The organism is Parafrankia colletiae (genome assembly GCF_001854655.1).
GTDB classification, from domain to species: domain Bacteria; phylum Actinomycetota; class Actinomycetes; order Frankiales; family Frankiaceae; genus Parafrankia; species Parafrankia colletiae.
In genome coordinates, this window is sequence record NZ_MBLM01000025.1 from 1 (window position 1) to 115,343 (window position 115,343).

General features: G+C 72.3%; 96 protein-coding genes, 2 tRNA genes and 1 pseudogene (1 of these 99 running past the window's edge). 82 read left to right on the forward strand and 17 right to left on the reverse strand.

Translation table 11 applies throughout. The annotated features are described in order from the left end of the window. The first annotated feature begins 291 nt into the window (after positions 1-291). From icmF to CC117_RS04365, 7 genes are all read left to right on the forward strand, one after another. Positions 292-3,711 carry a fused isobutyryl-CoA mutase/GTPase IcmF gene (gene icmF, locus CC117_RS04335; protein ID WP_071082468.1) on the forward strand — a complete coding sequence of 1,140 codons (3,420 nt, stop codon included), beginning with the start codon at positions 292-294 and terminating at the stop codon, positions 3,709-3,711. Positions 3,712-3,931: 220 nt separating this feature from the next. Beyond that, on the forward strand, positions 3,932-4,438 hold the full coding sequence (locus tag CC117_RS04340; RefSeq protein WP_071082469.1) for a MarR family winged helix-turn-helix transcriptional regulator: 507 nt from the start codon (positions 3,932-3,934) through the stop codon (positions 4,436-4,438). A 208-nt stretch (positions 4,439-4,646) separates the two neighbouring features. Next, on the forward strand, positions 4,647-5,837 hold the full coding sequence (locus tag CC117_RS04345; protein WP_071082470.1) for a cysteine desulfurase family protein: 1,191 nt from the start codon (positions 4,647-4,649) through the stop codon (positions 5,835-5,837). A gap of 31 nt (positions 5,838-5,868) precedes the next feature. Beyond that, entirely contained in the window at positions 5,869-6,927 is a 1,059-nt protein-coding gene (gene mnmA, locus CC117_RS04350) for a tRNA 2-thiouridine(34) synthase MnmA (protein WP_071082471.1), read from the forward strand. Between the two features lie 211 nt (positions 6,928-7,138). Then, complete coding sequence (locus CC117_RS04355; protein ID WP_071082620.1) at positions 7,139-8,248, forward strand: methionine synthase; 1,110 nt, start codon at positions 7,139-7,141, stop codon at positions 8,246-8,248. A gap of 64 nt (positions 8,249-8,312) precedes the next feature. Continuing rightward, positions 8,313-10,403, forward strand: a complete 2,091-nt coding sequence (gene ligA, locus CC117_RS04360; protein WP_071082621.1) for an NAD-dependent DNA ligase LigA — start codon at positions 8,313-8,315, stop codon at positions 10,401-10,403. A gap of 140 nt (positions 10,404-10,543) precedes the next feature. Further along, positions 10,544-12,853, forward strand: a complete 2,310-nt coding sequence (locus tag CC117_RS04365) for a putative bifunctional diguanylate cyclase/phosphodiesterase (RefSeq protein WP_241829835.1) — start codon at positions 10,544-10,546, stop codon at positions 12,851-12,853. 122 nt (positions 12,854-12,975) lie between these two features. Here the strand turns inward: CC117_RS04365 and CC117_RS04370 are convergent. After that, positions 12,976-13,671, reverse strand: a pseudogene (locus CC117_RS04370) (ACT domain-containing protein); the annotation flags it as partial. Positions 13,672-14,045: 374 nt separating this feature from the next. Here CC117_RS04370 and gatC point away from each other — a divergent pair. The 12 genes from gatC (at position 14,046) to leuA (ending at position 29,562) form a co-directional block, all read left to right on the forward strand. Then, the gene (gene gatC, locus CC117_RS04375; RefSeq protein WP_026311616.1) at positions 14,046-14,342 is read left to right on the forward strand and encodes an Asp-tRNA(Asn)/Glu-tRNA(Gln) amidotransferase subunit GatC; all 297 of its coding nucleotides are present in this window, start codon (positions 14,046-14,048) and stop codon (positions 14,340-14,342) included. Positions 14,343-14,359: 17 nt separating this feature from the next. Next, positions 14,360-15,907, forward strand: coding sequence for an Asp-tRNA(Asn)/Glu-tRNA(Gln) amidotransferase subunit GatA (gene gatA / locus CC117_RS04380; RefSeq protein WP_241829838.1), 1,548 nt, complete (start codon positions 14,360-14,362; stop codon positions 15,905-15,907). Between the two features lie 62 nt (positions 15,908-15,969). Next, positions 15,970-16,317 (forward strand): hypothetical protein, encoded by a 348-nt coding sequence (locus CC117_RS04385; RefSeq protein ID WP_071082473.1) that lies wholly within the window; start codon positions 15,970-15,972, stop codon positions 16,315-16,317. After that, positions 16,314-17,831, forward strand: a complete 1,518-nt coding sequence (gatB, locus tag CC117_RS04390) for an Asp-tRNA(Asn)/Glu-tRNA(Gln) amidotransferase subunit GatB (protein WP_071082474.1) — start codon at positions 16,314-16,316, stop codon at positions 17,829-17,831. The genes CC117_RS04385 and gatB overlap by 4 nt, the downstream gene beginning before the upstream one ends. Before the next feature lie 96 nt (positions 17,832-17,927). Further along, the gene (locus CC117_RS04395) at positions 17,928-18,926 is read left to right on the forward strand and encodes a metallophosphoesterase family protein (protein WP_071082475.1); all 999 of its coding nucleotides are present in this window, start codon (positions 17,928-17,930) and stop codon (positions 18,924-18,926) included. A 178-nt stretch (positions 18,927-19,104) separates the two neighbouring features. Next, positions 19,105-20,928 (forward strand): penicillin-binding transpeptidase domain-containing protein, encoded by a 1,824-nt coding sequence (locus CC117_RS04400; RefSeq protein ID WP_071082476.1) that lies wholly within the window; start codon positions 19,105-19,107, stop codon positions 20,926-20,928. 376 nt (positions 20,929-21,304) lie between these two features. Beyond that, on the forward strand, positions 21,305-23,101 hold the full coding sequence (locus tag CC117_RS04405) for an acetolactate synthase large subunit (RefSeq protein WP_071082477.1): 1,797 nt from the start codon (positions 21,305-21,307) through the stop codon (positions 23,099-23,101). Beyond that, on the forward strand, positions 23,098-23,622 hold the full coding sequence (ilvN, locus tag CC117_RS04410) for an acetolactate synthase small subunit (RefSeq protein ID WP_071082478.1): 525 nt from the start codon (positions 23,098-23,100) through the stop codon (positions 23,620-23,622). Before CC117_RS04405 ends, ilvN begins: the two co-directional genes overlap by 4 nt. A 48-nt stretch (positions 23,623-23,670) precedes the next feature. Beyond that, complete coding sequence (ilvC, locus tag CC117_RS04415; RefSeq protein ID WP_071082479.1) at positions 23,671-24,666, forward strand: ketol-acid reductoisomerase; 996 nt, start codon at positions 23,671-23,673, stop codon at positions 24,664-24,666. 290 nt (positions 24,667-24,956) lie between these two features. Beyond that, positions 24,957-26,546: a phosphoglycerate dehydrogenase gene (gene serA, locus CC117_RS04420; protein ID WP_071082480.1), complete on the forward strand. Its 1,590-nt coding sequence runs from the start codon at positions 24,957-24,959 to the stop codon at positions 26,544-26,546. 180 nt (positions 26,547-26,726) lie between these two features. Next, entirely contained in the window at positions 26,727-27,620 is an 894-nt protein-coding gene (locus CC117_RS04425) for a septum formation family protein (RefSeq protein ID WP_071082481.1), read from the forward strand. Positions 27,621-27,891: 271 nt separating this feature from the next. After that, positions 27,892-29,562: a 2-isopropylmalate synthase gene (gene leuA / locus CC117_RS04430; RefSeq protein ID WP_071082623.1), complete on the forward strand. Its 1,671-nt coding sequence runs from the start codon at positions 27,892-27,894 to the stop codon at positions 29,560-29,562. Positions 29,563-29,613: 51 nt separating this feature from the next. On the opposite strand, the gene CC117_RS04435 is transcribed toward leuA, so the two are convergent. Further along, entirely contained in the window at positions 29,614-29,913 is a 300-nt protein-coding gene (locus tag CC117_RS04435) for a DUF1059 domain-containing protein (RefSeq protein ID WP_071082482.1), read from the reverse strand. Beyond that, positions 29,910-31,256: an EAL domain-containing protein gene (locus CC117_RS04440; RefSeq protein ID WP_071082483.1), complete on the reverse strand. Its 1,347-nt coding sequence runs from the start codon at positions 31,254-31,256 to the stop codon at positions 29,910-29,912. Before CC117_RS04440 ends, CC117_RS04435 begins: the two co-directional genes overlap by 4 nt. 404 nt (positions 31,257-31,660) lie before the next feature. Here CC117_RS04440 and CC117_RS04445 point away from each other — a divergent pair, with 404 nt between their 5' ends. The 7 genes from CC117_RS04445 (at position 31,661) to CC117_RS04475 (ending at position 40,566) form a co-directional block, all read left to right on the forward strand. Continuing rightward, complete coding sequence (locus tag CC117_RS04445; protein ID WP_071082484.1) at positions 31,661-32,689, forward strand: 3-isopropylmalate dehydrogenase; 1,029 nt, start codon at positions 31,661-31,663, stop codon at positions 32,687-32,689. Between the two features lie 247 nt (positions 32,690-32,936). Next, complete coding sequence (gene ilvE, locus CC117_RS04450; RefSeq protein WP_071082485.1) at positions 32,937-33,860, forward strand: branched-chain-amino-acid transaminase; 924 nt, start codon at positions 32,937-32,939, stop codon at positions 33,858-33,860. 160 nt (positions 33,861-34,020) lie between these two features. Next, complete coding sequence (locus CC117_RS04455) at positions 34,021-34,407, forward strand: CBS domain-containing protein (RefSeq protein WP_071082486.1); 387 nt, start codon at positions 34,021-34,023, stop codon at positions 34,405-34,407. A 121-nt stretch (positions 34,408-34,528) separates the two neighbouring features. Next, positions 34,529-35,206, forward strand: coding sequence for a Crp/Fnr family transcriptional regulator (locus tag CC117_RS04460; protein WP_071082487.1), 678 nt, complete (start codon positions 34,529-34,531; stop codon positions 35,204-35,206). A gap of 359 nt (positions 35,207-35,565) precedes the next feature. Continuing rightward, positions 35,566-37,248 (forward strand): citramalate synthase, encoded by a 1,683-nt coding sequence (gene cimA, locus CC117_RS04465; protein ID WP_071082488.1) that lies wholly within the window; start codon positions 35,566-35,568, stop codon positions 37,246-37,248. Between the two features lie 338 nt (positions 37,249-37,586). Then, complete coding sequence (locus tag CC117_RS04470; RefSeq protein ID WP_241829839.1) at positions 37,587-39,626, forward strand: lysozyme family protein; 2,040 nt, start codon at positions 37,587-37,589, stop codon at positions 39,624-39,626. Positions 39,627-39,768: 142 nt separating this feature from the next. Further along, positions 39,769-40,566, forward strand: a complete 798-nt coding sequence (locus CC117_RS04475; protein WP_071082490.1) for a hypothetical protein — start codon at positions 39,769-39,771, stop codon at positions 40,564-40,566. Here CC117_RS04475 and CC117_RS04480 read toward each other — a convergent pair. After that, positions 40,482-40,748, reverse strand: coding sequence for a hypothetical protein (locus tag CC117_RS04480; RefSeq protein WP_018640555.1), 267 nt, complete (start codon positions 40,746-40,748; stop codon positions 40,482-40,484). The two genes, CC117_RS04475 and CC117_RS04480, sit on opposite strands and share 85 nt — an antisense overlap. Before the next feature lie 255 nt (positions 40,749-41,003). On the opposite strand from CC117_RS04480, the gene CC117_RS04485 reads away from it, so the two are divergent. From CC117_RS04485 to CC117_RS04495, 3 genes are all read left to right on the forward strand, one after another. Further along, complete coding sequence (locus tag CC117_RS04485; RefSeq protein ID WP_071082491.1) at positions 41,004-41,780, forward strand: fumarylacetoacetate hydrolase family protein; 777 nt, start codon at positions 41,004-41,006, stop codon at positions 41,778-41,780. A gap of 143 nt (positions 41,781-41,923) precedes the next feature. Continuing rightward, positions 41,924-41,995 (forward strand) — tRNA-Gln (locus CC117_RS04490). A gap of 45 nt (positions 41,996-42,040) precedes the next feature. Further along, positions 42,041-42,113 (forward strand) — tRNA-Glu (locus tag CC117_RS04495). Positions 42,114-42,511: 398 nt separating this feature from the next. Here the strand turns inward: CC117_RS04495 and CC117_RS04500 are convergent. Then, complete coding sequence (locus tag CC117_RS04500; protein WP_071082492.1) at positions 42,512-42,781, reverse strand: hypothetical protein; 270 nt, start codon at positions 42,779-42,781, stop codon at positions 42,512-42,514. Between the two features lie 221 nt (positions 42,782-43,002). Here CC117_RS04500 and CC117_RS04505 point away from each other — a divergent pair, with 221 nt between their 5' ends. After that, a complete protein-coding gene (locus CC117_RS04505; protein ID WP_407673469.1) occupies positions 43,003-44,700 on the forward strand; it encodes a sensor histidine kinase in 1,698 nt (565 codons plus the stop codon). A 379-nt stretch (positions 44,701-45,079) separates the two neighbouring features. On the opposite strand, the gene CC117_RS39905 is transcribed toward CC117_RS04505, so the two are convergent. Together CC117_RS39905 and CC117_RS04515 are read right to left on the reverse strand one after the other, a co-directional pair. Further along, positions 45,080-47,431 carry a serine/threonine protein kinase gene (locus CC117_RS39905; RefSeq protein WP_071082494.1) on the reverse strand — a complete coding sequence of 784 codons (2,352 nt, stop codon included), beginning with the start codon at positions 47,429-47,431 and terminating at the stop codon, positions 45,080-45,082. A gap of 471 nt (positions 47,432-47,902) precedes the next feature. After that, on the reverse strand, positions 47,903-48,712 hold the full coding sequence (locus CC117_RS04515) for an IclR family transcriptional regulator (RefSeq protein WP_071082495.1): 810 nt from the start codon (positions 48,710-48,712) through the stop codon (positions 47,903-47,905). Between the two features lie 227 nt (positions 48,713-48,939). Here CC117_RS04515 and leuC point away from each other — a divergent pair, with 227 nt between their 5' ends. The 3 genes from leuC (at position 48,940) to CC117_RS04530 (ending at position 51,849) form a co-directional block, all read left to right on the forward strand. Next, positions 48,940-50,337: a 3-isopropylmalate dehydratase large subunit gene (leuC, locus tag CC117_RS04520; RefSeq protein WP_071082496.1), complete on the forward strand. Its 1,398-nt coding sequence runs from the start codon at positions 48,940-48,942 to the stop codon at positions 50,335-50,337. Positions 50,338-50,443: 106 nt separating this feature from the next. Next, on the forward strand, positions 50,444-51,031 hold the full coding sequence (gene leuD / locus CC117_RS04525; RefSeq protein ID WP_071082497.1) for a 3-isopropylmalate dehydratase small subunit: 588 nt from the start codon (positions 50,444-50,446) through the stop codon (positions 51,029-51,031). A 533-nt stretch (positions 51,032-51,564) separates the two neighbouring features. Beyond that, positions 51,565-51,849 (forward strand): HU family DNA-binding protein, encoded by a 285-nt coding sequence (locus tag CC117_RS04530; protein WP_018640566.1) that lies wholly within the window; start codon positions 51,565-51,567, stop codon positions 51,847-51,849. Between the two features lie 219 nt (positions 51,850-52,068). On the opposite strand, the gene CC117_RS04535 is transcribed toward CC117_RS04530, so the two are convergent. Continuing rightward, the gene (locus tag CC117_RS04535; RefSeq protein WP_071082498.1) at positions 52,069-54,282 is read right to left on the reverse strand and encodes an RNA degradosome polyphosphate kinase; all 2,214 of its coding nucleotides are present in this window, start codon (positions 54,280-54,282) and stop codon (positions 52,069-52,071) included. Positions 54,283-54,471: 189 nt separating this feature from the next. Here CC117_RS04535 and CC117_RS04540 point away from each other — a divergent pair, with 189 nt between their 5' ends. Together CC117_RS04540 and CC117_RS39910 are read left to right on the forward strand one after the other, a co-directional pair. Then, positions 54,472-55,467, forward strand: coding sequence for a transglutaminase family protein (locus CC117_RS04540; RefSeq protein ID WP_071082624.1), 996 nt, complete (start codon positions 54,472-54,474; stop codon positions 55,465-55,467). Between the two features lie 495 nt (positions 55,468-55,962). Then, entirely contained in the window at positions 55,963-58,359 is a 2,397-nt protein-coding gene (locus CC117_RS39910) for a putative bifunctional diguanylate cyclase/phosphodiesterase (protein WP_071082499.1), read from the forward strand. On the opposite strand, the gene CC117_RS04550 is transcribed toward CC117_RS39910, so the two are convergent. Both CC117_RS04550 and cofC read right to left on the reverse strand, forming a co-directional pair. Beyond that, a complete protein-coding gene (locus CC117_RS04550; RefSeq protein WP_071082500.1) occupies positions 58,335-59,135 on the reverse strand; it encodes a cyclase family protein in 801 nt (266 codons plus the stop codon). The two genes, CC117_RS39910 and CC117_RS04550, sit on opposite strands and share 25 nt — an antisense overlap. Then, positions 59,132-59,824, reverse strand: coding sequence for a 2-phospho-L-lactate guanylyltransferase (gene cofC, locus CC117_RS04555; RefSeq protein WP_071082501.1), 693 nt, complete (start codon positions 59,822-59,824; stop codon positions 59,132-59,134). Before cofC ends, CC117_RS04550 begins: the two co-directional genes overlap by 4 nt. A gap of 196 nt (positions 59,825-60,020) precedes the next feature. Here cofC and CC117_RS04560 point away from each other — a divergent pair, with 196 nt between their 5' ends. Then, positions 60,021-60,995, forward strand: coding sequence for a lysophospholipid acyltransferase family protein (locus tag CC117_RS04560; RefSeq protein WP_241829841.1), 975 nt, complete (start codon positions 60,021-60,023; stop codon positions 60,993-60,995). After that, positions 60,992-61,999: an NAD(P)H-dependent glycerol-3-phosphate dehydrogenase gene (locus tag CC117_RS04565; RefSeq protein ID WP_198541732.1), complete on the forward strand. Its 1,008-nt coding sequence runs from the start codon at positions 60,992-60,994 to the stop codon at positions 61,997-61,999. The genes CC117_RS04560 and CC117_RS04565 overlap by 4 nt, the downstream gene beginning before the upstream one ends. 25 nt (positions 62,000-62,024) lie before the next feature. On the opposite strand, the gene murA is transcribed toward CC117_RS04565, so the two are convergent. Further along, complete coding sequence (gene murA, locus CC117_RS04570) at positions 62,025-63,371, reverse strand: UDP-N-acetylglucosamine 1-carboxyvinyltransferase (RefSeq protein ID WP_071082504.1); 1,347 nt, start codon at positions 63,369-63,371, stop codon at positions 62,025-62,027. A gap of 282 nt (positions 63,372-63,653) precedes the next feature. After that, positions 63,654-64,469 carry a bifunctional hydroxymethylpyrimidine kinase/phosphomethylpyrimidine kinase gene (gene thiD, locus CC117_RS04575; RefSeq protein WP_071082505.1) on the reverse strand — a complete coding sequence of 272 codons (816 nt, stop codon included), beginning with the start codon at positions 64,467-64,469 and terminating at the stop codon, positions 63,654-63,656. Positions 64,470-64,678: 209 nt separating this feature from the next. On the opposite strand from thiD, the gene CC117_RS04580 reads away from it, so the two are divergent. Next, positions 64,679-64,912, forward strand: coding sequence for an Lrp/AsnC family transcriptional regulator (locus CC117_RS04580; protein WP_018640576.1), 234 nt, complete (start codon positions 64,679-64,681; stop codon positions 64,910-64,912). A 73-nt stretch (positions 64,913-64,985) separates the two neighbouring features. Continuing rightward, positions 64,986-65,486, forward strand: a complete 501-nt coding sequence (locus tag CC117_RS04585; protein ID WP_084131529.1) for a DUF3515 family protein — start codon at positions 64,986-64,988, stop codon at positions 65,484-65,486. Between the two features lie 71 nt (positions 65,487-65,557). Here the strand turns inward: CC117_RS04585 and CC117_RS04590 are convergent, their stop codons facing one another. Then, positions 65,558-66,661, reverse strand: a complete 1,104-nt coding sequence (locus CC117_RS04590; RefSeq protein WP_071082506.1) for a D-alanine--D-alanine ligase family protein — start codon at positions 66,659-66,661, stop codon at positions 65,558-65,560. A gap of 140 nt (positions 66,662-66,801) precedes the next feature. Further along, the gene (rpmB, locus tag CC117_RS04595) at positions 66,802-66,990 is read right to left on the reverse strand and encodes a 50S ribosomal protein L28 (protein ID WP_026311627.1); all 189 of its coding nucleotides are present in this window, start codon (positions 66,988-66,990) and stop codon (positions 66,802-66,804) included. 218 nt (positions 66,991-67,208) lie between these two features. Here rpmB and CC117_RS04600 point away from each other — a divergent pair, with 218 nt between their 5' ends. From CC117_RS04600 to CC117_RS04645, 10 genes are all read left to right on the forward strand, one after another. After that, complete coding sequence (locus CC117_RS04600) at positions 67,209-69,506, forward strand: ATP-dependent DNA helicase RecG (RefSeq protein WP_198541733.1); 2,298 nt, start codon at positions 67,209-67,211, stop codon at positions 69,504-69,506. Positions 69,507-69,513: 7 nt separating this feature from the next. After that, entirely contained in the window at positions 69,514-70,071 is a 558-nt protein-coding gene (rsmD, locus tag CC117_RS04605; RefSeq protein ID WP_071082507.1) for a 16S rRNA (guanine(966)-N(2))-methyltransferase RsmD, read from the forward strand. After that, the gene (coaD, locus tag CC117_RS04610; RefSeq protein ID WP_071082508.1) at positions 70,068-70,556 is read left to right on the forward strand and encodes a pantetheine-phosphate adenylyltransferase; all 489 of its coding nucleotides are present in this window, start codon (positions 70,068-70,070) and stop codon (positions 70,554-70,556) included. The genes rsmD and coaD overlap by 4 nt, the downstream gene beginning before the upstream one ends. A gap of 222 nt (positions 70,557-70,778) precedes the next feature. Beyond that, positions 70,779-71,642 (forward strand): ATP synthase F0 subunit B, encoded by an 864-nt coding sequence (locus tag CC117_RS04615; RefSeq protein ID WP_071082509.1) that lies wholly within the window; start codon positions 70,779-70,781, stop codon positions 71,640-71,642. A 222-nt stretch (positions 71,643-71,864) separates the two neighbouring features. Continuing rightward, positions 71,865-72,449, forward strand: a complete 585-nt coding sequence (locus CC117_RS04620) for a YceD family protein (protein ID WP_071082510.1) — start codon at positions 71,865-71,867, stop codon at positions 72,447-72,449. After that, on the forward strand, positions 72,449-72,619 hold the full coding sequence (gene rpmF, locus CC117_RS04625) for a 50S ribosomal protein L32 (RefSeq protein WP_018640585.1): 171 nt from the start codon (positions 72,449-72,451) through the stop codon (positions 72,617-72,619). Before CC117_RS04620 ends, rpmF begins: the two co-directional genes overlap by 1 nt. A gap of 7 nt (positions 72,620-72,626) precedes the next feature. Continuing rightward, positions 72,627-73,616 (forward strand): phosphate starvation-inducible protein PhoH, encoded by a 990-nt coding sequence (locus CC117_RS04630; protein WP_071082511.1) that lies wholly within the window; start codon positions 72,627-72,629, stop codon positions 73,614-73,616. Next, positions 73,616-74,446: a ribonuclease III gene (rnc, locus tag CC117_RS04635; protein ID WP_071082512.1), complete on the forward strand. Its 831-nt coding sequence runs from the start codon at positions 73,616-73,618 to the stop codon at positions 74,444-74,446. The genes CC117_RS04630 and rnc overlap by 1 nt, the downstream gene beginning before the upstream one ends. Before the next feature lie 27 nt (positions 74,447-74,473). Then, positions 74,474-75,379, forward strand: a complete 906-nt coding sequence (gene mutM, locus CC117_RS04640) for a bifunctional DNA-formamidopyrimidine glycosylase/DNA-(apurinic or apyrimidinic site) lyase (RefSeq protein WP_071082513.1) — start codon at positions 74,474-74,476, stop codon at positions 75,377-75,379. A gap of 184 nt (positions 75,380-75,563) precedes the next feature. Next, positions 75,564-76,325 carry a DUF2786 domain-containing protein gene (locus CC117_RS04645; protein ID WP_071082514.1) on the forward strand — a complete coding sequence of 254 codons (762 nt, stop codon included), beginning with the start codon at positions 75,564-75,566 and terminating at the stop codon, positions 76,323-76,325. Positions 76,326-76,471: 146 nt separating this feature from the next. Here CC117_RS04645 and CC117_RS38675 read toward each other — a convergent pair whose 3' ends face one another. Next, a complete protein-coding gene (locus CC117_RS38675; protein WP_241829842.1) occupies positions 76,472-76,681 on the reverse strand; it encodes a hypothetical protein in 210 nt (69 codons plus the stop codon). A gap of 198 nt (positions 76,682-76,879) precedes the next feature. Between CC117_RS38675 and CC117_RS04655 the strand changes: the two genes are divergently transcribed. The 16 genes from CC117_RS04655 to dprA all read left to right on the forward strand — a co-directional run bounded on the left by CC117_RS04655 (position 76,880) and on the right by dprA (position 94,855). Next, entirely contained in the window at positions 76,880-77,191 is a 312-nt protein-coding gene (locus CC117_RS04655) for an acylphosphatase (RefSeq protein WP_071082516.1), read from the forward strand. 505 nt (positions 77,192-77,696) lie between these two features. Further along, positions 77,697-77,894, forward strand: coding sequence for a hypothetical protein (locus tag CC117_RS04660; RefSeq protein ID WP_071082517.1), 198 nt, complete (start codon positions 77,697-77,699; stop codon positions 77,892-77,894). 613 nt (positions 77,895-78,507) lie between these two features. Further along, on the forward strand, positions 78,508-82,296 hold the full coding sequence (locus tag CC117_RS04665) for a chromosome segregation SMC family protein (protein ID WP_071082518.1): 3,789 nt from the start codon (positions 78,508-78,510) through the stop codon (positions 82,294-82,296). A gap of 95 nt (positions 82,297-82,391) precedes the next feature. After that, complete coding sequence (ftsY, locus tag CC117_RS04670; RefSeq protein ID WP_071082519.1) at positions 82,392-83,666, forward strand: signal recognition particle-docking protein FtsY; 1,275 nt, start codon at positions 82,392-82,394, stop codon at positions 83,664-83,666. Positions 83,667-84,155: 489 nt separating this feature from the next. Then, a complete protein-coding gene (ffh, locus tag CC117_RS04675) occupies positions 84,156-85,754 on the forward strand; it encodes a signal recognition particle protein (RefSeq protein WP_071082520.1) in 1,599 nt (532 codons plus the stop codon). A 264-nt stretch (positions 85,755-86,018) separates the two neighbouring features. After that, the gene (gene rpsP / locus CC117_RS04680; RefSeq protein ID WP_071082521.1) at positions 86,019-86,459 is read left to right on the forward strand and encodes a 30S ribosomal protein S16; all 441 of its coding nucleotides are present in this window, start codon (positions 86,019-86,021) and stop codon (positions 86,457-86,459) included. Continuing rightward, positions 86,460-86,693, forward strand: a complete 234-nt coding sequence (locus tag CC117_RS04685; protein ID WP_006544182.1) for an RNA-binding protein — start codon at positions 86,460-86,462, stop codon at positions 86,691-86,693. Between the two features lie 39 nt (positions 86,694-86,732). Continuing rightward, a complete protein-coding gene (rimM, locus tag CC117_RS04690) occupies positions 86,733-87,365 on the forward strand; it encodes a ribosome maturation factor RimM (protein ID WP_071082627.1) in 633 nt (210 codons plus the stop codon). 152 nt (positions 87,366-87,517) lie between these two features. After that, positions 87,518-88,291, forward strand: a complete 774-nt coding sequence (trmD, locus tag CC117_RS04695; RefSeq protein WP_071082522.1) for a tRNA (guanosine(37)-N1)-methyltransferase TrmD — start codon at positions 87,518-87,520, stop codon at positions 88,289-88,291. A 371-nt stretch (positions 88,292-88,662) separates the two neighbouring features. Continuing rightward, on the forward strand, positions 88,663-89,019 hold the full coding sequence (gene rplS, locus CC117_RS04700) for a 50S ribosomal protein L19 (protein WP_018640599.1): 357 nt from the start codon (positions 88,663-88,665) through the stop codon (positions 89,017-89,019). Between the two features lie 193 nt (positions 89,020-89,212). Next, positions 89,213-90,406 carry a signal peptidase I gene (gene lepB / locus CC117_RS04705; protein ID WP_071082523.1) on the forward strand — a complete coding sequence of 398 codons (1,194 nt, stop codon included), beginning with the start codon at positions 89,213-89,215 and terminating at the stop codon, positions 90,404-90,406. Between the two features lie 11 nt (positions 90,407-90,417). Next, complete coding sequence (locus CC117_RS04710) at positions 90,418-91,134, forward strand: ribonuclease HII (protein WP_071082524.1); 717 nt, start codon at positions 90,418-90,420, stop codon at positions 91,132-91,134. Then, positions 91,131-91,427, forward strand: a complete 297-nt coding sequence (locus CC117_RS04715) for a DUF2469 domain-containing protein (RefSeq protein ID WP_018640602.1) — start codon at positions 91,131-91,133, stop codon at positions 91,425-91,427. Before CC117_RS04710 ends, CC117_RS04715 begins: the two co-directional genes overlap by 4 nt. Before the next feature lie 311 nt (positions 91,428-91,738). Next, positions 91,739-92,095: a YraN family protein gene (locus tag CC117_RS04720; protein ID WP_071082525.1), complete on the forward strand. Its 357-nt coding sequence runs from the start codon at positions 91,739-91,741 to the stop codon at positions 92,093-92,095. Further along, entirely contained in the window at positions 92,095-93,633 is a 1,539-nt protein-coding gene (locus CC117_RS04725) for a YifB family Mg chelatase-like AAA ATPase (protein WP_071082526.1), read from the forward strand. Before CC117_RS04720 ends, CC117_RS04725 begins: the two co-directional genes overlap by 1 nt. After that, complete coding sequence (gene dprA, locus CC117_RS04730; protein ID WP_407673470.1) at positions 93,626-94,855, forward strand: DNA-processing protein DprA; 1,230 nt, start codon at positions 93,626-93,628, stop codon at positions 94,853-94,855. Before CC117_RS04725 ends, dprA begins: the two co-directional genes overlap by 8 nt. 101 nt (positions 94,856-94,956) lie before the next feature. On the opposite strand, the gene CC117_RS04735 is transcribed toward dprA, so the two are convergent. Continuing rightward, on the reverse strand, positions 94,957-95,568 hold the full coding sequence (locus tag CC117_RS04735; RefSeq protein WP_071082527.1) for a M23 family metallopeptidase: 612 nt from the start codon (positions 95,566-95,568) through the stop codon (positions 94,957-94,959). Positions 95,569-96,406: 838 nt separating this feature from the next. On the opposite strand from CC117_RS04735, the gene rpsB reads away from it, so the two are divergent. The 16 genes from rpsB (at position 96,407) to CC117_RS04815 (ending at position 113,665) form a co-directional block, all read left to right on the forward strand. After that, positions 96,407-97,372, forward strand: a complete 966-nt coding sequence (gene rpsB / locus CC117_RS04740; protein WP_071082528.1) for a 30S ribosomal protein S2 — start codon at positions 96,407-96,409, stop codon at positions 97,370-97,372. A gap of 234 nt (positions 97,373-97,606) precedes the next feature. Beyond that, a complete protein-coding gene (gene tsf / locus CC117_RS04745; RefSeq protein ID WP_071082529.1) occupies positions 97,607-98,221 on the forward strand; it encodes a translation elongation factor Ts in 615 nt (204 codons plus the stop codon). A gap of 383 nt (positions 98,222-98,604) precedes the next feature. Next, entirely contained in the window at positions 98,605-99,360 is a 756-nt protein-coding gene (gene pyrH, locus CC117_RS04750; RefSeq protein ID WP_198541737.1) for a UMP kinase, read from the forward strand. After that, positions 99,357-99,914, forward strand: a complete 558-nt coding sequence (frr, locus tag CC117_RS04755) for a ribosome recycling factor (RefSeq protein WP_018640632.1) — start codon at positions 99,357-99,359, stop codon at positions 99,912-99,914. The genes pyrH and frr overlap by 4 nt, the downstream gene beginning before the upstream one ends. 98 nt (positions 99,915-100,012) lie before the next feature. Further along, positions 100,013-101,212, forward strand: coding sequence for a phosphatidate cytidylyltransferase (locus CC117_RS04760; protein WP_071082531.1), 1,200 nt, complete (start codon positions 100,013-100,015; stop codon positions 101,210-101,212). 140 nt (positions 101,213-101,352) lie between these two features. Next, a complete protein-coding gene (rlmN, locus tag CC117_RS04765) occupies positions 101,353-102,495 on the forward strand; it encodes a 23S rRNA (adenine(2503)-C(2))-methyltransferase RlmN (protein ID WP_071082532.1) in 1,143 nt (380 codons plus the stop codon). A gap of 2 nt (positions 102,496-102,497) precedes the next feature. Beyond that, entirely contained in the window at positions 102,498-103,976 is a 1,479-nt protein-coding gene (locus CC117_RS04770) for an alpha/beta hydrolase family esterase (protein ID WP_071082533.1), read from the forward strand. A 138-nt stretch (positions 103,977-104,114) separates the two neighbouring features. Beyond that, a complete protein-coding gene (gene dxr / locus CC117_RS04775; RefSeq protein WP_071082534.1) occupies positions 104,115-105,365 on the forward strand; it encodes a 1-deoxy-D-xylulose-5-phosphate reductoisomerase in 1,251 nt (416 codons plus the stop codon). Then, positions 105,365-106,546, forward strand: coding sequence for a M50 family metallopeptidase (locus tag CC117_RS04780; protein WP_071082535.1), 1,182 nt, complete (start codon positions 105,365-105,367; stop codon positions 106,544-106,546). The genes dxr and CC117_RS04780 overlap by 1 nt, the downstream gene beginning before the upstream one ends. Positions 106,547-106,768: 222 nt before the next feature. After that, the gene (gene ispG, locus CC117_RS04785; protein ID WP_071082536.1) at positions 106,769-107,926 is read left to right on the forward strand and encodes a flavodoxin-dependent (E)-4-hydroxy-3-methylbut-2-enyl-diphosphate synthase; all 1,158 of its coding nucleotides are present in this window, start codon (positions 106,769-106,771) and stop codon (positions 107,924-107,926) included. 17 nt (positions 107,927-107,943) lie between these two features. After that, complete coding sequence (locus tag CC117_RS04790; protein ID WP_071082537.1) at positions 107,944-108,795, forward strand: GNAT family N-acetyltransferase; 852 nt, start codon at positions 107,944-107,946, stop codon at positions 108,793-108,795. A gap of 299 nt (positions 108,796-109,094) precedes the next feature. Further along, positions 109,095-110,168, forward strand: a complete 1,074-nt coding sequence (locus CC117_RS04795; RefSeq protein WP_071082538.1) for an ABC transporter substrate-binding protein — start codon at positions 109,095-109,097, stop codon at positions 110,166-110,168. Positions 110,169-110,303: 135 nt separating this feature from the next. After that, positions 110,304-111,065: an ABC transporter ATP-binding protein gene (locus tag CC117_RS04800; protein ID WP_071082539.1), complete on the forward strand. Its 762-nt coding sequence runs from the start codon at positions 110,304-110,306 to the stop codon at positions 111,063-111,065. Then, positions 111,055-112,122 (forward strand): ABC transporter permease, encoded by a 1,068-nt coding sequence (locus CC117_RS04805; protein WP_071082540.1) that lies wholly within the window; start codon positions 111,055-111,057, stop codon positions 112,120-112,122. Before CC117_RS04800 ends, CC117_RS04805 begins: the two co-directional genes overlap by 11 nt. 125 nt (positions 112,123-112,247) lie before the next feature. After that, complete coding sequence (locus CC117_RS04810) at positions 112,248-112,703, forward strand: RrF2 family transcriptional regulator (RefSeq protein WP_018640643.1); 456 nt, start codon at positions 112,248-112,250, stop codon at positions 112,701-112,703. Positions 112,704-112,723: 20 nt separating this feature from the next. Continuing rightward, positions 112,724-113,665, forward strand: a complete 942-nt coding sequence (locus CC117_RS04815) for an HAD family hydrolase (protein WP_071082541.1) — start codon at positions 112,724-112,726, stop codon at positions 113,663-113,665. 38 nt (positions 113,666-113,703) lie between these two features. On the opposite strand, the gene CC117_RS38680 is transcribed toward CC117_RS04815, so the two are convergent. Next, positions 113,704-114,858 (reverse strand): DUF4439 domain-containing protein, encoded by a 1,155-nt coding sequence (locus tag CC117_RS38680; protein WP_241829843.1) that lies wholly within the window; start codon positions 114,856-114,858, stop codon positions 113,704-113,706. 277 nt (positions 114,859-115,135) lie between these two features. Between CC117_RS38680 and rimP the strand changes: the two genes are divergently transcribed. Next, positions 115,136-115,343: the start of a ribosome maturation factor RimP gene (gene rimP / locus CC117_RS04825; RefSeq protein WP_071082542.1), read on the forward strand. The gene runs 761 nt beyond the window's last position; 208 of the gene's 969 nt are visible here — the first part of the coding sequence; the start codon lies at positions 115,136-115,138; the stop codon falls past the right edge of the window.

Below are 115,343 nucleotides of genomic sequence, written 5' to 3' on the forward strand. Positions count from 1 at the left end.
CGGGAGCAGCCCCTACCTGTGTTTGGGGCACGTTTCCTGCAGCCGACGAGGCGTGTTCGCACCTGGTGCGGCTGAACGGACCCTGGTCGTGCCGCACCTGGTGCCGTACCTCACAGCATGCATCGGGCCGGGGTGGCTGTAGGCCCTCCCGCTGCTGGTCGGGCGCCTTGACGGCAAGCGGTGTGGTGAGGCAGAGGCGGGCTCCGGTGGCTCCAGTTTGATGGACGTCCTACTATCGGAGTGCCAACGAGGGGCGTTGGCACCGGAGTTCCGTCCAGGGGAGCGAGCCGCATGAGCGCAGTCACCGTGGCGGGTCACGAGACCCCCACCCTGCACGTGCCTGTCTGGCCGGTGCGCGTCGTCACCGCCGCAGCCCTGTTCGACGGGCACGACGCGGCGATCAACATCATGCGGCGGATCCTGCAGGCGCAGGGCGCCGAGGTGATCCACCTAGGGCATGACCGGGGCGTGGACGAGGTCGTCACTGCCGCCATCCAGGAGGATGCGCAGGCTATCGCGATCTCGTCCTACCAGGGTGGGCATGTCGAGTACTTCAGCTACCTGATCGAGCGACTCCGGGCCCGGGGTGCCGGGCACATCCGGGTCTACGGCGGTGGCGGTGGTGTGATCGTCCCCGAGGAGATCGAGCTACTGCATTCCCGTGGCGTCGCGCGGATCTTCTCCCCGGAGGACGGGCAGCGGCTCGGGCTCGCACTCATGGTCAACAGCATTGTTCGCGAGAGCGACGTCGACCTGGCCGACGACGCCCCTTCGGTCGCGCAGGTGCGCGGTGGCGACGAGACGGTGCTCGCCAGGGCGATCACCGTTCTGGAAGCGGGGCGCGACGAAGGCTTCGCGGCCGGGCTGCGGGACGCGGCCGACCGAGGGCCCAACGTTCCGGTGCTGGGTATCACGGGCACCGGCGGTTCCGGGAAGTCGTCCCTTACCGACGAGGTGCTGCGCCGCTTCCGGCTGGACCAGGGGGATGCGCTGCGGATCGCCGTCCTCGCCGTCGACCCGACCCGGCGCCGTGGGGGCGGTGCGTTGCTCGGTGACCGGATCAGGATGAACGCACTGGCGGCACTGCCGGACAACGGCGCTGCCGCAGCTGCGGATGCCGCGCCGGCGTCCGGCGCCGCCGCCGCAGTCGCCACCGCCGTCGACGAGTCCGCGCCTGCGGCCGGCCCACGGGCGTTCTTCCGCTCCTTGGCCACCCGTAAGGCGGGGCGGGAGCTGCCGGAGCAGCTCGCCGACATCATCGCGGCCTGCAAGGTCGCCGGGTACGACCTGGTGATCGTGGAGACGCCCGGCATCGGCCAGGGCGACGCCGCCATCGTGCCCTTCTGCGACGTCTCGATGTACGTGATGACGCCCGAGTACGGTGCGGCCTCCCAGCTCGAGAAGATCGACATGCTCGACTTTGCCGACGTCGTCGCCGTCAACAAGTTCGAGCGCCGGGGTGCGGAGGACGCGCGGCGCGACGTCGCTCGTCAGATGGTCCGCAACCGAGAGGACTTCGGTGCGGCGTGGGAGGACATGCCGGTGTTCGGCACCTCGGCCGCGCGCTTCAACGACGACGGCGTCACCGCGCTCTATCTGTTCCTGCGCGCACTGCTGCACGATCACGGCCTGAAGCTCGACGCGGGTGTGCTGGCACCGGTCGACGGGCGGGTCTCCTCGGGCCTCACGACTGTCGTGCCGCCGAGTCGGGTGCGCTACCTGGCCGAGATCGCGGATGCGGTGCGCGGTTATCACGTGCACACCGAGGAGCAGGCGTCCGCCGCGCGCCGTCGGCAGCATCTGACGACTGCGATCACCGAGCTCGATCGGTACGTCGGCTCCGCGGAGGCCGACGGATCCGAGGGGTCGACGCGTTCTGTCAGCTCGGCCGGCGCGGCGGACAGGCTGCGAGAGCTGCGGGACGCTGCCGACGTCGGGCTGGATCGCGAGACCCGCGAGCTGCTCGATTCCTGGCCGGCGCTGCTCGCCGAGCGCTCCGGGGACGAGATGGTCTACGTGGTGCGCGGCCAGGAGATCCACACGCCGCTACGGCGGGTCACACTCTCCGGGACGTCCGTGCCACGGGTCGCTGTTCCGGACATCGACGACGACGCGCGGCTGGTGCGTTTCCGCCGCCGGGAGAACCTGCCCGGGATGTTCCCGTTCACCGCGGGGGTCTTCCCCTTCAAACGGACCGGTGAGGCCCCGGCCCGGATGTTCGCCGGCGAAGGCGACCCGTTCCGGACGAACCGCCGCTTTCACCTGCTCTCCGCTGATTCTCCGGCGACCCGGCTCAGCACGGCGTTTGATTCGGTGACGCTGTACGGGCGGGATCCCGGCGCCCGGCCCGACGTCTACGGGAAGATCGGCACCTCCGGGGTGTCGGTGGCGACCCTCGACGACATGAAGGTCCTTTTCGCGGGCTTCGACCTGTGCGCGGCGACAACAAGTGTCTCGATGACGATCAACGGGCCGGCGCCGGCGATCCTCGCCATGTTCCTCAACACGGCGATCGACCAGCGGATCGAGGCCTTCCGGACGGAGCACGGCCGCGAGCCCTCGGCGGCGGAGACGGCCGAGGCGGCGGCGTGGGCGCTGGCGAACGTGCGGGGCACGGTACAGGCCGACATCCTCAAGGAGGACCAGGGCCAGAACACCTGCATCTTCTCCACCGAGTTCGCGCTGCGCTGCATGGCGGACATGCAGCAGTGGTTCATCGACAACCGGGTACGGAACTTCTATTCGGTGTCGATCTCCGGATATCACATCGCGGAAGCCGGCGCGAACCCGATCAGCCAGCTCGCGTTCACTCTCGCCAACGGATTCACCTATGTCGAGGCGTACCTGGCGCGCGGCATGGACATCGACGACTTCGCGCCGAACCTGTCGTTCTTCTTCTCCAACGGCATGGACGCCGAGTACAGCGTGATCGGCCGGGTCGCCCGGCGGATCTGGGCAGTGGCGATGCGCGAACGTTACGGCGCCTCGGAACGCTCCCAGAAGCTCAAGTACCACGTGCAGACCTCGGGCCGCTCGCTGCACGCGAGGGAAATGAACTTCAACGACATCCGAACGACCCTGCAGGCGCTGTGCGCGATCTACGACAACTGCAACAGCCTCCACACCAACGCCTACGACGAGGCGGTGACGACGCCCACCGAGCAGTCGGTCCGACGCGCGCTGGCGATCCAGATGATCATCGACCAGGAGTGGGGCCTCGCCGGGAACGAGAACCCGCTGCAGGGTTCCCATGTGATCGACGAACTCACCGACCTGGTCGAGGAGGCCGTCCTCGCCGAGTTCGAGCGGATCTCGGAACGGGGCGGTGTTCTCGGCGCGATGGAAACCGGCTACCAGCGCGGCCGGATCCAGGACGAGTCGATGCTCTACGAGCGGCGTAAGCATGACGGTTCGCTGCCGATCATCGGGGTCAACACATTCCTTGGGCCGGATGTCGACGAGAAGGATGCCGGCCCGCTGGAACTCGCCCGGGCCACGGAAGAGGAGAAGCAGTCCCAGCTGCGGCGCCTCGCGGACTTCAACGGCCGTAACGCGGACGCCGCTGCGCTGGCGCTCGACCGCCTGCGGAAGGTGGCCGCGGCCGGTGGCAACACATTCGAGGTGCTGATGGACGCGGCGCGGGTGTGCTCGCTGGGGCAGATCAGCGCGGCGTTCTTCGACGTCGGTGGTCAGTACCGGCGCAACATCTGACGCGGGCGCGCCGTCAGGCCGTCGGCGCCACTGCCGGGTGGCCGGGTCCGGGGGCCCGGTCACACCGACCGTGTTCCGCCCCCCGGGATGTCGCCGCAGCTGTTGCCCCGCTGGGCTGCCGCGGCGCAGCGGCCCTTGGCCGGGATCCGCGCGGGTCGGTCGGAATGGCATAGTGGATGGCGCCGTCTGTCCGACGACCCGCATTTGGAGAACCGCACCCGTGACGCAGCCGAAGCCTCTTCCGGCCGACCCGATCGCGGAGGCGCACCGGCAGTGGAAAGCACACGGATGGGGCGGCGTGGCGGATGGTATGGCCGCCGTCACATCGGTGATGCGTGCACAACAGATCCTGCTTGCCCGGGTTGACGAGGTGCTTCGCCCGCTCGATCTTACTTTCGCCCGGTACGAGCTCCTCATGCTGTTGTTGTTCAGCCGGAAGGGCTCGTTGCCGCTGAGTCGCATCGGAAGCCTGCTGCAGGTCCATCCGACCAGCGTCACCAGCGCGGTCGACCGTCTGGAGGCCCGTGGGCAGGTGCGCCGGCAGCCACATCCGACCGACCGGCGGGCCGTCCTCGCCGAGATCACGGACGAAGGCCGCGCGACCGCACTCGCCGCGACCACCCGCCTCAACGAGAGCGTCTTCGCCGACCCGGGCCTGCCCGAGAACGGGGTGACCGAACTGGTCGATCTGCTGACCGATCTGCGGAGCCGCGCCGGCGACTTCTGACCGTTCCCCGCGGCCCGCGCAGGACCGGCCCGGGTCTTCGCGGACGTCGTCCGGGCCGGGCCGTGGGGCCCTTCGCGCCGTCCTGCGGCGCCGGCCGCGGCCTCCCGCGACGGGCACCCCGGCCGCCGGTGAGCAGCGTTGCAGGCCTGGTCCGGGTGGGCCCGTGAGTCCCGGTGGGTGGGGCGGGCGACAGCTACCCTCTACAGACGTGACCTACCTCGACCACGCGGCGACCACGCCCATGCGCCCGGAGGCGGTCGAGGCGTTCACCGCCGCCCTGGCTGACGCGGGAAACGCCTCCTCGCTGCACGCCGGCGGCCGGCGCGCGCGCAGGACCGTCGAGGAGGCGCGGGAGTCCCTGGCCGAGGTGCTCGGCGCGCGACCATCCGATGTGATCTTCACTGGAGGTGGGACGGAGAGCGACAACCTCGCGGTGAAGGGCCTGTACTGGTCGCGCCGTGCCGCCGACCCACGGCGGCGGCGGCTGCTGGTGAGCGCCGTCGAGCATCCCGCGGTGCTGGACACGGCGTCCTGGCTGGCCAGGCACCAGGGAGCCGTCCTGGAGCTGCTGCCGGTGGACGGGACGGGCCTGGTGGCGCCGGAGGTGCTGCGCGCCGCGGTGGGCGACGATCCCTCCTCCGTCGCGATGATCTCGGTGATGTGGGCGAACAGCGAGGTGGGAACCATCCAGCCGGTCGCCGAGCTGGCCCGGGTCGCGCATGGCTGCGGCATCCCCTTCCACACCGATGCGGTGCAGGCGTTCGGGCAGGTCGAGACGTCCTTCGCCGCCAGCGGGGCAGACGCGCTGACGATCAGCGCCCACAAGATCGGCGGGCCGGTGGGGGTCGGTGCGCTGCTGGTGCGGCGCGGTCTGGAACTGGAGCCCATCGCGCACGGAGGCGGGCAGGAGCGCGACATCCGGTCCGGCACCCTCAACACCCCCGGTGTCGCCGCGTTCGCGGCGGCCGCGCGGGCCGCCCGGGCGGAACTGCCCGCGGAGCAGGCCCGGCTCGCGGCACTGCGCGACGACCTCGTACGCCGGGTTCTGACCGAGGTTCCCGGGGCGACCCTGAACGGCGCGCCGTCCGGGCCGGGCCGGTTGCCGGGCAACGCCCATCTGACCTTCCCGGGGTGCGAGGGGGACTCGCTGCTCATGCTGCTGGACGCACACGGTGTGGAATGCTCGACGGGTTCCGCCTGTTCGGCGGGAATCGCGAGGCCCTCGCATGTGCTGTTGGCTATGGGTGCCGACGAGGCGCATGCGCGCGGATCGCTGCGCTTCTCGCTCGGGCACGGCTCGGCGGCGCGGGATGTCGATGCGCTCGTCGCCGTGATCGGCCCGGTGGTGGAACGCGCCGCCCGGGCCGGTGAACTCGCCGGGCTCAGTTCCCGAGGCTGAGGTCCGCAGAGGGAGTGGGATCGTGGGCAGGATGAAGGTGCTCGCGGCCATGTCGGGCGGGGTCGACTCGGCGGTGGCCGCGGCGCGGGCTGTGGACGCCGGCCATGACGTGACGGGCGTCCACCTCGCGCTGGCCCGGACCCCGGCCTCCGACCGGGTCGGCTCCCGTGGGTGCTGCACGCTGGAGGACGCCCGCGACGCCCGCCGGGCCGCGGACGTGCTCGGCATCCCCTTCTACGTCTGGGATCTCGCCGACCGGTTCGAGTCCGAGGTCATTGATCAGTTCGTCGCCGACTACTCCGCCGGCCGCACCCCGAACCCGTGCGTGAGCTGCAACGAGCGCATCAAGTTCGCCGCTGTGCTGGACCGGGCGCTGGCGCTCGGCTTCGATGCGGTCGTCACCGGCCACCACGCCCGTCTCGACCCGGACGGGACGCTGCGCCGCTCGGTCGACCTGGCCAAGGACCAGTCGTACGTGCTCGGCACACTGCGTCCGGAGCAGCTGGCCGCGGCGCGCTTCCCGCTCGGGGACTCGACGAAGGAGCAGGTCCGCGCGGAGGCGGCGCGCCGTGGCCTGGGCGTTGCCGACAAGCCGGACAGCCATGACATCTGCTTCGTCGCCTCCGGCGACACCGGGGCGTGGCTGCGCGAGCGGCTGGGCCCGCGGCCGGGCCCGATCGTGGACGCGGGCACCGGCGAGACGCTCGGCGAGCACGACGGTGCCTACGCCTTCACGGTCGGGCAGCGCCGGGGCCTGCGGCTCGGCCGCCCCGCCCCGGACGGCCGCCCGCGGTACGTCCTCGAGCTGTCCCCGGTGACATCGACGGTGACCGTCGGGCCGGCGGAGGCGCTGGATATGCGCAGCCTCGTCGCGGAGCGGATCGTGTGGCCCCACGAGGGCTCCGTGTCATGTACCGCGCAGGTCAGGGCCCATGGCGGTGTCGTCCCGGCGATGGTGACGGCCCGTGGGGACGAGCTCGACGCGCGGCTGGCCGAACCGGTCCGCGGCACTGCCGCGGGCCAGGCCGTGGTCTTCTACGACGGGGACCGGGTCCTCGGCGGCGGGCGTATCCGCTCCCTCGCCGGCTGACTCGTCGTCGTCCGACCCGTTCCCGCCTGACCTGTTCCCGCCTGACCTGTCGCACCGATTCCCTGGCCTGGCGCGGGCCCGAGCGCTGCTGGCTCCGACCATGGGCGCGGCGGTGCCGGTGCGGGCGTGGCTGGTCAGCTGTGATCCGCTGTGGTCCGCTGCCCGCGATCCGGGGGCGGATGCGGGCGGAGACGAAGGAGTCGATGTGGCGATGAACTGGTCTGCGGTGGAGCGGGAGCCCGAGCGGGTCCCGGCGGCGGACGGTGCCGGCCAGGACCGCGGCGACGGTGTGCCGGCCGCGCCGAAGGGGCTCCCGTGGGCGGCGGGGTGCGTTTCCGGTGTCGGCTCCCTGCCGGGCGTCGACCCGGTCGAGGCCGCACGGTACGTCCTCGGGGAGGTCTCTGAGCTGCCGTTCCTGCCGGAGCTGCCGAGCCGTGGCCTGGGCGCCGACATGATCGGCCGGAGTCTGGCCGTGCTGGTGGACATGCCGGTCGACCACCAGCCCTCCGGCTGGCGGCTGGTGCCCCGCCCGGGGCTCGAGCTGCGCCGAGCCCGTGATTTCCTCGAGCACGACCTCGACGTGTTCACCGAGGCCGCGGCGGGCTACACCGGCCCGCTCAAGGTCGCCTTCGCCGGCCCCTGGACGCTGGCGAGCTCGGTGGAGCTGCCGCGTGGCCACAAGGCGCTCTCCGACCAGGGGGCCGTCCGCGACATCGCCGAGGCCCTCGCGGAGGGGCTGGCACTCCTCCTCGCCGACCTCGGCCGCCGGATCCCGGGCGCGCGCCTGCTCGTCCAGATCGACGAGCCGTCCCTGCCGGCGGTTCTCGCCGGGCGGATCCGTACCCCCAGCGGCTTCTCGGCGGTGCCCGCGGTGGAGGAGGGCCCGGCCATCGAGTGGCTCGCCGCCGTGCTCGGTGCCGCCGAGGCGGTGGGACCCGTGGCCGCCGCCGGCGTGCACTGCTGCGCGCCGCAGGTGCCGCTCGACCTGCTGCGGCGGGCCGGCGCGCGGTTCGTCGGTCTGGACGCGACCCTGCTCACCCGGGCCGAGGACGACGCCGTGGGCGAGGCGGTCGACGCCGGCCTCGGCCTCATGTTCGGTCTGGTACCGACCTCGCGCGGCGCGGATCTGTCGGACCCCCGCCGTACGGTCACGGTGGCGGTGGATCTGTGGCGCCGGCTCGGCTTCGCACCGGATCGGCTCGGAGAGGTGGTGGCGGTGACACCAACGTGTGGCCTGGCCAATGCCAGTCTGGACGACGCGCGGTCTGTTCTGCGCCACTGCCGTCAGGCGGCGCGCGTCCTGGTGGAATCTCCGGAATGAGAATGTCCGCCGCAGTGCCGCGGGAGCGAGCGCGGTGAGCGTTGAGGAGGTGGCTGCCGAGCCGATGAGTGCCAATGTGAGCGATGCGGCGGGGGCCGACGGCGGAGCTGACACGGATGACCGGGCGCGGGCTGCCGACCTGGCCCGGGAGCTGGAGGAGCACGCCCACCGCTACTACGTGCTCGATGCGCCCACCGTCTCCGATGCCGAGTACGACACCCTCATGCGCGAGCTCGAGGCGATCGAGCAGCGCCGTCCGGACCTGCGTACGCCCGACTCGCCGACGCAGAAGGTGGCGGGCTCCTACTCGACGCTGTTCACGCCGGTCGCGCATCTCGAGCGCCTGCTGTCGCTGGACAACGTGTTCACCGAGGAGGAGTTCCACGCCTGGGCGGCGCGCGCCGCGCGTGAACAGCCGGTCACGGCGTGGCTGTGCGAGCTGAAGATCGACGGGCTCGCGGTCGACCTCGTCTACGACAACGGCGTGCTGGTGAGCGCGGCGACCCGCGGTGACGGGCGCACGGGGGAGGACATCACGCCGAACGTGCGCACGCTGCGCAGCGTGCCGGCCCGGCTGCGGGGGGCGGGCGTGCCGGAGCTGCTGGAGGTGCGTGGCGAGGTCTTCTTCCCGACCGCGCGCTTCACCGAGCTGAACGCGTCGCTGGTCGAGGCGGGGAAGGCGCCGTTCGCGAACCCGCGCAACGCCGCCGCGGGGTCGCTGCGGCAGAAGGATCCCAGGGTCACCGCGGGCCGTCCGCTCGACATGATCGTCCATGGGGTGGGCGCCCACCGGGGGTTCGAGGCGACCTCCCAGTCGGCGGCCTACGCGCGGCTCGCCGAGCTGGGCCTGCCGGTCTCGGCTCGCCACCGGGTGTTCGCGGGCGTCGACGAGGTGCTGGCGTTCATCCGTGAGTGGGGTGAGCACCGGCACGACGTCGAGCACGAGATCGACGGGGTGGTCATCAAGGTCGACGAGTTCGCCCAGCAGCGGCGGCTCGGCGCGACGTCCAAGGCTCCCCGCTGGGCGGTCGCGTTCAAGTATCCGCCGGAGGAGGTCACCACCCGGCTGCGGGACATCAAGGTGAACGTCGGCCGCACCGGCCGGGTCACCCCGTTCGGGGTGCTCGAACCGGTCAAGGTGGCGGGCTCGACGGTGGCGATGGCCACTCTGCACAACATCGACGAGGTCGGGCGCAAGGGCGTGCTCATCGGCGACACCGTCGTGGTGCGCAAGGCGGGTGACGTCATTCCGGAGATCGTCAGCCCGGTCGTCGACCTGCGGGACGGCTCCGAGCGGGCGTTCGTCATGCCCACGCACTGCCCGGAATGCGGCACCGAGCTGGGCCGTCCCGAGGGCGAGGTGGACATCCGGTGCCCCAACACGGTGTCGTGCCCCGCGCAGCTACGGGAGTCCGTGTTCCATCTGGCGTCCCGCGGGGCGCTGGACATCGACGGGCTGGGATACGAGACGGCGACGGTCCTGTTGGCCGAGGGCCGCATCCGCGACATCGGTGACGTCTTCCACCTGACAGCGGAGTCGTTCGACGGGCTGCGCGGCTTCGCCGACCGGAAGATCGAGCAGATCCTGCGCGGAGTCGACGCGGCGCGGGACCGGCCGCTGTGGCGGCTGCTGGTCGGGTTGTCGATCCGGCATGTGGGGCCGACGGCCGCCCGCGCGCTGGCCCGAGAGCTGCGGTCCCTCGACGCGATCGCCGCGGCGCCGGCCGAGCGGCTCGCCGCTGTCGACGGGGTCGGGCCGAAGATCGCCGACGCCGTCGTCGACTGGTTCACCGATCCCCGTCATCGTGATCTGGTCGCCCGGCTCGCTGCCGGCGGCGCCCGGCTCGCGGACGAGGGGGCGGGCGAGGGCCCCGGACCGCTCGACGGCGTCACCCTGGTCATCACCGGCACGCTGGACGGGTGGAGCCGTGACACCGCCACCGAGGCGGTGCAGGCACGCGGCGGCAAGGTCACCGGGTCGGTCAGCAAGAAGACGACCTTCGTGGTGGCCGGTGCGGACCCCGGGACGGCGAAGTACGAGAAGGCGCGCAGCCTGAAGATCCCGCTGCTGGACGAGGCCGGATTCACCGCCCTCCTTGATGACGGAGTGGATGCGGCCGGGGTGCATGCCGTGCTCGAAGGGGATGAGGGGTAGCCTTCGGATCCTGGCAGCGAAAGGTTCATCACGGTGAGCAGTCATACGTACTGTCGCGTTTCGGTGCGCCGGCTGGGCGGCTCCGGTGTGCCCCTGCAACGCGTCGCCAGGTCGACTCAGGACAAACCAGGACGTTGTTGATGCGCGGCCGCGGGCTCCGACTGGCCGGTGCGCCCGCTGCGTCGCCGCAGCCGCCAGGACCGGTCCGGGCCCGGGTGCTCGGCACGGTCGGATGCCTCACGGCGCTGCTGATCATCGGGGTGGGCCTCTGGCGCGGCGGCCTCAGCGACCTGGGTATCGCCTTCGTGCCGCTCGCCGGCCTCGCGCTGGTCGTCCGTCCGCAGGCACAGCTGTCACTCCTGTCCGGCGTGCCGGTGGCTGGCCGGGCGCGGCTCGGCGGCACGGACCTGAGCGGGACCTTCCTGTTCGCGATCCTGCTCGGCTGGGGCGCGCCGGCGGCGCTCGCCGTCCACCTGGTCGTCGCCCTGCCGGTCCGGCGGCGGGGGGTCCCCGCCTGGCAGGTGATGGCGTGGGTGGGGCGGCGCGCCCTCGGTCTCGCGGCGGCGGGGGCGGTGGTCGCCGCCTGCGGTGTCGACCACGATCTCGGCACCGAGGAACTGCCCGCCGTGGCGCTTGCCGCGCTGGTGCTCTTCGTCATCGACGACCTGCCCTGCCCCGTGCCAGGCCCGCTGTCCAGCCTGTCGCCCAGCCCACAGCGAAGCCCGTCGGCGGGCCCACAGCGGCTGGCCGGCCGTCGCCGGGTGGCACTCGTCGAGCTGCACCGGCGGGTGGCGGCCGGGGCGGCAATGCTCTCGCTCGCGCCGCTGATCGTGATCGCCGCCGATCGTGGCCCGTGGCTCGCGCTGCTGCTGCTGCCCGCGCTGCGGGTGGTGGGCCGGGTCGGCGAGGCCGTTCGGCAGAAGGAGCACGAGGCCCGCCACGACGGGCTCACCGGGCTGCCGAACAGGGCGGCGCTCGCCGAGCGCGCCGCGCTCAGCTTCGCCGCGGCCGAGCACAGCGGGACACGCGTCGGGCTGCTGCTCCTCGACCTCGACCGGTTCAAGGAGGTCAACGACCGGCTGGGACATGAGGTCGGGGACCGGCTGCTGGTCGTCGCGGCGGCCCGTCTGACGGCCGCGCTGCGGCCCGGGGACGTCGTCGCACGGCTCGGCGGGGACGAGTTCGCCGTGCTGCTCCCCGCCCTGCCGGCGGGCCCGGCGGGCCGGGCGGTCGCCGCCGAGGTGGCCGGCCGGGTCCGTGGGGTGGTGCGTGCCGGGTACGAGATCGACGGCCAGTCCTGCGAGATCGACGTGAGCGTCGGCGTGGCGCTGTACCCGGATGACGGCAGCGACCTGCCGGCGCTGTCGCGCTGCGCCGACGTCGCGATGTACGCGGCCAAGGAGCACCGGCTGGGCATCCAGGCCTACGGGCCGCAGGACGCCCGCCGGGCACGGCTGCGCGCCCGCACGGCAGCCGAGCTCGGCTATGCCCTCGACCAGGGGCAGCTCGAGCTGCACTACCAGCCGCAGGCGGAGATCATCGACGGGCGGGTGCGGCGGGCCGAAGCGCTGCTGCGCTGGCGGCACCCCAGCCGCGGCCTGCTGTTGCCGGGGGTGTTCGTACCGCTCGCCGAGTCCACCGGCCTGATGCGGCCGCTCACCTCGTGGGCGATCGATGCGGCGCTGACGCAGACGGCCCGCTGGCGCGCGGCCGGCATCCCGGTCGCCATCGCGGTGAACGTGTCCTCGCGTGATCTGGGGGACCCCCGGTTCGTGGGCTCCGTCGCGAGTGCACTGGCCGCCAGCGACCTCCCGGCGGACGCACTCACCTTCGAGGTGACGGAGAAGGCTCTCACCGCGGCCGGGGGAGACCCGGCCGGCGCCCTTCGCGACCTCGCGGAGCTCGGCGTCTCGGTGAGCCTGGACGACTTCGGCACCGGCCTGGTCTCACTCGAGGCCCTCCGGCGTCTGCCGATCGACGAGATCAAGATCGACCGGACGGTGATCCGCCGGATGGAGATCGCCGTGCGTGATGCCGCCTTCGTCCGCGCTGTGGTCCGCCTCGCCTCCGACCTGGGGCTGCGGGTTGTCGCGGAGGGCGTCGAGACGCCCGCGGAGTGGTGTCGGCTCGCCGGGTTCGGTGCGCACGCCGCGCAGGGCTGGCATGTGGCGCCGGCACTGCCGGCGATGCTGCTCACGCCCTGGCTTGCCGAGCCCGCCGACGGACTGACCGGGCTTGGACTCGGAGCGGTCGGAGCGGGGAGCGGGAACGGAACGGCGCCCGCGACCGGCCTCGGGCCTGAGGCCGGGCCGCTCGCCGGGCGGTCGTCCGGGGAGCCCTGGAGCGAGCTCRCCTGCTGTGGGCAGCCTCGGCGTGACGACGGCCGGGCCGGCGCCGGGCGCCCGGACGGGCCCGGCGGTGACGCCGTCACTCACTCGCGACCGCGCTGACCGTTGCTGGTGGCGCCAGGCGAGCCGTCCGTGCTGGATTCGCCTGCGATGTGACCGTGGCCTGCGATGTGACCGTGGCCTGCGGTGTCACTGTGGCCGCCGGTGTGAGCGCGGCTGGCGGCGCGGGCGAGGCTGGCAGCGATGCCGGCCAGGTGGGCCAGTCGGGCGATCTCGGAGGAGCGGAACGCCGGACCGCCCGGCCGGCCGAGGAGCAGGGCGAGCCGCTCGTGGCCCACGGGCGCCGCGACGAGCTCCATGTTGACCGCCTCCCAGCGGGCGGGGAACTCGCCGTCGCCGGGCCCGATGCGCCGGGCCGCGGGCAGCGGCAGCCATGGCAGCGGAAAGCGGACCCGCTCCGGCACTCCCAGGTCGGCGCCGCCGAGGCTGGGGGCGCCGACCGAGGCCTCCCGGACCCGGGCGTCGCCGGGCGCCAGATGCTCCAGCAGCAGCGCCCAGTCAGCGTGGAAGACCCCCGCGACCAGCTCGGTCAGCACCGCCGCGGCCTGGGCGGGGCGCTCGGTCAGCGCGTCGACGAGCTCCAGGTCGTCGCCGATCCCGGCGCCGTCGGCGAGGAAGGGCCGCAGTGCCTCGACGGTGACGCCCGGAACGGACTGGGCCGCGGTGTACACGCGGTCGGCCAGCCCGCCCGGCGGCAGCAGGACGATCATGTCGTCGACCGCGCCGGCGGGGGTGTGTTCGACCACCGAGAGACTCACGATGTCGATGCCTGCCGCGCCGAGCGCCGTCGCCACCGCGCCCAGCGCACCAGGGTGATCGGGGAGGACGAGCCTGAGCAGGTACGACATGCGGCTGAGCATGCGCAAGGGGTGTGACACTGTCATGGCGATCATGTCACGGGCGGATGTCGGCCCAGGTCAAGGGGCTGCCGCGGAAAAATCGGGTCTTCTCGTGTCCCGCCGCGCCCGCTTCGGGACGCGCCGCGTCCGGTTCGCGACGCCGACCCGTACGATGAAGGACGACGCCGACGCCGCGCACGCCGGTGCGCAGCCGGCCGTACAGGTTCGGCCGCGTCCGGCATGGCAGCGGCCGGGGCGGCGGTGACGGCTCGGCGCGCACGCTGCCGGCCGGGCCGGCCGCCACGCCCGTGCCCCGCACCGCGGGCGCGCGGCGACCGTGCGATGACCTAGCCGATGTCGGGCCTGTGCCCACCGCCCACGAGGGGTCCACCGGAATGGCGATCACCCGGGACGAGGTCGCGAACCTCGCCCGCCTGTCGCGGATGTCCCTGTCCGAGGCCGAGCTCGACGCGCTCGCACCCCAGCTCGAGGCGATCCTCGGTGCCGTGGCCCGGGTCTCCGAGGTGGCGGCGGCGGATATCCCGCCGACCTCGCACGCCGTACCGCTCACCAATGTCTTCCGCGCGGACGTGACCCGCCCGTCGCTGCCGGTCGCCGACGTTCTCGCCGGCGCGCCCGCCGCCGAGGAGGGCCGGTTCCGGGTGCCGCGCATTCTCGATCCGGAAGAGTGAAGGGCACCAGGCCGCAGATGACCGACGCTTCAGGCACCCCGACGTCCGCCGCGCCCGCAGGCCCCGCGTCCGGCCGGACGAACGACGTCGTCCGGCTGACCGCCGCCGCCACGGCGGCCGCGATCGCCGCCGGTGAGCTCTCCGCGGAGGAGGCCACCCGCGCCGCTCTCGACCGGATCGCCAAGGTCGACGACGCGGTGCACGCGTTCCTGCACGTCGACGCCGACGGCGCGCTCGCCGCCGCGCGCGCGGTGGACGCCCGCCGGGCAGGCGGGGAGAAGCTGGGCCCGCTGGCCGGCGTCCCGCTCGCGCTGAAGGACGTGTTCACCGCCCGCGGCATGCCGACGACCTGCGGCAGCCGCATCCTGGAGGGCTGGCGGCCGCCGTATGACGCGACTGTCGTCTCCCGGCTGCGCGCGGCGGACGTCATCGTCCTCGGCAAGGTGAACATGGACGAGTTCGCGATGGGCTCGTCCACCGAGAACTCCGCCTACGGCCCGACCCACAACCCGTGGGATCTCACCCGCATCCCGGGCGGGAGCAGCGGTGGCAGCGCGGCGGCGGTCGYGGCCTTCGAGGCGCCGCTGTCCATCGGTACCGACACCGGTGGGTCGATCCGGCAGCCTGCGGCGGTCTGCGGCCTGGTCGGCGTGAAGCCGACCTACGGCGGCGTCAGCCGGTACGGCCTGGTCGCCTTCTCCAGCTCGCTGGATCAGGCGGGCCCGATCACCCGCACCGTGGGCGACGCCGCACTGCTGCACGCGGCCATCGCCGGGCACGACCCCAGGGACAGCACCAGCGTCGACCTGCCGGTGCCGCCGGTGGTGGAGGCGGCCGCGCGCCGCGACATCCGCGGCATGCGCATCGGCGTGGTCCGCGAGCTGTCCGGTGAGGGCTACGACGCCGGTGTGCAGGCGGCGTTCACCGCTGCCGTCGAGGAGCTGGCCGGGCTCGGTGCCGAGGTCGTGGAGGTGAGCTGCCCGCACTTCACCTACGGGCTGGCGGCGTACTACCTGATCGCGCCGAGCGAGTGCTCGTCCAACCTGGCCCGTTTCGACGCGATGCGCTTCGGCCTGCGGGCTGGCGACGACGGTCGCGCCGGCGCCGAGGAGGTCATGAGCCGCACCCGTGACCTCGGCTTCGGCGCCGAGGTGAAGCGGCGGGTCATGCTCGGCACCTACGCGCTGTCCTCGGGCTACTACGACGCCTACTACGGGCAGGCCCAGAAGGTGCGGACGCTGATCAGCCGTGACTTCGCCGCCGCCTACGAGCAGGCGGACGTGCTGGTCTCGCCGACCACGCCGACGCCGGCCTTCCCGCTCGGCGACCGGGTCGACGACCCGGTCGCGATGTACCTGTCGGACCTGTGCACGATTCCGTCGAACCTCGCCGGCGGGCCGGCGATGAGCCTGCCGGCCGGGTTGGCGGGCGGGCTGCCGGTCGGCATCCAGATCATGGCGCCCGCCTTCGCGGACGACCGCCTCTACCTGGTCGGCGGTGCGCTGGAGACGGCCCTGGACGCCCGGCGCGGGCACCCGCTGCTCGACGAGGCACCCGCGCTCTAGCACGCCACCCGCCGACGGAGCGGGCGAGATGCGGCGGGAACGACGAGGAGGACGAGGAGGACATGGTCGAGCTGCGCAGCGGTCGTCAGGACCGCGTACTTCTGCTGGTCGTGTGGGGGCTCACGCTCGTGGTGCTCGTCCTCGGCGCGCTGACGCTGAGCCCGATCCTGCTGGTCTGGGGGATCATCGGGCTGCCGGCCGCGGTCGCGCTGGGCTACGTCCACCTCCGCGACACCCGCCGGGCCGCAGCGCAGACCACTCAGGGCGCCGCTGAGCAGGGCACCACGCCGGGCATGACGGAGCCCGCAGCGGCGACGTCCGGTGACGAAACTGTGCGCGCCGCCCGGCCGGACGGCGGGGCGGAACCCGGCGCACTCGACGACGGCATCGAAGAGGAGTCATCCCGGTGAGCACAGCGGCTCCCGTCATCGCCACCCCGTCCTACGAGGACGCCCTGGCCCGCTACGAGGCGGTGATCGGGCTGGAGACACACGTCGAGCTCGGCACCGTGTCCAAGATGTTCTGCGGGTGCGCGACGGCCTTCGGGGCGGCCCCGAACACCCAGGTGTGCCCGGTCTGCCTGGGCCTGCCCGGTGCGCTGCCGGTGGTGAACGAGGCCGCGGTGCGGTTCGCGACGCTCATCGGGCTGGCGCTGAACTGCACGGTCGCGTCCTGGTGCCGGTTCGCCAGGAAGAACTACTTCTACCCGGACATGCCGAAGAACTTCCAGATCAGCCAGTACGACGAGCCGCTGTGCGAGAACGGCTGGCTGGACGTCGAGGTCGAGGGCGAGATCCACCGGGTCGGGATCACGCGGGTCCACCTGGAGGAGGACACCGGCAAGTCGCTGCACGTCGGCGGGGCGACCGGGCGCATCCACGGGGCGACCCACTCGCTGGTCGACTACAACCGGGCCGGCATCCCGCTGGTCGAGATCGTCACCGAGCCGGACGTCCGTTCCCCGGAGGTCGCCCGCGCCTACGTCGACGAGCTGCGTGAGCTGTGCCGGTCGCTGGCCGTCTCCGACGTCCGGATGGACCAGGGCTCGCTGCGCTGCGACGCGAACGTCTCGCTGCGCCTGCGGCCGGCGAAGGGGGAGCCGGACGCGCCGTTCGGCACCCGGTCGGAGACGAAGAACCTGAACTCGCTGCGTTCGGTCGAGCGGGCCGTGCGGTTCGAGGTCGTCCGGCAGGCGGCGCTGCTGGACGCGGGCGAGCGCGTCATCCAGGAGACCCGGCACTTCGACGAGGCGTCCGGGCGCACCTCCTCCGGTCGTTCGAAGGAGGAGGCGACCGACTACCGGTACTTCCCGGAGCCGGACCTGACCCCGATCGCGCTGACGTCGGAGTACGTCGAGGCGCTGCGTGCCGTCCTGCCGGAGCTGCCGGCGCAGCGGCGGGCCCGGCTCATCGCGGAGCACGGCTACTCCGTGCGGGAGCTGCAGGAGATGCGCAACGCCGGGGTCCTCGACCTGGTCGAGGCGACGGTCGCCGCCGGCGCCAGCCCGGCCGGGGCGCGCAAGTGGTGGCTCAACGAGCTGGCCCGCCGCGCCGCGGACGCCGGGGTGGAGCCGCGTGAGCTGGCGATCAGCCCGGCCCAGGTGGCCCGGATCTGCGAACTCGTGGCCGCCGGGCAGCTCACCGACGCCCTCGGGCGCAAGGTCGTCGACGGCGTGCTCGCCGGGGACGGCTCGCCTGACGAGGTGGTCGCGGCTCGTGGGCTGGCTGTGGTCTCCGACGATTCGGCTCTGCGGGACGCGGTCGACGCCGCGATCGCCGGCGCGCCGGACATCGCGGAGAAGGTCCGGGGCGGCAAGCTGAACGCGGTCGGGCCGCTGGTCGGCACGGTCATGAAGACGATGCGCGGGCAGGCCGACGCCGCGGCCGTCCGCCGGCTCCTGCTGGAACGGCTCGGCGTGTCCTGACCGCGGACGGGCGACCGCGGGCGGGATGTGCGTCACATCACCCTGGTCGCCCGGGACGGGGGCCCGGTGCGACCTGATGTGCGACGATCGTCTCTGATGTCTGGGACCACGCGGGGGCGCCTGCTCGCCACCAGCGACATTCACGTCCGCCACCCGGAGAACCGGGCGGTGGTCGAGGCGATGCGCCCGGGGCACGACGACGACTGGCTGCTCGTGGTCGGCGACGTCGGGGAACTGCTCGACGACGTCGAGTGGGCGCTACGCCTGCTCGCCGGCCGGTTCGCGAAGGTCGTGTGGGTGCCCGGCAACCACGAGCTGTGGTCCCTCAGCCGCGATGCGGTCGACCTGCGCGGCGAGGCCCGCTACCGCCACCTCGTCGACCTGTGCGCCGGCCTCGGCGTCCTCACACCGGAGGACCCGTACCCGCTCTGGACGGGTCAGGGCGGCCCGGTGCGGATCGTGCCGATGTTCCTGCTCTACGACTACACGTTCCGCCCGGCCGGAACGTCCACCAAGGAGGAGGCGCTCGCCGCCGCCTACGCCGCCGGAGTCGTCTGCTCGGACGAGTCGGTGCTCCATCCCGACCCCTACCCGTCCCGGGACGCCTGGTGCCGCGCCCGCGTCGCCATCACCCAGGCCCGGCTGGACGAGTGCCCGCGCGACGTCCCGCTCGTGCTGGTGAACCACTTCCCGCTGGTCCGTGAGCCGACCCGGATCCTGCGCTATCCGGTGTTCGCGCAGTGGTGCGGCACCGAGCTGACGGCGGACTGGCACACCCGTTACAACGTCGCCGCGGTGGTCTACGGCCACCTGCACATCCCGCGGACGACCGTCCACGACGGCGTCCGGTTCGAGGAGGTCTCGGTCGGCTACCCGCGGGAGTGGCGCTCGTGGCGGACCCGGCGGCCCGTCCTGCGCCAGATCCTGCCCGCGCCGACCGGCGAGCCCGTTCCGCCGTGGGGCGCCCCTCACGACGAGTCGGAGCACGCGGCGCTCCAGGTTCCGCCGGGCGCGCCCGGCGGCCCCGTTCCCGCTGCCCCGGCGGTCCGCTCGTCGCAGTCGCAGTCGCAGCCCTACCGGCAGGGTGCGGTTTAGCCCGAAGGTCCACACCTCATCTGTGGTCCTCCGTGTTGCCACCATTGGTGCATCCGCGTGTCGGCTTGCCGACGAGGCGCGGCGCGTCGGATGCGGACCCGGGTGGCCCTTCGTAGGGTGAGCTCGGGCCGCACGGTCCTGCAGACGATTCCGTCGAGGTGGGGGGAGGCGAAGCGTCGTGCCTCTTACACCCACAGGGTTCAGCCCGTCCCGGTCACGTCGCCGGGGGCGAGGACGGGGCCGGCAGGGCCTGCTGGCCGCTACCCTCGTCGTGGTCCTGCTGGCAGTCGGCGGTGGGGTCTTCTACTGGCTGAAGTCCCGGTCCGACGCCCGGGAGGCGGACCGGTCGGTGGTTGCGGCCGCCGCGGCCTACCTGGACGGGTGGAAGGCGGTGACGACCTCGCCGTCCGCCGAGGAGGCCGCCGACGCCTCGGCCGGGTCGGCCGGCGCTGCCGGGTCCGGCGGTACGGCGGCGGGTGCCACCTCCGGTGACGGTGCCGCCGGGGAGCAGGGCGGCCCGCGGCCGGCCGCCAGCCAGGCCCGCGACCGCGCGAGCGCGGCGGTCCGCGCGGTCAGCGTGGACGGCGACGTCCCGGTCGCGACGCTCGTCGGGCTGATGGCCGACGTCCACGACCGGCTTGACGTGACCGGAGCCGAGCTCACGGCGGGTGAGGTGGCCCGCTCAGGGGCGAGTGCGACCGTGCCCTACACCGCCAGCCTGACGCTCGCCGGCTTCTCCGAGCCGCTGACCTATTCGGGTGAGCTTGGTCTGGTCCAGACGGGCGGGGACTGGAAGGTGCAGGCCCGGCCGTCGTCCGTCCACCCGGCACTACGGCCCGGGCTGCGCCTGGACCGTGCCGAGTCCACCGGCCAGCGCGGCGCGCTGGTCGACGTGGACGGGCGCCCGATGGACACCAACCCCGAGCTCGCCGGGAACCTCATCGGCCGGGTCGATCCGGCGTCCGGCCTGCAACGGGTCTACGACGCGAGGCTGCGCCCCCAGGGCGGCGCGGTGGTGGTCCGCACCGAGGCCAACGAGACCGTCGAGACGCTCAAGTCGTATCCGAGCAGCGACGGCGAGGCGATCCGCACCACGATCGACCTGGACGTCCAGCGAGCGGGGGAGACGGCGATGGCCACCGCGTCCCGCCCGAACGGGGCGCTCGTCGCCATCGACACCCGCACCGGCGGCGTGCTCGCGGCGGTGAACCACCCGCTCAACGGCTACGGGCGCGCGGTGCGCGGCTCCTATCCGCCCGGCAGCACCTTCAAGATCGTGACGGCGACGGCCGCGCTGATGGCCGGCCGGCCGGCGGACAGCACCATCGACTGCACCCAGACCGTGGGCGTCGGCGGCCGGGAGTTCCAGAACGCCGAGGACGAACAGTTCGGACCGATCTCGTTCCGGACCGCCTTCGCGAAGAGCTGCAACACCGCCTTCATCCGGCTCGAGCAGTCGCTGCCCGACGGGGCGCTGGAGCAGGCCGCGAAGCTGTACGGCTTCGACGGCGTCGAGCCACTGCCCATCGCCAGCGTCGGCGGATCGTTCCCGGCACCGCGCGACGAGGTCGAGTCGGCCTCCGCGTCGATCGGGCAGGGCCGGGTCGCCGCGTCACCGCTGCAGATGGCCAGCGTCGTCGCCGCCGTGGCCAGCGGAACCTGGCACCAGCCGTTCGTCGTCGGCGAGTCGCCACGGAGCAACCCCCTGCCCGAGCAGGCGCTGGGTCCGCTGCGTGACTTCATGCGCGCGGTCGTCACCGAGGGCACCGCCGCGAGCGTGCCGATGCCGGGGGAGGTCCACGGCAAGACCGGTACGGCCGAGTACGCGGACGGTGACCCGCCGCCCACCCACGGCTGGTTCGTCGGCTACCGGGGGGACGTCGCGGTGGCGGTCGTCATCGAGGACGGCGGCTTCGGCGCCGAATCGGCGGCACCGGTGGTGGCATCGTTCTTCACCGCGCTCGACGGCGGCCAGGTCGCCGGCCCGCCGCCGGCCGGCTGACGTGCGCGCGGCCGCGGCCGGTTACCCCTGGCCGCGGCCGATCGCTTGACGCGATGGCCGATGTCAGGGATGGTTGAGCGCGTGCTTACCGGCATCCTCGTACGTTCGGAGCGCGTGTAGTCGGACCAGATCGGTCTCCGACCACCCGCGCCGCCCCTCAGTGCCCACGGCACGAGGGGCTTTTTCGTGTCCGGCCCCGGCCCCCGGCTGCAGTCGTGCGTCACTGCGTCACGTGTGTCGCCTGGAGCCGGGCGCATCGCCGCCCGCCACCGCCATCCGACCCAGTCCGCCCGCCACCACCGCCGTCCGCCCCGCGTACCGCCCGTGAACGACGTCCCGTCCGCACATTGCCGGCCCCGTCAAGGAAGACGACCAGATGACCAGTGAGACCAGACAGATCACCGGAGCCCAGTCGCTCGTCCACTCCCTGGAAGCGGTTGGTGCCGACGTGGTCTTCGGCATCCCGGGCGGGGCGATTCTRCCCGCCTACGACCCGCTGTTCGACTCCACCCGGGTTCGGCACGTGCTGGTCCGCCACGAGCAGGGCGCGGGGCACGCCGCCGAGGGGTACGCGCAGGCCACGGGGCGGGTCGGGGTCTGCATGGCGACGTCCGGCCCGGGTGCGACCAACCTGGTGACGCCGATCGCGGACGCCTACATGGACTCGGTGCCGATGGTGGCGATCACCGGCCAGGTGCCGAGCGCGGCGATCGGTACCGACGCCTTCCAGGAAGCCGACATCTGTGGCATCACGCTGCCGATCACCAAGCACAACTTCCTGGTCCACTCGGCGGATGACATCCCGCGCACGATCGCCGAGGCCTTCCACCTCGCCGCGACCGGGCGCCCCGGGCCGGTGCTCGTCGACCTGCCGAAGGACATCCTGCAGGGCCTCACCTCGGTGCTGCCGCACGAGGTGTGGCCGCCGACCCTCGACCTGCCCGGGTACCGCCCGGTGACACGCCCGCACGCCAAGCAGGTCCGCGAGGCGGCGAAGATGATCAGTGCCGCGCGTCGGCCGGTGCTGTACGTCGGCGGTGGGGTGCTCAAGGCGCGCGCGGCGGCCGAGCTGCGGGTGCTCGCCGAGCTGACCGGGATCCCGGTGGTCACCACGCTGATGGCCCGCGGCGCGTTCCCGGACTCGCACCGCCAGCACCTGGGCATGCCCGGCATGCACGGGTCGGTCGCCGCCGTCACCGCGATGCAGAAGGCCGACCTGCTGATCACGCTGGGGGCCCGGTTCGACGACCGGGTCACCGGGCGGCTGGCGTCCTTCGCACCGGGGGCGGCCGTCATCCACGCCGACATCGACCCGGCGGAGATCGGCAAGAACCGGGTGGCGGACGTGCCGATCGTCGGCGACTGCCGTGAGGTCATCGCCGACCTGACCGTCGCGCTGCAGGCCGAGYCCCGCCCCGACCTCGAGGCCTGGTGGCACACGCTGGACCGCTGGCGGGACACCTACCCGGTGGGTTACGACACCCCGCCGGACGGCTCGGTGGCGCCGCAGCAGGTCATCCAGCGGATCGGGCAGATCGCCGGCCCGGAGACGATCTTCGCGGCCGGAGTCGGGCAGCACCAGATGTGGGCCGCCCAGTTCATCTCCTACGAGCACCCGTACACCTGGCTCAACTCCGGCGGCGCCGGGACGATGGGGTACGCGGTGCCGGCGGCGATGGGCGCCAAGGTCGGCCGGCCGGAGGCGACCGTGTGGGCGATCGACGGCGACGGGTGCTTCCAGATGACCAACCAGGAGCTCGCGACCTGCGCGCTCGAGGGCATCCCGATCAAGGTTGCGGTCATCAACAACGGCTCGTTGGGCATGGTGCGCCAGTGGCAGACGCTGTTCTACGACAAGCGTTACTCCAACACCGACCTCGGCACCCATCCCGCCTCGGCGCGCACCGGGGTGACCCGGGTGCCCGACTTCGTGCGCCTGGCGGAGGCGCTCGGCTGCGTCGGCCTGCGCTGCGAGTCCCCCGAGGACATCGACTCCACGATCGAGAAGGCGATGAGCATCAACGACGCGCCGGTTGTGGTCGACTTTGTGGTCCACCCGGATGCCATGGTGTGGCCGATGGTCGCCGCCGGTTCCAGCAACGACGACATCCAGGTGGCCCGCGACATGGCCCCCGACTTCGACTACTCCGGCGACGCGGAGGTCAACCTGTGACCCGGCACACCCTCTCCGTCCTCGTCGAGAACAAGCCCGGTGTCCTCGCCCGGGTCTCCGGCCTGTTCTCCCGGCGCGGGTTCAACATCGAGTCGCTGGCCGTCGGCCCGACCGAGAACCCGGACGTCTCCCGGATGACGATCGTCGTCGCGGTGGAGGAGCTGCCGCTGGAGCAGGTGACCAAGCAGCTCAACAAGCTCGTCAACGTCCTCAAGATCGTCGAGATGGACCCCGGCGTCTCCGTGCAGCGCGAGCTGGTGCTCGTCAAGGTGCGGGCCGACCTCGCGGTCCGCTCGCAGGTGCTGGAGACCGTCCAGCTCTTCCGCGCCAAGGTCGTGGACGTCGCGCCGGACGCGGTGACGATCGAGGCGACCGGTACCCGTGACAAGCTGGACGCGCTCATCCGCATGCTCGAGCCCTTCGGGATCCGCGAGATGGTCCAGTCCGGCATGGTCGCGCTCGGCCGCGGTTCGCGGTCGATCACCGACCGCAGCCTGCGCGCCGTCGAGCGCTCGGCCTGACGTACACCCCTTTCCCACCAGGAATTCCCACTAGGAGATTCACCACCGATGGTCGAGATCTACTACGACGACGACGCGAACCTCGAGATCCTGGCCGGCCRCAAGGTCGCCGTGATCGGCTTCGGCAGCCAGGGGCACGCGCACGCGCTGAACCTGCGCGACAGCGGGGTCGACGTCCGGGTCGGCCTGCCCGAGACGAGCACCAGCCGGGCCAAGGCCGAGGAGCAGGGCCTGCGGGTGGTGACCCCGGCGGAGGCCTCCGCCGAGGCCGACATCATCATGATCCTCACGCCGGACACCACGCACCGCAAGATCTACGCCGAGTCGATCGCGCCGCACCTGAGCGAGGGCAAGGCGCTCGCGTTCGGGCACGGCTTCAACATCCGGTACGGGCTCATCGAGCCGCCGGCGGGTGTGGACGTCTTCATGGTCGCCCCGAAGGGCCCCGGCCACCTGGTGCGCCGGGTGTTCGAGGAGGGTAAGGGCGTGCCGGTGCTCGTCGCCGTCGAGGCGGACGCCTCCGGGAAGGCGCTCGACATCGCGCTCGCCTACGCCAAGGGCATCGGCGGCACCCGCGCCGGCGCGCTGCGCACCACCTTCACCGAGGAGACCGAGACCGACCTGTTCGGCGAGCAGGCGGTGCTGTGTGGCGGCGCCAGCGCGCTGGTGCAGGCCGGCTTCGAGACGCTGGTCGAGGCCGGGTACACCCCGGAGGTCGCCTACTTCGAGTGCCTGCACGAGCTCAAGCTCATCGTGGACCTCATGTACGAGGGTGGCATCAGCCAGATGCGCTACTCGATCTCCGACACCGCCGAGTACGGCGACGTCACCCGCGGGCCGCGAGTGATCACGCCCGCGGTCAAGGCCGAGATGCGCAGGATCCTCGGTGAGATCCAGGACGGGACCTTCGCCCGCGAGTGGGTCGCGGAGGACGACGCGGGCCGCGCCACCTTCACCAAGCTGGTCGAGGAGGGCAAGCAGCACCCGATCGAGCAGGTCGGCGGCAAGCTCCGTCCGATGATGTCCTGGATCGCCAAGGACTGAGCCGGCCGGGCCGGGGTGGGTCGGGTGGGGCAGGCCGGCGAACGGTGCGTCCCACCCGACCCCGCCCCACTCGACCCCGCCGTCCCGACCGGCTCGCCGCCCAGGTGAGAGCGGGCACACCGCGGCGGGCGCCCGATCGTGCCGAGCTGCGTCGGTAGGCTGTAGCCGCACCGTACCGCCCACCTGATTCGACACCGTCGTCGTCCGCCCGGGCTGTGGCGCAGCACGGCCCCGGCCGCTGCGTCCTTCTCATCGGTGGCCGGCGGCGAGCCTGCTACTAGGAGCAGACCGTGCCCGTCGTACTCGTCGCCGAGGAGCTCTCACCAGCCGGGCTGGAGGTCCTCTCCGGGGACTTCGAGATCCGCCACGTCGACGGGGCGGACCGATCCGCGCTGTTGCCAGCGCTGGCCGACGTCGACGCGGTCCTCATCCGCTCGGCCACGAAGATCGACGCCGAGGCCCTCGCCGCGGCTCCGAAGCTGAAGGTCGTCGCCCGGGCCGGCATCGGCCTGGACAACGTGGACGTCCCGGCCGCGACCAGCCGCGGCGTCATGGTGGTGAACGCGCCGCAGTCGAACATCGTCAGCGCCGCCGAACACGCCATCGCCCTGCTGCTCTCGGTTGCCCGCCGGGTGCCGGCGGCGCACGGCGCCCTCGTGAACGGCGAGTGGAAGCGGTCGAAGTACGTCGGCGTCGAGCTGACGGAGAAGACCGCCGGCGTCGTGGGCCTGGGCCGCATCGGCGTCCTGGTCGCGCAGCGCCTCGCCGCGTTCGGCATGACCATCCTCGCCTACGACCCCTACGTCTCGGTCGCCCGCGCGTCCCAGCTCGGCGTGCGCCTGGTCGACCTGGACGAGCTCCTCGCCAACAGCGACGTGATCACGATTCACCTCCCGAAGACGCCGGAGACGCTGGGCCTGATCGGCGCGGAGCAGCTGGCACGGGTGAAGCCGGGCACGATCATCGTCAACGCCGCCCGCGGCGGGCTGGTCGACGAGACAGCACTGGCCGACGCGGTCCGCTCCGGCCGGGTGGGCGGCGCCGGTATCGACGTCTACGCCAAGGAGCCGACCACCTCCTCGCCGCTGTTCGGTCTGGAGAACGTGGTCGTCACCCCGCACCTGGGTGCCTCGACGCAGGAGGCGCAGGACAAGGCGGGCCTGGCGGTGGCGAAGTCGGTGCGCCTCGCGCTCAGCGGCGAGTTCGTCCCCGACGCCGTCAACGTGCAGGCCGGTGGGATCGTCGCCGAGGACGTGCGGCCCGGCCTGCCGCTCGCGGAGAAGCTCGGCCAGCTCTTCTCCGGCCTGGCCGCCGGGGTCGCCGCGGCGATCACCGTCGAGGTGCGCGGCGAGATCGCCGTGCACGACGTGTCGGTGCTCCAGCTGGCGGTGCTCAAGGGTGTCTTCACCGACATCGTGGCCGAGCAGGTCACCTACGTGAACGCGCCGCTGATCGCCAAGGAGCGCGGCGTCGAGATCACGCTGGAGACCTCGGAGGACAGCCCCGACTACCGCAACCTCGTCACCGTGCGCGGGGCACTGCCCGACGGCACCGCGGTCTCGGTCAGCGGCACCCTGGTCGGTTCCCGGCAGGTCGAGAAGATCACGGCGATCGACGGCTTCGAGGTGGACATCCGCCCCGAGGACCACCTGGCGTTCTTCCGCTACGAGGACCGCCCGGGGATCGTCGGCGCGGTGGGCGCGCTGCTCGGCGAAGCGCACATCAACATCGCGAACGCGCAGGTCAGCCGGCTTAGCGCCGGCGGCGACGCACTCATGTCGCTGTCGCTGGACGACGCTGTGGCGCCCGACATCCTGACCGAGATCGCAAAGATCATCGGTGCGCCGTACGCGCGCGCGGTGAGCATCTCGGTCGGCTGACGGCCCACCTGCCCCGGGCGGGCGGCCGCCCGGGGCACCCCGAGGTGCCCCCGGCCCACGGCGAGGCTCCGGAGGTCGGAATCGGGGTCTTTGCATCGGCTGGGGGTGACTCGGGCCGATGTGGGTGATCGTTGGCCGGAAGCGCCGCTCGCGGCGCCTGCTGGCGTTACCGTGGCAGACATGGCCTCGCAGCACCCGGATCCGTTCGAGGATGTGCGGCTTGACGAGCGGTTCGTCCGGTCGGCGCGGTTCCTGGAACCGTCGGCCCGAGAGCGCACCGGCCAGATGTCGCTGGCCCGGGGGGCGCGGTGCGGGGTGGTGCCGGCGCCCCGTGGCCTGCAGGGGCTTGTCTACCGGCTCTTCGTCGCCCCGCCCCGCCCGGCGCCGAGGGCCCGCCGCCTGACCTGGGTGCTCGCGGTCCTCACGCTCGCGGTGGGCATGATCAGTCTCACCTTCGTCGCCCTGCGCCACACCGCCCGGGGCGTRCCGGTCGCGTCGACGCCGCTCCCCCCGTCCGGGATCAGCGTCGACGGCACCGGGTTGGCGTCCACGGCCGCCGCCGACGGACTCACCCGGGCTACCAGCGGGCTCGCGTCGAGTACGTCATCGCCGGTGGGGGGCCGGGGGGTCGACCCCGCGCTGGGTGCTCCCGGCGGCTTCGCCCTCGCCCCGGACGTGTTCCGCTCCCTGGCGGTCGGCGACTGCCTGACCTGGGCTGTGATGTCCGTGACGCCGCTGGCCATCCCCGGCTCCGGGGACGCGCCCGCGCCGAGGCCGGTGGCCTGCACGGAGCCGCACCTCGACGAGATCACCCGAATCGTCGATCTCTCCGGCCGGTTCGGCAGCTGGCCCGGTGCGGCCAGGCTGGGCGCGGCGGCGGCGGATGACTGCGCGGAGTCCCTGCGCGACTACTTCGGTGGGCTGGATGCGGCCCCGCATCACGTCGTCGGTTCGGTGCGCCCGGACCAGGCGAGCTGGGAGCGTGGCGTCCACAGCATCGTCTGCACGATCCGCGCGGACGACCTGCTCCCGGACAGGGGGCGGTTCGCGCCGCCCGGCATCGTCCGCAGCTGACCGCCGGTTCCGGTCCGCGGGCCGAATCGGCGGGCGGCACCGGCGGGCCGGGCCCCTCGGTCGCGGCATCGGGTAAGCTGGCCCGGCGATGCGTGCGCTACTGCTTCTTAGGTGCCGCGGCGGGGCCTGATCCGGACTTCCTGATCCGGATAGTGGCTGGCTTCCCCGTCGCGGAGTTCTCGTGCGTCAGCACCGGCTCCCGTTCGGCGGCGGGCCGGGCCGCTCTTCCGAGAAAGCAGGAGCAGTGATCACACCGCAGCAACCGTCCGGCATGCCCATCGAGAAGTACCGCCCGTTCCCGGCGGTCGCGCTGCCGGACCGGACCTGGCCGAACGCCACGATCACCCGCGCTCCGCGCTGGTGCAGCGTCGACCTGCGTGACGGCAACCAGGCCCTGATCGACCCGATGACGCCGACGCGCAAGATGCAGCTCTTCGAGCTGCTGGTCGCGATGGGCTACAAGGAGATCGAGGTCGGTTTCCCCGCGGCGAGCCAGACCGACTTCGACTTCGTCCGGCAGCTGATCGAGGGCGATCTGATCCCCGACGACGTCACCATCCAGGTCCTCACCCAGGCACGCGAGGAGCTGATCGAGCGCACCGCGAGTTCCCTGGTCGGCTCCGACCGCGCGCTGATCCACCTGTACAACTCGACGTCGACACTGCAGCGCAGGGTCGTCTTCGGGCTCGACCGGCCCGGCATCACCGAGATCGCGGTGCAGGGCGCGCGTTGGTGTGCCCAGTACGCCGAGAAGCTGCTGGACGGGACGGACGTCCGCTGGCAGTACAGCCCCGAGTCGTTCACCGGCACCGAGCTCGACTACGCCGTCGAGGTCTGTGAGGCGGTGATGGATGTCTGGGAGCCCACCGCGGACAACCCTGTCGTCCTCAACCTGCCCGCGACAGTGGAGATGTCGACGCCGAACGTCTACGCCGACCAGATCGAGTGGGTGAGCCGCAACCTGACCCGGCGCGACGCGGTGGTGCTGTCGCTGCACCCGCACAACGACCGGGGCTGCGCGGTCGCCGCGGCCGAGCTGGGTGTCATGGCCGGCGCCGACCGGGTGGAGGGCTGCCTGTTCGGCAACGGCGAACGCACCGGCAACGTCTGCCTGGTCACCCTGGGGATGAACCTGTTCTCCCAGGGTATCGACCCGATGATCGACCTCTCGGACATCGACGGCGTGCGCCGCACGGTGGAGTACTGCAACCAGCTGCCGGTGCACCCCCGCCACCCCTACGGCGGCGACCTCGTCTACACCGCCTTCTCCGGCTCCCACCAGGACGCCATCAAGAAGGGCTTCGAGGCGATGGAGCGCACCGGGCAGACGCTGTGGGAGGTGCCGTACCTGCCCATCGACCCGAAGGACGTCGGCCGCACCTACGAGGCCGTCATCCGGGTGAACAGCCAGTCGGGCAAGGGTGGTGTGGCGTACCTGATGAAGTCGGAGTTCGCGCTGGACCTGCCGCGCAAGCTGCAGATCGAGTTCTCCGGCGTGGTCCAGCGGTACACCGACGACACCGGCGGCGAGGTCACCGCCGAGCAGCTGTGGGAGATCTTCGGCCAGGAGTACCGCCCGGAGGGCGGCGACGCGGGCGCACCGCTGGAACTGCTCGGCTCGCGGACGACGGCGGCGAGCGGCGAGCGGGACGAGGTGACGGTCTCGGTCCGCCTGCACGGTGTCGAGACGGCCATCAGCGGTAGCGGCAACGGCCCGATCGACGCCTTCGTCGCGGCGCTGTCCGAGCGGGGGCTGCCGGTACGGGTGCTGGACTACAACGAGCACGCGCTGGGTTCCGGGGCTGATGCCCGGGCCGCGGCCTACCTGGAGGTCGCGGTCGGCGATGCCGTGCTCTGGGGGGTCGGGATCGACCCGAACATCGTGACCGCCTCGATGCGTGCCGTCGTGAGCGCGGTCAACCGGGCGGCCAGGAGCAGCTGACGCGCCGGCCGACCAGGCGGGTGGCAGTTCGCACGCCCGCCCGGCGGCCGGTCAGTCGTTGTACGCGGCCGGCCGGACGTTCCTGATGCCACGGCGGACCTGTTCGACCAGGTCATCGGGAACGTCGGTCATCCCGTGGTCGACCCGGGCGTGGGTGTCGACGGCGGCGAGGATCTCCTCCTCGCCGGCGGCGACCAGGCGGGTCTCGCAGCCGTGGATGATGGCGCCGCAGTAGAACTCCTTCATGGCCACGGGACGCACCACCGTGACCTCGCGGACGCGCCCCGCCGCGTCGCCGGCGGGCCGCGGGCCCATCAGGGCCTGCGCTGTCCAGAACCGGTTCCGCCTCATACCGCCGACAGTTCCGCGAGACGCAGCATCAGCCGCTCCATCCGTACCAGGCCGAGGGGTCGTCCCATCTCGGTCACGATTATCACCGGGTCGAACCGGCACCCGCGGGGTCGGGTCATGGCCCGGCGCGCCACCTCGGTGACTGGTTCGTCCGGCAGGGCGAACAGCGAGGTGGGGATCCACCGGCCGTCCGGGCCGCCGCCGCTGGAACCGCCACCGCCACTGGAACCGCCACCGGGTCCGGTGCCGGGGCCGGTGGGAAGTCGCAGCGCGACGGGGCGGCATCGGTTGCTGACGATGATGGTGGCCCTGCCGGCGGCGTCGGGTCCGCCTGGCAGGGCGGCTGCCGGGGCATGCGCGCACGGCGGGCAGGTCGCGTTGTCGGTGCAGTGCCCGTGGTCTCCGGTCGAGATCTGGGCCGGCTCCATCAGGCTGACGATGTGCGCGGAGCGGTCGGCCCGCTTCGAGATCGTCTGGATCCGACGGGCGACCGCCGGGTCCAGGGACTGCCAGCGCGCGGACGGCCGCCCGAGGAGATAGCCCTGCCCGAGGGGCACCCCCAGCGCGATGAGCATGGTGAGTTCCTCCACCCGCTCGACACCCTCGGCGATGAGCCACCCGTTGAGACGGCTGGCGAACCCGCCGACGAGTTCGGTGAGCGCGATCTTCACCTGGTCGTCGTCGATGTTGGTGACCAGCGACCCGTCCAGTTTCACGAAATCGGGCCGGATGTGCGTGAGCTGGCGCAGGCCCGCATAGCCGGAGCCGACATCGTCCATGGCAATGAAGGCGCCTCTGTTCCGGAGCTCCTGCGAGGTCGCGGCCAGGCCGGGGGAACAGTCGATCGCCACCGCCTCGTTCAGCTCCAGAACGATGCGGGAGAGATCCGCGCGGCGCCAGACCGCCTCGATCTCGGGGTTGGAAAGGAGATGCGGGAAGACGTTGACGGCAAGAAAGYAACGGTCCGGAAGATGGTCGCGGGCCGAGATCGCCGTGCGCAGTACCCGTGCCTCCAGCTCGGCGCCGCGCCCGCGCCGGTCGGCCTCGGCGAAGACGAGAGGAGGGGCGTTGCGCGGGTCGTCACCGAACCGGGCCAACGCCTCGTAGCCCGCGATGACCCCGCGGCGCAGGTCCACAATTGGCTGGAAGACAAGGTTTGGAGCGTCCGGGTCGGCGAGCAGGCGGTCGATGTCCGGGCGGGCGGGCATGGCCGCCGCCGGATGCGGACGTGCTCTCGGCTGGGCACCGCCCAGGCCGGAGGCGCCCTCGTGGCCGACTGCCGCCTGGGCCACCGGCGGCCCGGTGTCCGTGGGACGCTCACTGGTCAGGCGCTGAGAACCCATGCGCCGTGCACCCCCTCGTGTCGCCGCACGTCGCATCAGTGATGTTGTTTATTTCCTATCRCTTTTAGCGCGTCGTGGGCATGCGGACGCCGTGGAGTTGAGGTGCTGTGCGACGGCGTGGTCCGAATCTTGTCTGAGGCGCATTTTCCGGCGTCCGGATGATTGGGTTTTCGTTGATGTGCGCCGTGCCCAATGTGGTCTTGCGCGTAGGCCGGTGTGTCGCTGGACGCCTATGCAGCACACTCGTCCAACGAAATGTCGGATTATGCGGCCGGTTCGGCCGGCAGCGCATGGAGCAGGCGCCGGAGGGGCTCGAGGGTGCTGGAGCCAGGCGGCGTACAGAGGGTGACGGGCAGGTCGGCCCGGCCAGGTGGGTCGGGAACGGCCGGCTACAGTCGGGGCTCATGAGGCTTGCGGTCATAGGCGGCGACGGAATCGGTCCGGAAGTTGTGGCGGAGGGGCTGCGCGTGCTGCGCGCCGTGTACCCCAAGGTCGAGACGACCGAGTACGAACTGGGCGCCCGGCTCTGGCACCGGACCGGCGAGACCCTGCCGGACAGCGTCCTCGACGAGCTGCGCGGCCACGACGCCATCCTGCTTGGAGCGGTCGGCGACCCGGGGGTTCCCAGCGGGGTGCTCGAGCGTGGGCTGCTGCTGCGGCTGCGCTTCGAGCTCGACCACCACGTGAACCTGCGCCCGGTGCGGCTCTACCCGGGAGTGACGACGCCGCTGGCCGGTGACCCCACCATCGACATGATCGTGGTGCGGGAGGGCACCGAGGGCCCGTACGCGGGCGCCGGCGGAACGCTGCGCCGCGGCACGCCGCACGAGGTGGCGACCGAGGAGAGCATCAACACCCGGTTCGGCGTCGAGCGCGTCGTCCGCGACGCCTTCGCCCGGGCGAGCCGCCGCCCGCGCGCGCACCTCACCCTGGTGCACAAGAACAACGTCCTGACCAAGGCGGGCGACCTGTGGTCCCGCACGGTGGCCGAGGTCGGCGCGGAGTTCCCGGGCGTCGAGGTCGGCTACCAGCACGTCGACGCGGCGTCGATGTTCTTCGTCACCGACCCCGGCCGCTTCGACGTCGTCGTCACGGACAACATGTTCGGCGACATCCTGACCGACATCGGCGCGGCCATCGCCGGCGGTATCGGGCTCGCGGCCAGCGGGAACCTGGATCCCTCCGGTGCCCATCCGAGCATGTTCGAGCCGGTGCACGGCAGCGCCCCCGACATCGCCGGCCAGGGCGTCGCCGACCCGACCGCCACGGTGGCGTCGGTGGCGCTGCTGCTCGAGCACCTCGGGCACACGGCCGAGGCCTCCCGGGTGGATGCCGCCGTCGCCGCCTCGCTGGCAGAGCGGGCCTCGTCGGGCGGTGGCCGCCGGTCGACCCGCGAGGTCGGCGAGGAGCTGGCCGCGCGCGCCGCGGGCTGACCCCCTGGCCGCCGCGGGGCTACCCGTGGGCCGCGGCGGGGAGCCGGGCGCTCCCCGCCGTCTGGTTGGTCGTTTTCCCAACGGTCGTCCACGGGCTATCCTCGGATGGAGCCGTAGATCCGGTACGACGGCAGCCGACAGGGCCTGACCACGGCGACGATCGGCAGTTTCGTCATCTCTGACTGTTCGTCACCCTGTTCGCCTGCGCGCTCATGCGTGCCCTGAGGTAGCCCGTTCTGGAGCTGTCATGCCGATTACCCCCACTTCGAAGATCTGGATGAGCGGCGAGTTCGTCGACTGGGACGACGCCCGCATCCACGTGCTCAACCCGACCCTCCACTACGGATGGGGCGTGTTCGAGGGCATCCGGGCCTACTCGACGTCCGCCGGCAGTGCGGTCTTCCGGCTCACCGATCACATCGCTCGCCTGTACCGAAGCGCCAAGATCTACATGATGGAGCCCACCTTCTCGCAGGAGGAGGTCATCCAGGCGACGAAGGACACCATCGTCGAGAACGGCGTGGAGGCCTGCTACATCCGCCCGTTGATCTACCTCGGGTACGGCGAGATGGGGCTCAACCCACTGCCCTCGTCGGTCGAGATCATGATCGCCGTCTGGCCCTGGGGCTCCTACCTCGGTGAGGACGCCGAGCGCAACGGCGCCCGGGCGACGATCTCGACCTGGCGCCGCAACGACGCGAACATCATCCCGCCGGCCGCGAAGGCGTCCGGCCAGTACCTGAACTCCTCGCTGGCGAAGGTGGCGGCCATCAAGGCCGGCTACGACGAGGCGATCATGACCAGCCCGAACGGTCACATCGCCGACGGCTCGGGGGAGAACGTCTTCATCGTCTCCGGGCGGCGGGTCATCACCCCGCCGCTCAGCGACGGCCCGCTCGGCGGCATCACCCGGGCGTCGGTCATGCAGATCGCGGCCGACCAGGGGTACGAGGTGCTGGAACAGCACATCGTGCGGACGGACCTCTACCTGGCCGACGAGGCGTTCTTCACCGGCACGGCGGCCGAGATCGTTCCCATCTCCGAGGTGGACGACCGCCGCGTCGGCGCGGGCCGGCCCGGCCCGGTCACCCGGGAGATCATCGACATCTTCCACCAGGCCACCCGCGGTGAGCTCGACCGGTACAAGGACTGGAACGAGCTGGTGCGCTGAGGCGCTCCAGCCAGCCACCGCCGCGCCGAGCGCGTCCCCGGTAACGCCGCGGCGGTTCTCGTCGGGCGTGTGCTCTGGCCAACACGACCTTGGCCGCCTACCGTCTCCTGTAGTCGTTTCACGAACGCACAAGCGTCGGGAGCCGGTTCGGGAGGTCGTCATGCGGGTTTCGGATGGAATGAGCGCTCTGGTCCTCGTGGTGGGGCCGGGGCACACGCTGCGGCAGGCGTCCCGGATGATGGCCACCCGCCAGGTCGGCGCGGCCGTCGTCCTCGACAGCGAGAGCCAGGGCTTCGGCATTCTCACCGAGCGCGACGTCCTGCGGTCGGTCGCGGCCGGGCAGAGCCCGGACACCGAGGTCGTCGGTGACCATCTCACCCGCGACGTGGTGGTGGCCGACCGCGACTGGTCGCTCGACGAGGCCGCTGCGGTGATGCTGCGCGGCGGCTTCCGTCACCTCATCGTCACCTCCGGAGCGGAGGTCGAGGGTGTGCTCTCGATGCGCGATGTGGTGYGGTGCTGGAGCCGGCAGCGGGTCGAGGTGTGACCGGTGTCGGCGGCGAACATCCGCGACGAGATGTGGTCGCTGTGTAACCGTGCGGCGATGAATCGGCCGACTCGGGGATCTGCGCCGCATCGGGCCCCCGTGCGGCGCTACGTTCACGGGCATGCACGACACTGAGGCGGTCACCCTGCTGCGGGCGACCACGCTGTTGAAGGAACTCGATGAGGAGGACCTGCTACGGCTGGCCAGCCGGTCCGTGACGAGGCGGTTCCGCCGAGGTCAGGTGGTCTTCACGGAGGGCGAGCCCGCCGACACCCTCCTCGTGGTCGCCTCGGGACGGCTGAAGGTCCTCACCAAGGCTGACGACGGCCGTGACCACGTCCTGAACATCGCCGGCCCGCGCGAGACCCTGGGCGAGCTCAACATCGTCGAGGCCGGGACAAGGTCGGCGAGCGTCGAGGCGCTGGAGCCGAGCACCGCACTGGTGCTGGAGCGCAGCGCCGTCTGGGAGCTGGTCCGGGAACGCCCGGCGGTCGCCGAACAGCTCATCCGGGCACTGGTCGCGCACGTGCGCCGGCTCACCGGTGCGAACGCGGACCTGGTGTTCCTCGACCTGCCACGCCGGGTCGCGAAGCTGCTGCTCATGCGGATGCGGGAGGCCGGCCGCCCGGTGATCGAGCTGGGGCTCACCCAGACCGAGATCGCCTCGCTGCTCGGCGGCTCGCGTCAGTCGGTCAACCAGGCGCTGCGCGAGTTCGAGCGCAGGGCATGGATCCTGTCCGAGGGGCAGACCATAACGATCATGCAGGTCGACCGGCTGCGTCGGTTCGCCGGCGACTGAGYCGGTACGACTGAGCCGGTACGGGTGGGCCGGCCGGTGGCGGTGCCAGTCGCGGCGGGATCCGGTGCGGTCGGTGGGGCCGGCGGGATCGGGTGGGCGGCCCGCCGGCTGCGTGGCCGGCGGGTGTGCGTAGCGTGGGGGTCGGGCACGGGTCCAGTCGCTCGCGGCACGGGGCGTCCCGAAGAGGGAACACGCAGGTCACGCGACGCATGGCACACGCCACACTTGCTTTATGTCCGGCGTGTTACGTCATAGGGTCGGGCTCTGGCGGCGAACCCGTCCCCGTCACGCGTTCCGGTCACTGACCAGGGAGACCGGGCGCGTGACGGCCAGACACGGTTCCAGCGAGAGGCCCAGCTGTGCCCCACGACGTCCCAGCCACGACAAGCCCCGCTTCGGTCGGCGCGCGCTCCGCTGGCGCCGTCGGCGAGGAGCACGCGCCCGCCTTCGACCGTGAGTCGCTGCACATCTACGACACGACGCTGCGGGACGGCACCCAGCAGGAGGGCCTGTCCCTGTCGGTGGCCGACAAGCTCGTCGTCGCCCGCCATCTCGACGAGCTCGGCGTCGGCTTCATCGAGGGCGGCTGGCCCGGCTCCAACCCGAAGGACGCGGAGTTCTTCCGCCGCGCCCGCACCGAGCTGGACCTGCGCGGCGCGCTGCTGACCGCGTTCGGCTCGACCCGGCGGGCCAGCAAGGCCGTCGGCGACGATCCGCAGGTCGCCGCGCTGCGGGACGCCGGCACGGCGGTCGTCTGCCTGGTGGCGAAGGCGGACCGCCGGCACGTCGAGCGCGCGCTGCGGACGACTCCCGCGGAGAACCTGGCGATGATCCGCGACACCGTGCGGTACCTGACCGCCGAGGGCAAGCGGGTGTTCGTCGACGCGGAGCACTTCTTCGACGGCCACCGCGCCGACGCCGACTACGCGCTGGAGATGGTGCGCACGGCCGCCGAGGCCGGCGCCGAGGTCGTGGTGCTGTGTGACACCAACGGCGGCATGCTCCCGACCCGCATCGGTGACGTCGTCGCCACCGCGCTGGAGAGCACCGGCGCGCGCCTGGGCATCCACTGCCACGACGACGCCGCCTGCGCCGTCGCGAACAGCCTGGTGGCGATCGAGGCCGGCGCGACCCACGTGCAGGGCACCGCGAACGGGTACGGCGAGCGCTGCGGCAACGCGAACCTGTTCAGCGTGATCGCCGGTCTGGAGACCAAGCTGGGTCGCCGGGTCCTGCCGGACGGGCGGCTCCGGGAGCTCGTCCGGGTCTCGCACGCCATCGACGAGGTCACCAACTCGGCACCGAACAGCAGCCGGCCCTACGTCGGGGCGAGCGCGTTCGCGCACAAGGCCGGTCTGCACGCCAGCGCGGTCAAGGTCGACCCGGACATGTACCAGCACATCGACCCGGCCGAGGTCGGCAACGACATGCGGATGCTGGTGTCCGAACTGGCCGGCCGCGCCACCCTCGAGCTCAAGGGCCGCGAGATGGGCCTGGATCTCTCCGGCGAGCGGGAGGCCCTCGGGCGGGTGCTGGAGCTGGTCAAGGACCGCGAGGCCGCCGGCTACTCCTACGAGGCCGCCGAGGCCTCCTTCGAACTGGTGCTGCTCGACGAGGTGTCGGGGCGCGAGCGCTACTTCACGCTCGAATCCTGGCGGGTCATCGTCGAGCAGCGGGCCGGCGGTGAGGTCGTCAGCGAGGCCACGGTGAAGGTCCACTCACACGGCGAACGGCACGTCTCGACCGCCGAGGGCAACGGTCCGGTCAACGCGCTCGACACCGCACTGCGGGCGGCCCTGGAGAAGGCCTATCCGGGCCTGGCGGACCTGGACCTGGTCGACTACAAGGTGCGCATTCTCGACGGGCGCCACGGCACCGGCGCGGTCACCCGTGTCCTGGTCGAGACCAGCGACGGCCGCGGTCGCTGGGACACCATCGGCGTCGACGAGAACATCATCGCCGCCTCCTGGGTGGCGCTCCAGGACGCGGTCACCTACGGCCTGCGCCGCCAGGGCGAGCGCCCGGACCCCGACGCCGTCTGACCGGCTTCGCCCGCCCGCGGCCTGCCAGGTGAGGCACGTCCGTCCACATCGGGCGATCAACATCGTCAACGCGAACCATGCGGCGTACGCCCGTCCTGTCAAAGATTTCTCCGCTGACGCCAACCCTGCCCGGCCATCCTTTGGTGCCGGCTACGCTGACCGCGACGCTTCCGGTCATCCGAGGCATCCGTCGCATAACAGGCGATCAGGGTGCCCGGCTCGGAGCCGGCGGCGAGATGCGAGCTCGGCTCTGGAGGTCGAGGAGAGGGGACGGCCGTGTCGCGGTGTCCGGCGATGATGCGCCAGACCAGGAGCGGCCGCATGCGGGGGAGCCGGCGATGAGCCGCACTCCCCGCCATGGAGCTGGTGCCCGTCGGGCCGGGGCACATCGATCGTCCGCGTCGACGTCCACATCGGGCGCCGGCTGGGTCGACCCCCCGTCCGGGGCGCGCCGGGTGGCCGGATCGCGCCGGACGGGCCGGACGGGCCGGGTGGGCAGCGCCGGCAGGGCGGGAAAGGCCAGCCGAGCGGGCAGCACCGACAGAGCAACCAGCACCGACAGAGCAGGCAGTGCCGACAGAGCGGACCTGGCCGGCGGGCCGACCGCTCGGCGGGCCGGCACCCGGCGGGGCTCCTGGGCACTGGCGAAGTTCGGCCTGGGGGCGGCGGCGCTGGCTTTGGCGGTCACCGCGGTGGCGGGCCCGGCCCCGGCCGCCGCCCCATGGCAGCTGACCGGCCCGGTCAACGGGCGGATCGACCAGGACGAGATCCTGCCTGAGGACGGAGCGGCCTTCGGGAGCGCGACCGTGGCGGACCTGGCGGGCGTCGTCGGGGCCTCGGGGCAGGTCCGGCTGCCCGTCCGTGACGGGTTGGCCGTTGTCGCCACCGGCGGTACCGCCGGAACCGGTACCGCCACGGCCGGAGCGCAGGCGCCTGGCCCGGCGACCGGCAGCACCGTCCCGAACGAGCCGCTCGCGACCCCGCCCGGGTCGGGTGCGGAGGCCTCGACGATCCCGTCCCGGGTGCTGGTGGCTTACACCGACGCCGCTGATCGGTTGAAGGTCGAACAGCCCGGCTGCTTCCTCCACTGGTCGGTACTGGCGGGTCTCGGCGCGATCGAGTCCGGTCATGGCAGGGGCGCGGCGATCGGCCCCGACGGCCGGGTGGCACCAACAGTCGTCGGCCCGCGTCTTGACGGCTCGGCGGGCAGGTTCCACATCCGCGACACCGACGACGGCTGGCTCGACGGCGACAGCGAGCTGGACCGCGCGGTCGGCCCGATGCAGTTCACCCCGCCGGTGTGGCGCTGGGCCGGTCGGGACGCCGACGGGGACGGCCGTGCCGACCCGAACGACATCGACGACGCGGCGCTTGCCGCGGCAGACCTGCTGTGCCGCTCGGGGGACCTGCGCATTCCGGACAACGTCCTGGCCGCGGTGCGCTCGTACAACCCGTCGGAGGCCTACATCCGTTCGGTGCTGGGCTGGGCGGCGTGGTACGCGGTCGGGCCGACGGTGGTCTCCAGCCTGGGTGCCGACCCCGCTGCCGGCACAGTGGACGCCGACGGCGACGCGGCGGGCGAGGGGTCCGAGAACCTGGCGACCGATCAGCCTTTCGAGGTGACAGCCCTGACTCCGCTCGCCGACCCGGCTGGCGGTGGCTGCGTGACACCGGTCGTCGACGGGGGCTCCATCAGCGCCAGCGGTGTCGGAGGCGATCTGCTGACCGGGTCGGACTTCGAGTCGCTGGACGTCCGCGCCCGGGTCGGCGGCACCGCGGACCGGACCGTGACCATCGAGCTCAGCCTGCTCGACAAGGCAGGTGCGACGGTGGCGACGGCGCTGAGCGCCCGCACGCTTCCGGAGGGCGACGAGATCCACTCGCTGGGCAGGATCGACGGGCTCGCGATCGGTCGGGCGTCCGACCGGGGCCCGTTCGACGTGGTCGTCCGGGTGGCGCCGGGCGGTCCGGACTGCCCGCCGGTCGAGGCCCGTGCCCGGGTCGCCGACATCGACGCGGCGGACTTCGCGGGTGCGCCGTCGACGCTGGCCAGCCTCCGGCGTCGGCTGGAGACCTACCGCGACACCGGGCGCATCACCCCGACGGCTGCCACCGACCTGCTGGCCACGCTGCCAGCGGGCGACGGGGCCGTGCGGACCCCGGTCGAACTCGCGAGGTTCCTCGACCGGCTCGCCGTGGCGATCCGGATCGGCGAGATCGCCGCCGACGCGCGGACGGGCCTCGGGGACGTCGCCGGAGCGCTGCGGGCGCAGGTGGACCCCGCCTCGGCCGCACCGGCGGAAGCCGCGCCGGCCGGCGCCGGCGCGGACGAGGGCGGGCTGCCGTTCGACGTCGTGCCGCTGTCGCCGGAGGCCTGAACCGGCTTCTTCCGGAGACAGTGCCCGGCGGCTCCTTCCGGCGACAGCGCCCGTTCACACCCTCCGGTGGCACGGTCCGTTGGTGTGAGGTGGTCCGCCATGGTGGCGTGTCGTAGTCTCGCCGTCACGGGGGGAGGCGGCGATGCTACTGCTGCGGGCGATCCGGGGCCGGGTGGGGGACACCCGCGCGCTGCGCCGTGAGCTGGCGAAAGGGGCCGGCGAGGGGCCAGGCGACCCGGAGCGGCCCGGCGTCATCGCCGGAGTGTCGGGCGGCGGGATGTTCGTCGGCCTCTTCGACATCGGCGGCCCCGGTCGGCCCGCGGAGTCCTTCTGGGAGCGGCTCGGCGGGTTGCTCGACGGTGCGACGACGACCGACCACCCCCACGTCCACCTGGTCAGCGAGGCGGCCGGCGCGGTGGCATCCGTTCCGGTGGCGACTGTCCCGGTGGCGGTGGGCGAGGGGCGGTTCATCAGGGTGACCTGGGGRCGTACCGCGGATCGGGCCGCGCTGTGGGCGCTGCGCCAGCGGCTGGCGAGCCGCCTGCCGGACGCCCRCCCGGACCTTCTCGGTCTGCTGTCAGCGGCGACGGAGCGGGGCTGGCTGGTCGAGGCGGCCTGCCACGAGTCGGAGGAGCTGACGCACGCGGCGGACCGCGGCGCCCAGGAGCCGGAAATGGCCGAGATCCTCGACGGGGCGCGCGGCCTGGTCACCGTGGCGGCGACTGACGTCCTGCGCGACCTGTGGCTGCGCCGGCCGTTCACCACCCCCGGCCGGAACGGCCAGGACGGGGAGCCGGACCGAGGCCGGCGCCCCGAGGTCGCGACCGCGACCCCGGGGGCGGACATCCAGGGTGATCAGTCCTCGTCCGGAATCTCCTCCCACCACTGGCACCACCAGTCGCCGCCGACGAGGATCCGCAGCTTCGGGTGCCAGCAGTAGGTGATGTCCTTGTCGGTGTCGAGGTAGTACAGGCAGTTGTCGCAGCGCTCGTCACCGTTTGGCTTGCCGCGCAGAATGGCGTCCTCGGCGAGATGGCCGAGTTGGACGCTGAGCTCCTCGTCGATGGGCTTGGGTTCGGGCGCGCCAATCTCGTAGACGGGGGTCGAGTCGATCTCGGTCATCGTGCTCCTTCCAGAGCAGGCCGGTACCTGGYGGGCCACGCCGTCCTCGACCGGGCGCTGGCCCTTACCCGGCAATCCTGCCTGATTCTCGGCGCCGCCTCCCAGCCGTGGTGCACCGGACCTTGTCCGGACCGGACCGCGGTCGTCGGGCGGGCGGCCCGTCTCCGGCGCTGGCGTCCGGCCGGGCGCGTTCCGTCCGTGCCCGGTGTGTCGCCGGGTGGACCGGATGCGCGGCGCGATCGGTACGGTCGCCCAGTGCGCATAGCGAGGTTCACTGACGGGTCAGAGCCGGCATTCGGCGTGGTGGAGGGGTCTCCGGAGGACGGGACCGCGATTGTGGCCGGGATCACGCCGCATCCGTTCGCGCCGTTCACGTTCACCGGGGTGCGGCGGCCGCTGGCCGAGGTCCGGCTGCTGGCTCCCGTCCTGCCCAGCAAGATTCTCTGCATCGGTAAGAACTACGCGGACCACGCGCGTGAGATGGGCGGCGAGCCGCCGGCGGGCCCGGTGCTGTTCCTGAAGCCCTCGACCAGCGTGGCCGGCCCCGGCGACCCGATCGTGCTCCCCCCCGACAGCGAGCGGGTGGACTACGAGGGCGAACTGGCCGTCGTCATCGGCAGGCTGTGCCGAGACGTCCCGGTGGAGCGGGCCCTGTCGGTCGTTCTCGGGTTCACCTGCGCCAACGACGTCACCGCCCGGGATCAGCAGGCGGCGGACGTCCAGTGGACCCGCGGCAAGGGCCATGACACCTTCTGCCCACTCGGGCCGTGGATCGAGACCGAGCTCGACCCGTCCGACCTGGTCCTGCGGACGACRCTGGACGGCGAGGTCCGCCAGGACTCGCGGACCAGGCACCTTCTGCACGACGTGCCCACGCTCGTCGCCTTCATGTCGCGAGCGATGACGCTGCTCCCCGGCGACGTGCTGCTGACCGGCACGCCCGCCGGGGTGGGGCCGATGCGGGCCGGGCAGAYGGCCGCCGTCACGGTCGACGGCATCGGCACGCTGACAAATCCGGTCACCGCGCGGTAGGAGAGTGCGGGCGGGCGACGGTGTTCCGGCCCGCCCGCCCCACTGCGGCTGGCCGGGGCCGGGTAAYCGGAGACCCGCCGGGGACACGGTCGCTGACTGGGTCGGTGGATGGGGTACAGTAGGCATCGCCCGAGAGGGACCCATGGGGTATGGGGTAATTGGCAGCCCAACAGATTCTGGCTCTGTTAGTCTAGGTTCGAGTCCTGGTACCCCAGCTGCACCACTTGTACGAACATGCTGTATATTGCAGAAACGGTCTTGGCCCCGTCGTCTAGCGGCCCAGGACGCCGCCCTCTCAAGGCGGTAGCGCCGGTTCGAATCCGGTCGGGGCTACATCTGAATCCTATGGCGCCAACCTTCCGAGGTTGGCGTTTTTCTTTTGTGACCGGCGGACCTCGTGGCTCAGTGGCGTRCATCTCCGCGCACTGACTTCACATCCCGTACCTGAACGGACGGCCCGCGGACGTGCGGGGCTTCGTCCGGAAGGGGTCTGCCGGCGACCGGCGCGGGCAGCACCGGTCCAGCCTGCCTGAGCACGGGTGGAGCCTGCCTGAGCACGGGTGCATCTGACTACGGAATCACTGATGCGGGTGTCCCGGCGGCGGCTGGATCACGTCGGATCGCGGCGGATCACAGCGGCGGGGCGGGGCCGACCGGCTCGTGGGGCCGGCCCGCGATGTGGCACCTGCCGGATGGTGGTGGGTACGCAGGACTAGTTCTCGGCCATGCCCTCAGTCGACGACGCGCAGGCGGGGCATGAACGAGGGGTGGCGGGCCATGGCACACGGACGGCAGCTGCAGGTGCTGGGWCCACCGAAACCGTGGACGATCTCCTGCACCTCCCCGGACGGGTCGACCGGCTCGGAGCCGACGAGGCGCAGCACGGGGCGKGCCGCCAACGCGAGCGAGGCACCGCCGTCCGTCGGAACATCCGCAGGCTGAGGCGTTGTCTGCACGGTGAAGGCGGCTGCGGTCGCGGTCGTCAGGGCAACTGGGGGCACGTGTCCTCCTCCGCGGGCGGCCGTCCGGGGGCCACCTCGCGGACCACAGCCTGTCGGGAATGCGGGCAACTGCGCCATGCTTCTTTGAGCCCCTTACCGAGTGGTACTGATGGCCTAGTCAAAGCTGGGCATAGTCGTCATACGACACCACCCTTGACAGCCATGGCGCTCCGGGCCCGGAACGGGAGAAACTTGCTCGGATGTCCTCCGCCCGACCCTCCATGCCCGAACGGGCGCGCCGCCGTCACGGCAGCGCCCACGTCGGGCGCGCCGCCCGCCGGYCCGAGAAGCCTCGGCCCGCCCGGACCCTCGCGGCGGACTCCGGCCTGACCGCGTCGAGTGCCGAAGCGGCGTCCCGCGGTCCGGTCGCCTGGTTCCCGCGCGGGCGGGGCCTGCCCACGGAGGACTGGGCCGCCCGCCACGCGCTGATGTGCTGGGTGCTGGCGATGCACCTGCCGGTGATCGTCGCGTACGGCCTGTGGCGCGACCACAGCCTGCCGCACGGCCTGCTGGCCGCCACTCCGCCGGCGCTGCTGTTCGGTGCCGCGCTGGCCCCCGGTATGCGCCGTGTGCGGGCGCTCGCGGCGAGTCTGGGCCTGCTCTGCTGCTCGGTCGTCTTCGTGCACCTCTCCGACGGCCTGACGCCCATGTACTTCCACTTCTTCGTCGTGGTGGCGCTCATCGCCCTCTACGAGGACTGGAGCGTCTACCTCCTGGCCATCGCGTTCGTCTTCCTGGCCAGTCTCGCGATCGGCGACATCATCACCGCCGAGGCGGCGTCCAGGATGGACGAGAACGCCCTGCTGCTGGCCGGTCTGCACGCGGGCTTCATCTGCGCCCTGGCAGGCGCCCAGATGGTCTTCTGGCACTACAACGAGCAGTCCCGCCGCCGGGTGGAGGACTACCGCCAGCAGCTCTACGAGGGCCAGCAGAGCCTGATGGCGCGGCTGGAGGAGACCGACCGCATCCGCAGCGACCTGGTCGCCACCGTCTCGCACGAGTTCCGCACCCCGCTGACCGGCATCCGCGGCACCCTGCTCACGATCAGGCGCCGCCGCGACCGCCTCTCCGACGCCCAGCTCGACGGCATGCTCGACTCCGCCGTCACCTACTCGGACCGCCTGTCCCGGCTGCTGGAGAACATGCTGACGGCCGCCACCGCGACCGGCACCGGCGACAACACGGTCGCCGACCTCCCGGAGGTCGTGCGGGACGTCATCGACGGGCTGGCCTACGCCGGCAACAGCGTCACGGTGGATCTCCCGCCGCAGCTCACCGTCCGGATGGCGCGCCAGGCGCTGCACCAGGTCGTCGCGAACCTCGTGGACAACGCACTGGTGCACTCCTGGCCGGGCGCCCCGGTGCGTCTCATCGCCGGCCGGGTCGGTGACGAGGTGGTGCTGCGGGTGCGTAATCCCGGGCCGGACCTCGACCCGGCCACCATCCGCCAGCTCTTCGAGCCGTTCACCCAGCGAGACGGGACGGCGACCCGGCAGACAGACGGCGCCGGCATGGGTCTTTACGTGGTGCGCCGCCTGGTCGAGGTGCACGGCGGTCGCCTGCGGATGTCCTCCGAGAACGGCGAGATCATCGTCGAGGTCGACCTGTGGGCCGCCTCCACGGCCACGGCGACCGCCGCGACGGACGAGCCGGAGCCGATGCCCGTTCCGATGCCGCTTCCGCGCAGCCTGCGCATACGGGGCGACCTCCTGCCCGACCCGCCCGCCCTGCCGGCGGGCACCGGTGCGCTGCTGCGCCCCCGCGGCGGGCCGTCCGGCGACGGCGCGGGCTCGGCCATACCGACACCGACACCGGCGAACTTCCCCAAGCCGGCTGCCTCTCCGGCCCGGCTGCCCCATCCGCCGCCCGCCCGGGACCCATGGTCGGCGGCGGTCTCCCAGTCCCAGGACCGGCGGTAGCGGTTCACGCCGGACCCGCGGCTGACGGGCTGCTCTGCCCACCCCACTCGACGCACCGCTGTGGGTGCGAGTTCCTCGGACCATCCGCCGCCCCTCACGTTCCTGCGTGACAGGCGCCATGGATCAGGCACGAGCGGCATACACGGGCGAATGGCCGAGCCGGGGCAGGGCGGGCGGAGCGCGAGGGTGGCCTCGGGCGCAGAACCGGCCCGGCCATCTGAGCAGTGCCGGGCGCGGTGCAGGAGTTTCAGAGGTCACACACGATGGGCCACGCCGTGATCGGCGGGCCGCGGCAGTCGTGACCGTGCGATGGTCGAGTATCCGGAGCCGTGAAAGCCGGCCGGGCGGCAGGCCGCCCGGCCGGCTGCGCAGCGGCCCGTCAGGTTCCGCGCGGGGCGGGGGATGCCGGCGGCGCGGAGCTCGGCGGCGGCGCCGGTGCCGGTGACGCGGAGCAGGACGGTTCCAGCCAGACGTTCTCGCCCTTGCGCATCATGGTCCCGGCCGCGGGATTGGTGGAGGCCGCAGTGCTGCCCGTCCCCCATTGGCAGCCGCCCCCGCCGTTCAGGACTCCCAGACCCGCGCTCACGAGCGCGCTGCGTGCCGCTTCGAGCGATCTGCCGGCCACGCCGGGGACCTCGACGCAGTTCGTGGCCTGCACGGTCAGTGTCACCTTGGTGGAGACGGGGACCACGCTGCCCGCGTTCGGGTTCTGGTCGATCACCACCCCGCCCTTCTTGCCCTTCTGGCAGGTCTCGCTCGACGACACGTTCGTGAAGCCCTTGCCGCTCATGGTGTTCGTCGCCGCCGACTGGCTCTGGCCCTGCACGTCGGGCACGGTCGCGTCCTTCGGCGTCGCTGACGGCGAGGTGGTGGCGCTCGGGCTGGCGCTGGGCTGCCCGCTCTGCGAGGGGGTGGCGCCGGGCGAGGCGCTCTGGCCGGGGCTCGCGGCCGGGTTCGTGCGGGCCGGTCCGCTGGCACCGCCGCTGGAGCCGACCTGCGCGGGATCCATTCCCGGCGGCATCGGTAGGCCTCCGGGCAGGGTCGCGGTGATCGACGGGTCGATCAGGGTCTGGGTCTGGCCGTCCGCGGTCAGCCCGCTCTCGCTGTCACCGGCGGCGAGGGCCCAGCCGCCGGCGCCGGCGACGAGGGCGACGACCAGTCCGGCGCCGGCCGCGATGCGGCTGCGCCGCCGCCGGTCGGCCGCGGACCGTGCGGCGGGGGAGCCCGGTCCACTGACCGTGCTGGCGGGGGCCGAGTCCTTGCTGCGCGAGATCACCGTGTTGCGGTCGGCGGCGGAGCCGGCCGAACGGGCGGGGACACGGACCGCGGGCTGGGCTCCGGTGGCTGCGTCCGCCTCGTCCCAGCGGTCGGGCGCCCGCCCGGCCCAGGTCTGATCGGCCCCGCCCCGGTCCGGCCGGACCGGGGGGATGCCGGCAACCTGGGTGTGCGCGTCGTCGTTCCAGCCAGTCCGGCCCGAGGGCGGGCTGCCGGCCTGGGTGGCGGGGATTCCCCCCACCTGGGTGTGGGCCGCGTCGTCCCAACCGCCGTGCGCTCCTGTGGCGTCCCCACCGGAGAGCACGGCGGTTGCACCGGCAGCGGCCCCGACCGGTCCCGTCCTGGCAGCACCGGCTCCGAGAGCACCGGCTCCGAGAGCACCGGCTCCGACGACTGCGGGCTGACGTCCCGTCGTCCCGGAACGGGCCGGGTCACGCTGCGGCGCGCCCGCTGTCGCGCGGTCGCGGTCGATCCGGGTCTGGGCGGTGTCGAAGTCCCGGCTCCCGGGGCGGCCCCGGGGCGCGCCGCGGCCGGCGCCGCCGTGCTGCCGGGAGGCGCCGGTGTCGCGGGGATCGGCGCGACGGTCCTGCTCGCGCTCCCAGTGGTGGTCGTCGTCGCCCTCGTCGAGGTCGTGGTCCCGGTCCTCGTCCTCAATCGCGTCGAGCAGGTCCTCCGCTGCGTCGGCGGCGCTCGCCGGGCGCTGCTGCGGCGACTTCGCCAGCATGGCGGCCAGGACTTCCCACACCGCGGGCGGGACGCCCTGGATCGGCTGCGGCACGTCCTCGCGGTGCGCCCGCATGAGGTCCGCCGGGTGGGACGCGTCGAACGGCGGGCTGCCGGCGATGAGCTCGTAGAGGACGACGCCGGCGGCGTAGATGTCGACGGCCGGTGTCGGCGGGACCTCGTCGGCCAGCTCGGGCGCCATGTACAGCGGGGTCCCGATGGGGCCGGTCAGGGACGCCCGGCTCGGGGTGTGGATCATGCGTGCCACCCCGAAGTCGGTGAGCCGCACGTAGGGCCGCCGGGGGTCCGAGGTGTCGATGAGGACGTTCTCGGGCTTGACGTCACGGTGGATGATGCCCGCGCCGTGCACGCTGTCCAACGCCCAGAGCAGCCCCACGACGAGCCGGACGGCCTCGGTCACCGGGCGCGGGCCAGCCTGGTCGAGGTGGGCCCGCAGGTCGATGCCCTCGACGAGGTCCATGACGATCGCCAGGGTGCCGGGCTCCTGGATCAGCTCGCGGACCCGCACCAGGTCGGGGCTGTCGAGCTGGACCAGCAGATCGCATTCGCGCAGGAAACGGTCGACGACCTCGGGGTCGTGGGCGAGTTCCGGGCGGAGCACCTTGATGGCAACGGGCTCCCCGTCGGAGACGTGGGCTCCGCGCCAGACCTGGCCGGCCGTTCCCTGCCCGAGTAGTTCGTGCAGGACGTACCGCGAACCCAGTTTGCGCACTGCGCCTTTCCCCCTTTGAGCGCCGTCGGAACTCCTACGGCGCGAGCCTGTGACGCTGCCGCGGCGGGGCCTGCGGAAGCCTGAGGACTCCGGCGGATCCTCCCGTCGGCGGGTGGTGAGACCGGCTGGCACAGCACCCGGCGGGTCGACCACACGTGCAGGTAAGGCGCCCCTGCCCGGCCGGTGACCGCGGATCGGCGGTCTGGCCGGACTACGCCACGTGGCGTGGCCGGACTAGCCACGCGGAGCGCTGGGCCAGCCACGTCGTGCCTGTACGTGAACAACTTCTCGGTACGTCGATCCTGCTCTGGTGACAGGACAAAGGCTACGACGTCGTAGCCCGCCTGGCCGCGCCGGGGTACCGGTAGGGATGGCCGGTGCGGAAGCATTGTGTTTCAGGGTGTCAGGAAGTGGTGTTTAGGCGGGTAAGCGGGCGACGTTTTTGCCTGCTCCGCGTGCGGCAATTCGCGTTCATGTGAAGTGACCTGCGACACCTCCTTCGGCTCGAGAAGGTGCGACTGTGTCGTTAACCGTCACGGGAGGGCCGGGTTGTGTCATCGCGGGCCCGGCCTGCGACGACAGCTGGCGGGCCGCGGCGACGACCACTGCCCCGTGCCGCCGTCCCGGCGACCGGGTGAGCCGCTCGACCGGGCCGGACAGGGAGATCGCCGCCACGACGCCGGCGGGACCGAACACCGGCGCGGAGACCGAGGCGAGACCGGGCTCCCGCTCGCCGACGCTCTCCGCCCAGCCGCGCCGGCGAATCCGTGCCAACGCCTCCGCCGTGAACGTCGTGTGCGCGGGCAGCCCGGGCCCGGCGGCGTCGGCGGGGTCGGTGGAATCGGTGAAGGCGAGCAGTACCTGGGCGCCGGAGCCGGCGGTCATCGGCAGGGCGGCGCCGACCGGCACCGTGTCCCGCAGGCCGGCGGAGCGCTCCGCGGCGGCGACGCACACACGGACCGGGCCGCGCCGGACGTACAGCTGGGTGCTCTCGCCGGTGTCGTCCCGCAGCGCGGTGAGAACCCGCCCGGCCGCGTCGAGCATCTCCCAGGGCAGCGCGGCGGGGCTGCCCGCCGCCAGTCGCGGGCCGGGCACGAACCGACCCGCCGCGTCGCGGGCGAGCAGGCGGTGCGTCTCCAACGCGCTGGCGAGCCGATGGGCGGTGGCACGGGTCAGCCCGGTGCGGGCGACCAGTTCGCCGAGGCCGGCCGGACCATGCTCGACGGCGCTCAGCACAAGGGCGGCCTTGTCCAGGACGCCGACGCCGCTACTATGTTCCATAGTCTGATACTGCCATCCCAAACTTTGGGACGCATGCATTCGGGCACCGACGTCCACGGGCACCGTCGTCCACGGACGTCGGTGCGCACCGGACGGCGATGCCCACGGATTCCGACGTCCGTGCGTCGTGTGCGGCACCCGGGGTGGCAGTCCTGTGACGACACCGATGTTCGAACTGCATGTCCGACAGCGTGGGCCCGGCCCGCGCGAGAGAGGGAGTGGGGCCAATGGGGCGCACACTCGCGGAGAAGGTCTGGGACGCGCACGTCGTCCGCCGCGCCGACGGGGAACCTGACCTGCTCTACATCGATCTGCACCTCGTGCACGAGGTGACCTCGCCGCAGGCGTTCGAGGCGCTGCGGCTGGCCGGGCGCCCGGTCCGCCGCCCCGACCTGACCCTCGCCACCGAGGACCACAACGTGCCCACGGTGGACACCCTGCTGCCGATCGCGGACCCGGTGTCGCGGGCCCAGGTGGAGGCTCTGCGCAAGAACTGCGCCGAGTTCGGCGTCCGGCTGTTCCCGATGAACGACCCGGGCCAGGGGATCGTTCACGTCGTCGGCCCGCAGCTCGGCCTGTCCGAGCCGGGCATGACGATCGTCTGCGGCGACAGCCACACGTCGACGCACGGCGCCTTCGGTGCACTGGCGTTCGGCATCGGCACCAGCCAGGTGGAGCACGTGCTGGCGACCCAGACCCTGCCGCAGCGCCGGCCGAAGACGATGGCCGTCACGGTGCAGGGCGAGCTGCCGGCGGGAGTGACCGCCAAGGACCTCATCCTCGCCGTGATCGCCCGGATCGGCACCGGCGGCGGGGCCGGCTACGTCATCGAGTACCGCGGCGAGGCCGTCCGCGCGCTGTCGATGGAGGGCCGGATGACGGTCTGCAACATGTCCATCGAGGCCGGCGCGCGGGCCGGCATGATCGCGCCGGACGAGACGACCTTCGAGTACCTGAAGGGGCGTCCGAACGCGCCGACCGGCGCCGACTGGGACGCCGCCGTGGCCTACTGGCGGACCCTGGCCACCGATTCCGACGCGGTCTTCGACCACGAGGTGGTCATCGACGCGCCCAGCCTGAGCCCGTATGTCACCTGGGGGACGAATCCCGGGCAGGCCGCACCGCTGAGCTCGGCGGTGCCCGACCCGGCGGGCTACGTCGACCCCGCGGCCCGCGCCTCGGTGGAGCGCGCGCTGGCCTACATGGATCTGACTCCCGGCGCGCCGCTGACCGACGTCGCCGTCGACACCGTCTTCATCGGCTCCTGCACCAACGGCCGGCTCTCCGACCTGCGGGACGCCGCCGACGTCCTGCGCGGTCGGCAGGTGGCCGACGGCCTGCGGGTCCTCGTCGTCCCGGGATCGATGGAGGTCAAGGCCCAGGCCGAGGCGGAGGGCCTCGACGAGGTGTTCCGCGCCTCCGGGGCGGACTGGCGCAGCGCCGGCTGCTCGATGTGCCTGGGCATGAACCCGGACACCCTGCGCCCCGGGGAGCGCAGCGCGTCGACGTCCAACCGCAACTTCGAGGGCCGGCAGGGTCCGGGTGGGCGCACGCATCTGGTCTCTCCGGCGGTCGCCGCCGCCACCGCGGTCACGGGTCGCCTCACCGCGCCCGCCGACCTGTAACGCGCCCGCGGCCGGAACCGACTCCGCTCCACGACCTGCCCCGGAGACCCGCTCCCCGGGATTCTCCGGGACCCTCTCCCACGACGCCGAAGGGAACGTGCCCTCGATGGAGGCGTTCACCATCCACACCGGTCGGGCGGTGCCGCTGCGGCGCAGCGACGTCGACACCGACCAGATCATCCCGAGCGAGTGGCTCAAGCGCATCGAGCGGACCGGCTTCGGGGCCGGGCTGTTCTCCGAGTGGCGGGCCGACCCGTCGTTCGTGCTGAACGACCCGGCTCACGCCGGGGCGTCGATCCTGCTCGCCGGGCCCGACTTCGGCACCGGCTCCTCCCGGGAGCACGCCGTCTGGGCCCTGCAGGACTACGGCTTCCGCGCGGTGCTCTCACCCCGCTTCGCCGACATCTTCCGCGGCAACGCGCTGGGTAACGGCCTGCTGCCGGTCGTGCTGCCGGCGGACATCGTCGAGGCGCTGACGGCCGCGGTGGAGGCCGACCCGGCCACGGAGATCACCGTCGATCTGGAGGCGCGGGAGGTCCGCGGCGCCGGCCAGATCGTCGGCTTCGATCTTGACGACTTCACCCGCTGGCGGCTGATGGAAGGTCTCGACGACGTCGGCCTGACGCTGCGGCACGAGGACCGCATCACCGCCTTCGAGGCGGAGCGGGCGGCCTGGCTGCCGACCACCGTCTGAGCCCAGACGGCCCTGTGACGGCCCTGTGCCGGGCTGGTGTGACCTGGCCCGGCACAGGGCTTTTCGGGCTACTGGGCGCCGGTCCGGGGGTGCCACGGCGGTGTTGCGTTGATCACATCACCGGCCATCGGGCGCACGCGCCCAGGGGGGTGGTGCACCCGTTCGGGCCGCCCCGTCCCGCAGTGGTCACCGCGGTGCTGAGTGTGATCTCACATCCGCGTGGGGTAGTGCCCCGGTGTGTTGGGGTAAGGGTGCCTCTCGGCCAGCGTCTGCGGGCTATCAATTCGTGACTTTCGGCTCGAATCGCCACCGGACAAAAGTTACTCAAGGTGACGAAGTTGCAGGATGTGGCGGGCTCGTCGGACAGTGCGCAAGCGGTAGCCACTCGGCGCGAACCCGCTGACGTGCGGGTTTGTGTGACGCGACACGCTCATGGGAATTGCCCTCGACAGTGGAGATGCCTACGGTGCAGCGCAGTGTGATGCCCGATCTGCTCCCCACCCCGTCAAGCGCGGGGGCGTCCGGAGGTTGTTGTGAACAAGTCCCAGTTGGTTGACCGCATCGCTCAGCAGATCGAGGGCGGGCGGGCGAACGCCACCAAGGCCGTCGACGCGGTGTTCGACGCGATCCAGGAAGCCGTGGCCGGYGGCGAGAAGGTCACGATCACCGGTTTCGGTGTGTTCGAGCGCGTGGAGCGTGCCGCCCGCACCGGCCGCAACCCCGCGACCGGCGAGCCCGTGCACGTCGCCGCGTCCGTGGTGCCGAAGTTCCGTCCCGGTTCGGAGTTCAAGGCCAGCGTCTCGACGAGCAGCGACTGAAACCGACGCCGCGGCCGTGCCCTCGCGCGGCCGCGTTCCGGCGCGGCCCTGGGCCGAACAGGCCGTGCCGGGACGCGCCAGCGCGAGGAGCGGCAGCGTCGGGTGCGGTTGCCCCGGGGTCGGCAGTGTCAGCCGGCAGTGCCAGCCGGCGGAGCCGGGGTCGGCAGTGCCGGCGGAGGCGGTTTCGGCGGTGGGGGCGACCGGACCCCTGCCGGCGGGTCAGCGGCGGCCGCGCTCGTACGCCTGGCCCATGAGGTCCTGCTGGTAGTCCGCCAGGCGCGCGTCATCCGGACCGGTCGTGTGCCGCTCCCAGCGCCCGTCGGCCGCGAGGACCCAGGCGGAGACGCCGTCGGAGAAGGCACGGTCGAGCATCCCGCGTACCGTGGCCTGGCGTTCGGCGTGCGGAACCCGGACGAGCGCCTCGATCCGCCGGTCGAGGTTGCGGTGCATCATGTCGGCGCTGCCGATCCAGTGCTCACCGGCCGAGGCGAACTCCAGGACCCGGCTGTGCTCCAGGAACCGTCCGAGGATCGACCGGACATGCACGGTCTCGGAGAGCCCGGGGACCCCCGGCCGTAGCGAGCAGATCCCGCGGACCAGGCAGTGGACCGGCACTCCGGCCATCGACGCCCGGTACAGCGCGTCGATGATCTTCTCGTCGACCAGGCTGTTGACCTTGATCCGGATGCCGCACTCGCGGCCCTCGCGGGCGGCCTCGGCCTCGGCCTCGATGCGCTYGATGATCCCGTCCCGCATGTGCTGCGGCGCGACGAGCAGTGACCGGTACTCCGTCTGGCGGCTGTACCCCGTCAGAACGTTGAACAGGTCGGTCAGGTCGGCGCCGACGTCCGGCGCGGCGGTGAGCAGGCCCAGGTCCTCGTAGAGCCGCGCGGTCTTCGGGTTGTAGTTCCCGGTGCCGACATGGCAGTAGCGGCGCAGGCCACCGCGTTCCTGGCGCACCACGAGGCAGATCTTGCAGTGCGTCTTGAGGCCGATGAGGCCGTAGACGACATGGCACCCCGCCCGTTCGAGCTCGCGGGCCCAGCGGATGTTGGCGCTCTCGTCGAACCGCGCCTTGATCTCGACCAGGACGACCACCTGCTTGCCGGCCTCGGCCGCGGCGACCAGCGCGTCGACGATCGGCGAGTCGCCGGACGTCCGGTACAGCGTCTGCTTGATGGCCAGGACGTGCGGGTCGGCCGCCGCCTGCTCGATGAACCGCTGCACCGAGGTCGTGAACGAGTCGTACGGATGGTGCACGAGGACGTCGGCCTCGCGCAGCACGCTGAAGAAGTCGGACGGCTCGCCCTCGTCGTTGAGCAGCCGGGGATGGGTGACGGGCACCCGCGGGGCGTCCTTGAGCTCCGGGCGGTCGAGATCGTAGAGAGCCCACAGCACGGACATGTCCAGCGGGCCGCGCACCCGGTGGACCTCGCGGTCGGTGACCTCCAGCTCGCGCATCAGCAGGCTGAGAAGGTCCTCGTCGATGTCGGCATCGACCTCGAGGCGCACGGCGGGCCCGAACCGACGCCGCGCCAGCTCGCGCTCCAGCGCCTGCAGCAGGTCCTCGGCCTCGTCCTCCTCGACCTCCAGGTCCGCGTTGCGGGTGACCCGGAACAGGTGCGAGTCGACTACCTCCATACCCGGGAAAAGCTGCCCGAGATGGGCCGCGATGACCTCCTCGAGTGGCACGAAGCAGGCGGCGGAGTCGTCCTGTGCGGGCCGGAGCATCTCCCCGCCGGGTCGTTCGCCCGCCGGCTCGTCGGGGCCCACCCGGATCAGCCGCGGAACGTTCTGTGGAACCTTCACCCGGGCGAAGCGCTCGGATTCCCCGCCGGGCGCACGGACGGCGACGGCGAGGTTCAGTGACAGGCCGCTGATGTACGGAAACGGGTGGGCGGGATCGACGGCCAGCGGCGTCAGCACCGGGAAGATCTGCTCGTGGAAGTAGTTCCGCAGCCCCTCCCGCTGCGACGGCCCGAGCTGATGCCACAGTTTGATCGTGATGCCCGCGTGGGCGAGCGATGGCGCGACCTCGTCGGTGAAGCAGCGGGAGTGCCGCGCGGTCAGCTCGGCGGTCGTGCGGCTGATCAGGTCGAGCTGCTCACGGGCGGTCAGCCCGTCCGCGGAGCGGACCGCGAGCCGCGTCGCGTCCCGGCGCATCAACCCGGCCACCCGCACCATGTAGAACTCGTCCAGGTTGCTGGCGAAGATCGCCAGGAACTTGGCTCGTTCCAGCAGCGGAGTGGCGACGTCCTCGGCGAGCGAGAGGACACGGGAGTTGAAATCAAGCCAGGACTTCTCCCGGTTGATGTACCGGTCCGGCGGAAGATCCGACGGGGCCGGCGTCCGAGGGGCCTCCAGGGGCTCCAGCAGCGCACTCYGCGCTTTTCGTTGCGGCTGGTCCGGCCGGGTCGCAACGAGGTCGCTCATGGTTGCTCATGCTGCCAGTTCCCGGTGAACTCGGCAGCCGCGATGTGTGACGAAGTGAGGTTTTCGTGCGGATGAGGCGTGTCCTCCGGGCAGTGATGATGTTCCGTGTTGGCGTTGTTTGGTGACATGGCGGAACCGGCACGGTTTCCGTTAACGGGCGGGAAACAGGACCGGGTGACGATCGAGGGCGTGGCGCGAGCATCCGAGGCGGTCGCGGCGGGGGATGCCGCCCCCGAGCCAGGTGATCTCGATGGCGCCGAGCAGGTCACCTACCGGGTCCGCCAACGGTTCCGCTACACCTACGACGGCGTCGCGACCGACCTGGAACACCGCCTCATAGCCGTGCCGCCACCCCGCCACGGCGGGCAGCTGCGGCGCTCCGTCGACCTGCAGGTCTCTGTCCCGGACGCCCGGACGACCTGGGCTCGTGGGCCCGACGGCCTCCAGATCGCCACCATCAGCGTCGACGTGGTCCCGCCGACGCTGGACTTCGACATCACCCTCGTGGTGGAACGGTTCGCGGACCTCGGTTGGCCCGAGCTGCCCGCGTCCGCGCTGAGCAGCCGACGACTGCTCGCCCCCACCCCGCTCACGACGCCTACCACCACCATGATCGACGCGGCCCGCTCGCTGGCCGGCGGCGACCCGGTGGCCACAGCCCGCCGCGTCTGCGGCTGGGTGCACCAGCGGATCGAGTACGTCTCGGGCAGCACGGACGTGGGTACGACCGCCGCCCAGGCTCTCGCCGGCGGCCACGGGGTCTGCCAGGACCAGGCTCACGTCATGATCGCGATGTGCCGGGCAGTCGGGATCCCCGCTCGCTACGTCTCGGGGCACATGCTCGGGGAGGGCGCCTCGCACGCCTGGGTGGAGGTCGTGGTGCCGGCCGGCATCCTCCGGGCGGGTGGAGTGGGTCCGCTGGGCATCCGGGCCGACGCCGTGCCCGTGCCGGTGGCGGTGACGCCCGGTGGGGCGGCCGCGGCGGCGGTGGCGTTCGACCCCTGCCATGACCGGGTCGCGGACCTTCGCTACGTCACGGTCGCGGTCGGCCGGGACTATCACGACGTCGCTCCCACCTCGGGCCGCTACGTCGGCGCGGGTCGAGGTGCCCTCACCGCGACCCAGCGGGTGGACGTCCTCGAGGTGCGCCGGCGGGGCGACGGTGCGCCGGAGACGGCCCGGTAGCGGGCGGCTCGACGGCGGGTTCGCTGACCTCTCGTTCGGGTGTCCGATCTGGATGTCGGTAGCGGATGTCCGATCTGGGGGTCCCCAGCGCCGCGACCTGGGGTGAAGGCGGGCCGACGCGCCGCGCGCACCACAGGTGGACACTCTTTGTGTTTGGCCGATCACAAGATACGGTGACGCGTGGGGCTCTCCGCCGAGCTGGTGTCTCAGCGTCGAATGGTCGAACACGCATGGGATGTCCTGGTTCGCGGGAGTACTTCGACGAGCGTGCCGCGGCCGTGTGCTGCGGTCAGTGACCCCTCGCAGTGGCCGGATCACCCCCGAGGTGCCGGCCCGCGACGCGCCGTCAGCCCCGACCAGCCGCCATGACCTCTGCCGCAGCTGGCCGACCCTGCCCGGCCGGCGTGTGCGGGGGAGCCTGCCCGGGGCCGGGCGACTGGCCGGTCGGGCGGTCGGGCGGTCGGGCCACCGGATCACAGGGGAGGAGGGGCGGGCGTGCCGCTGTTGCTCGACGGTGTCGCGATCGCGGCAGGTCTGGCCGCCGCGGCGGGCTGCGTCTGGACGGGCCGCCGGCTCGGACGGGCCCACGGCCGATGGCTGATCTGGGTCGCGGCCGCCCTCGTCGCCTGGGCCGCCGGCCAGTCGGCCTGGGTCATCGACGGGCGGGACGGCCAGCGGCCCCACCGGCCCACCCCCGCCGACGCCGGCTATCTGGCCATGCCGGTGCTCGCCCTGGCCGCACTCGCGGCCGCGCCGACCGCACGCCCGCGCCGTCCGCCCGACCAGCCGGATCTGCCCCCGCTGCCCGCCGGGATCCCCGGCGACGGAGGCCGCGGTGACCTCACCGCCGCCACCGCCCGCTCCGCCCCCAACGCCCCCAACGTTCTCGGCGCTCTGACACCGGGGTCCGGCGGCGGTGCCGGTGGGCTGGCGGACCGGTTTCTGCTGGCCTGCTCGGTGATCCTCGTCGGTTGGGCGCTGGGCATCCGCCCGGCACTGCGGACCGCGGCGCAGGACGGGTGGGAACGCGCCGTCGCGCTCGGCTACCCGACTGGCGCCATGCTGTTGGTACTCGCGTCCTTCCATGCGTCCGCCCTGCGCCGGCTCACCGACCGGATCCGCATCCTCGCCGCGGCCGTCGGGCTGGTTCTGATCGCCGCGTCGACGTCGCTGCTGCGGGGCACGCCCGGGCCGGCCGCCCCCCCGCCCCTCCTCGGGGTCGTGCCGATCGCCGGGTGCGCGTTCATCCTCATCGCCACCCGCCGCCCGGCCGCCGCGAAGGTGGCCGAGCGGCGCGTGTTCCTGGCCGTTCCCACGCTGCTGGCCGGAACCGCGGCGGCGGTGGTCCTCACCGGCGTCGCCAGCGGCCACCGTCTCGACGGCGTCGAGGTCGGGCTGGCGGCCGCCCTGGTCGCCGGCATGGTCGCGGACCGGCTGGCCGCCGCCCGCACGGGGCGGCGGCTGGTGCTGCGCGTCGACGCCGCCGAGCGGGAGCTGCACCACCGGGCGTTCCACGACCCGCTCACCGAGCTCGCCAACCGGGCGCTGTTCCACCACCGGCTGCGCGGCGCCCTGACCGACATCCGGCGCACCGGCGCGCCGGCCCCAGGCGCCGACATCGCCGTCCTCTACTGCGATCTCGACGACTTCAGCGTCCTCAACGACAGCCTCGGGCCTGCTGCCGGCGACCACCTGCTGCGCACCGTCGCCCACCGGCTTCGGCACTGTGTGCGGACGTCCGACCTGGTCGCCCGGGTCGGCGCGGACGAGTTCGCCGTGCTGCTCGCCGGCGGCGGCGAATCGCCCGAGGTGGTCGGCGAACGGGTGCTGGCCGCGTTGCGCCATCCGGTGTCGGTCGGCGGCCGCCAGCGGTCGATCCGTGCGAGTGTGGGACTCGCCGTGGCCCGGCGCAGCCACGAGACGGGGGAGTCGCTGCTGCGCCACGCCGAGACGGCCGTGCAGGTGGCGAAGTGCTCGGGCAAGGACCGTCTGGTGACCTACCGGCCGGGGATGACCTCGCCCGACGCGGGCGCGCACCTGGCGGACGCGCTGGCCACCGCGCTGCGCCGGGGCGGGCGTTCCGCCGGCTTCGACGTCCACTACCAGCCGATCGTCAGGTTGCGCGACGGGCGCCCGGTCGCGCTCGAGGCACTTGCCCGGTGGACGGATCCGGGCCGCGGGCCGGTCCCACCCGGGACGTTCGTCGCTGCGGCGGAAAGCGGCGGCATGGTCGGGCTTCTCGACGATCTGGTGCTCACGCGGGCCTGCACCGAGGTCGCCCTGGCCTACCCGAGCGGCTCCCGGCTGCGCCTGCACGTGAACGTGTCGGCCAGCCGCATCACCGACATCAGGCTGCGTGACAGTGTCGCCCGGGTGCTCGCGGCGAGCCGGCTCGACCCCCGGCGGCTCGTGGTCGAGGTCACCGAGACCAGCCGGATCACCGACCTCGGCGCCGCGGCGGACGTCCTGTCGGAGGTGCGCAGCCTCGGCGTCAGGATCGCACTGGACGACATGGGCTCCGGCAACACCAACCTGGCGGTGCTGCACCGGCTGCCGGTGGACGTCGTCAAGCTGGACCGCACGCTCATCGAGGCGCCGATGGACGGAAGCCGCTCCGCGAACCTGCGGCGGTCGATGATCGATGTCGCCCACTCGCTCGGCGCGGTCGTGATCGCCGAGGGCATCGAACGCGAGGCGCAGCTGGTGGAGCTCGACCGGCTCGGCTGCGAGCTCGGCCAGGGGTTCCTCTTCGCCCGGCCGGGTCCGCTGGCCGGCCTGGCCCGCATCGACGAGAACACCGGCGGGGCCGGAGCCGGCGGGGCCGGAGGCGATGGCGGGGCCGGAGGCGATGGCAGGGCGGACGAGCCTCAGCGGTGGCGACGGCCATCCTGATGGCGGACGGTCCGGATCCGGCGTCCGCCGGCGCACGGTTGTCGGGGGATCAGGCCGAACACGGTGGCGGCCGAGCCCGACCCGGCCCGGTTCACCGCGCCGCCGGCGAGCACCCAGGCCCCCGCCGCCGGGAGATCCTGAAGATTCGTCAGGTTCTCCAGGGAAATGCGATGTTCATGGAAGAGTTCCCGGGAGACCGCGAAGCTGGCGTCCAGACCCGGATCAGGTCCGAAGGTGTCCGAACCGAGCGCCCCGCGCCGACCGAGCCGTCCCGTCCCGATCAGCCAGCGGGCCGCGTCAGGGCTGAAACCGGGCTGGTGCATCCGGCCCTGCCCGTCCAGGTTCGGGTAGGCCGCGGTTCCCCAGCGGTCCGACCACCCGGTCCAGGCGATGACCGCGGCACCGGCCGGGATGCGCCCGTGTCGACGCTCGAAGGCCACCAGATCGGCCGTGCTCACCTGGTAGTCCTGGTCCGCGGCGACGGCGGCGCGCACATCGATCCGTACCGCGGGAAGGAAGAGATCGGCGGGGCACAGCTCGTCGGCGAGGGCGCCGCCGGGCTCGAAGTGGCCGGGCGCCCCCCAGTGCGTCCCGGTGTGCTCTCCGCGGGACACCCGCTGGAGGTAGTAGCCGTCGCGTTCGATCGTCGCCGCCGTCGTCAGGGTGAACTCCGGATCTCCCGGGAACAGCGGTGTGAGGGCGGGGTCGTGCACGTGGGCGAGGCTCACCACCCGCAGCGCGCCGAGGCCATCTGGCCGGCCCAGGACGTCCCTCACGCCGCGCTGCGGGGCGACGGGGCGGCCGCGAGGACGCTGCTGGTGGCCGGGCCCAGCCCGAGCGCCCGGGCCACCGCGAGGTCGGCGACCGTGTCGACGTCACGGCGCAGGCCCGGCACCTGGTCGGTGAGCAGCAGGGTGAGGTCGACCGCGCCGGAATCCCGGTGTGCGGCGAAGCTGCCGGGGCCGAACCTCGGGTGCAGGTCGGTGCCGGCGGCGGCGCTGAGCAGGACGGTGCCCGTACCGGCCGCGTCGGCCAGCACGCCGTGGCCCGCCACCGGCGCGGCGGCGAGGGCCCGCCGCACCTGCTGCGGGCGAAGCGCCGGGAGATCCGCGGACAGCGCGGCGGTGCCCCAGCCCGGGTACAGGACGCGGGCGAGTGCCGCCGCGTGCGCGAACGCCGGGTTCAGCCCGCCCCGCGGCTCGTCCGCGGTCACCAGCAGCCGCTCGGCGAGCCCCCGCGCCCGGGCCAGGCCGGTCAGCGCGTCCCGGGCCGCGCGGTCGTCGGTGACGACGATCAGCGCACCCACCGCGTCGCTCCCGGCGTCCAGGACGGCGGCGGCGGTGTCCAGCGCCATCGCCAGTGCCAGCGAGCGGCGCGCCGGATGGTCCAGCCGGGACTTGGCGGCTCCGAGCGGCTTCAGCGGCACCAGCGCGACCCAGGGCGGCGTGCTCTCGGCGGGCTGCACAGCGCCGACGATAGGACATCTCGGCCCTCGAGGGCCCGGCCTTGGGTGTCCCCGGCCGTGCTGGCGGATCCGCTGCAGGTCAGCGGCTCCATCGGCGCCGGGGCCGGTGCCTGCGGCGTGCCGTGCACATGTCGTGCGATGGCGGGACGAAGGCGAACTCGACAGCGTTCCCGGCACTGAGCAAGACTGCGCGTTCATGAGACGACCGTGGCGGGGAGGTTTCTGGATCGCGTTCGCCGCGGCCGTCATCCGGCCGCTGTCGTGGCTGCTGACCCGACGGCGCTGGTCGGGCCAGGAGAACATCCCCGGGTCGGGGGGCGTCATCCTGGTCGCGAACCACCTCTCGACAGTGGACCCACCCCTGCTCGCGCACTATGTGTACGCCACCGGGCGTAATCCCCGGTTCATGGCGACGAGCGACCTGTGGGAGGTTCCGATCCTGCGCCATGTGCTGGCCGGTGCCGGCCAGATCCCGGTACACCGCCGGGATCCCAGTGCCCAGGAGGCGTTGCGCGACGCGATCGCGTCGCTGCGGGCCGGGCGGGCCCTGGTCATCTATCCCGAGGGTGGGATCACCACCGACCCGGACTACTGGCCGAGGCAGGCACGCACCGGCGTGGCGCGGCTCGCCCTCGCGACCGGGGCGCCGGTGATTCCGGTGGCCCAGTGGGGCGCCCAGCGCATCTGGGGGCGGGAGCGCCGGCTGCGGCTGTTCGCCCGCCCCGAGATCCGGATCCATGCCGGTCCGCCGGTCGACCTCTCCCGTTTCGCCGCGCGGGCGGAACCGCTGGTCAGGCCGACCGTGGCGACCGGCGGCGATCATCCGGCTGGTGGCGAGCACGGGTTCGGTGGCGAGCAGAGATCCGGCAGCGAGCAGAGATCCGGCAGCGAGCACGGGTCCGGCAGCGAGCACGGGTCCGGCGGACTGGCGCCGCTGTTGCGCGAGGTCACCGAGGCGGTGATGGCCGGGCTGACCGCGGAACTGGAGCGGATCCGCGGTGCAAGGCCGACCGTGATGCCCCGGCCGGGCCAGGAGGTCATCCCACCCCTGCAGGTGGCTCCGCCTGACGCCGCAGCCGGTACAGAGGCCGCAGCCGGTACAGAGGCCGGCGCCGCGTCCGGTACCGAGTCGGACGTGGGGTCGACGGCCCGCCCCGGAGGCGGCAGGTGAGGCGCGCGGCAGTGCTCACCGCCGGCTCCTGGGGCACCGTGTTCGCCAAGGTGCTCGGGGACGCCGGTGCCCGGGTCACGCTGGTCGCCCGTGACCCGGAGATCGCGGACGCGATCAACGCCCGCCACGTGAACCCCCGGTACCTCGCGAACGTCCGGCTGCCCGACCTCGTCCGTGCCACGGTCCGTCCCGAGCAGGCACTGCCCGGTGCCGACCTGGTGGTGCTGGCGGTGCCGTCACACGCGCTGCGGGCCTGTCTGACCGACTGGGCGCCGCTGGTGGGCTCCCAGGCCGTCTACGTCAGCCTGATGAAGGGGATCGAGGCCGGCAGCAGCCGGCGGATGAGCGAGGTGATCGCGCAGACCGCCGGGGTYGGGCCGGAGCGCATCGCGGTCGTCAGCGGGCCGAACCTGGCCCGCGAGATCGCGGCCGAACATCCCGCCGCCACCGTGATCGCCAGCGCCTCGACGTCCACCGCGCACGCTGTGCAGGCTGCCTGCTGGACGCCCTACCTACGGCCCTACACCAACGGTGACGTCGTCGGATGCGAGCTCGGCGGGGCGGTGAAGAACGTCATCGCGCTCGCCGCCGGGATGCTGGAAGGCATGGGCTTCGGCACCAACAGCCAGGCCTCGCTGATCACCCGCGGGCTGGCCGAGACCACCAGGCTCGGCGCCGCGCTGGGCGCCGAGCCGATGACGTTCGCCGGCCTGGCCGGGCTCGGTGACCTGGTGGCCACCTGCGGCTCCCCGCTGTCACGGAACCGGACGTTCGGCGAGAAGCTGGGCCGTGGCATGACCCTGGACCAGGTGCTCGCGCAGCAGCACCAGGTCGCCGAGGGGGTCCGCTCCTGCCGGCCGCTGCTCGCCCTCGCCGAGCGCCTCGGCGTGTCGATGCCCATCACTCGACAGGTCGAGAGGGTGCTTTACGAGGGCCTGCCGCCGCTGGAGGCGGTCAAGGACCTGATGAGCCGCGAGCCCGGCCCGGAGTACCGCACCCCCTGACCGCGGGGGAGTCGGCCGGCGGCGTTCAGCCGGCCGCGGGGGCGCCTGCCGGGCGGGTCTCGATCAGCGCACCGATCGACCGGAGCTTGCCGACCGGGTCCTCGTAGCCGCGCTCCAGGAAACGGGTGCCGCGGATCAGGCTGGATCCCTCCGCGATGAGCGCGGCCATCACGTAGGCGAAGCCGGCCCGCAGGTCGGGAATCTCCAGGTCCGTGCCACGCAGCGGGGTGGGCCCGCTGACGACGGCCGAGTGCTCGAAGTCGCGGGAGGCGAACCGGCATCCCTTGCCGCCGAGGCAGATCGTCGACAGTGCGATGTCCGCGCCCATCTCGTTGAGCTGGCGGGTGTAGCCGAACCGGTCCTCGTAGATCGTCTCGTGGATCACCGACACGCCCTTGGCCTGGGTGAGCAGGACCGTCAGCGGCTGTTGCCAGTCGGTCATGTAACCCGGGTGGACGTCGGTCTGGACGTGGGTCGCGGTGAGCTCGCGCGCCCGCCGGAACGTCAGGCCGTGCGGGCTGACCTCGAACTCGCCGCCGAGCCGGCGCAGGTGGTTGAGGAAGGTGGCGACATGCTCCTGGCGGGCGCCGACGACGTCCACCCGGCCGTTCGTCGCGACCGCCGCCGCGGCGAACGAGGCGACCTCGATCCGGTCGGGGATCGGCGCGTGCGTCGCCCCGTGCAGGGCCTCGACGCCCTGTACGACGATTGTGCGGTCGACCTCGACGTCGACCAGCGCGCCCATCTGCTGCAGGAACAGGATGAGGTCGATGACCTCGGGCTCCACCGCGGCGTTGGAGATCACCGTGGTGCCCTTGGCGCGGACGGCCGCGAGCAGCAGGTTCTCGGTCGCTCCGACGCTCGGGAACGGCAGCGTCACGTGCGCCCCGTGCAGACCCAGCGTCTTGACCTCGACCGAGCGCAGCTGCTCAGTGATCTCGGCGCCCATCGCGCGCAGCCCGCGCAGGTGGAAGTCGACCGGGCGCTTGCCGATCCGGCACCCGCCGGGCAGGGGGACGACCGCCTCGCCGACCCGGTGCAGCAGCGGGCCCATCATCAGGATGGGGATCCGGTTGACCCCGGAGTAGGCCTCGGCGAGCGACGCGTCGACGATCCGCGGCGTCGCGACCCGCACCGTGTGCGCGTCCAGCCACTCGACCTGGGTGCCCAGCTCGGCGAGCATGCCGAGCACGACGTCCACCTCGACGATGCGCGGCACCTTGGTCAGGGTGCACGGCTCGGGGGTGAGCAGGGTGGCGACGAGCAGCTTCGTGACCGAGTTCTTCGCCCCGGAGACCTCGACGGACCCGGTCAGCGGCGCGCCACCGACGATCGTGTACCAGTGCTGGTCAGCGCCCGGGGGAGTGATCATGCCGGTACTGGTTTCCCTCACGGGCTGCCTCCACGACGGTGGGTCGATTGCGCCAGGGTTTGAGATGCGTCACATCGCATGGTGCGTCCGGGCCCGCTGTGCGAGCGCTCCAGCTGCGGCCGGGGAGATTCAATCAGACGCCCGGATCGGCTCCGCGAGGCCCACGGGCGTGCCTGCTGGACGTTGCTTCGAAAGTGTGTTCGAATCTCGCGGTGTGAGAACATCAGCTTCCGTCAACGGCAGGCCAGCGGGTCCACCGAGTTTCGGGCCAGGTGTGCCGGGTCAGGTGTGCCGGGTCAGGTGTGYGTGGTCCACCGGGCCGATGCCGGCGCCCAGGGGGAACCCCGCGGCGATCGCACCGGTCACGTATCTCTTGGCGGCCCGCACCGCCGTCGGGACGTCGGCCCCGCGCGCCAGGTGGGCGGCGATGGCGGAGGCGAGGGTGCAGCCCGTCCCGTGGGTGTGGATGCACTGCAGCCGAGTCGAGCGTAGCCAGACGTCGCGCGAGCCGTCAGTGAGCAGGTCCACGGCGTCGCCGGCCAGGTGACCGCCCTTGACGAGGGCCCAGGTAGGGCCGAAGGCGAGCAGGGCCTCGGCGGCCCGGCGCATCGTGGTCTCGCTGTGAACATCCACACCGGTCAGCAGACGCACCTCGTCCAGGTTCGGTGTGACGACGGTGGCGTGGGGAAGGAGTTCGGAGCGAACCACCTCCACCGCGTCGGCAGCCAGCAGCGGGTCACCGTGCTTGGAGACGCCGACCGGGTCGACGACGCTGGGCACCCCGAGTGTGGCCAGCTCGCGTGCCACGGTCTCGACGAGCGCCGCGGACGAGAGCATGCCCGTCTTGACGGCGTCCAGGCCGATGTCGTCGGCGACGGCGCGGATCTGGGCGCGTACCGCCTCGGGTGGCAGGTCCCAGACGCCGTGTACGCCCACCGAGTTCTGTGCGGTGACCGACACAACTGCGCTCATCCCGTGCACGCCGAGTGCGAGCATCGTCTTCAGGTCCGCCTGGATGCCGGCGCCGCCACCGGAATCAGAGCCGGCGACGGTCAGCACCCGCGGCGGGGCGGGCACCCGCCGTACTGATGGGGTCATGCGTGGGGATCCTCACAGTGCGGGTGGGAGCGGGGTGGGAGGCCGCCAAAGGCCGAGTTCATCGCCGGTGGGGCGCGGTTCCTCCGCGTCAGTTGGGCGATCAGAGCAAATTCCTCGCCTCAGACCCTCTCATCCGGCCCGTTTGCCTGTTACCTTCTGTCAGCCCGTGTCTGCTCGACGGGCTGTCGACGTCCGACGAGGGAGCGTCTGTGGTACACGCGTATATCCTTATCCAGACCGAGGTCGGCAAGTCGGCATCGGTGGCCAAGGAGATCGAGCAGATCCCGGGGGTCACCCAGGCCGAAGATGTGACCGGCCCGTATGACGTCATCGTGCGTGCACAGGCGTCAAGCGTCGATGACCTGGGCAAGCTCGTGATGTCCCGGGTCCAGGCCGTGGACGGCATCACCCGCACCCTGACCTGTCCCGTGGTCCACTTCTGACGGCGGGCTACTGAACGTCATCACGGGAGGCGACGGCGTCGTGCGCCGGTGTGGGTCGCTGGGGCAGCGTGGGGTGCGAGGCGAAGGAACCGGCGCGAGGTGGAGGGGGCGGTCGCCGTCCTACCTTGCCGGGTTCGTCTGTCTCGCGGCGGCGTCGCTCACCGCCTGCGGCGGGCCCGGCCCGGTGTCGATCACCGGAGTGCCCACCCCGGCGGYTGAGGAGCAGGCTGCCTGTTCGGCGCTGACTGGCGCCCTGCCCGGCTCGCTGGGCAAGGGCCTCGGTCGCCGAGAGGTGGAGCCTCCCGTCGCCACAGCGGCCGCGTTCGGCCCGGATCCGGTCGTTCTCACCTGCGGTGCCTCGGGTGTCGCGGCCGGGTACCAGCCGACCTCACTGCTCTCCGAGGTCGACGGGGTCGGCTGGTTCTCGGAGGACGTCGGTGACCGGATCCGGTACTCGACCCCGACCAGGGTGCCCCAGGTCGTCGTCACCCTGCCGGCGGACCGGCAGGCCTTCGAGGTCCTGGTGGCGCTGGCTGCCGCCGTCAGCGCGCACACCCGCGCCACCACGGCCTGACCAGGCGGGGCCGCCCGCGCCCTTGCCCGGGCTGGCCATGATTCCTCCTGCCACGCCGGCGGCGCGCGTGGTCAGCGCAGACCAGCGCCGTCGCGCAGGGCCAGCTGGATGAGACGGTCCACCAGCGGCCCGTACTCGAGGCCACTGGCCGCCCACATCCGCGGGAACATCGACATCGGGGTGAATCCCGGCATCGTGTTCACCTCGTTGAGGACGATCTGCCCGGCGGGGGTGACGAACATGTCCACCCGTGCCAGCCCCGCACAGTCGAGCGCCTCGAACGCAGCGACAGCCGTCGCACGCACCCGTTCGGTCATCGCGGCCGGCAGGGCGGCCGGCACGTCGAAGCGGGCACCGTCGGAGACGTACTTCGCCTCGAAATCGTAGAAGCCGGCGGACGACGTCACCATGACCTCGGCCGGTGCGCTGGCCTCCGGCCCCGAGCCGTCCAGGCGGTCCAGCACACCGCACTCGATCTCCCGGCCCACGACCGCCGCTTCGACGAGCACCTTGGGGTCACTGGCGCGGGCCGCCTTCAGCGCGGTGTCCAGGTCGGCCCAGGCGTCGACCCGGCTGATCCCGATGCTGGAGCCCCCGCGCGCGGGCTTGACGAAGACCGGCAGCCCGAGCCGGTCGCGGTCCTCCTCGGTGAGGCGCTGTTCCGGCCGCAGCACGCTGTAGGGACCGACCGGAAGCCCGGCGCTGGCCAGGATGCGCTTCATGTGGTGCTTGTCCATGGCCGCGGCGCTCGCGAACACGCCGGAGCCGACATAGGGCAGCCCGCTCATCTCCAGCAGACCCTGAATGGTGCCGTCCTCGCCGAACGGTCCGTGCAGGAGAGGGAAGACCACGTCGATGGGGCCCAGGTCCCGCAGGGTGGCCACCGGGTCACGAACCAGCAGGCGGGCGGTGGTCGGATCCGGCGGAAGAGTCACGCCAAGACCAGCCGCCGCGTCGACGGTGGGGAGGTCGGCACTCGCCGCGGTGAGGGTGGGGCTGTCGTCGGGCACGACGACCCAACGGCCCTCGATATCGATACCAACCGGGATCACGTCATAACGGGACCGGTCCAGAGCCCGCAGGACTCCGCCGGCTGACACGCACGAGATCGCGTGCTCCGAACTGCGCCCGCCGAACAGAAGAACGAGCCGAGTCCTGCGCGTGGAGGCTCCCATGCCGGGACAGTAGCCRATGACTGCCTGCCCGGCGCTACGGGGCCCGTGCGACCGGCCCGGGGTTGCACCAGTCCGGCGAGGACGCCCTCACGGGGCTCCTGGGCCCCGGCTGGCCAGCCGATCAGACTGACCGGTGCAGGTCAGCCGCGGCTGACCTTGCCCGCCTTCAGGCAGGACGTGCACACGTTGAGCCGCTTGGGTGTCCGGCCGACCATGGCGCGGACGGTCTGGATGTTGGGGTTCCAGCGACGGCGGGTGCGCCGGTGGGAGTGGGAGACCGACATGCCGAAGCCCGGCCCCTTGCCGCAGACGTCACACACCGAAGACACGAGAACACTCCGTCAATAGCGATTGGGTCAATAGCGATGGCCGGGAATCGCCGGCCGCTCTAGCCTGTAGTCGACTGCGAGGCTACCCTAGCAACGCCCGATCACGACGGGCCGGCCCGCGCGGGCCGATGCCCTGTGCCGCTCCGAGCCCGGCGGGCCACGCTCCGGTGCCGTGAAGGTGGCTGGGGCGGCGGGAACTGTCGGTGGCCAGGTGCACTATGCATGGTGTGCTCGATCTCGACTCGCCGCTGAAGGGGCCTCTCGGTGCCCGCTCCRCTGCGCTTCTCGCCAGCGAGCTGGATCTGCTGACGATCGGTGATCTCCTCAACCATCTTCCCCGGCGTTATCACGAGCGCGGCGAGCTCACCGACCTGAACGAGCTCGTGGTAGGTGAGATCGCCACGGTCCAGGCGCGGGTCACGAAGGTCGTCGTGCACAAGGCCCGGCGTGACCCGTCCGAGCGGGCGCGCCGGCGGGAGAACGGCCGGCTGGAGATCACCGTCACCGACGGCAACGGCCATCTCTCTCTGGTCTTCTTCAACCAGCAGTGGCGAGCCAAGGCGCTCGTCCCCGGAACGACCGCGATGTTCGCGGGCAAGGTCGCCGAGTTCCGGGGCCGCCGCCAGCTCATCCATCCCGAGGTGCACCTGCTCGACGGCCCCGCCGATCCGGACGAACCCGGCGGCGAGCGGGGCGGCGATGGCGGAGCCGAAGCCAGCGCGGCCGGCGAGCGGCCGGTCGACTTCGCCGGCTCGCTGGTCCCGATCTATCCGGCCACGGCCAAGGTAGCGAGCTGGACCATCGTCCACTGCCTGCGGCTGGTCTTCGACTCGCTCGGCGAGATCGACGATCCGCTGCCGGGCCCGGTGCGTGCCCGGCACCGGCTGGTCGGGCTTCGGCGGGCCTACGAGCTCGTCCACCGGCCCGCCTCGCGGGCTGAGGTGGCCGCCGCCCGCGTCCGACTCAAGTGGGACGAGGCCATGGTGGTCCAGGTGGCCCTGGCCCGCCGCCGTCGCCAGGCGGAGCTGGTCGCGACCGAGGCCCGGCCGGGCCGCGCCGGCGGGCTGCGTGACGCCTTCGACGCCGGGCTGCCCTACGACCTCACCGAAGGCCAGCACTCGGTCGGCGAGACCATCGACGCGGAGATGGCCAAGGCCTACCCCATGCACCGGCTGCTGCAGGGCGAGGTCGGTTCGGGCAAGACCGTCGTCGCTGTGCGAGCGATGCTGACAGCAGTCGACTCGGGCGGCCAGGCGGCGCTGCTGGCACCCACCGAGACGCTCGCGTCCCAGCATCACCGCAGCCTGCTCGCCCTGCTCGGTGACCGGGCCCGCGCCGGCGAACTCGGCGTGGACGGCCCGGCGACCCGGATCGCGCTGCTGACCGGATCGATGCCCGCGCGGGCCCGGCGCGAGGCGCTCGCCGCGCTCGCCGCCGGCAGCGTGGGCCTCGTCGTCGGCACCCATGCGCTGCTCGGCGTGGACGTCACCTTTCACGACCTCGCGCTGGTCGTGGTCGACGAGCAGCACCGGTTCGGGGTGGAACAGCGCGACGAGCTGCGCTCCCGCGGCCGCCGGCCTCCCCATCTGCTGGTCATGACCGCCACGCCCATCCCGCGCACGGTCGCGATGACGGTCTTCGGCGACCTCGAGGTCTCCGTGCTGGACCAGCTCCCGGCCGGCCGGTCCCCGATCTCGACGTTCGTCGTCCCCGAGGTGAACACGGTGCTGATGACACGGATGTGGGGGCGCGTGCGGGAGGAGGTCGCCGCCGGGCACCAGGCGTACGTGGTGTGCCCGCGGATCGGCGAGGGAACGGACGACGCCGCGGAGGCGGCGTCGTCCGGCCCGCGGGGCGCCGCCGCCGAGCACGGTGCCGCCGAGCACGGTGCCGCCGGCGAGCGGGTCGGCGCGACAGTCGCCGAGACGCTGCCCCGGCTGGCAGCGGGGGAGCTCGCCGGCCTGCGGGTCGAGGGCCTGCACGGGCGGATGCCGGCAGCGGCCCGGGAGGACGTGATGACCCGCTTCGCCGCGGGCCAGGTCGACGTGCTGGTGGCGACCACCGTCATCGAGGTCGGCGTCGACGTCCCGAACGCCACCGTGATGATCGTGCTGGACGCTGACTGGTTCGGTGTGTCCCAGCTTCACCAGCTCCGCGGGCGGGTCGGGCGTGGCCGGGCTCCCGGCGTCTGTCTGCTGCAGACCTGCGTCGAGGCGGCGGCGCCGGCCGCCGAACGGCTGCGCGCCGTCGCCTCGACCACGGATGGTGCTCAGCTGGCGCTGCTCGACCTGGCACAACGCCGGGAGGGCGACGTCCTGGGCGCCGCCCAGTCGGGCGGCCGCCGGTCCCTGCGCCTGCTGGAGCTGCTGCGGGACGAGGACCTCATTCTCGCCGCACGCGAGGAAGCCGCGACGATCGTCGCCGAGGATCCCGAGCTCCGGTCGCTCCCGGTGCTGCGCCGTCAGCTCGCCGACGCGCTGGACGAGACGAGTATGGCCTTCCTGGAGAAGGGTTGACCCGGCAGTGACGCGGATCGTGGGTGGGCGGGCCGGCGGACGGCGCCTGGTCGTGCCACCGGGCGGCACGACGAGACCGACGTCCGACCGGACGAGGGAGGGCCTGTTCAACACCCTCGCGACCCTGATCGACCTGACTGGTGCCCGGGTGGCGGATCTCTACGCGGGCTCCGGTGCGGTCGGCCTCGAGGCGTTGTCCCGCGGAGCGGCCCACGTCCTGCTGGTCGACAGGGACCCAGGCGTCGTACGGGTCCTGCGCCGCAATGTCGAGGCGCTCGGGCTGCCCGGCGCCGAGGTGGTCCGCTCGCCGGTCACACGGGTGGTGGAGGTCGATCCGGCCGAGCCGTACGACGTCGTCTTCCTCGACCCGCCGTACGCCCTTCCCGACGCCGAGGTCGACGTCGTGCTGAGGCGGCTGGCCAGTGGCGGGTGGCTGGCGGGAGGCGGTGTCTGCGTGGTCGAGCGGGCAGCCCGGGGGGCGCCCGTGACCTGGCCCGACGGGATTGTCGCGCTCCGTGAGCGCAGGTACGGAGAGGGTGTCCTCTGGTACGGTAATCGATCATGAGGAGGGCAGTCTGTCCTGGATCGTTCGACCCCATCACCAATGGTCACCTCGACATCATCGTCAGGGCCAGCAGGCTCTTTGACGAGGTCGTCGTCGCCGTTGGGATCAACAAGACGAAGGCCACCCTGTTCACGATCGACGAGCGGATGGATTTCATCCGGCAGGCGGTGCGAAGTCATCCCGACTCGCCCTCCAACGTCGTCGTGGACACGTCGCACGGCCTGCTGGTCGACTTCTGCCGCGTGCGGGGGGTCCAGTCCATCGTCAAGGGCCTGCGTGCGGTGAGCGACTTCGACTACGAGCTCCAGATGGCGCAGATGAACAACTCGCTGGCGGGGGTGGAGACGCTGTTCATGAGCACCAACCCGCAGTACGCGTTCCTCTCGTCGAGTCTGGTGAAGGAGGTCGCGCGCTACGGCGGCGACGTCTCGGGCCTGGTGCCGGACGTCGTGCTCAAGGGACTGCGCGACCGCTCGGCCTCGTGACCACCCGCCCTCGGAGTCCGGTCACCCATCCGGTCCGCGGTGCCCGTCGCGGACCGGATGGTCTGCCGTTTGCCAGGTGCCGCATCCGCGAGGTACCTGCGAGCCGTAGTGGGAGCGTCGCGTTGCGTTGATTTCGGGCTTCTGTATCTCCGTGGTCGATCCACGTGCGTTAGCGGAGTGTCGCTACCGGGTGCCCTGGCGGCCGGTCGTAACCTACCGGTCATGGACGATCTCGCTGAGCGCCTCGATCTGATCATCGCCCTGGTCGAGGGTGCGCGGGCGATGCCACTGTCGGCGTCCTGCGTGCTCAACCGGGCCGAGATGCTGGAGGCTCTGGAGGATCTACGGGCCCGACTGCCCGAGCGGCTCGCTGACGCCGACCGGATCCTGGCGGACAGCGAGGCGATCATCGATGACGCGCACCGCCAGGCCTCGGCCATCGTCGCTGACGGCCGTCGGGAGGGCGCCCGCCTTGCCTCGGGCAGCGCCGTCGTGGTCCAGGCCCAGTCGGATGCGGCGTCGATCATGGCTGCCGCCCGTCGGGAGTCCGAGGACATGCGCAGCCAGATCGACTCCTACGTCGACGGGAAGCTCGCCGGCTTCGAGGAGCTGCTCGACCGCACGCTCACCTCGGTGACGCGGGGGCGGGAGCGCCTCGCCTCACGGGCGGCGATGGCCAGTGCAGCCGGTGCTCCCGGCATGGTTGGGTCGGCCGACCCAACCGGAGCCGAAATGGGCATGGGTGGGGCGCGTCCGGGTGCGGGCGGGGCCGGACCGGCCGGCGGCTGGGCCGGTGGCGATCAGCACGTGATGGTTCCCCGGCAGGGGGAGCCCGGGGGCTATGGGCCCGTCGGCCATGGACCGGCCGGCGAGCTGGAGGAGCCGGCCCGCGTCGACGCGGCAGGTGTCGACGCCGGCGGGTCCAGGGACGCCGTCGGCAGGGCCGGCGCAGTCGGGAGGACCGGCAGGGCGCCGGAGGTCGCGCTCTCCCGGAGCGGGGAGCAGTGGGGCGGGATGCCGGCGGCACGCGGCGGCATGACGGGTCATGTCCGGCTGACGTCGGGTGCCGGAGCGCCGATCGGATAGGCTGGTCGTCCGTGCCCGGTGACGTGGGTGCGCACTCCCGTCCGGATCCGGCCTGTTCCATGCCGGCCCGGGCTGGCTGGCGGGTCCGCCGGCCGCTCGTCGCTGGCCTCCGCCGGCTGCCGGGAGGGGTGGGGCGGGCGATCTCCGATCGGTACGATCGGTTCCCTGCTCTCTGGTCAGTCCCGCAACGACCGCGACGTGAGAACATCTGCTGTGACAGCCATGACCACACAACGAGTACGTCGACGCGCCCCTCGGGGTCCCTACGTGCTTGACACCCGTGAACTCGGCCGCCGGCCGGGTTCGCTTCGCCGTGTCGAGACCACGATCGTCCAGCCGTCCGACTTCGGCACCGAGATGCTGCGGGTGCCCGCGGGCGCCACGGTGGCGCTCGACCTGAGGCTCGAGTCGGTCATGGAGGGAGTCCTGGTGAGCGGCGTCGTCACGGCGCCGCTGTCAGGGGAGTGCGGCCGCTGCCTGGATGAGGTCAGCGACACGGCATCCGTCGAGATCAGGGAACTGTTCTACTACCCCGACCGGGTGGTCGAGATCGAGGACGAGGACGACATCGGAGTCCTTGTCGACGATCATGCCGACATCGGGCCGGTGGTGCGTGACGCGATGGTGCTCAGCCTGCCGCTGTCACCGGTCTGCCGTCCGGACTGTGCCGGCCTGTGCGTCGACTGTGGCGTCCGCCTCGACGAGGTCGGCCCGGACCATTCCCACAACCGGCAGGATCCGAGGTGGGCGGCGCTGTCCGGCCTCGCCGCGGATCCCGCCACCACTGAGAACAAGGAGAAGGACTAGTGGCCGTCCCGAAGCGGCGCACCTCGCGCAGCAACACCCGGTCTCGTCGCGCGCAGTGGAAGGCCAAGGTGCCGACGCTGGCGAAGTGCGCCCGTGGGCATGTGATCCGCCCGCACAACGCGTGCCCGACCTGCGGTCGCTACAACGATCGTCAGGTGCTCGACGTCTGACGACAGTGTGGCGCGCATCGCAGTCGACCTGGTCGGTGAGGGTCTTCCCCCGGAAGGCGCCCTCGACGAGCTGATCACTGCGCTGGACGGTGATCCGCAGCTGACGCTGACCGTGGTGGCGCCCACGGGCGACGTCGAACCGGTGGCCGCCGCGCGGGGGCTTCTCACCGGTGGGCGCGTCCGGTTGGTCGACGCCCGGCGCGGCGTGGCACCGGGCCCGGACGCGCTACGTGAGGTTCGCGCCCGCCGCGACAGCGGCGTGCGGATCGCGGCCCGGCTCGTGCGGGATGGGCAGGCCGACGCGATGGTGTCGTTGGCGCCCCTGGAAGCCGTCCTGGCCGCGGCCAGATTCACCTTCGGTCTCGTCCCGGGGGCTACCAGGGCCGCTGCGGCTGTCACCCTCCATATCAGTCCTGCCGGCAGGCCGGTGATCCTGTGTGACGCCGGTGGTTCGGTTGACGTCACCGCCGATGAGCTCGCTCAGTTCGCCCTGGCCGGGGCCCGTCTCTCCCGGGCTCGGCACGGCGTCGACAGCCCGCGGGTCGGTCTGCTGTCGGCGCGTCCGGCGCTGCTCGACCCGCTGCGCCGCTCCGCCGGCGATCTGCTGGCCTCGCTCGGTGTCGACTTCGTCGGGCCGGTGACCGCCGACAGGCTCCTCACCGGGGCGGGAGCCGATGTCGTCGTCACCGACGGGTTCACCGGGGACGTCCTGCTCGCCGCGCTGGGGTCGTCTATCGGCGGGGCGCCGGACGAGCCGGGCCGAGCTCCGGGGCAGGCGGACACTTCGCAACCTCAGGGGGGAATGATCGTGCTGGGAGTGGACGGGACAGCCGTCCGGGTGGGTGACCTGCCCGTGGTCGGACCGGTGCCGCCGGGAGCGCTGCCCGCAGCCGTCGGTGCGGCGGTCGGTACGGTGCGCGCAGGGCTCGCCGGATCGGTCCGTGACGCCATGGCGACGCTCGTCGAGCGCCGCCGGGAGCTGGCGGGGCTGTCCTGATGAGCCGGGCGCAGTCGATTCCCCCGCCGCGGGAAGGGCTCGTCGAAGCGCTGCAGGTCGACGTCGATCCGGAGCTGCTCGACCGGGCGCTGACCCACCGGTCCTATGCCTACGRGAACGGCGGCCTGCCGACCAACGAGCGGCTGGAGTTCCTGGGCGACGCGGTCCTCGGGCTCATCGTGACCGCAGCGCTGTTCCGCCGCCACCCGGATCTGCCGGAGGGCCAGCTGGCGAAGCAGCGTGCCTCGGTGGTCAACATGCGCGCGCTCGCCGAGGTGGCACGGCGCCTCGGCCCGGCCGGAATCGGGCCGTACCTGCTGCTCGGCCGCGGCGAGGAGGCGACCGGCGGGCGGGACAAGCCCAGTATCCTCGCGGACACGCTGGAAGCCGTGATCGGCGCGGTCTACCTCTCGAACAGCCTCGACGTCGCCTCCGACTTCGTCCACCGGCTGTTCGACCCGCTGCTCGACGAGGCGGCCGGCCGCGGCGCGGGTCTGGACTGGAAGACCTCACTGCAGGAACAGACGGCGCTGCTCGGGCTCGGTCCGCCGGACTACGTGGTCACCGAGGCCGGCCCGGATCACGCGAAACGGTTCACGGCCTTCGCGCGGGTCGCCGGTGAGGTTCTCGGTGAGGGCGAGGGCGGTAGTAAGAAGGAGGCCGAGCAGCGGGCCGCGGCGACGGCCTTCGCCGTGCTGGAGAAGCGGTCGGCCGAGAGCGCTGGAGCCGAACTGCGCCAGGACGCAGAGCGCCCGGCAGACGCGGCCGGCGCCGGCACTGTCGACACTCCGGCCGGAGACGCAGGGGCCAGGGCGGGCGAGCCCCGATGATCGCTCCCACGGCGCGCGCCACCGGTGATGCCTGAACTTCCGGAAGTCGAGGTCGTCCGGCGCGGGCTGGAACGAGGGGTGGTCGGCCGGACGATCGCGCGGGTGGAGGTGCGTCACCCCCGGGCCGTCCGTCGCCACGCCGCCGGTGCCGATCACTTCGAGGCCACGCTGGCCGGGCGGACGATGGTCTCCGCGTCTCGCCGCGGCAAGTACCTGTGGCTGGGCCTCAGCCCGGCCGCCGCGGACGGCATGAGTGGCGTGAGCAGCGTGAACGAGGTGCACAACGCCGGCGAGGCGCTGCTGGGTCACCTCGGGATGAGCGGACAACTCCTCGTGGTCCCCGCGGACAGCCCGGATCAGGTTCATCTGCGCGTTCGTCTTCGCTTCACCGACGGCGGTCGTGAGCTGCGCTTCGTCGATCAGCGGACGTTCGGTGGCCTCTGTGTCGTCCCGGGTTCGGAGCTGCCGGTGACCATCTCCCACATAGCGCCAGATCCCCTTTCCGTCGAGTTCGACCCCGATCACTTCGTTGCCGCGCTGCGCCGGCGCCGGACCGGCCTCAAACGCGCGCTGCTCGACCAGACGCTGATCAGCGGTGTCGGCAACATCTACGCTGACGAGGCACTCTGGGCGGCCGGCCTGCACTATGCCCGCCCGACCGAATCGGTGACCCGGGTGGAGGCCACCCGCCTGCTTGAGGCCGTCCGCACGGTGATGACGGCAGCGCTTGCCGCGGGCGGGACGTCCTTCGACCGGCTGTACGTCTCGACCGAGGGCGTCAGCGGCCTGTTCGAGCGGTCCCTGACGGTCTATGGGCGCGGTGGCCAGGAGTGCTCGCGGTGCGGGGCGCTCATCCAGCGGGACGCGTTCATGAACCGTTCCAGCTTCACCTGCCCGGTGTGCCAACCGCGGCCACGCCGTGCGCGATGGTAGAATCGAACACACATTCGATTCAGYCTCGTTCATGGCCGTGACCGGGAGCTGACGGTGGAAGCCGGCTGAAGGTGTTCCGTGAGGGAGCCCCGCCGGCAGGCTGTCGTCCCCGGTTCGGCGAGGCCGTACAGACGGTGTCCTCTTCTGGTATCCACTCCGGAGGAGGACCGTGGACGGAGGCGCCATGAATCCCGACGCTCTGCTTGGCCGCGTCYGCAAGCTGCTGGCGATGGCGGAGGCCGAGGRCCTGCCCGACGCAGCTCGGGAGAACTACAACGCCAAGGCCGCGGAGCTCATCGCCCAGTACGGGATCGACCGTGCGCTGCTGGAGGACGCTGCTCCAGCGGGTGCTGTCGCCGGAGACGTCGTGATGGGCATCGACGCGCCCTACGCGCGGGACAAGATCTCGCTGCTCGCCAGCGTGGCGGACCCGCTGGGCTGCCGGCTCGTCCACCGCACCCAACCTGCAGGCTCGGGCACGGCCCACGCCGCTCACCTGTTCGGCATGGCGGGTGATATCGAACGTGTGCAGATGCTGTTCACGTCGCTGCTCGTCCAGCAGGCGCATGGCCTCGCCGCGGTGCACCCACCACGGTGGGAGGACCCGCGGGCCTTCCGGCGATCCTGGATGGCGGGATTCTCCGTCGCGGTGCGGGACAGACTCGCCCAGGCGGAGGAGGCGGCGCGCCGCCGGGCGGAGGGAGCAGAGAAGCCGCCGGCGGCGGACGGAGCGTCCGAGCGGCGGTCCGTCGCCGTGGTGTTGGCGAGCCGGGAGGGTGTCGTCGACGCTCACCTGGCTCGCGTCTACCCGCGCCTGCGTACGACCCGGGCGCGTCAGCTCTCGGGATCGGGCGGCCGCGACGGCTACCGGGCCGGCCAACGGGCAGATCTGGGGGAGGGGCGGCGCGTGCCGGCGCGGCGCGGAGCGAGGCCGGAACTCGGCTGACCCGCGGGGGCAGGTGACCTGCGCGGGACGACTCGACTCCGCCTTGGTAGACGAGACCAGGTGCGGAGACGACACCAGCTGCGGAAGGCGCGAACGGAGATCCGATCGAATCGGCGTGGCTGTGAAGCCACGCCGATCAGCCTGACCTACAGCTTGCCACCAGGCAGGTTGGGGACGGCGGTCTGCGTCGGGCGCTCACCGCGGGGCGGTGCGTAGCCCGGGCCGATCACCGGTTCAGACGGCACAGCGGCCGGCGTCACGGTGGAGCCCTCGGTGCTGGCATGCGGCACCGGGATCACTCCGCCGTCCTGCTCGAAGTTCTGACCACAGCCGGAGAGGAGGAGTGCGACCCCCATCGAACACACGGCGGCCATGCRCGCCAGCGACCGTCGCCGCCCTGATCGCCCAGGGATGCGCACATGATCACCGACGGTGCTGCCGTTCGACGGCGTCCCCGGATCGCGCCCCGCCGGAAGGGTGGCCTCGGTGCCCCTGTTGAGCTGCGCGCTCTCGATGTACATGGTGTCCACAATGGCTAGTACCCTACCGCTCCGATGAACGAGATTCGCGAGACGAAGGACGCCTCCGGCAGGGACGTGGTCCGCCTCACCGCGAGGGTCGAAGGTCTGGTTCAGGGCGTCGGGTTCCGTGACTACGTGCGTACCAAGGGGCGCCGTATGGGTCTGGTCGGGTCTGCGGCGAATTTGCCGGATGGTGCGGTCGCAGTGATCGCCGAGGGCGAGCGGGGAGCCTGCGAGGCGCTGCTGGAGCTGCTGGTCACCGGACACACCCCGGGGCGCACGGATCGCGTCGATCATGTATGGAGTGACCCGCGGGGCGGATTGGACGGGTTCCTTCGGCGCTGAACGTGCTTCCGGGCTCGATTGAACGAGTGAGTAATCCGCGGCGACGCCCGCACGAACGGAGTCGAACTTCACAGAGAAGGCCGCGTTGACGCAAGTCTGCTTTTGCTCAACGAGACCATGCGATCACAGWGACGACGACGCGATCATTGCTGCGCCTGGATGTGGGGTGGCTCCCTGTTTTCCCTGCACCCGCAGATGATCGCTGCTGGTGACAGGCCCGATCGTGGGAGGCGGCGGGCGCCGGACAAGCCAGGTGTCGACGCCGCCACATGCGCGAAGCGCGGACGAACCTGCTGCGTCTGGTCCCGCGCCATGTGTCCCGTGAGGTGTACGACAGCGGCGATTTTCTGATGTTCGGCGGACCGTGAGTGGGGCTTGTGGCATGCTCTTGACTTTCGGTCGCCTGGCGTGGGATTCTTAGGTCATTCTCTGGGGCGCGCTCTGATCTTTCTGATCTCGTCGCCCCAACATCCCGCTAGGTCACTCATCGTGGAGGACCATCACCATGGCGAAGGCCCTTTTCGGCCACGTCGGTTCTGGYAGCGACATGCGTCTCTCGTACGAGGTACRCCGTCTTCGCGCCCGGGTGGCGGAGCTTGAGGCTGAGCTCACGCGCGTCCGGGCAGTGAACGAGGCACTCGTCGACGGGGTCGACGTCCCCGCTGACGTGCGTTCACTCGAGGTCGAGCCCGCGCTCACCTGATCCGGCTCCGTAGGTAACTCACATCCCGGGCACTTCGGGTGCCCCATATGCAATGTCGTGCACGGTGAGGGCCCCTTGTCTCTTGCCGGGCAGGGATCCTTCATGTCCAGTGCTGCCTCCTTGGGGGGTTGTGCCCGGCGAGTGGGGGTCGAGCTCGGCACGATGAGGCCTTGTTGTGCCATTTTACGGCCACTGGAAGTGGCTGTAACGTCACCCGGAGTGGTTTCTGCTCATTCCGGGTGAGTCATCCGAGGTGTCGGTCTTCTGCTGATCCGACTGATCCGCGGAGGGGCCGGGCCCGGTGCCGAGCGTCCGGCGACAGGTGCGTCCGAGTTGTCGCACACGTTGGCGGTCCGCGCCTGTGTGCGCTGGTGAGCTCCTGACGCCGGGCGTAGCTGCGCTGAGCTGGCGGCTGTTCGTGGCGGCCGTTGTCGCGGCGGGGAGCTGCGGTGGGCGGAATGTCGCAGGTCACCCGAGCTGTGTCCGGGGTGCCTGAGTGGGGTGCGGGGCCTCGCTCGGTACCATGAGCGGGTCGAATGTCGACTGATCTTCGTCCGGGCCGGCGGTTGCCGGCCCGGTCACGGCTTTTCGTCCCTCCGCCGCCCGGAGCCCGGTGCATCTCAAAAGTCTCACCCTGCGGGGTTTCAAGTCCTTCGCGAGCTCGACCACCTTGCATCTCGAGCCCGGCATCACCTGTGTCGTGGGCCCCAACGGGTCGGGCAAGAGCAATGTCGTCGACGCGATCGCCTGGGTGCTGGGCGAGCAGGGTGCCAAGGCTCTGCGTGGCGGCACGATGTCGGACGTCATCTTCGCCGGCACGCCGTCCCGTCCCGCGCTGGGCCGCGCCGAGGTGCTGCTGACGATCGACAACTCTGACGGCGCGCTGCCGATCGAGTATTCCGAGGTGACCGTCGGGCGGCTGATGTTCCGCAGCGGCGAGAGCGAATACACCATCAACGGCACAACCTGCCGCCTCCTGGACATCCAGGAACTGATGAGTGACTCCGGTATCGGGCGCGAGCTCCACGTGGTCGTGGGGCAGGGTCAGCTCGATGCTGTGCTGCACGCACGCCCCGAGGACCGCCGAGCGTTCATCGAGGAGGCGGCGGGCGTCCTCAAGCACCGCAAGCGCAAGGAGAAGGCGCTGCGCAAGCTTGAGGCGATGGCGGCGAACCTGACGCGCCTCACCGATCTGTCCGCCGAGCTGCGACGGCAGCTCGGGCCGCTGGGCCGCCAGGCGGAGATCGCTCGCAAGGCCGGAGTGATCCAGGCTGCGCTGCGCGACGCCCGGCTGCGGCTGCTGGCTGACGACCTCGCGGCGTCCCGGGCCGCGATCGTCTCCGATGCGGCGGACGAGGAGGCGCTGCGGACCCGCGTCACACGGACCGAGCGGGTGCTGGCCGATGGACAGCGGCGGGAGGCGGAACTCGAGGCCCAGCTCGCCGCGGCCGTGCCGCGGGCGTCGCGGGCGGCGGAGACCTGGTACGGCCTCGCTTCCGTCCGGGAGCGGCTGCGGGGCAGCAGATCGCTGGCGGCCGAGCGGTCGCGGCTGCTGGGGGCCGCCGAGGAGCACCGAGGCGGTCGCGACCCGGAGGAGCTCGAGCAGGAGGCCACAGCGGTCCGGGAACAGGAGCTCGCGCTGACCGAGCGGCTGGAGCTGGACCGTGAGACTCTCGATGAGGTGATGGCCCGCCGGGGCTCGCTCGAAGAGCTGCTGGCACACGAGGAGAAGGCCCTGCTCGCCGCCGCGAAGGCGGCGTCGGATCACCGCGAGACCCTGGCCCGGCTCGCAGGGCGGGTGGAGGCGGCCCGGTCGCGCGCCGCGGCCGCCGAGGCCGACATCATCCGGATGACCGAGGCGTTGCAGGCAGCGCACGCGCGGGACGAGGAGACTGCGGGTTCCCGCTCAGCGCTCGACGCGGAGCTTGCGCGGATCGAGACCGCGCGGGACGAACTGGCCGAACGGCACAGCGAGGCCGTTGTCGTGCACGGCGCGGCCAGTGAACGCCTGGATGCGCTTCGCGACGCCGAGCGCGCGGCGGAGCGTGACCGGGCTTCCTGGCAGGCGCGCAGGGAAGCCCTTGAACTGTCCCTAGCTCCCGCTGACGGCGCCAGCGCACTGTTGACCGCGGCCGTGACGGCCAGCGAACGCGCGGCGGCGGGGATTCGGCCGGACGATCAGGAGACGGCCTCCACCTCCGACCCGGCGACCGCCTCCGTGACGGTGGCAGCCACGGCAGCGGGCGTCGGATCGACGACATCCACTGCCACCGAGGCCGGCCGGCCGGGACGGGGAGGGAAGAAGCGGCACGGCCGCGGTGCCCGCCGCGACGAGCCGGACACCATCGTCGAGCTCCCGCCGCTCGATGCGTCGGTCGAGATCATCGGACGACTGGCCAGCTTCGTCACCGTCGCACCGGGCGCGCAGGCGGCGATCGCGGCGGCGCTGGGTCCGGCCGCGGACGCGTTGCTGGTGGGCGCCCCGCAGGATGCTCTCGCGGCGCTGCGCTGGCTGCGCGGATCGGACGCCGGCCGGGCGGCGCTCGTGGCGGCAGACCCGCCGCGCACCGACCGCGGGGAGCCATCCGGGGGAGCATCGTCCGGCGCTGCGCTGCCTGCCGGGTCCGTGCCGGCGTTCGACCTGGTCACGGTGGTCGATGCGCGCTATGAGGCCGCGGTCCAGGATCTTCTCGCAGACACCGTCGTCGCCGACGATCTGGAGGTGGCCGGGCAGGTCCTCGCCTGCCACCCTCAGACGACAGTCGTCACCAGAGACGGCGATCTGCTGGGTCCGCGGGCGGCGCTGGGCGGCAGCGCCACGCCGCCGTCAGTCCTGGAGGTCCAGGCCGCCGCGGACGAGGCGGACCGCGGGGCGATCGAGGCGCTGGCCCGCCGGGAGGCGTCCCGTGAGGACCTGGGCCCGGCCCGTGAGGCCGTGGAGCGGGCCCGCGCAGCCATTGACGCCGCCCTCGCCGAGCGGCACGGGGCAGACGCACGGCATCGGGCGCTGTCCGAGCATCTGGCGCAGATCGACCGCACCCGTGGTACCGCCGCCGGTGAGATCACCCGCCTGGAGCGGTCCAGACTCGCGGCGGAGACCGCGCGCGACCAGGCCTACGGGGCGCTCACCGAGCTGGAGGGCGAGCTCGCGGCCAGCTCTGCCGAGCCGGATGTCGGTGAGCCTTCGCAGGCGGAGCGGGACCGCCTGGTGGCGGCGACCTCGGCGGTCCGCGCGGCGGAGGTCGAGGCGCGGCTGGCGGTGCGCACCAGCGAGGAGCGGGTGCGGGGGCTGCACGGCCGCGCCGAGGCGCTGATGCGGACCGCCGCGGGTGAGCGGACGGCGCGGGCCGCCGCCGCCGCGCGCCGCGAGGTGCGGGAACGCCAGTCCGCCACCGCGGCCGCACTCGCCGCCGCGGCGGACACCGCGCTGGTGGCGCTCGAGGGCTCGCTCGGCACCGCGGCGGCCGAGCGCGAGACAGCGGAGGCGGCCCGCCGGGAGACCGAGGCCGAACTCGGCACCGTCCGCGAACAGGTGCGTGGATGGGCGAACGATCTGGCGGCACTGCGCGACGCCGCGCACCGCGACGATCTGGCGCGCGCCGAGAAGCGGCTGCGCGTCGAGACTCTTGAGGCCAAGACCCTCGAGGAGCACGGGGTCGCTGCGGACGACCTGATCGCCGAGTTCGGCCCGGACGTTCCGGTGCCACCCGACGAACCAGACGGTCAGCCCGTCCCGTTCGACCGCGCGGAGCAGGTGGCCCGGGCGGCCCGGGCCGAGAAGCAGCTGGCCCGGCTCGGGAAGATCAACCCGCTGGCGCTGGAGGAGTTCGCCGCCCTGCAGGAACGTGCGGCGTTCCTCTCCACCCAGCTGGACGATCTGAAAAGCACCCGGCGGGACCTCCTCCTCGTGGTGGACGAGGTGGACGCGCGGGTCCGCGAGGTGTTCGCGACGGCGTTCGCCGACACCGCCCGCGAGTTCGAGATCGTCTTCGCCACGCTGTTCCCGGGCGGCGACGGTCGGCTCGTGCTGACCGACCCGGAGAACATGCTGACCACCGGCATCGAGGTGGAGGCACGCCCGCCGGGGAAGAAGGTCAAGCGGCTGTCGCTGCTCTCGGGCGGCGAACGGTCACTGACGGCCCTCGCCCTGCTGCTCGCGATCTTCCGCGCCCGGCCGTCGCCGTTCTACGTCCTGGACGAGGTGGAGGCGGCGCTCGACGACCGCAACCTCGGCCGGCTGCTGAACGCCGTCGAGGGACTGCGGGAGAAGTCGCAGCTGATCATCATCACCCACCAGAAGCGCACGATGGAGATCGCCGACGCGCTCTACGGCGTGGCGATGCGCGGCGACGGCATCACGACGGTGATCAGCCAGCGCCTACGGGCCCGCGCCTCGGCCTGACCAGGTGCTGGAACCACCCCGTCCGGGTACCTCGTTCGCGGTGGCGCGGGGGGTGGACGAGCGATCGTTGCGCCGCGATCTGTAAGGATCGTGTCGTGGAGCTGGTCATCCTCATCGTTCTCATCGCCGTCGCCCTGGTGGGTGTGGTCGGCCTCGTCGCCGGCAGCGCCCTGCGGGGGCGCACCCGCAGGGGCCCGCGTGGTCTGGGCCACGCCGGCAGGCGCGGGGGTACCGAGCCACCGGGTTCCGTCGCCGGCACCCTCGGTGATGCCCCGCCGGTCCTGCCCACGGGCGAGACCCGGGCGGATCTGTCCGGTCCGACAGCGGTCAGGGCGCCCGCGCCCGTCGAGGAGGCAGAGCCGGCACCCGCCGTCCCCGCCCCCTCCGCCGAGCCGTCCGCCGAGCCGGAGATCGTCTCCCCGCGTACCCCGCTGGACGTCCCCGCCCCGGCGCTCGGCCGGATGGTGCGCCTGCGGGCCCGGCTCGCCCGTTCCCAGAACGCCCTGGGCCGTGGCCTGCTCGCGTTGCTGTCCGGGGACAACCTGGACGAGGAGACCTGGGAGGACGTGGAGGCCACGCTCCTGGTCGCCGACGTCGGCGTCGCGGCGACCACGGAGATGGTGGAGGCCCTGCGTGAGCGCACCAGGGTCCTGGGCGCCCGCACCGCGGCCGACGCCCGCGCCATGCTGAGAGACGAGCTGCTCGCCCAGGTCGGCACCGCGATGGACCGGTCGTTGCGCACTTCGGCGCCCGACCGTCCCGCCATCGTGCTGGTCGTGGGAGTCAACGGAACCGGTAAGACGACCACCTGTGGGAAGATCGCCCGGCTGCTGGTCGCGGACGGACGGTCGGTCGTGCTCGGCGCCGCGGACACCTTCCGGGCCGCCGCGGCGGACCAGCTGGAGACCTGGGGCGGCCGGGTCGGTGCGACGACCGTCCGCGGCGCGGAGGGCGCCGACCCGGCGTCGGTCGCGTTCGAGGCGGTGAAGCGCGGGATCGAGGACAGCGCGGACACAGTGCTCGTCGACACCGCCGGCCGGCTGCACACGAAAGTTGGCCTGATGGATGAGCTGACCAAGATCAAAAGGGTGGTCGGCAAACAGAGCCCGGTGGACGAGGTGCTGCTGGTGCTGGATTCGACCACCGGCCAGAACGCCCTCGTCCAGGCGCGGGTGTTCACCGAGGCTGTCGACATCACCGGCGTCGTGTTGACCAAGCTCGACGGCACGGCCAAGGGCGGGATCGTCATCGCGGTGCAGCGCGAGCTGGGCGTGCCGGTCAAGCTGATCGGTCTCGGCGAGGGCCCGGACGACCTGGCGCCGTTCGAGCCCGAGGCCTTCGTCGACGCACTCGTGGGCGACTCCGCCTGACGGCCGGATCGATCGATCCGTCTTCCCTGACCTCTGCGGACGCAGGGACCACATTCTTGGGCGTCCGCGCTCTTCCCCTGTGGGCGGGTGCGGATCTACGCTTTCCGCGTACGCGGATCCGCCGGGCTCGGTGCTCTCTCGGCGTCAGCGCTGCACTGGTTTCCAGGTCGTACTGGTCTCCCGTGCCGTCTGGCGTCCGGAACTGCACCGGGTTCGCCCGCGATCCGCGGCCAGCCGCGCCCAGGCCTTGTCCCTGGTCCATCCAGTCGGGCTTGTGAGCCTCCGGCGAGGTGTCTCGCCCTCCTCAGCGCAGAGGGCGGAGCCGTCCGGCGTCATGCCGGGTTCCGTGCGGGCACGCCTCGCCGGGCTGGGCAGCGCTGCCGTGTGGCCGGCGGGGAGCGCCGCTGCCGCGCGGCCCCCGGTTCCGGATCAGCGGGTGATGCGTACGCTGGTGCCTGCGGTCCGTCTGCGATCTCGGAGTGTGTGCGCGTGTTCGACACCCTTTCCAGCCGCCTCGACAAGGTCTTCACGTCGCTGCGCGGCCGGGGGCGGTTGACCGACGCCGACATCGACGCCACCGCCCGTGAGATCCGGGTGGCGCTGCTGGAGGCCGACGTCGCCCTGCCGGTCGTCCGCAGCTTCGTCGCGGCGATCCGTGAGCGTGCCCGTGGCGCCGAGGTCAGCACTTCGCTGAATCCCGCGCAGCAGGTCATCAAGATTGTCAACGAGGAGCTCGTCGCCGTTCTCGGCGGCGGGACGACCACGTTGCGTTTTGCCAAGACGCCGCCCACGGTGATCCTGCTGGCGGGCCTGCAGGGAACGGGTAAGACCACGCTCGCCGGCAAGCTCGGCCGATGGCTGAAGACCCAGGGGCACACCCCGCTGCTCGTGGCCGCCGACCTGCAGCGCCCGAACGCGGTGAACCAGCTCCAGGTCGTCGGCGCGCGCGCCGGCGTCGAGGTGTTCGCGCCCGAGCCCGGCAACGGCGTCGGCGACCCGGTGCGGGTCGCCCGGGACGCACTCGCGCACGCCCGCCGGCAGGTCTTCGACGTGGTCCTCGTCGACACCGCCGGCCGCCTGGGCGTCGACGAGGAGATGATGCGCCAGGCCGCCGACATCCGGGACGCGGTCTCTCCGGACGAGATCCTCTTCGTCCTCGACGCGATGATCGGTCAGGACGCGGTCTCCACGGCCCAGGCGTTCGCCGACGGGGTGGGCTTCTCCGGCGTCGTGCTGACCAAGCTCGACGGTGACGCCCGCGGCGGCGCCGCGCTGTCGGTGGCCCGGGTCACCGGGGCGCCGATCATGTTCGCCTCCACGGGCGAGGCGCTCGAGGACTTCGACGTCTTCCACCCGGAGCGGATGGCCTCCCGCATCCTCGGCATGGGCGACGTTCTGACGCTCATCGAGCAGGCGGAGAAGGCCTTCGAGGTCGAGCAGGCCGAGGCGATGGCCGCCAAGATGGCCGCCTCGGAGTTCACCCTCGAGGACTTCCTCGAGCAGATGCTCACCGTGCGCAAGATGGGCCCGATCGGCAACCTGCTGGGGATGCTGCCGGGAATGGGCCAGATCAAGGACCAGCTGGCCCAGGTCGACGACCGCGACCTCGACCGGGTCGTCGCCATCATCCGCTCCATGACGCCGGCGGAGCGGCAGGACCCGAAGATCCTCCAGGCCTCCCGCAAGGCCCGGGTGGCCCGCGGTTCCGGTGTCACGGTGACCGAGGTCAACCAGCTGCTCGACCGGTTCGGCGAGGCCCGCAAGATGATGCGGCAGATGGCCGGTGGCGCCGGCCTCATCCCCGGCATGGGGCGGGGGAAGTCCGCGCAGGCGCGCAAGGCGGCCAAGAAGGGCAAGGGCGCGCGGCGCAGCGGAAACCCGGCGGCCCGGGCAGCCCAGGCGCAGGAGCGCCGCTCGGGCCAGGATCGCCCACCGGCCCTCGGCCCGGGCACCGGCGGTGCCGACCTGGAGGGGATGCCCGACCTCGCGGCCCTCATGCAGCAGCACGGGATCGGCGGGGGCAACGCCGGCGGGAGCGGCCCCGGTGCCGGTGGGAACCCGGGGCACGGGCCCCGGAAGGGCCGCTGACTTCCACCGCAGAGTGGTGTTCGCGCGGTGTTCTCCGGGTCCCTTCGAGCGTGGCGAGCCCCCGGGCGTTGTCCCGGCGGGTGATCTGGCAGACTGTAAGGTCATACAGGCCTTGCCTGCCGGCGTCGGTGTGGCCGCTCGGGTCGGCTCCCTGAGGGAGTTCCGTTGCGGTCGGYCGCCGGCGGTGCTCTCCCGCCATCGGGGCGCCACGGTCCTCCCGTGTGTTCCGGTGGTCACCGATATGTCTGGAGTCGTTCGACCACCGTGGCAACAAAGATCAAACTTCAGCGCCTCGGCAAGATGCGCGAGCCGCATTACCGCATTGTCATCGCCGACGCCCGCACCAAGCGGGACGGCCGTGTCATCGAGGCCATCGGGCAGTACCACCCGAAGTCCGACCCGAGCATCATCAAGGTCGACGCGGACCGAGTCGGGCACTGGCTGTCCGTCGGCGCCCAGCCGACCGAGCCGGTCCTGGCGATCCTCAAGGTCACCGGTGACTGGCAGAAGTTCAAGGGCCTGCCGGCTCCTCCGCCGATGAGGCTCCCGGCACCGAAGCCCGACAAGCGTGAGGTCTTCGCCGAGGCGGCGCGGGCGGCGGCCGCGGCCGACGACAAGCCGGCGACCACCCCGAAGAAGGCCAAGAAGGCGGCCGCTGCCGACGGCGCCGAGGCGGCGCCGGCAGAGCCGGCCGCGGGACAGTAAGTGCTCGAGGCGGCCCTCGAACATCTCGTCCGCGGCATCGTCGACTATCCCGACGATGTCCGGGTCGATCTGTCGAGCAACCGGCGCGGCCGGACGCTGGAGGTACGGGTCCATCCCGACGACCTCGGCAAGGTCATCGGCCGCCGCGGCCGGACCGCCCGGGCGTTGCGTACCGTGATGGGCGGTGTGGGCGGTCGCGGTCTGCGCATCGACGTCGTCGACGTGGACCGTTGATGCCCGCTGTCGGCGCCCGTGGGCACGCTGCCGCGTCCCATGGGTGAACCCGTCGTCGTCGGGCGGGTCGGGCGTCCCCACGGCATCCGTGGGGATGTGACGATCGACGTCCGTACCGACCTTCCGGAGCGGCGCTTCGCGCCCGGGTCCGCCCTGGTCCGCCAGGCCGCGGAGAACCGGGCGGCGGCGGTGGGCACGCCCTCCGCCGGGAGCGGTCCCAACACGGGAGAGGGGCCCGCGTCGCCGAACGCCGTCACTGTGCCGCCCTTCGGGTCGGTCCTGCGGGTGGAGACCTCCCGGTGGCATTCCGGGCGTCTGTTGGTGCGGTTCGTCGGGGTCGCCGACCGTCGTGCCGCCGAGGCGCTGCGGGGCAGCCTGCTGACCATCGACTCCGACGAGTCCGGTCCACCGACGGTGGCCGGTGAGGACGACGACGGTGAGACCTGGTGGGATCGTGACCTGGTCGGCCTGCAGGCACGGACTCCCGACGGCGTGGTGCTGGGTGACGTCACCGACGTCGTTCACTCCCCGGCAGGCGAGATCCTCGCGATCAGCCGAGCGGCCGGTGGGGAGTACCTGGTCCCGTTCGTCCGCGAGATCGTGCCGACCGTCGACCCGAAGGCCGGCCACATCGTGGTCGACCCGCCGCCGGGCCTGCTCGACCTCGACTGACCTCGCGGCGCGACCGTCTGCCGGGCAGCACGACTGATCTGCCGTGCGTGACGGAACCTGCCGGGCACGACGGATCTGCCGGCGCGGCGCCGCGGCAGGGCCCGGCAGGTGTTCTTCCGGGCCACGRCACACCTCAGGCACGAAGGCAGCGGATGCGCATCGACGTCGTGACGATCTTTCCGGAGTACCTGCGCCCGCTGGAACTGGCCCTGGTCGGGCGGGCGGCGGCGCGGGATCTGGTCGACATTCACACGCACGACCTGCGGCAGTGGACGCACGACATCCACCGCACGGTCGATGACTCGCCCTACGGCGGTGGGCCCGGCATGGTGATGCGGCCCGAGCCGTGGGACGGCGCGCTTCGCGAGGTCTGCGAGCGTGATCCGTCCCGCCGGCCCCGGGTGGTCGTCCCCACGCCGGCCGGGAGGCCGTTCACCCAGAGCTACGCTGCTGAGCTTGCCGCGCAGGACTGGCTTGTCTTCTGCTGCGGCCGCTACGAGGGCATCGACGGCCGTGTGGTCGACGCATGGGCGGATGACGAGATCTCGATCGGTGACTACGTGCTGGCCGGGGGAGAGGCCGCCACGCTGGTCATCGTCGAGGCGGTCACTCGGCTGCTGCCGGGAGTGGTCGGTAACGCGGAGTCGCTGACGGACGACTCCTTCGCGCATGGCCTCCTCGAGGGGCCGGTCTACACCCGTCCGCCGGTCTGGGAGGGGCGTGCGGTTCCGGAGGTCCTGCGCTCCGGCGATCACGCGGCCATCGCCCGGTGGCGGCGGGACGAGGCACTGTTGCGTACCGGCCGTCGGCGCCCCGAGCTGCTGGAACGCGTCGATCTGTCGGAACGGGATCGCTCGGTGCTGGCACGGCCTGCTCCGGTGGACCCCGCTCCGGTGAGCCTCGGTCCGGCGGGCAGCACAGGTTGACCGGAGCGGGGCTACCGACCGGACACCGCATTCGTGTGGCACAGTAGGATGCAGTGTCCGCCGGTTCATGACCGACGCTGTTCACTGACCTTGTCCGCTGGCACTTACCATCGATGGCACCATCCACTGATGGCGACTGTCCGCTCACACTGTCGGTCGGCGTTGTCGGTCCGACGAACCGGCGCACCCCACTGGACCGCTCGCCTGGTCCCCGCTGTCCTGGCTTTCCGCCGTTCTGGCGTCTGCCCGCCCGGCTCCGTGCCGGGGCGGCGGCGCGCGCCATGTGGCCGGAGGGCCCAGGTAGCTGACCGGGCACGGCCCTGGGCCCGTTCGATGTATTTGCCTGTGACAACCCTGAGGAAGCGACTGCCATGCACACCCTGGACAGCCTCGACGCCGAGTCGCGCAGGACGGACGTGCCGGAGTTCTGGCCGGGCGACACCCTGAAGGTCCACGTGCGCGTGGTCGAGGGCAACCGCCAGCGCATCCAGGTCTTCCAGGGCGTGGTGATTCGCCGCCAGGGAGGCGGCGTTCGGGAGACCTTCACGGTCCGCAAGGTCAGCTTCGGCGTCGGTGTGGAGCGGACCTTCCCCCTCCACAGCCCGATCGTGTCGCGGATCGAGGTCGTGACCCGCGGTGACGTCCGTCGGGCGAAGCTTTACTACCTGCGCCAGCTCCGCGGCAAGGCCGCCAAGATCAAGGAGAAGCGCGAGCCGGTCGGCCGCTGATTTTCCCGGGTGGGTCGTCCACCGGTGTCCCCCTCAAAGCGGACACCGGGCGACTTGCCGGGTGCGAAACCACTCCACCGCGCGCGCGGTGCATCAGGATGGTCAGGCCGCGGGCTGATCTCGTCAGGTCGCGGCCCTGGCGGGTCTCTGCCCGTCTCATGACGAACGACGGCCGACCTGACGAGGTGGCGCAGTGAGTGGATCGGACCGCGGCTTGCCCGAGCCGTTCGACGGCCCCGCCGGGAGCGTTCCGGCGCCAGCCGGCGCCGGCCGCGGTGATCTCCCCGGTGCCGAGGGCCCTGCCGTGGACCAGACGGACGTGCTCAGCGTTTCCGACGCTGCCGACGACGGTCCGGGCGATTCGTCCTCGGCCGGACCGCACGCCGGCGAGGAGAGCGGCGGCACGTCGGCCGCCACGGGGCGGCGGGTCTCCCGGCCGGCAGGTGGAAGGGACCACGGGCGTGGCTCGTTCCTCCGCGAGCTGCCGATCCTCGTGTTGGTGGCCTTCCTGCTCGCGCTGCTGATCAAAACCGTCTTCGTGCAGGCGTTCTGGATCCCGTCCGAGTCGATGGAGCGGACACTGCTCATCGACGACCGGGTCCTGGTGAACAAGGTCGTCTACCACTTCCGTGACGTGCACCGTGGCGAGATCGTCGTGTTCAACGGCCAGGGCACCGGGTTCGAGCGGGAGTCCGTCGTCGTCTCGCCGCCGAGTAACGGGTTCAGCCGTCTCGTCCGCAACGTGCAGGAGCTCCTGGGGCTCGGCGCGCCGAGCGAGAAGGACTTCATCAAACGGGTGATCGGAGTGGGCGGCGACGTCGTCGCCTGCTGTGACGGCGCGGGGCGTGTGACGGTGAACGGCAAGGCTCTCGACGAGCCGTACGTCTATGAGAACGACTTCCGTGACTTCGGGCCGATCACCGTTCCGGACGGCGACCTGTGGCTGATGGGTGACCACCGTTCCCGTTCCTCCGACTCCCGCCAGAACGGCCCCGTTCCGCAGGACAAGGTGATCGGTCGGGCCTTCGTCCGGGTCTGGCCACTCGGCCGGTTCGGGATGCTGTCAGTGCCGGGAACCTTCTCAGGTGTGCCGTCCGCGACGGGTGCTCCCGCATTGCCTGGCGCTGGCGCCGGGCCGCCTCAGCCCGCTGCCTCGGGGCCGCTCGGGTCCTCGGACGCGCTGCTGACCCCCCTCGCCGCGCTGGCCCTCGTGGTTCCGCTCCGCCGCCGTACCGGCCGGCGGCGACCGGACTCGGGCCGGTCGAGCGCGGAACGCCCGAGCACAGGGCGGCGGGCCATCGGTCGGCGGGCCATCGGTCAGCGGGAGCGGAGCGGGACGCGCGGGCGGGACAGGTGGCCGTGGCGTGACGCGGGTGGTTCGCCCTGATCTCGACGCAGGTGCGCGGGGCGGCGATTCGCAGCGACGCCGGCCTCTTCGGCTACGAACGGGCGCTGGTCCGCAGCGGTCTTGGGTCGGTGGCCGGTGTGGATGAGGCTGGCCGGGGCGCATGTGCGGGGCCGCTGGTCGTGGCCGCGGTGGTCCTCGACCTGCGCCGGACGCGGCTGCTCGACCGGCTCACCGACTCGAAGCTGCTCACCGAGCGCATCCGCGAGGAGGTCTACGCCGACGTCCTGGCGAGTGCCGCCGCGGTGGCGACCATCGTGGTCTCCGCGGCGGACATCGACCGGATCGGTGTGCATGTGGCCAACATCATGGGTATGCGCCGAGCAGTGGCGGCACTCGACGTCCGGCCGGGCTACGTGCTGACGGACGGGTTCGCAGTCGCGGGCTTCGGGGTGGAGTCGCTGGCGGTGATCAAGGGGGACCGTGTTGTCGGGTGCATCGCCGCGGCGTCGGTCGTGGCCAAGGTGACCAGAGACCGGATCATGCGTAGTTTGCACGAGCGGCATGCCGAGTACGATTTCGCGCAGCACAAGGGGTACGTCACCGCGGCGCACAACGCCGCGTTGGCGCGGTACGGGCCGTGCGAGGAGCACCGCCTGTCCTACGTCAACGTCGCCGCTCAGGCGGCGCCGGCAGGAAAGACACGATCGTTGCGGCTGGAGGACAGAGTTGGTATGACCAGCCTGCATGGCGCCACGGAGAGCGCATGAGCGCGGAGGATCTCGAGAAGTACGAGACCGAGATGGAGCTCCAGCTCTACCGCGAGTACCGCGATGTGGTCGGGTTGTTCTCGTACGTGATCGAGACCGAGCGGCGGTTCTATCTGGCGAACGACTATCAGATCGAGGTCCGCAACAGTTCGGACGGCGAGGTCTTCTTCGAACTCACCCTGCGGGACGCCTGGGTCTGGGACATGTTCCGTCCTGCACGTTTCGTGAAGAACGTTCGGGTTGTCACGTTCAAGGACATCAACGTCGAGGAACTGACCAAAGCCGAGCTCTGAACCCCGAAGCCTGGCACTGAGATCGGGGACCCGGCTGCCTGGGCTCCGTTCCGCTCCGCCTGTCGTGCCCGTTCCGGCCCCGTCCGTCCCGCGCTGTCGGCGGTTCGGCCCGCGGTCAGCGGGCTGCTGGGGGCTGCCCTTCGCGATGTTCGCGCGTGCGCCTGCGGTCACGCGGGGGACGAGGGCCGCCGAGGGGCTGTGGACGGAAACAGGTTGTCCACAGGGAACCGTCCGAGCCGCATCCGCGGCCTGAGCACACGCAACCTGATCTCACCGACGGGCGATCGACCCGCGGTGGGACGGAGACTCGGATGCGGGTCAGTCAGCGGTTCGGCAGGTTCGGTGAGGACGTCGCGGCCCGTCATCTCAGCGCGGAGGGCGCGGAGATCCTCGTCCGGAACTGGCGCTGCCGCGAGGGCGAGATCGACATCGTCGCCCGCCAAGGCGACCTTCTGCTCTTCTGCGAAGTGAAGGCGCGTGCTGGTACCGGATACGGCAGCGGCGCCGAGGCGGTCACCGGCCGCAAGGCGGCCCGGATCCGGCGGCTCGCCGTGCGCTGGCTGGCGGAGCATCCCCAGCCGCCCGCGATCGTGCGCTTCGACGTGCTCTCGGTCTCTCGGGAGCAGCAGGGCGCGGTGCGCGTGGATCACCTGCGGGGAGCCTTCTGATGGCGCTCGCCCGTTCTCTGGCTGTCGCCGTGGTTGGTATCGAAGGGCACCTCGTCGAGGTGGAGGCCGATCTGGCGAACGGCCTGCCCGGACTGACACTGATCGGCCTGCCCGACGCGGCTCTGCACGAGGCGCGCGACCGGGTGCGTGCCGCGGTGGTGAACTCGCGCGAGCGCTGGCCGGACCGCAGGATCACCGTGGGCCTCTTCCCCGCGACGCTGCCAAAGTCGGGCAGCGCGTTCGATCTCGCCATGGCCGCAGCGATCCTGGGCGCGGCCGGCGCCGTGCCGCGTGCGGCCCTGGCCGGCCGGATCCTGATCGGTGAACTCGCCCTCGACGGGAGGCTCCGCCCGGTGCGCGGTGTCCTGCCGGCCGTGCTCGCGGCGGTCGGGGCCGGGCTGGAGCGCATCGTCGTCCCGGCGTCGAACGCCCGGGAGGCCGCGCTGGTGCCAGGCGCGGTGATCGAGCCCATGCACGACCTCGCGGGCGTGCTCGACCTGCTGCGCGGCCGCCCCCGCCTCGACCAGGTCCTGCCGGAGGCGGCGCCCGCGGCCCGTCCTGATCCGTCCGAGCTGGATCTCTCGGACGTCGCGGGTCAGGCCCGGGGGCGCCTCGCGGCCGAGGTGGCCGCGGCCGGCGGCCATCACCTGTATCTGCAGGGCCCTCCCGGCACCGGCAAGACCATGATCGCCGAACGGCTGCCCGGCCTGCTGCCGGCTCTCGACACGGCAGCGGCGCTGGAGGTCACGGCCGTGCACTCGGTCGCAGGCGTCCTCCCCGTGGGCGAGCCGCTGGTGACCAGGCCTCCGTTCCGGAGCCCGCACCATTCGGCCACTCCGGCCGCGCTCGTCGGCTCGGGCTCCTCGATCATCCGTCCAGGGCTTGCCAGCCAGGCACACCACGGCGTCCTTTTTCTTGACGAGGCTCCGGAATTTGGACGCAGTGCACTGGATGCRCTGCGCCAGCCGCTGGAAAGCGGCCAGGTCGAAATCGCCCGAGCCCGTGCGACGACCCGTTTTCCGGCCCGGTTCCTGCTGGTCCTTGCCGCGAACCCGTGTCCGTGCTCTCGGGCGCGTGGTCCTCGTGATCTCCGCTGCGACTGCCCGAGCACCGCGCGCCGTCGTTACCTCGCCCGGTTGTCGGGGCCGCTCCTGGACCGGATCGACATCCAGATCGCGCTGACCTCACCCAGCCGCGCCGAGCTCAGGGCCGACCGGGACCTGGCGGGCTCCTCGGCCGCCGCCGCCCAGCGGGTCCACCAGGCGCGGCGTGTGATGGAACGTCGCTTCGCCGGAACTCCCTGGCGTCGCAACGCGGAGGTCCCCGGCCCCTCACTCCGGCGTCGCTGGCCGCTGCGTTCGGAGGCCACCCGCCTTGCGGACCGCGCCTTCGAGCGGGGCCTGCTTACCGCCCGGGGGCTGGACCGGGTGTTCCGTGTCGCCTGGACCATCGCGGATCTCAACGGCCAGGAGCGTCCTGGCCCCGAAGAGGTGGGGCTGGCGCTCGACCTCCGTCTGCCCGGAGGCCGGCATGAGTGATCTGACGGATCTGATGGATCAACAGCCCACGCCGCGGGTGTCCGTGGCGCGGGGAGATGCCGTTCCACGGACGCTGGCGCGGATCGGGCTCAGCCGCATCGCCGGCCAGGCCCGTTCCGACCTGAACGCTCAGCTACGCACCTTCGGTGACGTCGTGTTGTGGGAGCGGCTGCGGTCGCAGCACCCGGGCATCGACCCGGAGCAGGACATCGAGGCCGCCGCGCGGGTCGGGGCACGCCCGATCTGCCCAGGCGACGTGGACTGGCCGGCCGGTCTCGACGCCCTGGACCGGATCAGCGGCGTCGGGAACTCTGACGTCGGTGCGCCGCTTGTCCTGTGGGCCAGGGGAGAGGCCGCCCTCGGCGACATCGCCCCGCGGGCAGTGGCGGTCGTCGGCTGCCGGGCGGCCACCGACTACGGCACCCGCCAGGCCGAGGAGATCGGCCTGGGGCTGGCCGAGCGGGGCTGGACGATCGTCTCGGGTGCGGCGTTCGGCATCGACGCGGCTGCCCATCGCGGTGCGCTGGCCGGCACGGGCCCGACGATCGCGGTGCTCGCCGGCGGTGTCGACGTGCCCTATCCGGCGGCCCATGCCGACCTGCTCGACGAGATCGCCGCGAACGGTCTCGTCCTCAGCGAGACACCGCCGGGAAGCCCGCCGTATCGACGGCGCTTTCTGACCCGGAACAGGATCATCGCCGCACTGGGCTCCGGCACGGTGCTGGTCGAGGCCGGGCTCCGCAGCGGAGCGTTGAACACCGTCCGCCATGCCCGTCGTCTCGGTCGCACCGTCATGGCGGTGCCCGGGCCGGTCACCAGCGCGATGAGCGCCGGCTGCCACCGGCTGCTGCGGGACCACCGGGAGGAGACGGTGCTGGTCACGAGCGCAGGTGACGTCTGTGAGGAGATCGGCGGTATCGGCGAACTGGAGGACCGTTCGACCGGCCCCGTCCTCGCTCGTGACGGGTTGTCGGATCTTGTCCTGGAGCTACTGGACGTGATGCCGGCCCGCTCCGCCGTGGGTGTCGCGGAACTGGCCGGCCGCGTCGGTTGCCCACCGGGCACGGTGCTGGCCCTGCTCGGCCCGCTGACGGTGGAGGGCCTGGTCGAGGTGACCCGAGCCGGTTACCGGCTGACGGCGCTCGGCCGCTCCTCCTCCTCGCAGAGTCGCCGAAGGCAGTCCGCCGCGAGCCCCACCCAGGGGAAGCTGACCGGGCTCTGACAGGTCCGCGTCGTCCGGCGCCGCGGAAGCGTGCCGCCCGGTCCGGTCAGGGAGCTTCTGACCGGACCGGGCGGCACTGTCCTCCGCGGACCGGAATCTCCTCAGAGAAAGGGAAGCAGCCGGGGTGGGGTCCTGCGGAAGAAGCCGAGGGGATTGAGGTACTCCGCGGCCCGCAGCACTCCCCAGTGCAGGCAGGCGGCCTCGGCGCAGCCCGGGTGACCGGCGTCGAGCAGCCCGATCACCGCGCCGGCGGCGACCGGGTCGCCTTCACGCACCAGCGGCCGCACGGGTTCGTAGGTGGTCCGCAGCGAATCGTGGACCACGGTCACCACCCATCGATCGCCGACCCATCCCGCGAACCCGACCACGCCGGACCGGGCCGCAACGACCTGGCCCCCCGCAGCCGAGCGCAGGTCGACCCCACGATGTCCAGGGCCGTAGGGATGCTCCGGTGCCTGGAAGCCCCGGGCCACCGAAACCGGCGGCAGAAGCGGCAACCTCCAGTCGTCGTTGCCGGCCAGGCCGGGCGGGCCCGGTGCTGGCGGCGTCGACGGGGCAGGCGGAGCGGACGGGACAGGCGGAGCGGACGGAGCACGCGGGCCGGCTTCCGACAGGGCCCGGACGGGCACACGCCCCGGGCCGATGGTCGTGATCAGCATCGCGAGGGCGGGGATGACCAGCCAGGCCAGGTGGCAGCGGGATCGGCGTGGCATGACGCGTCGCCTCCAGATCGGCGGTGGGGGCTGCCGCCGTCCGGTCGCTGGTGGGCCCGGTCGGCGTCAGCGGGCAGGCCTGGATGTGGGCCGGTGACGCGGCCACAGCAGTGATGACGGCACGGCGGTCGGATCCCTGTCGGGTTTGGATCCGACCGCCGCCCGGCTGGCCGGCGGGGGCCTGAACTGCCAGCCACATCAGAATGCTCCGTATCGAAGGCAAAAGTAGATCTGTGAAGGCAAATGTGGATAACCTGAAATGAAAGAGCGTTGTTCGTGTCTGTGTGTGGTCTTCAAGGGGTGGTCCTCCGGCTGGGGGCCGAGGTGGGCCGGGCCAGGCCGCTCGGATCCGCCGGACCTCCGGCTCCCCGCCGYGGCCCGAGCGCCGGGGCGGGCCGCCGGCGTCCCGCCCCGGACCGGGGTATGAGCTGGGTCGATCGGAGCCCGAGGGGGTCCCGACCAGCGTGGGACGGTCGGAGTGGCGGCCGGGTGGTGCCGGCCGCCGCCAGGGGAGCCGTCAGCAGGGCCGGGTATCATCGACATGGAGTCCATTAGCTGGGGTCACCCCGGCGCTGCCAATCTCCTGGGCCTCTGATGCCAGGGGGTTTGCGCCGCGTGGTCCCCGGCACTGGTCGAGATCGGTCGCGACCGATCTCGACCACCAAAGGACTCAGTTCGCACGCCTGCTCCCGGTGATGACCGGGAGGGCCTCCTCGGTCCGCCGTGCCTTCCACGGCGGCCACGGCCGCTCAGGCGTCAGGGGCTCCGGCTGTCGCCGGAGCCGTCACAACCGAGGCGTCCCGGTTGACGTGCCGGGCGGGAAGGGAGCGACGGGATCATGGCCGTCGTCACCATGAAGCAGCTCCTCGAGAGCGGCGTTCACTTCGGGCACCAGACGAAGCGCTGGAACCCGAAGATGAAGCGCTACATCTTCACGGAGCGCAACGGGATCTACATCATCGACCTGCAGCAGACGCTGTCCTACATCGACCGGGCCTACGACTTCGTCAAGGAGACGGTCGCCCACGGGGGGACGGTCCTGTTCATCGGGACGAAGAAGCAGGCCCAGGAAGCGATCGAGGAGCAGGCCCAGCGGGTCGGTATGCCCTTCGTCAAGGAGCGCTGGCTGGGCGGGATGCTCACCAACTTCTCCACGGTCTACAAGCGGCTCCAGCGGCTCAAGGAACTGGAGGAGATCGAGCTGACCGGCGGCACCGAGGTGCGCACGAAGAAGGAGCAGCTCGTCCTCACCCGGGAGAAGGCGAAGCTCGAGCGCACGCTCGGCGGTATCCGGGACATGAGCCGTGTGCCGAGCGCGGTCTGGGTCGTCGACACCAAGAAGGAGCACATCGCCGTCGGTGAGGCCCGCAAGCTGGGCATCCCGGTCGTGGCGATCCTCGACACCAACTGCGACCCGGACGAGGTCGACTACCCGATTCCGGGTAACGACGACGCCATCCGCAGCGCGGCCCTGCTGACCCGGGTCGTGGCGGACGCGGTCGCCGAGGGCCTGATGTCCCGTGCCGGCGCGTCCAGCAACGCCGAGGCGAAGCCCGAGCAGTCCACGGGCGACGAGCCGCTGGCGGAGTGGGAGCAGGCGCTGCTGCGCGGGGATGCCGCGCCGGCGGCCGACGCGGCCGTGCCCGTGGCGGAGGCTGCGGCACCGGCGGCCGAGGCTGCGGCGCCAGAGGCCGCTGCGCCAGAGGCCGCTGCGCCGGCGGCGGAGCCGGCCGTCCCCGCGGCGGACGAGGCGCTGGCCCCCCAGGAGCAGACGCAGCCCGACACCGTCGGCACCGCGGTCTGACCTGTATGACCTCAGGTTCTCCGGGATGCCCACGGCGTCCCGGAGAACCCGTGTTGGCCCCGCCATGCGGCCTGCGCTCGTGGCAGGGCCAGGCGACCGTCCGGTAGGACGCCGACCGCTCACGGGCGGCTGCGGTCAGTACCGGAGGCGCCGCGCAGCGGCGTCGCGTATGTCCCGACGCCGAGACTTCAACGCCCACCATCGCCAGCATTCGGAACTGACGAGAAGAGCACCATGGCAGACATCACAGCCGCCGACATCCGCAAGCTCCGGGAACTGACCGGCGCGGGGATGAGCGACGTCAAGAAGGCGCTCGTCGAGCACGACGGCGACTTCGAGAAGGCCAAGTCCTGGCTGCGGGAGAAGGGGCTGGCGCAGGTCGCCAAGCGCGCCGGACGCAGCACGGCGAACGGCCTGGTCGAGTCCTACCTGCACCGTACCGACCCGCAGCTCCCGCCCACGCTGGGCGTGCTCGTGGAGCTGCGCTGCGAGACGGACTTCGTCGCGAAGACGGAGGACTTCAAGCAGCTCGCTCGTGACCTCGCCCAGCACATCGCTGCGGCCGACCCGCTGTACGTGAGCGCGGACCAGGTCCCGAACGAGGTTCTGGAGTCCGAGCGGAAGATCTACGAGGCCGCCGCCCACGAAGAGGGCAAGAACGAGAAGGCGATTCCGAAGATCGTCGAGGGCCGGATCAACGGCTACCTCAAGAGCGTCGTCCTGTTGGACCAGCCCTGGGTCAAGGACGGGAAGCTCACCATCCGCGCGCTGCTGGAGCAGGCCGGATCCGCACTGGGCGAGAAGATCGAGGTGGGCCRCTTCGCCCGCTTCAACGTCCGGCAGGCCTGAGCGGACCCACGCGGCAGGCGGACCGAGACGGCCGGGCACCGGGCGGAGGGGACAACATCTCCGTGGGTGTCCGGCCGATGTCGGTTTCGCCGACTATCGACACCTTCCGCGATCGAAACGGTCGGTGATCGACCCTGCCGAGGTCGATGCCTGACGATGCCGGGGACCGGGGGATCCGGAGCGGGTATGGGGCCCCACCGGGGCAGCCCGCCCGGCCACGGTCCGCGCCCGCCGACGCGCCACGCGGGCCCACGGGCAGCCGTGCCGGAGGCGTGCGGCAGACTGCTGTCAGCATGAACGTCCCTGGCCGCTGATCCCGGCCACCGGCGAAGGAGCCGCCCGTGACCGATGACGCCTACAGTGCCGTGGGTGGTGTGGATCCGATGGACCACGCGGACTCCACGCCGAGATGGACCCGAGTTCTGCTCAAGCTTTCCGGAGAGGCCTTCGCCGGGGGCGAGCCACTGGGTATCGATCCCACCACCCTGGCGACGATCGCCCGCCAGATCGCCCAGGTGAGCCGTTCCGGCATCGAGATCGCCATCGTCGTCGGAGCCGGGAACATGTTCCGCGGGCAGGCCCTCGCCGAGCGCGGCATGGACCGGGCGCGCGCCGACTACATGGGCATGCTGGGCACCGTTATCAACTGCCTCGCCCTGCAGGACGTCCTCGAGCGCGAGGGCATCGTCACGCGGGTGCAGACAGCGATCGCCATGGGCCAGGTCGCCGAGCCCTACCTGCCGCTGCGTGCCATCCGTCACCTGGAGAAGGGGCGGGTCGTGATCTTCGGGGCCGGCCTGGGAGCGCCCTTCTTCTCGACGGACACCACCGCGGCCCAGCGTGCCCTGGAGGTCAAGGCCCAGGCGGTACTCAAGGCGACGAAGGTCGACGGGGTGTACGACTCCGACCCGGCGCTCAATCCCACCGCAGTTCGGTTCGACAATCTCACCTACGGTGAGGTTCTCGCGCGCGGCCTGAAGGTCATGGACGCGACCGCGATCAGCCTGTGCATGGACAACGACCTGCCCATCGTCGTCTTCGACCTTCTGACCGAGGGGAACATCTCCCGCGCTGTCCGAGGTGAGAAGATCGGCACGCTGGTCGGTGTCGAGACGTACGGAACGGAAGGTACGCGGTGATCGACGACACGCTCCTCGAGGCCGAGGAGAAGATGGACAAGGCAGTCTCGGTCGCCAAGGAGGACTTCGGCAACATCCGCACCGGGCGGATCACTCCGGCGGTCTTCTCCAAGGTGCTGGTGGACTACTACGGCGCTCCGACGCCGGTGCAGCAGCTCGCCTCCTTCCACATCCCCGAACCGCGCATGGTCATCATCACTCCCTACGACAAGACGTCGCTGAGTGCGGTGGAGAAGGCCGTCCGCGACTCCGACCTGGGGGTCAACCCGAGCAACGACGGGACGATCATTCGCTGTGTCTTTCCGGAGCTGTCGGAGCAGCGCCGCCGCGAGCTGGTGAAGGTCGCCCGGACGAAGGCTGAGGAGGCCCGGGTCAGCATCCGGAACGTCCGCCGGCACGCCAAGGACGCCATCGACCGGATCGTCCGGGACGGGGAGGCCGGCGAGGACGAGGGCCGACGTGGCGAGAAGGATCTGGACGAGGCGACCCACCGGTACGTCGCCCAGGTCGACGAACTTCTTCGCGTGAAGGAATCGGACCTGCTGTCGGTCTGAACTGCGAGCAGCGTCCGGCCACGTGCGACACCGTGCGAAGCAACCGATCCGGCGTGTGCGGATCGACCGATCCGCGTCGGCCGGTGCGGAGGTCGCCTGTGGACGACGTGATGGGCGGGTCCGTGAGTATCCCAGCGCTGGGCGTGCCGTCCGAGGGCGCTCCCGTGGTTGACCGTGCGGCGGCAGCCGGTGGGCCGGGACGTGACGACCTTTCCGCGAGCGACGCCCCTCCGAGCGACGCCCCTCCAACGGCCGACGACACCCCGACGCCCGACGACACCCCGACGCCCGACGGCGCTCCGGCGGCGGACGAGCGCCGGCCGGGGAAGGGAGACGAAGCGGCGCAGGTCGACGTTCCGGGAGAGCGGGACGACCGGCCGGCCGCCGTGCCGTCCGGCGCCGAGGGGACGGGGGCCGGGGGCCGGTCGAACGGCGGGCGGCGGGTGATCCGGGCCGGTCGGGATCTGCCGGCTGCGATCGCGGTCGGGATCGCCCTGGGCGCGGTGATCCTCGTTCCGCTGTTCACCCTGTACCCGATCTGGGTCGCGGTGGTCAGCACGGCGGTGGCCGTCGGCACCTACGAGGTGGTTCGCGCGCTCCACGTCGCGGGGATGTCCGTGCCGCTGGTGCCGCTGGCTGCCGGAGCGGTCGCGATGCCCATAACGGCCTACGCCGCGGGCACCAACGGGCTCGTGCTGGCGTTCGCCGCCACCACCATCGTGTCCATCGGTGTCCGCGCGATCCGTGACCCGGCCGCCCGCTCGGATGACCCGCGCGGCCCAGTCGGCATCGGTGGTGACGCGCGGCTCCGGGACATCGCGGCCTGTGCCTTCACGTCCGCGTACGTGGGCTTCCCGGCGGGCTTCGCCACCCTGCTGACATCCGCCCCGGACGGGCACTGGCGCACCATCGCTTTCCTCGGCACGGTCGTGGCCAGCGACATCGGCGGCTACACGGCCGGTGTGCTCTCCGGCGGGCGCCACAAGCTCGCGCCGACGGTCTCACCGGGCAAGTCCTGGGAGGGCTTTGCCGGATCGGTCATGGCCTGCGTGATCGTCGGTGCCGTGCTGATGGCCTGGCCGCTGGGCGCGCAGATCTGGCAGGGAGCACTGCTCGGCGTCGCCGTCGCGGCGACGGCGACCGTCGGCGACCTGGGCGAGTCCCTCCTCAAACGCGATATCGGGATCAAGGACATGGGCAGCCTGCTGCCCGGCCACGGCGGGATCATGGACCGGCTCGACTCGCTGTTGTGCACCGCGCCCGTCGCCTGGCTGCTGATCACCACCTTCCTCGGCTGAGTCCGCCGGGCGTGCCGCCGGGCGGTGCTGCAGGGCGGCCCTGCCGCGCCGCTCAGGCCGCCGCCTGCCCCCCACCGCATTCCGATCACTCGATCACCCGGTCAACGCCAGGCCGGACTGCCTGGCAGACTGGGCGGGCGATGACTGCCACGACCGCCGAATCCGGAGACCTCCTGCCACTGGTGACAGGACGGTCCCGTCCGCCGCGCCACCTCGCGGACCTCTCCCGCGACGAGCGGCGCGCGGTGGCCTCCTCGCTGGGCCTGCCGGCCTTCCGCGCCGACCAGCTGGCCCGGCACTACTTCGCGCGCCACCTGCGGGCCGACGACGCCGCCGAGATGACGGATCTGCCCGCGCCGATCCGCTCGACACTGGTCGACGCGATGCTGCCGCGGCTGCTCACCGCCGCCACCACTCTTGACTGCGACAGCGGGCAGACCCGCAAGACCGTGTGGCGCACCGTTGACGGCGCGAAGATCGAATCGGTACTGATGCGCTACCCGCAGCGGGCGACGGTCTGTGTGTCCAGCCAGGCGGGCTGCGGGATGGCCTGCCCGTTCTGCGCCACTGGCCAGGGTGGGCTCACCCGCAACCTCTCCACCGCCGAGATCGTCGAACAGGTGGTGGACGCTGCTCGCACGATGGCTCGGGGCGGCCTGCCCGGCGGCACCGGCAGGCTGTCGAACGTGGTGTTCATGGGCATGGGTGAGCCGCTGGCGAACTACAACGCCCTGCTCGCCGCGGTCCGCCGGATCGTCGATCCAGCGCCGGACGGGCTCGGCCTGTCGGCCCGGAGCGTGACGGTGAGCACGGTGGGTCTGGTGCCGGGAATCCGGCGGCTGGCCGACGAAGGGCTTCCGGTGACCCTCGCGTTGTCCCTGCACGCGCCGGACGACGAGCTGCGCAACGAGCTCGTCCCGATCAACAACCGCTGGCCGGTGGCCGAGGTGCTCGCCGCCGCCTGGGACTACGCACGGATCACCGGCCGACGGGTGAGCATCGAATACGCCCTCATCGACGGCGTCAACGACTCGCCCGAGCGGGCGGACGCGCTGGCCGCGCTGCTGGCCGGCCACCTCGCGCACGTGAACCTCATTCCGCTGAACCCGACCGACGGCTCGTCCTGGCAGGCGAGCGCTCCCCGCGGGCAGCGGGAGTTCGTCGACCGGCTGCGCGCCCGCGGTGTCGCGGCGACGGTCCGCGACACCCGTGGCCGGGAGATCGCTGCCGCCTGCGGCCAGCTGGCCGCGGAGCCGCCCGCCCGCGGGCGAGCGGGGCGTTAGCCGTGGCCATCGGCAGCCCCGCCGGTCGGCGCCGGAGCCACGGCCGGGCCGGAGCTGGCTCCGGCCGGTCGGCAGCCGCCTCCGGGCGGCCGGTGACCGGCTCCTCGAGGTCTGTTGCCGGCCGCGGGCGGCTGGCGGGTCTCGGCGTCCTGAGGCACGGCTCCCGGCCCGCGAACACGCTCTGGCTGCCGATCACCGCGGCGGTGGGCGTCCTCCTGCTGCTGCTCTGGTACGCGATGTCGCAGTCGCCGGACGGGGATGCCGAGTCCGCCGCGCCCGTGGCGTCGGCGCTCGGCGAGGCCGGCAGCCCGGGTGCCGCGGCACCGTCCGCGATGCCGACCGTGCCCCCGCCGCCGAGCAACGGGTGCGACACCGGCCGGAGCCTGCCGGCAGGTGTCACGACCGAGACCATCCCGGTGTCCGGGGCTGACCGGCAGTACGTGCTGGCGGTGCCGCAGGGCGGCGGCGCAGGCTCACCGCTGCCGCTGGTCCTGAACCTGCACGACCAGGCCCAGTCCGCGCCGGAACTGGAGCAGTACACCCAGATGACGGACGGCGGGACGCGCGCGGGCTACGCCGTCGTCTCGCCTGTGGGCGCCGCCGGCCGGTGGAACTTCACCCGTTCGGCCGAGGTGGGCCCGGACGACGTCCTGTTCGTCGGCGCGGTGCTCAACGATCTGACCGCCCGGATGTGCCTGGACCCCCAGCGGGTCTTCCTCAGCGGCTTCTCCGACGGAGCCGACATGGCGCTCGGACTCGCGTGCGCGCTGCCGGACCGGTTCGCGGCGATYGTCACCGTCGCGTCGAGCCGGCTGCCGGACGACTGCCCCGCGCCCCGGGCGAGTCTGCTGGAGCTGCACGGCACCGAGGACCCGGTCGCCCCCTGGGACGGCGGCGGCCCCCCGCGTGCCGCGCCGTACGCGGGGCTGGTCGCCCAGCCGGTGGAGAGCCGGACCGACCGCTACGCCCGGGGGCTGGGCTGCGGCGGTGAGCACAAGGTGTCCCGGGACTTCACCAACGTGATCCGAACGGCCTGGACGTCCTGCCCGCAGGGCCGGGACGTGGGCGTGCTGGCGATGCAGGGCGGCGGGCACACCTGGCCTGGTGGCGCGGACCGCCCCGAGCTGGGGCGCACCGTACCGAACCTGAGCGCGACCGTGGTGGCCATGGCCTTCTTCGCCGGTCACCCGGCCGATGGGCGGACGGTGACCGGCGGGAGCGGCTCGGGCGGCGGCGGATCGTCCGGTGGGGCCTCCGGTGGATCCGGCGGCGCGCCGCAGCCCACCGGTACCGGGCCGGCGCAGCCCCCGGCGGCGCCCGGAACGCCCGGCGCACCGCCGGCCCCGTCGGCACCACCGGGTGGCACCTCCGAGCCCACGCCCGGTGCGAGCACGTCCCCCACTCCGGTGGCACCGGCCACCACGCCCGCCCCGCCCGCGGGTACGACACCGGCAGGCCAGGGGGCCGACGGCGATACGTGACGGCCGGCCAGCAGCCAGGTCGGGTGGCGTATCCGGCGTTGACCCCCGGTAGGCGCGGCTACACCCAACGCGCACCTTCGGGCGGCACGTGTCAGGAACCGAACAGGCCTCGGTCCAAGCGTCGAAGGGCCTGCGAGAATGGGCGGTGTGGCGGAGGCTTCGGTCCAGCGTGAGGTGGTTCTGCTCGGGTCTACCGGCTCGATCGGAACCCAGGCGATAGATGTCGTACGCCGCAACCCGGACAGATTCCGGGTGGTGGCGCTGATGGGCGGCGGGTCGCGGGTCGACCTGCTGGCCGAGCAGGCGCTCGATCTCGGGGTCGAGGCGGTCGGCGTGGCTGCGGCCTCGTCGGCGCAGGATCTTCAGCTCGCGTTCTTCGCGGAGGCGTCCCGGCGCGGGTACCGCCGCGGGGAGTTCGCGGTGCCGAAGATCCTCGCGGGGCCGGACGCGGCCAGTGAGATCGCGTCCTGGCCGGCGGACATCGTCCTCAACGGCGTGTCGGGCTCGGTAGGGCTCGCACCCACCCTGGCAGCACTCAAGGCTGGCGCGACAGTGGCGCTGGCGAACAAGGAATCGCTGGTTGCGGGTGGTCCGCTGGTGCTCGATGCGCTGGGGGGCAACCCGGACCGGCTGGTGCCGGTGGACTCCGAGCACTCGGCGCTCGCGCAGTGCCTGCGTGGCGGCCGGCGCGAGGAGGTCCACAAGCTGGTCCTGACCGCCAGCGGTGGTCCGTTCCGCGGGCGGAGCAGGGACGAGCTGACCGAGGTCACCCGGGAGCAGGCCCTCGCGCACCCGACGTGGGCGATGGGGCCGCTGGTCACGATCAACTCGGCCACACTGATGAACAAGGGCCTGGAGCTGATCGAGGCGCACCTGTTCTTCGGGGTGCCCTACGACGACATCGAGGTCGTGGTCCACCCGCAGTCGCTGGTGCACTCGATGGTGGAGTTCACGGACGGTTCGACCATCGCGCAGGTGTCTCCGCCGGACATGCGGCTGCCCATCGCCCTGGCGCTGGGCTGGCCGGACCGGGTGCCGTTGGCGCAGCCGCCGATGGACTGGTCGCGGTCGCAGAGCCTCACCTTCGAGCCGCTGGACACCGTGGCGTTCCCGGCGGTCGACCTGGCCCGCACCGCGGGTCGGCTCGGCGGTACGGCCCCGGCGGTGTTCAACGCCGCGAACGAGGAGGCCGTCGCCGCCTTCCTCGCGGGCGGGCTCCCGTTCGTCCGTATCGTCGACCTGGTGGCCGAGGTGGTGGGGGCGCACGAGGTGATCGCCCGTCCGACGCTGGACGAGGTGTTCGCTGTCGAGCGCGAGGCGCGCGCCGCCGCGAACCGCCTGATCGAGAAGGCCGGCGGGCGTCCTGTGGCGGCCGGAGGACGTGCTTGATGGCTGCCCTGGGCATCGGCGCGTTCGTCCTCGCCCTGTTCGTCTCGGTCGTCCTGCACGAGGCCGGGCACTTCGTCACGGCCCGGTACTTCGGGATGAAGGCGTCCCGCTTCTTCGTCGGTTTCGGCCCCACCCTGTGGTCGAAGCAGCGCGGGGAGACCGAGTACGGCGTCAAGGCGATCCCCGCCGGCGGGTTCGTCAAGATCGAGGGGATGACCTCCCTCGAGGAGATCGACCCGGCCGACGAGCCGCGGGCCTTCTACAAGGCGCGGGCGCGGGCGCGGCTGGTCGTGATGTCCGCGGGCTCGTTCGTCCACTTCGTCATCGCGATCGTGCTGATCTACGGGGTGCTGGTGTCGTTCGGCACCCAGCAGCCGAGCGAGACGGTCGTCGGGCAGACGAGCTGCGTCGCGACCACGGGCGAATGCACCGGCCCCGGCCCGGCGGGCGCCGCCGGGCTGCTCGAGGGCGACCGGGTGGTGAGTTTCGACGGCACGGCCATCACCGCCTGGTCGGACTTCACCCGGCTCGTGCGCAATCATGGGCCCGGCCCCGCGGAACTCGTCGTCTCCCGGGACGGCGAGCTCCTGACCCTCCGCCCCGATCTCGTCCAGGTCCTGCGGGACCGCGAGACCGGCGGCAAGGGTACGGACCCGGTCGGCGCCCTGGGCGTCCGCCCGGGTCAGGAGACCCGGCACTACGGGCCGCTGGGAGCCGTCCCGGAGACCTTCGAGGTCATCGGTTCGGGCTTCACGGGGATGTACGAAACGTTCACCGAACGGATCGACGACATCGGCCGCATCTTCGGTGACAACCGCGACGAGAGCGGTTTCATCAGTGTGGTGGGAGCGGCCCGGCTCGGCGGCGAGGTCGCCGCCGCGGACGACGACTGGTCCGACCGGATCGCCAGCTTCCTGGTCCTCGTCGCCGCGATCAACCTGGCCATCGGGATCTTCAACCTGCTGCCGCTGCTCCCGCTCGACGGCGGGCACATCGCGGTGCTCGGCTTCGAGCAGGCCCGGCACGGCCTGCGGCGGCTGCGCGGCTACCGCGGCCCGGTACAGCCGGTGGACTTCGCGAAGCTGTTACCAGCCACGTACGCCACGGTCGTCATTCTCGTCGGGTTCAGTCTGATCATCCTGTCCGCCGACATCGTCAACCCCATCCGCATCAACCAGTGAGCCGCCGTGTAACCGCGGTGGCGCGCGGTGGTGGTCCGCGGGTGTCCTGGGCGCCGGTAGATCCGGCAGGGGCGTCCCGCCGGCCGTCGTGAGTGCGCTGCCCCGCACGGGGCCGACTGACCCGGTCGACCGAACCGATTCGAACGGCCTGGCCGTGACGGATCACCCCGGGCCGGGTCGCCAACCGACGATCAAAGCATCCGACACGCCAGTGAGGACATCGTGACCGTTACTCTGGGCATGCCCGTCGCTCCGCCCCGCCCGGTCGGAACCCGGCGGGTCAGCCGGCAGATCCACGTGGGCAACGTGCCGGTCGGGGGTGACGCCCCGGTCTCCATCCAGTCGATGTGCACCACGCTGACCTCGGACGTCAACGCCACCCTGCAGCAGATCGCCCAGCTGACCACCGCCGGCTGCCAGATCGTGCGGGTGGCCGTTCCCAGCCAGGACGACGCCGACGCGCTCGCGGAGATCGCCCGCAAGTCGCCGATCCCGGTGATCGCCGACATCCACTTCCAGCCGAAGTACGTGTTCGCCGCGATCGACGCGGGCTGCGCCGCTGTGCGGGTGAACCCGGGCAACATCAAGCAGTTCGACGACAAGGTCGGCGAGATCGCCCGTGCCGCCAAGGCGGCCGGTACCCCGATCCGGATCGGGGTCAACGCCGGGTCGCTCGACAAGCGCCTGCTGGAGAAGCACGGGAAGGCCACCCCGGAGGCGCTGGCCGAGTCGGCGCTGTGGGAGGCCTCGCTGTTCGAGGAGCACGACTTCCGGGACATCAAGATCTCGGTGAAGCACAACGACCCCGTGATCATGATCCAGGCCTACCGGCTGCTGGCCCAGGCCTGCGACTACCCGCTGCACCTCGGTGTCACCGAGGCCGGCCCGGCGTTCCAGGGCACCGTGAAGTCGGCGGTCGCCTTCGGCGCTCTGCTGGCCGAGGGCATCGGGGACACGATCCGGGTCTCGCTGTCGGCTCCTCCGATCGAGGAGGTCAAGGTCGGCGCGGCGATTCTGGAGTCGCTCGGACTCAAGGAGCGCAGGCTGGAGATCGTCTCCTGCCCGGCCTGTGGTCGCGCCCAGGTCGACGTCTACACCCTCGCCAACGAGGTCAGCGCCGGTCTGGAGGGCATGGAGGTGCCGCTGCGGGTGGCCGTCATGGGCTGCGTCGTCAACGGCCCGGGGGAGGCCCGCGAGGCCGACCTCGGGGTGGCCTCCGGCAACGGCAAGGGGCAGATCTTCGTCAAGGGCAAGGTCATTAAGACGGTGCCGGAGGCGCAGATCGTGGAGACTCTCATCGAGGAGRCCATGCGGCTGGCCGAGGAGATGGAGGCCAACGGCACGGCCTCCGGCTCGCCCTCGGTCTCCGTGGCCTCCTAGCAACCTGGAAGGGCTGGATGGGTCTGCCGCTGCGTTCCGCACCGACCCGGCTGCTCGACGACAGGGATCTTCCCGCCGTCACCGAGCTGCTGAGCCGTAACCCGATCGCGGATGTCTTCGTCGCGTCCCGGGTGGCTGCATGTGGTCTGGATCCCTGGCGCCTCGGCGCCGAGGTGTGGGGACACACGGTGGACGGCAGCCTCGCGGCCCTGTGTTACTCCGGCGCGAACCTCTGGCCCGTGGCAGCGGGCCCGGACTCGGCGAGGCTGTTCGCCGAGCGGGCCCGCCGCCAGGGCCGCCGCTGCTCGTCCATCGTCGGGGTCGGCTCGGCGGTGTCCGCGATGTGGCGTTCCCTCGAACCGGCCTGGGGCCCGGCCCGCGAGATCCGCGGTGAGCAGCCCTTACTCGCCATCGACGCCCCGCCGCACATCGCGCCCGACCGGTCGGTCCGCCTCGTCCGGCCGGACGAGCTGGATGTGCTTCTTCCCGCCTGCATCGCCATGTTCACCGAGGAGATCGGCGTCTCGCCGGTCGGGCCGGACGGTGGCGCGCTCTACCGTTCCCGCGTCGCCGAGTTCGTCGGGCAGCGCCGGTCGTTCGCCCGCATCGAGCATGGCCGCGTGCTGTTCAAGGCGGAGATCGGCGCGGTCGCCGGCGACGTCTRCCAGATCCAGGGCGTGTGGGTCGACCCGGCGCTGCGCGGRCGCGGCCTCGGCGCCGCCGGGACCGCCAGTGTCGTCGCCCTGGCGCGCTCGATGTTCGCGCCGATCGTGAGCCTCTACGTGAACGACTTCAACCACTCCGCGCRCCGCGCGTACGAACGCGTCGGTTTCGAGCGCGTGGGCACGTTCGCCTCGATCCTCTTCTGATCTTTCGATCCGCTCCGGCTTCCGTCGAGCCCGCCCGTCACCAGGGCGGGCTCTGACGCGTCCGCTGCGTGCGTCCCGCTGTCCGCGGGGGAGGCTTCCGTCTCGCTGTGCGCGGTCCGGGAACGCGCTGCGTAAGCGATATTTTCGCCCCTGGTGGAGCATCGTGTCATCCGTGTGAATTCCGATGGCGGGATGCGGACTTGTCTGGCATCCTTACCTTCCCGATGTCTCCAATCGACTTGACGCATGTGATCGACATTTGATGCGCGTTGAGAGTGTTGAAAGGGTAACAGAACGTGATGAAGCCCAAGAGGCTGTGGCAGCGGTTCGTGCCACTTGTTGCTGCCGGTGCGCTCGCGCTGGCGGTGACCGCCTGTTCGGGCGACGACGGGGGATCAGAATCCGTGTCGGCCGGCGGGGAGGTGACGGGAACCCTCCGCCTCGGCTACTTCCCGAACCTCACCCACGCCCCGGCGCTCGTCGGCGTTGAGCAGGGCACCTTCGCCAAGGAACTCGGCACCGGCGTGAAGCTGGAGCCCAAGACCTTCAACTCGGGGGTCCAGGAGGCGGAGGCGATCCTTTCCGGCGCGCTGGACGCCGGCTTCATCGGCCCGAACCCGGCCGTGAACACGTTCATCAAGTCGAAGGGCGAGGCGATCCGGATCGTCTCCGGCGTGACCGCGGGCGGCGCGGCGCTGGTGGTGAAGCCGGAGATCACCTCGGTGGAGCAGCTGCGCGGCAAGACGCTGGCGACGCCGAGCCTCGGCAACACCCAGGACGTGGCGCTGCGGTACTTCCTCAAGAAGAACGGGCTGCAGACCGACACCAAGGGCGGCGGTGACGTCTCGATCCGCCCGCAGGAGAACTCGGTCACGGTCGACGCCTTCAAGTCCGGCGCCATCGACGGTGCCTGGGTGCCCGAGCCCGTCGCGTCCCGGCTGGTCGCCGAGGGCGGCACCGTGCTCGTCGACGAGGCCGACGAATGGCCCGAGACGGACGGGAAGTTCGTCACCACGGTCCTGCTCGTCCGCACGGACTACCTGGAGAAGAACCCGCAGATCATCGAGCGGCTCATCAAGGCCAACATCTCCGTGATCGACCAGCTCAACGCCGACCCGGCGGCCGGGCAGACCGCCGCGAACGATGCGCTCGAGGCGCTCACCGGCAAGCCCCTCGCCGACGGCGTGGTCACCTCCGCCTGGAAGGGTCTGACCTTCGGCCCCGACCCGGTGGCGAAGTCGCTGTTCACCTCGGCGGCACACCAGGAGGAGCTCGGCCTCATCGAGGACCCGCAGCTCGACGGGATCTTCGACCTGACCATCCTCAACCGGCTTCTCGCCGACGCCGGCGAGAAGCCGGTCGCCGACAAGTAGGACCGTCGGGCCCGCCGGGCCCATCCGGCCGGATGGGCCCGGCGGACAGGCGGAGTCGATCCCGGCGGGCCGCCCCGCCGGGATCGATCGCGTGGGGACCCTGCAAGATCGTGAACCACCGAGGGGAGCAAGCTCGTGACGGCGCTCGCGACGGACACGGCGCTGCGGATCGACGGCGTCAGCCGGGTCTTCGGCTCCGGTGCCGGTCAGGTCCACGCCCTCGACAACATCCACCTGGATGTCCGTCCCGGTGAGTTCGTCTGTTTGCTGGGCGCCTCGGGCTGCGGCAAGTCGACGCTGCTCAGCCTGGTCACCGGGCTCGACCAGCCCACTGCGGGGACGGTGGACACCGGTGGCCGCCGGGTCGGGATGATGTTCCAGGACTCGGCCCTGCTGCCCTGGCTGACCGCTGGCGGCAACGTGGAGGTGCCGCTGAAGCTGCGGCGCGTGCCGAAGGCCCGGCGTGCGGAGCGGGTCGACGAGCTGCTGACGATGGTCCGGCTCGCCGGCCAGGCGAACCGGCGCCCCCATGAGCTTTCCGGTGGGATGCGCCAGCGGGTGAGCCTTGCGCGGGCGTTCGCTCAGGAGGCGGACATCCTGTGCATGGACGAGCCGTTCGGAGCCCTCGACGCGATGACCCGCGACCTCCTCCACGACGAGCTCGAGCGCATCTGGCGGGAGACGGGGATCACCGTCCTGTTCGTCACTCACGACGTGCGGGAGGCCGTGCGTCTCGGTGACCGGATCGTCCTGCTCTCCTCCCGGCCCGGCCGGGTCGCGGAGATCTTCGATGTGCCGATCGAACGGCCCCGTCGCATCGATCAGCCCCAGGTGTCCGAGCTCGCCTCCGTCGTGACGGCGCGGCTCCGGGAGGAGGTCGCGCGTCATGGCCACTGACATCGACGCGAGCGTCACCACCATTCGTGACGGGGCCGGGGCGGATCGTTCGTCCTCGTCGACCGCGGTCACCCGTGGCAGCGCCCCGCCGGCGCCGCGGGAGTCGGACGAGACCCTCGCCGGGCTGGACGCACTCGACATCCCGGTACGCTCCCAACGTCCCACCGCGGGCCGGGTGTGGGCCTCGACCTGGCCGAAGCTCGCAGCCTTCGGGATGTTCCTGCTCGTCTGGCAGATCGTCGTCTGGTCCGGGTGGAAGCCCACCTACGTGCTGCCCGGCCCCGGGGACACCCTGCCGGAGTTCTTCGAGCAGCTCGGCACCTCCGAGTTCTGGGACGCGTTCGGCCGGACGTTGACCCGGGCCGCCGAGGGCTACGCCGTGGCCGTCGTCCTCGGAGGGATCGTCGGCCTGGCAGTCGCCCGGTTCGGCCTGCTGCGCGCGGCCGTGGGCTCGTTCATCACCGCGCTGCAGACGATGCCGTCGGTGGTCTGGGTCCCGCTCGCGATCCTGCTCTTCCAGCTCAACGAGTCGGCGATCATGTTCGTCGTGGTGCTGGGTGYGGCGCCTTCCGTGGCGAACGGAGTCATCTACGGCGTCGACTACGTCCCGCCGCTGCTCGTCCGGGTCGGGCGCAGCATGGGCGCCAGCGGCTTCGCGCTGTACCGGTACGTGGTCGCGCCTGCCGCGTTCCCCTCGGTACTCGCCGGCCTCAAGCAGGGCTGGGCGTTCGCCTGGCGCAGCCTGATGGCCGGTGAGCTGATCGTCATCGTCCCCGGCCACCCGTCGATCGGCGCGAACCTGCAGAACGCCCGCGACCTCTCCGACACCGTCGGTGTGATGGTCTCGATGCTGACGATCTTCGTGATCGGTGTCGTCGTCGACGCGGCCTTCAACGTTCTCGACCGGCGGATGCGGGAGCGTCGCGGTCTCATCGCCGAAGGCTCGAACGCGGTGAAGGCGGCCCGCGGCTCCCAGAACAGCCGGCCGAAGGACGGGTCTGCCGGGCCGACCGGCCCGGTCGGCCCGCTCTCCGGCGTGGACACGTCAGCGGTCTGACAGCGGCCCGGCCCTCGCCCGGTGCCGGCCGGCACCGGGCGGGAGGCAGGCCGACGGGCGGCCAGGCGGCCTGCCAGGGAACCCAGGGGAAGGCTGCCCGCAGCACTGGCGGGCAAGATGGTGTTATGCAGATCTCCGCCCGGGCCGACTACGCACTGCGGGCCCTGCTCACGCTCGCCGCTTCGGACGGCAACCTCGTCAAGGGGGAGACGCTCGCCTCGGCTCAGGACCTCCCCCTGCGTTTCCTTGAGAACATCCTTACCGACCTGCGCCGCAGCGGTCTGGTGCAGAGCCGCCGCGGGGCAGACGGCGGCTACCAGCTGTGCCGTCCGGCCGAGGAGATCACGATCGCCACCGTGATCCGGGCCACCGACGGCCCGCTGGCCAGCGTGCGCGGCCGGCCGCCGGAGAACGCACACTACGAGGGCGCGGCGAAGCATCTGCAGGATGTCTGGATCGCTGTCCGCGTCAACCTGCGCAGAGTGCTCGAATCGGTCACCCTCGCGGACGTCGCCAGTGGGAAGCTTCCCGACATCGTCTGTGAGCTGCGCGAGGAGCCGGACGCCTGGTCGACGAGATAGCGACAGAGATAGCGCGGTGCATGGTGGGTTTCTCGTGGTTCGCCCCGGACGGGGATCCCGGCACGCACGCTGCTGCCGGCGCGGACACGGCTGCCGGCCCGATGGCCGGCGGTCCCGCCCCGGCCGACGGTCCCACCCCGGCCGGTGGTGYTGCCCCGACCGGCGGTCCCGGGCAGCTGGCTGCGGTCGTGTTCGACTGGGGAGGCACGCTCACCCCCTTCCACGACGTGGACCTGCTCGACCTGTGGCGACTGGCGGCGCTGGAGATCTCCCCGCCACAGGCAGACGAGATCACCGCCATCCTGGCCGGGCTGGAGGCGTCGTGGTGGCATTCCCGCGACGCCGCCGGCGGACACGCCGGCAACGGGTCGGAGGGCGGGATGACCGGCTCGATCGCCGAGCTGCTCGCGGCGGCCTCCGCCCGGCTGGGCGTCGACGTGGCCGCGGCAGTCGTGCAGGCCGCGTCCCGGCGTGACCTCACGGCCTGGACCCCGCACACGATGTGCGACCCCGAGGCACTGCTGCTGGTCCACCTCGTCCGGGCCCGGGGCCTGCTCATCGGCCTGCTGACGAACACCCGGTGGCCGCGGCTGTGGCACGAGCGCATGCTGCAGCGCGACGGCCTGCTGGATCTCTTCCACGCCAGGGTCTACACCAGCGATCTCCCGTTCGACAAGCCCCATCCGATCGCGTTCCAGGCGGTCCTCGACGCGCTGGGGATCAGTGATCCGTCCCGCGTGCTGTTCGTCGGTGACCGGGTGCGGACCGACATCCGTGGGGCCCGGGCCGCCGGAATGCGGACCGTTCTCGTCCGCGACGGTGGCTCCGGTGCGGTGAATCCGGAGATGGCCGGCCACTCGGGGCAGCTACCCGCGGACGCGGTGATCGGTCGGCTCGGACAACTGCTCGAGGTCCTGGACGCGTTCGGCGCCGCGCGCCCGGGGACCCCTCCGCCCCGCTGATCGCGACCGCCATCCGGCAGGTGCCCGAGCGTGGCAGGTCAGCGGCCGGGGAAGGCCGGGGCCGCCGCCTCCGGGGCCAGGCCCGCGGCCAGCCGCGCCCGCTGGCCGCGCAGCGCCATGGCGACGAGGGCGTCCACGGCCAGCTCGCGGTCGGCGCCGGTCAGCGCGCTGACGGCGGCGCAGGCCGACGCGGCGGACTGGTCCTCGACGCGGGAGAGCAGGTCGACCGACCCCTCGACCCCGGCCGGCTCGACTGGCAGGCGGTACGCGGGCAGCGCCGCCGGCGGCGTCGTGCCGTGGGCCCGCAGCGCCGCGACGAGTGTGTCCCGCAGCGCACGGTGATCATCGTGGGCGGCCCGGGCAAGGGAGCGGGCGGGCTGGGCCGGTGCGCCCAGCGGCGCGAGTGCGCCGCCCGCCGCCGCCGTCGCGTAGACGGCCGCATGCGCCGCCGACAGCATCGTCGCCAGCGCCGTGACCGCCGCGGCTCCGCCGGCCTGCGCATCGCCTGCCGTGCGGGTACCGCCGGTGGCGGGCCCGCCCGCGAGCGCCCCGCCGGCCGCTGCGACCAGCTCGGCGTGCCCGGACTCGGCGGCRCACAGACTGGCCAGCAGCGGCGCGAGCGCGGAGCCGGCGGCCAGACAGCCGGTCCGGTGGGCCGCGGCGGTTGTGCGCTCGAGCCCGGCGAGGGCGCTGAGGGCAGCTACCCGCGCCGCAACGGTGTCGTCGGTCGGGGTGCCGTCCGCGGGTGGGGGAACCATCGCTGTGCCAGCCGGCTCGGTGCTTCCGGCCACGGAGCCCGGGCCGGTGGTGCTGCCCGGGCCGATGCTGCCCGACCCCGCCGAGCTGTTCGGACGCCCGCTGCCGGCAACCGCGCCCGCGCCCACCCCGGGCAGGCCGAGCGAGACCAGCGCGCGGGCGTGGTCGGCGTGGTGCGCGCGGATCGCCCGCAGCGTCCCCGAGAGGGCGGGATGCTCGCCGATCGCGGTGTCGTAGGCCGCCAGCAGGGCGGTCTCCCGGGCGTGGGCGTCGGCCGCCGCAGCCACATCGGCCGGGCTGGCTGTGGGCCCGGGGGCGGTGGGCGCCGACCCGGTGCAGCCGGCAGCGACGGCGAGGACGGCCGCACCGGCGCTGACCACCGGGACGGCAGCCAGGAAGGCCCGGCGCGACGGTCCGGTGCCGCTTGCTGTGGACACCGCTGGAGCTTCGCACATCGGCCCGCGGCCTCCCGGCCGGAGTGGCCTGCCCTGCTGTCACCGCCGCGCGGACGGCCCGCAATTGGAGAGCTGTGCCGGCGGACGTAGGCTAAGGATCTCGACGGTGTGACGCTGGACGCTTGACGCGGGGGGCGCTGCCTGTCCGGGATGACGGCCCTGTCGCCCTGCGCTGTTCCCACGGCCGGTCACCGACGAGGCCGGGTGGCATGCGGCCACGGTCAGGGGCGCCGAGTCGGCGCGGGAAGGAACGGGCGAGGTGGCCAGGACGGGAGACTCCGGCCGGGCGGGGGTCCGTCGGCCGACGGCCCCGTCCCGGGGCACCGGAAGGACACAGGCCTCCGCGGGAGGCGGCCGGGCAGCCGCGGCGGCGGCGAACGAGGCCGCGCGGGTGGAGCTGCGGCGCAGGCTGGAGCCGGCGTTGGCCGCAGAGGGATTCGATCTCGAGGACGTCGCCGTCTCACGGG

Excerpts from the sequence above, each read along its gene's own strand:
- icmF (WP_071082468.1), top strand. The coding sequence starts at position 292 with ATGAGCGCAGTCACCGTGGCGGGTCACGAGACCCCCACCCTGCACGTG.
- mnmA (WP_071082471.1), top strand. The coding sequence starts at position 5,869 with ATGAAGGTGCTCGCGGCCATGTCGGGCGGGGTCGACTCGGCGGTGGCC.
- CC117_RS04355 (WP_071082620.1), top strand. The coding sequence starts at position 7,139 with ATGAACTGGTCTGCGGTGGAGCGGGAGCCCGAGCGGGTCCCGGCGGCG.
- ligA (WP_071082621.1), top strand. The coding sequence starts at position 8,313 with ATGAGTGCCAATGTGAGCGATGCGGCGGGGGCCGACGGCGGAGCTGAC.
- gatC (WP_026311616.1), top strand. The coding sequence starts at position 14,046 with ATGGCGATCACCCGGGACGAGGTCGCGAACCTCGCCCGCCTGTCGCGG.
- CC117_RS04385 (WP_071082473.1), top strand. The coding sequence starts at position 15,970 with ATGGTCGAGCTGCGCAGCGGTCGTCAGGACCGCGTACTTCTGCTGGTC.
- CC117_RS04395 (WP_071082475.1), top strand. The coding sequence starts at position 17,928 with ATGTCTGGGACCACGCGGGGGCGCCTGCTCGCCACCAGCGACATTCAC.
- leuA (WP_071082623.1), top strand. The coding sequence starts at position 27,892 with ATGCCCATCGAGAAGTACCGCCCGTTCCCGGCGGTCGCGCTGCCGGAC.
- CC117_RS04435 (WP_071082482.1), bottom strand. The coding sequence starts at position 29,913 with ATGAGGCGGAACCGGTTCTGGACAGCGCAGGCCCTGATGGGCCCGCGG.
- CC117_RS04445 (WP_071082484.1), top strand. The coding sequence starts at position 31,661 with ATGAGGCTTGCGGTCATAGGCGGCGACGGAATCGGTCCGGAAGTTGTG.
- ilvE (WP_071082485.1), top strand. The coding sequence starts at position 32,937 with ATGCCGATTACCCCCACTTCGAAGATCTGGATGAGCGGCGAGTTCGTC.
- CC117_RS04460 (WP_071082487.1), top strand. The coding sequence starts at position 34,529 with ATGCACGACACTGAGGCGGTCACCCTGCTGCGGGCGACCACGCTGTTG.
- CC117_RS04470 (WP_241829839.1), top strand. The coding sequence starts at position 37,587 with ATGAGCCGCACTCCCCGCCATGGAGCTGGTGCCCGTCGGGCCGGGGCA.
- CC117_RS04480 (WP_018640555.1), bottom strand. The coding sequence starts at position 40,748 with ATGACCGAGATCGACTCGACCCCCGTCTACGAGATTGGCGCGCCCGAA.
- CC117_RS04515 (WP_071082495.1), bottom strand. The coding sequence starts at position 48,712 with ATGGAACATAGTAGCGGCGTCGGCGTCCTGGACAAGGCCGCCCTTGTG.
- leuC (WP_071082496.1), top strand. The coding sequence starts at position 48,940 with ATGGGGCGCACACTCGCGGAGAAGGTCTGGGACGCGCACGTCGTCCGC.
- leuD (WP_071082497.1), top strand. The coding sequence starts at position 50,444 with ATGGAGGCGTTCACCATCCACACCGGTCGGGCGGTGCCGCTGCGGCGC.
- CC117_RS04560 (WP_241829841.1), top strand. The coding sequence starts at position 60,021 with ATGAGACGACCGTGGCGGGGAGGTTTCTGGATCGCGTTCGCCGCGGCC.
- murA (WP_071082504.1), bottom strand. The coding sequence starts at position 63,371 with ATGATCACTCCCCCGGGCGCTGACCAGCACTGGTACACGATCGTCGGT.
- CC117_RS04590 (WP_071082506.1), bottom strand. The coding sequence starts at position 66,661 with ATGGGAGCCTCCACGCGCAGGACTCGGCTCGTTCTTCTGTTCGGCGGG.
- coaD (WP_071082508.1), top strand. The coding sequence starts at position 70,068 with ATGAGGAGGGCAGTCTGTCCTGGATCGTTCGACCCCATCACCAATGGT.
- CC117_RS04615 (WP_071082509.1), top strand. The coding sequence starts at position 70,779 with ATGGACGATCTCGCTGAGCGCCTCGATCTGATCATCGCCCTGGTCGAG.
- CC117_RS04620 (WP_071082510.1), top strand. The coding sequence starts at position 71,865 with ATGACCACACAACGAGTACGTCGACGCGCCCCTCGGGGTCCCTACGTG.
- mutM (WP_071082513.1), top strand. The coding sequence starts at position 74,474 with ATGCCTGAACTTCCGGAAGTCGAGGTCGTCCGGCGCGGGCTGGAACGA.
- CC117_RS38675 (WP_241829842.1), bottom strand. The coding sequence starts at position 76,681 with ATGGGGGTCGCACTCCTCCTCTCCGGCTGTGGTCAGAACTTCGAGCAG.
- CC117_RS04655 (WP_071082516.1), top strand. The coding sequence starts at position 76,880 with ATGAACGAGATTCGCGAGACGAAGGACGCCTCCGGCAGGGACGTGGTC.
- rimM (WP_071082627.1), top strand. The coding sequence starts at position 86,733 with ATGGGTGAACCCGTCGTCGTCGGGCGGGTCGGGCGTCCCCACGGCATC.
- trmD (WP_071082522.1), top strand. The coding sequence starts at position 87,518 with ATGCGCATCGACGTCGTGACGATCTTTCCGGAGTACCTGCGCCCGCTG.
- rplS (WP_018640599.1), top strand. The coding sequence starts at position 88,663 with ATGCACACCCTGGACAGCCTCGACGCCGAGTCGCGCAGGACGGACGTG.
- CC117_RS04715 (WP_018640602.1), top strand. The coding sequence starts at position 91,131 with ATGAGCGCGGAGGATCTCGAGAAGTACGAGACCGAGATGGAGCTCCAG.
- CC117_RS04720 (WP_071082525.1), top strand. The coding sequence starts at position 91,739 with ATGCGGGTCAGTCAGCGGTTCGGCAGGTTCGGTGAGGACGTCGCGGCC.
- dprA (WP_407673470.1), top strand. The coding sequence starts at position 93,626 with ATGAGTGATCTGACGGATCTGATGGATCAACAGCCCACGCCGCGGGTG.
- CC117_RS04735 (WP_071082527.1), bottom strand. The coding sequence starts at position 95,568 with ATGCCACGCCGATCCCGCTGCCACCTGGCCTGGCTGGTCATCCCCGCC.
- rpsB (WP_071082528.1), top strand. The coding sequence starts at position 96,407 with ATGGCCGTCGTCACCATGAAGCAGCTCCTCGAGAGCGGCGTTCACTTC.
- pyrH (WP_198541737.1), top strand. The coding sequence starts at position 98,605 with ATGGACCACGCGGACTCCACGCCGAGATGGACCCGAGTTCTGCTCAAG.
- rlmN (WP_071082532.1), top strand. The coding sequence starts at position 101,353 with ATGACTGCCACGACCGCCGAATCCGGAGACCTCCTGCCACTGGTGACA.
- dxr (WP_071082534.1), top strand. The coding sequence starts at position 104,115 with ATGGGCGGTGTGGCGGAGGCTTCGGTCCAGCGTGAGGTGGTTCTGCTC.
- CC117_RS04780 (WP_071082535.1), top strand. The coding sequence starts at position 105,365 with ATGGCTGCCCTGGGCATCGGCGCGTTCGTCCTCGCCCTGTTCGTCTCG.
- CC117_RS04795 (WP_071082538.1), top strand. The coding sequence starts at position 109,095 with ATGAAGCCCAAGAGGCTGTGGCAGCGGTTCGTGCCACTTGTTGCTGCC.
- CC117_RS04810 (WP_018640643.1), top strand. The coding sequence starts at position 112,248 with ATGCAGATCTCCGCCCGGGCCGACTACGCACTGCGGGCCCTGCTCACG.